General features: G+C 65.3%; 88 protein-coding genes and 1 pseudogene. 45 read left to right on the top strand and 44 right to left on the bottom strand.

The annotated features are described in order from the left end of the window. Positions 1-154: 154 nt before the first annotated feature. The 12 genes from QTI04_RS30960 to QTI04_RS30905 all read right to left on the bottom strand — a co-directional run bounded on the left by QTI04_RS30960 (position 155) and on the right by QTI04_RS30905 (position 10,609). Complete coding sequence (locus QTI04_RS30960; RefSeq protein WP_286619014.1) at positions 155-1,015, bottom strand: transporter; 861 nt, start codon at positions 1,013-1,015, stop codon at positions 155-157. Continuing rightward, the gene (locus QTI04_RS30955; RefSeq protein WP_286619013.1) at positions 1,012-2,271 is read right to left on the bottom strand and encodes a bifunctional 2-polyprenyl-6-hydroxyphenol methylase/3-demethylubiquinol 3-O-methyltransferase UbiG; all 1,260 of its coding nucleotides are present in this window, start codon (positions 2,269-2,271) and stop codon (positions 1,012-1,014) included. The genes QTI04_RS30960 and QTI04_RS30955 overlap by 4 nt, the downstream gene beginning before the upstream one ends. A gap of 64 nt (positions 2,272-2,335) precedes the next feature. Further along, the gene (locus QTI04_RS30950) at positions 2,336-3,820 is read right to left on the bottom strand and encodes an arylsulfatase (protein WP_286603799.1); all 1,485 of its coding nucleotides are present in this window, start codon (positions 3,818-3,820) and stop codon (positions 2,336-2,338) included. A 62-nt stretch (positions 3,821-3,882) separates the two neighbouring features. Then, positions 3,883-4,284, bottom strand: a complete 402-nt coding sequence (locus tag QTI04_RS30945; RefSeq protein ID WP_286619012.1) for a hypothetical protein — start codon at positions 4,282-4,284, stop codon at positions 3,883-3,885. A 7-nt stretch (positions 4,285-4,291) separates the two neighbouring features. Then, positions 4,292-4,705 (bottom strand): YidH family protein, encoded by a 414-nt coding sequence (locus QTI04_RS30940; protein ID WP_286619011.1) that lies wholly within the window; start codon positions 4,703-4,705, stop codon positions 4,292-4,294. Between the two features lie 47 nt (positions 4,706-4,752). Then, positions 4,753-5,517 (bottom strand): hypothetical protein, encoded by a 765-nt coding sequence (locus QTI04_RS30935; RefSeq protein ID WP_286619009.1) that lies wholly within the window; start codon positions 5,515-5,517, stop codon positions 4,753-4,755. A gap of 87 nt (positions 5,518-5,604) precedes the next feature. Continuing rightward, positions 5,605-6,198 (bottom strand): hypothetical protein, encoded by a 594-nt coding sequence (locus tag QTI04_RS30930; protein WP_286603803.1) that lies wholly within the window; start codon positions 6,196-6,198, stop codon positions 5,605-5,607. A 31-nt stretch (positions 6,199-6,229) separates the two neighbouring features. Next, the gene (locus tag QTI04_RS30925; protein WP_286603804.1) at positions 6,230-7,078 is read right to left on the bottom strand and encodes a DUF2092 domain-containing protein; all 849 of its coding nucleotides are present in this window, start codon (positions 7,076-7,078) and stop codon (positions 6,230-6,232) included. Positions 7,079-7,114: 36 nt separating this feature from the next. Beyond that, positions 7,115-7,528, bottom strand: coding sequence for a hypothetical protein (locus QTI04_RS30920; RefSeq protein WP_286619008.1), 414 nt, complete (start codon positions 7,526-7,528; stop codon positions 7,115-7,117). Positions 7,529-7,633: 105 nt separating this feature from the next. Further along, on the bottom strand, positions 7,634-7,957 hold the full coding sequence (locus QTI04_RS30915; RefSeq protein WP_286603806.1) for a cell envelope biogenesis protein TolA: 324 nt from the start codon (positions 7,955-7,957) through the stop codon (positions 7,634-7,636). 194 nt (positions 7,958-8,151) lie between these two features. Continuing rightward, positions 8,152-8,766 (bottom strand): response regulator transcription factor, encoded by a 615-nt coding sequence (locus QTI04_RS30910; protein ID WP_286619007.1) that lies wholly within the window; start codon positions 8,764-8,766, stop codon positions 8,152-8,154. A 4-nt stretch (positions 8,767-8,770) separates the two neighbouring features. Continuing rightward, positions 8,771-10,609, bottom strand: coding sequence for an ATP-binding protein (locus QTI04_RS30905; RefSeq protein ID WP_286619006.1), 1,839 nt, complete (start codon positions 10,607-10,609; stop codon positions 8,771-8,773). A 37-nt stretch (positions 10,610-10,646) separates the two neighbouring features. Here QTI04_RS30905 and QTI04_RS30900 point away from each other — a divergent pair, with 37 nt between their 5' ends. The 3 genes from QTI04_RS30900 to QTI04_RS30890 all read left to right on the top strand — a co-directional run bounded on the left by QTI04_RS30900 (position 10,647) and on the right by QTI04_RS30890 (position 12,365). Further along, entirely contained in the window at positions 10,647-11,288 is a 642-nt protein-coding gene (locus QTI04_RS30900; RefSeq protein WP_286619004.1) for a tripartite tricarboxylate transporter substrate-binding protein, read from the top strand. A 182-nt stretch (positions 11,289-11,470) separates the two neighbouring features. Continuing rightward, positions 11,471-11,779, top strand: coding sequence for a hypothetical protein (locus QTI04_RS30895; RefSeq protein WP_286603812.1), 309 nt, complete (start codon positions 11,471-11,473; stop codon positions 11,777-11,779). A gap of 7 nt (positions 11,780-11,786) precedes the next feature. Beyond that, entirely contained in the window at positions 11,787-12,365 is a 579-nt protein-coding gene (locus QTI04_RS30890; RefSeq protein ID WP_286619002.1) for an NnrU family protein, read from the top strand. An 11-nt stretch (positions 12,366-12,376) separates the two neighbouring features. On the opposite strand, the gene QTI04_RS30885 is transcribed toward QTI04_RS30890, so the two are convergent. Beyond that, on the bottom strand, positions 12,377-13,279 hold the full coding sequence (locus QTI04_RS30885) for a LysR family transcriptional regulator (protein WP_286603815.1): 903 nt from the start codon (positions 13,277-13,279) through the stop codon (positions 12,377-12,379). Positions 13,280-13,380: 101 nt separating this feature from the next. Here QTI04_RS30885 and QTI04_RS30880 point away from each other — a divergent pair, with 101 nt between their 5' ends. Together QTI04_RS30880 and QTI04_RS30875 are read left to right on the top strand one after the other, a co-directional pair. Beyond that, positions 13,381-14,298, top strand: a complete 918-nt coding sequence (locus tag QTI04_RS30880; protein WP_286603816.1) for a dihydrodipicolinate synthase family protein — start codon at positions 13,381-13,383, stop codon at positions 14,296-14,298. Positions 14,299-14,350: 52 nt separating this feature from the next. Then, on the top strand, positions 14,351-15,307 hold the full coding sequence (locus tag QTI04_RS30875) for a tripartite tricarboxylate transporter substrate binding protein (RefSeq protein WP_286603817.1): 957 nt from the start codon (positions 14,351-14,353) through the stop codon (positions 15,305-15,307). 4 nt (positions 15,308-15,311) lie between these two features. Here QTI04_RS30875 and QTI04_RS30870 read toward each other — a convergent pair whose 3' ends face one another. Beyond that, positions 15,312-16,919 carry a phospholipase D family protein gene (locus QTI04_RS30870; RefSeq protein WP_286619000.1) on the bottom strand — a complete coding sequence of 536 codons (1,608 nt, stop codon included), beginning with the start codon at positions 16,917-16,919 and terminating at the stop codon, positions 15,312-15,314. A 145-nt stretch (positions 16,920-17,064) separates the two neighbouring features. On the opposite strand from QTI04_RS30870, the gene QTI04_RS30865 reads away from it, so the two are divergent. The 4 genes from QTI04_RS30865 (at position 17,065) to cydB (ending at position 21,799) form a co-directional block, all read left to right on the top strand. Further along, positions 17,065-17,325 carry a hypothetical protein gene (locus QTI04_RS30865; RefSeq protein WP_286618999.1) on the top strand — a complete coding sequence of 87 codons (261 nt, stop codon included), beginning with the start codon at positions 17,065-17,067 and terminating at the stop codon, positions 17,323-17,325. A gap of 223 nt (positions 17,326-17,548) precedes the next feature. Then, positions 17,549-19,357: a PQQ-binding-like beta-propeller repeat protein gene (locus tag QTI04_RS30860; RefSeq protein ID WP_286618997.1), complete on the top strand. Its 1,809-nt coding sequence runs from the start codon at positions 17,549-17,551 to the stop codon at positions 19,355-19,357. A gap of 16 nt (positions 19,358-19,373) precedes the next feature. Beyond that, positions 19,374-20,795, top strand: coding sequence for a cytochrome ubiquinol oxidase subunit I (locus QTI04_RS30855; protein WP_286603821.1), 1,422 nt, complete (start codon positions 19,374-19,376; stop codon positions 20,793-20,795). After that, positions 20,792-21,799 carry a cytochrome d ubiquinol oxidase subunit II gene (cydB, locus tag QTI04_RS30850; protein ID WP_286618995.1) on the top strand — a complete coding sequence of 336 codons (1,008 nt, stop codon included), beginning with the start codon at positions 20,792-20,794 and terminating at the stop codon, positions 21,797-21,799. The genes QTI04_RS30855 and cydB overlap by 4 nt, the downstream gene beginning before the upstream one ends. A gap of 21 nt (positions 21,800-21,820) precedes the next feature. Here cydB and QTI04_RS30845 read toward each other — a convergent pair whose 3' ends face one another. Together QTI04_RS30845 and QTI04_RS30840 are read right to left on the bottom strand one after the other, a co-directional pair. Further along, positions 21,821-23,206 carry an aldehyde dehydrogenase family protein gene (locus QTI04_RS30845; protein ID WP_286618994.1) on the bottom strand — a complete coding sequence of 462 codons (1,386 nt, stop codon included), beginning with the start codon at positions 23,204-23,206 and terminating at the stop codon, positions 21,821-21,823. 159 nt (positions 23,207-23,365) lie between these two features. After that, the gene (locus QTI04_RS30840; protein ID WP_286603825.1) at positions 23,366-24,901 is read right to left on the bottom strand and encodes a M20/M25/M40 family metallo-hydrolase; all 1,536 of its coding nucleotides are present in this window, start codon (positions 24,899-24,901) and stop codon (positions 23,366-23,368) included. A 175-nt stretch (positions 24,902-25,076) separates the two neighbouring features. Between QTI04_RS30840 and QTI04_RS30835 the strand changes: the two genes are divergently transcribed. The 6 genes from QTI04_RS30835 to QTI04_RS30810 all read left to right on the top strand — a co-directional run bounded on the left by QTI04_RS30835 (position 25,077) and on the right by QTI04_RS30810 (position 30,060). Further along, on the top strand, positions 25,077-25,682 hold the full coding sequence (locus QTI04_RS30835) for a trans-aconitate 2-methyltransferase (protein ID WP_286603826.1): 606 nt from the start codon (positions 25,077-25,079) through the stop codon (positions 25,680-25,682). Positions 25,683-25,837: 155 nt separating this feature from the next. Then, a complete protein-coding gene (locus tag QTI04_RS30830; protein ID WP_286618992.1) occupies positions 25,838-26,113 on the top strand; it encodes a PepSY domain-containing protein in 276 nt (91 codons plus the stop codon). A gap of 3 nt (positions 26,114-26,116) precedes the next feature. Continuing rightward, positions 26,117-26,656: a cytochrome b/b6 domain-containing protein gene (locus QTI04_RS30825; RefSeq protein WP_286603829.1), complete on the top strand. Its 540-nt coding sequence runs from the start codon at positions 26,117-26,119 to the stop codon at positions 26,654-26,656. Between the two features lie 176 nt (positions 26,657-26,832). Continuing rightward, positions 26,833-28,158, top strand: coding sequence for a C4-dicarboxylate transporter DctA (locus QTI04_RS30820; RefSeq protein ID WP_286618991.1), 1,326 nt, complete (start codon positions 26,833-26,835; stop codon positions 28,156-28,158). Between the two features lie 10 nt (positions 28,159-28,168). After that, a complete protein-coding gene (locus tag QTI04_RS30815) occupies positions 28,169-28,867 on the top strand; it encodes a GntR family transcriptional regulator (RefSeq protein WP_286603832.1) in 699 nt (232 codons plus the stop codon). 119 nt (positions 28,868-28,986) lie between these two features. Next, on the top strand, positions 28,987-30,060 hold the full coding sequence (locus QTI04_RS30810) for an AI-2E family transporter (RefSeq protein ID WP_286603833.1): 1,074 nt from the start codon (positions 28,987-28,989) through the stop codon (positions 30,058-30,060). On the opposite strand, the gene QTI04_RS30805 is transcribed toward QTI04_RS30810, so the two are convergent. Then, positions 30,052-30,963 carry a LysR family transcriptional regulator gene (locus tag QTI04_RS30805; RefSeq protein ID WP_286618990.1) on the bottom strand — a complete coding sequence of 304 codons (912 nt, stop codon included), beginning with the start codon at positions 30,961-30,963 and terminating at the stop codon, positions 30,052-30,054. The genes QTI04_RS30810 and QTI04_RS30805 overlap by 9 nt on opposite strands. A 109-nt stretch (positions 30,964-31,072) precedes the next feature. Here QTI04_RS30805 and gcl point away from each other — a divergent pair, with 109 nt between their 5' ends. From gcl to QTI04_RS30790, 3 genes are all read left to right on the top strand, one after another. Further along, positions 31,073-32,866 (top strand): glyoxylate carboligase, encoded by a 1,794-nt coding sequence (gcl, locus tag QTI04_RS30800; RefSeq protein WP_286618989.1) that lies wholly within the window; start codon positions 31,073-31,075, stop codon positions 32,864-32,866. 120 nt (positions 32,867-32,986) lie between these two features. Then, positions 32,987-33,766, top strand: a complete 780-nt coding sequence (gene hyi / locus QTI04_RS30795) for a hydroxypyruvate isomerase (RefSeq protein WP_286618988.1) — start codon at positions 32,987-32,989, stop codon at positions 33,764-33,766. Between the two features lie 38 nt (positions 33,767-33,804). Then, on the top strand, positions 33,805-34,707 hold the full coding sequence (locus QTI04_RS30790) for a 2-hydroxy-3-oxopropionate reductase (protein WP_286618987.1): 903 nt from the start codon (positions 33,805-33,807) through the stop codon (positions 34,705-34,707). A 21-nt stretch (positions 34,708-34,728) separates the two neighbouring features. On the opposite strand, the gene QTI04_RS30785 is transcribed toward QTI04_RS30790, so the two are convergent. The 4 genes from QTI04_RS30785 to QTI04_RS30770 are packed head-to-tail and all read right to left on the bottom strand — an operon-like array spanning position 34,729 to position 40,579. After that, on the bottom strand, positions 34,729-35,592 hold the full coding sequence (locus tag QTI04_RS30785) for a hypothetical protein (protein ID WP_286618985.1): 864 nt from the start codon (positions 35,590-35,592) through the stop codon (positions 34,729-34,731). Positions 35,593-35,605: 13 nt separating this feature from the next. Beyond that, complete coding sequence (locus QTI04_RS30780) at positions 35,606-37,261, bottom strand: amidohydrolase family protein (protein WP_286618983.1); 1,656 nt, start codon at positions 37,259-37,261, stop codon at positions 35,606-35,608. Positions 37,262-37,264: 3 nt separating this feature from the next. Continuing rightward, complete coding sequence (locus tag QTI04_RS30775; RefSeq protein WP_286618982.1) at positions 37,265-38,494, bottom strand: hypothetical protein; 1,230 nt, start codon at positions 38,492-38,494, stop codon at positions 37,265-37,267. 33 nt (positions 38,495-38,527) lie between these two features. Beyond that, positions 38,528-40,579, bottom strand: a complete 2,052-nt coding sequence (locus QTI04_RS30770) for a S41 family peptidase (RefSeq protein WP_286618981.1) — start codon at positions 40,577-40,579, stop codon at positions 38,528-38,530. 273 nt (positions 40,580-40,852) lie between these two features. On the opposite strand from QTI04_RS30770, the gene QTI04_RS30765 reads away from it, so the two are divergent. The 5 genes from QTI04_RS30765 (at position 40,853) to QTI04_RS30745 (ending at position 46,391) form a co-directional block, all read left to right on the top strand. Beyond that, positions 40,853-43,153, top strand: coding sequence for an NADP-dependent malic enzyme (locus tag QTI04_RS30765; RefSeq protein ID WP_286618979.1), 2,301 nt, complete (start codon positions 40,853-40,855; stop codon positions 43,151-43,153). Positions 43,154-43,342: 189 nt separating this feature from the next. Next, a complete protein-coding gene (locus tag QTI04_RS30760; RefSeq protein WP_286603842.1) occupies positions 43,343-44,371 on the top strand; it encodes an ABC transporter substrate-binding protein in 1,029 nt (342 codons plus the stop codon). Beyond that, positions 44,371-45,216, top strand: coding sequence for an ABC transporter ATP-binding protein (locus QTI04_RS30755; protein WP_286603875.1), 846 nt, complete (start codon positions 44,371-44,373; stop codon positions 45,214-45,216). The genes QTI04_RS30760 and QTI04_RS30755 overlap by 1 nt, the downstream gene beginning before the upstream one ends. Positions 45,217-45,223: 7 nt before the next feature. After that, positions 45,224-45,994, top strand: coding sequence for an ABC transporter permease (locus tag QTI04_RS30750; RefSeq protein WP_286618978.1), 771 nt, complete (start codon positions 45,224-45,226; stop codon positions 45,992-45,994). 82 nt (positions 45,995-46,076) lie between these two features. Beyond that, complete coding sequence (locus QTI04_RS30745; protein ID WP_286618977.1) at positions 46,077-46,391, top strand: EthD family reductase; 315 nt, start codon at positions 46,077-46,079, stop codon at positions 46,389-46,391. A gap of 11 nt (positions 46,392-46,402) precedes the next feature. On the opposite strand, the gene QTI04_RS30740 is transcribed toward QTI04_RS30745, so the two are convergent. Both QTI04_RS30740 and QTI04_RS30735 read right to left on the bottom strand, forming a co-directional pair. After that, the gene (locus tag QTI04_RS30740) at positions 46,403-46,801 is read right to left on the bottom strand and encodes an OsmC family protein (RefSeq protein WP_286603845.1); all 399 of its coding nucleotides are present in this window, start codon (positions 46,799-46,801) and stop codon (positions 46,403-46,405) included. Between the two features lie 141 nt (positions 46,802-46,942). Further along, entirely contained in the window at positions 46,943-47,995 is a 1,053-nt protein-coding gene (locus QTI04_RS30735; RefSeq protein WP_286618976.1) for an aromatic ring-hydroxylating dioxygenase subunit alpha, read from the bottom strand. 325 nt (positions 47,996-48,320) lie between these two features. Here QTI04_RS30735 and QTI04_RS30730 point away from each other — a divergent pair, with 325 nt between their 5' ends. The 4 genes from QTI04_RS30730 to QTI04_RS30715 are packed head-to-tail and all read left to right on the top strand — an operon-like array spanning position 48,321 to position 52,191. Further along, positions 48,321-49,352 (top strand): ABC transporter substrate-binding protein, encoded by a 1,032-nt coding sequence (locus tag QTI04_RS30730; RefSeq protein WP_286603847.1) that lies wholly within the window; start codon positions 48,321-48,323, stop codon positions 49,350-49,352. Then, positions 49,349-49,870 carry a nucleoside deaminase gene (locus QTI04_RS30725; protein ID WP_286618975.1) on the top strand — a complete coding sequence of 174 codons (522 nt, stop codon included), beginning with the start codon at positions 49,349-49,351 and terminating at the stop codon, positions 49,868-49,870. Before QTI04_RS30730 ends, QTI04_RS30725 begins: the two co-directional genes overlap by 4 nt. Positions 49,871-49,896: 26 nt before the next feature. Further along, on the top strand, positions 49,897-50,727 hold the full coding sequence (locus QTI04_RS30720) for an urease accessory protein UreD (RefSeq protein ID WP_286618974.1): 831 nt from the start codon (positions 49,897-49,899) through the stop codon (positions 50,725-50,727). Positions 50,728-50,748: 21 nt separating this feature from the next. Beyond that, positions 50,749-52,191, top strand: coding sequence for an MFS transporter (locus QTI04_RS30715; protein ID WP_286603850.1), 1,443 nt, complete (start codon positions 50,749-50,751; stop codon positions 52,189-52,191). Between the two features lie 6 nt (positions 52,192-52,197). Here QTI04_RS30715 and QTI04_RS30710 read toward each other — a convergent pair whose 3' ends face one another. Both QTI04_RS30710 and QTI04_RS30705 read right to left on the bottom strand, forming a co-directional pair. Continuing rightward, positions 52,198-53,259 (bottom strand): VTT domain-containing protein, encoded by a 1,062-nt coding sequence (locus QTI04_RS30710; RefSeq protein WP_286618973.1) that lies wholly within the window; start codon positions 53,257-53,259, stop codon positions 52,198-52,200. Continuing rightward, the gene (locus QTI04_RS30705) at positions 53,256-54,476 is read right to left on the bottom strand and encodes a plastocyanin/azurin family copper-binding protein (RefSeq protein ID WP_286618972.1); all 1,221 of its coding nucleotides are present in this window, start codon (positions 54,474-54,476) and stop codon (positions 53,256-53,258) included. The genes QTI04_RS30710 and QTI04_RS30705 overlap by 4 nt, the downstream gene beginning before the upstream one ends. A 144-nt stretch (positions 54,477-54,620) precedes the next feature. Between QTI04_RS30705 and QTI04_RS30700 the strand changes: the two genes are divergently transcribed. Continuing rightward, complete coding sequence (locus tag QTI04_RS30700; RefSeq protein ID WP_286618971.1) at positions 54,621-55,196, top strand: sigma-70 family RNA polymerase sigma factor; 576 nt, start codon at positions 54,621-54,623, stop codon at positions 55,194-55,196. Further along, a complete protein-coding gene (locus tag QTI04_RS30695) occupies positions 55,183-55,863 on the top strand; it encodes an anti-sigma factor (protein WP_286603854.1) in 681 nt (226 codons plus the stop codon). Before QTI04_RS30700 ends, QTI04_RS30695 begins: the two co-directional genes overlap by 14 nt. Here the strand turns inward: QTI04_RS30695 and urtE are convergent, their stop codons facing one another. The 8 genes from urtE to ppk2 form a co-directional block, all read right to left on the bottom strand. After that, positions 55,864-56,556: an urea ABC transporter ATP-binding subunit UrtE gene (gene urtE / locus QTI04_RS30690; RefSeq protein WP_286618968.1), complete on the bottom strand. Its 693-nt coding sequence runs from the start codon at positions 56,554-56,556 to the stop codon at positions 55,864-55,866. Positions 56,557-56,563: 7 nt separating this feature from the next. After that, entirely contained in the window at positions 56,564-57,439 is an 876-nt protein-coding gene (gene urtD, locus QTI04_RS30685) for an urea ABC transporter ATP-binding protein UrtD (RefSeq protein ID WP_286618967.1), read from the bottom strand. After that, entirely contained in the window at positions 57,436-58,650 is a 1,215-nt protein-coding gene (gene urtC, locus QTI04_RS30680; protein ID WP_286618965.1) for an urea ABC transporter permease subunit UrtC, read from the bottom strand. The genes urtD and urtC overlap by 4 nt, the downstream gene beginning before the upstream one ends. After that, positions 58,647-60,227, bottom strand: coding sequence for an urea ABC transporter permease subunit UrtB (gene urtB, locus QTI04_RS30675; protein WP_286618963.1), 1,581 nt, complete (start codon positions 60,225-60,227; stop codon positions 58,647-58,649). The genes urtC and urtB overlap by 4 nt, the downstream gene beginning before the upstream one ends. A 118-nt stretch (positions 60,228-60,345) precedes the next feature. Next, positions 60,346-61,614: an urea ABC transporter substrate-binding protein gene (gene urtA, locus QTI04_RS30670; RefSeq protein ID WP_286603859.1), complete on the bottom strand. Its 1,269-nt coding sequence runs from the start codon at positions 61,612-61,614 to the stop codon at positions 60,346-60,348. A 197-nt stretch (positions 61,615-61,811) separates the two neighbouring features. Further along, positions 61,812-62,660 (bottom strand): lipase family protein, encoded by an 849-nt coding sequence (locus tag QTI04_RS30665; protein WP_286618961.1) that lies wholly within the window; start codon positions 62,658-62,660, stop codon positions 61,812-61,814. Between the two features lie 24 nt (positions 62,661-62,684). After that, complete coding sequence (locus tag QTI04_RS30660; RefSeq protein ID WP_286618960.1) at positions 62,685-63,728, bottom strand: PHB depolymerase family esterase; 1,044 nt, start codon at positions 63,726-63,728, stop codon at positions 62,685-62,687. A gap of 91 nt (positions 63,729-63,819) precedes the next feature. Beyond that, entirely contained in the window at positions 63,820-64,737 is a 918-nt protein-coding gene (ppk2, locus tag QTI04_RS30655) for a polyphosphate kinase 2 (RefSeq protein ID WP_286618958.1), read from the bottom strand. Positions 64,738-64,891: 154 nt separating this feature from the next. Here ppk2 and QTI04_RS30650 point away from each other — a divergent pair, with 154 nt between their 5' ends. The 7 genes from QTI04_RS30650 (at position 64,892) to QTI04_RS30620 (ending at position 71,196) form a co-directional block, all read left to right on the top strand. Further along, the gene (locus QTI04_RS30650; RefSeq protein ID WP_286603864.1) at positions 64,892-65,911 is read left to right on the top strand and encodes a transporter; all 1,020 of its coding nucleotides are present in this window, start codon (positions 64,892-64,894) and stop codon (positions 65,909-65,911) included. Between the two features lie 115 nt (positions 65,912-66,026). Further along, on the top strand, positions 66,027-66,881 hold the full coding sequence (locus QTI04_RS30645; RefSeq protein ID WP_286618956.1) for a 3',5'-nucleoside bisphosphate phosphatase: 855 nt from the start codon (positions 66,027-66,029) through the stop codon (positions 66,879-66,881). Then, positions 66,878-67,819, top strand: a complete 942-nt coding sequence (locus QTI04_RS30640; RefSeq protein WP_286618955.1) for a DMT family transporter — start codon at positions 66,878-66,880, stop codon at positions 67,817-67,819. The genes QTI04_RS30645 and QTI04_RS30640 overlap by 4 nt, the downstream gene beginning before the upstream one ends. 36 nt (positions 67,820-67,855) lie before the next feature. Beyond that, positions 67,856-68,491, top strand: coding sequence for an L-threonylcarbamoyladenylate synthase (locus QTI04_RS30635; protein WP_286603866.1), 636 nt, complete (start codon positions 67,856-67,858; stop codon positions 68,489-68,491). A gap of 40 nt (positions 68,492-68,531) precedes the next feature. Then, positions 68,532-69,203: a site-2 protease family protein gene (locus tag QTI04_RS30630; protein ID WP_286603867.1), complete on the top strand. Its 672-nt coding sequence runs from the start codon at positions 68,532-68,534 to the stop codon at positions 69,201-69,203. Positions 69,204-69,213: 10 nt separating this feature from the next. Then, positions 69,214-70,536, top strand: coding sequence for a tryptophan--tRNA ligase (locus QTI04_RS30625; protein ID WP_286618954.1), 1,323 nt, complete (start codon positions 69,214-69,216; stop codon positions 70,534-70,536). Between the two features lie 63 nt (positions 70,537-70,599). Then, on the top strand, positions 70,600-71,196 hold the full coding sequence (locus tag QTI04_RS30620) for a LuxR C-terminal-related transcriptional regulator (protein WP_286618953.1): 597 nt from the start codon (positions 70,600-70,602) through the stop codon (positions 71,194-71,196). A gap of 67 nt (positions 71,197-71,263) precedes the next feature. Here QTI04_RS30620 and QTI04_RS30615 read toward each other — a convergent pair whose 3' ends face one another. The 10 genes and pseudogenes from QTI04_RS30615 to QTI04_RS30570 form a co-directional block, all read right to left on the bottom strand. Further along, on the bottom strand, positions 71,264-72,700 hold the full coding sequence (locus QTI04_RS30615; RefSeq protein ID WP_286603870.1) for a HAMP domain-containing sensor histidine kinase: 1,437 nt from the start codon (positions 72,698-72,700) through the stop codon (positions 71,264-71,266). 396 nt (positions 72,701-73,096) lie between these two features. Next, entirely contained in the window at positions 73,097-74,032 is a 936-nt protein-coding gene (locus tag QTI04_RS30610) for an electron transfer flavoprotein subunit alpha/FixB family protein (RefSeq protein ID WP_286618952.1), read from the bottom strand. A gap of 11 nt (positions 74,033-74,043) precedes the next feature. Beyond that, positions 74,044-74,793, bottom strand: coding sequence for an electron transfer flavoprotein subunit beta/FixA family protein (locus QTI04_RS30605; RefSeq protein ID WP_286618951.1), 750 nt, complete (start codon positions 74,791-74,793; stop codon positions 74,044-74,046). 69 nt (positions 74,794-74,862) lie between these two features. Continuing rightward, positions 74,863-75,780: pseudogene (locus tag QTI04_RS30600) on the bottom strand (hydroxymethylglutaryl-CoA lyase). 11 nt (positions 75,781-75,791) lie between these two features. Further along, positions 75,792-76,586: an enoyl-CoA hydratase/isomerase family protein gene (locus QTI04_RS30595; protein ID WP_286618949.1), complete on the bottom strand. Its 795-nt coding sequence runs from the start codon at positions 76,584-76,586 to the stop codon at positions 75,792-75,794. Next, positions 76,583-77,800: a CaiB/BaiF CoA-transferase family protein gene (locus QTI04_RS30590; protein ID WP_286618947.1), complete on the bottom strand. Its 1,218-nt coding sequence runs from the start codon at positions 77,798-77,800 to the stop codon at positions 76,583-76,585. The genes QTI04_RS30595 and QTI04_RS30590 overlap by 4 nt, the downstream gene beginning before the upstream one ends. Next, complete coding sequence (locus QTI04_RS30585) at positions 77,797-78,927, bottom strand: acyl-CoA dehydrogenase family protein (RefSeq protein WP_286601962.1); 1,131 nt, start codon at positions 78,925-78,927, stop codon at positions 77,797-77,799. The genes QTI04_RS30590 and QTI04_RS30585 overlap by 4 nt, the downstream gene beginning before the upstream one ends. Positions 78,928-78,966: 39 nt before the next feature. Continuing rightward, positions 78,967-80,541 (bottom strand): AMP-binding protein, encoded by a 1,575-nt coding sequence (locus QTI04_RS30580; RefSeq protein ID WP_286618946.1) that lies wholly within the window; start codon positions 80,539-80,541, stop codon positions 78,967-78,969. 11 nt (positions 80,542-80,552) lie between these two features. Further along, positions 80,553-81,719, bottom strand: a complete 1,167-nt coding sequence (locus QTI04_RS30575) for an acyl-CoA dehydrogenase family protein (protein WP_286618944.1) — start codon at positions 81,717-81,719, stop codon at positions 80,553-80,555. A 31-nt stretch (positions 81,720-81,750) separates the two neighbouring features. Next, a complete protein-coding gene (locus QTI04_RS30570) occupies positions 81,751-82,569 on the bottom strand; it encodes an IclR family transcriptional regulator (protein WP_286601965.1) in 819 nt (272 codons plus the stop codon). Positions 82,570-82,656: 87 nt separating this feature from the next. Here QTI04_RS30570 and QTI04_RS30565 point away from each other — a divergent pair, with 87 nt between their 5' ends. The 4 genes from QTI04_RS30565 (at position 82,657) to QTI04_RS30550 (ending at position 87,865) form a co-directional block, all read left to right on the top strand. Continuing rightward, positions 82,657-83,868: an acetyl-CoA C-acetyltransferase gene (locus tag QTI04_RS30565; RefSeq protein WP_286601966.1), complete on the top strand. Its 1,212-nt coding sequence runs from the start codon at positions 82,657-82,659 to the stop codon at positions 83,866-83,868. A 17-nt stretch (positions 83,869-83,885) separates the two neighbouring features. After that, positions 83,886-86,027 (top strand): 3-hydroxyacyl-CoA dehydrogenase NAD-binding domain-containing protein, encoded by a 2,142-nt coding sequence (locus QTI04_RS30560; RefSeq protein WP_286618942.1) that lies wholly within the window; start codon positions 83,886-83,888, stop codon positions 86,025-86,027. Between the two features lie 41 nt (positions 86,028-86,068). Further along, entirely contained in the window at positions 86,069-87,043 is a 975-nt protein-coding gene (locus tag QTI04_RS30555; protein WP_286601969.1) for a tripartite tricarboxylate transporter substrate binding protein, read from the top strand. A 447-nt stretch (positions 87,044-87,490) separates the two neighbouring features. Next, positions 87,491-87,865: a hypothetical protein gene (locus tag QTI04_RS30550; protein WP_286618941.1), complete on the top strand. Its 375-nt coding sequence runs from the start codon at positions 87,491-87,493 to the stop codon at positions 87,863-87,865. A gap of 68 nt (positions 87,866-87,933) precedes the next feature. Here QTI04_RS30550 and QTI04_RS30545 read toward each other — a convergent pair whose 3' ends face one another. Continuing rightward, the gene (locus QTI04_RS30545; protein ID WP_286618939.1) at positions 87,934-89,220 is read right to left on the bottom strand and encodes an IS256 family transposase; all 1,287 of its coding nucleotides are present in this window, start codon (positions 89,218-89,220) and stop codon (positions 87,934-87,936) included. Positions 89,221-89,424: 204 nt separating this feature from the next. On the opposite strand from QTI04_RS30545, the gene QTI04_RS30540 reads away from it, so the two are divergent. The 5 genes from QTI04_RS30540 (at position 89,425) to QTI04_RS30520 (ending at position 92,568) form a co-directional block, all read left to right on the top strand. After that, positions 89,425-89,784, top strand: a complete 360-nt coding sequence (locus QTI04_RS30540) for a hypothetical protein (RefSeq protein WP_286618938.1) — start codon at positions 89,425-89,427, stop codon at positions 89,782-89,784. A gap of 172 nt (positions 89,785-89,956) precedes the next feature. After that, the gene (locus QTI04_RS30535) at positions 89,957-90,178 is read left to right on the top strand and encodes a hypothetical protein (RefSeq protein ID WP_286618936.1); all 222 of its coding nucleotides are present in this window, start codon (positions 89,957-89,959) and stop codon (positions 90,176-90,178) included. After that, positions 90,175-91,020 (top strand): hypothetical protein, encoded by an 846-nt coding sequence (locus QTI04_RS30530; protein ID WP_286618934.1) that lies wholly within the window; start codon positions 90,175-90,177, stop codon positions 91,018-91,020. Before QTI04_RS30535 ends, QTI04_RS30530 begins: the two co-directional genes overlap by 4 nt. Before the next feature lie 301 nt (positions 91,021-91,321). Continuing rightward, positions 91,322-91,864 carry a hypothetical protein gene (locus tag QTI04_RS30525; protein WP_286618933.1) on the top strand — a complete coding sequence of 181 codons (543 nt, stop codon included), beginning with the start codon at positions 91,322-91,324 and terminating at the stop codon, positions 91,862-91,864. Between the two features lie 80 nt (positions 91,865-91,944). After that, entirely contained in the window at positions 91,945-92,568 is a 624-nt protein-coding gene (locus QTI04_RS30520; RefSeq protein WP_286618932.1) for an endonuclease NucS domain-containing protein, read from the top strand. Positions 92,569-92,799 lie beyond the last annotated feature (231 nt).

Below are 92,799 nucleotides of genomic sequence, written 5' to 3'. Positions count from 1 at the left end.
GGCGCACTCGCAGTGCGCAACCCACGGTACTACTGCAGGAGGCAGACCCTTTCCCTCTTACCCAATCACTTCAGCCCGCCTCCGAGGATGAGGACGGGCCATCATGTCTAGTTAGCCTCGTCTTGAAGCCGAGCGGGCCCGTCGGGCCCCGGCTTCACTTGGGGAACATGAACTGCGCCTGCACCCGGATCTGCCAATTGGCGCCGTTGTCCGGCTTGACCACGTTGTAGTAAGCCGAGAGCTGCGTGTTCACCGGCAACTTGCCCAGGTGAAAGATCTTGCCGATGCCTCCGCCGAGGGGCACGGTCCATCGCTGGCTGCTGTCGGCCTTCCAGTCGGCGGTGATGATCGGGGCGGTGGTGAGATAGAGCCCCCCCGGGAAGTTGTAGTTGATGAATGGCTGGAGCAGGAAGTTGTTGTACGAGCCACCCTGCCCGCTGCTGCTCACCGACCAGATGTTGTTGAACAGTGCGCCATAGACCCACGGGCTGCCGTGGTCGAGGTGCAGCACCACGGCGGACGGGCCCAGGCCCCAGTTCTTGTTCCCCAGTTCTGAATTGCTGTTGGTGGGCAGCTGGATCACCGGGCCCGCGCCCCAGATCCACTTGCCGGGATTCGCCGGCGAAAGGAAGGCCGTCACCACCATATCGCCGACGCCACTCGTGCTGTCGATGCCGGGGCCCAGGGATGGCATCGAGATGACCGGCAATATCGTGCGCGTGATGATGTTCCAGTCCTTGTTCACGGAGATCGGGATCACCGGCTGGATGTTGAGGATGTTCTGCGTTCCCTTCTCCGGGCCGTAGTTGAGATTGGTGTTGTTCTGGAAGGGCAAGCTGACCATGTTGCCCACCGGATTCTGTGCAAGCTTCGCGAGCTCTTCGGCGCTCATCTCTGCGCGCGCCGGCAGGCCCGCGAACAGAACCGCGGCCATGCCCCAGATGGCTGCAGCCTTGGCCGGCGTGTTGTAGTCGCTGCGCGCGTTGCGCACCGCGCGCGCGTCAGTGTTTGTCACATCTGCCTCCTCGCGCGTGCCCGTGAAAGGTCGAACACCACTTGGTCGTACCACCACAGGCCCTCGAACAGGACGCGCGCAACACGGCGAAGCACGGGATCCGGCGCGATCTCCCCGATGGAGCGCCTGCCGTCGATCGCGTCGACGAGCGCCTTCTGCTGTGCGGTGATCGGCAGGTACAGGTCGGTGTAGCTGTGGTGCCTGTTGATCAGCACCGCCGCGGCGCCCGGCTGCAGCCGTTCCTGGACCATGACCGTGTCCGGCCGACGCAGCGGCACATAGCCCAGCCATGCGTCGCCCGCGAAGTCGACGTGTGCGCGATCCGGTCCGTCGTCGCGGTAGGCCACGAGGCTGTGCCGGACCATCGATCCACGGAACAGCTCGACGGCGGCGTACCGCTGTTCCACCGGGAGCCGGTCCAGAAGCGGACGGTGCGCGGAGGATGCCAGCCCACCGCATTGCGGCAGGTAAGTCGCCTGTTCCATCCAGCGTCCGAAGGCGAAGCCCCCCGCGCGAAGGAAATCGAGGAGTTGCGGGACCGCGTAGGCCCGATCCTGGGGATGGAGCAGCGCGTCGGCGATCCCCGCTTCGCTCTTGAAGTCGGGCGCGCTGCGCAGCAGCGGCATCAGCGGGTGATCCGGCGGCAGCGCACGAAGACTCGCGGTGAGTGCCTTGATCTCGTCGGCCGTCGTACCGATGCCGATGCGGCGGCAGTAGTCCTGCAACAGATACACCCCCGCGCGGCCATAGGGTGCATAGACCATCAGGTGCACGGCGCCGCCGGGCTCGAGCACATCGTGCAGCGCTCGCAACCCGGCATCAGGATCCGTCATGTGGTGCAGCACGCCCGTGCAGACGACGTGCTCGAACGTGCGCCCCAGTTCAGCTACGCTCTCCACCGGGAGACGATGGAGTTCGAGGTTGTCGAGTCCATGCTTGCGCCTGAGCGCTTCGGTCTTCTCGATGCTCGTCACGCTGACATCGATGCCCACCACCTTCGCGCGAGGCCAGCGCATCGCGTGCTTGGCGGCTTGCGACGTGCCGCATCCCGCGACCAGGATGCTCCGGTCTTCCCGGTAGGGTTCATCCGGCCAGAACAGGCAGGCCTCGGCGCGACGCCGATCCTCACTCCACGATTTTCGGTAGCTCTCCAGATCGTCGACCGGTGGCGGGTAGGGATGACGTTCGTAAAAGGCGCTCACCTCCTGCGCCACCCGGGCGGCGCCCGAACCGTGTGCTTCGTGGTCTGTCAACATGGCCGCGCGGTGGTCGAGCAAGGCCCTGGACACTGCCCCGCCAGCCTTGCGCACCTCGTCGAGATCAGCCGTTACCGTGACCCGCCACCTGCGCCAGCACCGCGTCCAGATTGAACGAGGCGGGCTTCTGGCGCGGCGGGAACTTGGCAAAGTCCGCGATCTGCGCGGCGATCACCGCCTGCATCTGGTACATCTGCGGCACGTGGTCGACCATCCAGTCCAGGTAGGTGTTCGAGTTGTATTCGGCCCGCTCGAACGGGTCGCGACGCAGGTTCAGGATGTACGGCAGCCGAAGCTTCACGAAGGGCTCGGCCCACTGTCTCATCGTGTTGGCGCGTTGCACCGCCAGATGGAACTTGTAGTCGCCAACACGCACCGCGATCACCTCGCCGTCATCACTGAAGTACACGATGGCGTTTCTCGGGCTCTCCTTCGCCGCACCGCTCAGGTAGGGGATCTGGTTGTAGCCGTCGAGGTGGACCTTGAACTTCTTGTCGCCCACCTTGCAGCCATCGAGGAGCTGCTTTGTCACATCCTCATTGCCGGCAGCCGCGAGCAAGGTCGGGAACATGTCGATGTGCGACACGATGCCATTCAACACCGAGCCGGCCTTGATCTTGCCGGGCCAGCGCATGAAGCACGGCACCCGCCAGCCGCCTTCCCAGTTGGAGTCCTTCTGGCCGCGGAACGGGGTGCTCGCGCCATCCGGCCAAGTGTCGTTCTCCGGACCGTTGTCGGTGGAGTACATGACGATGGTGTTGTCGGCGATGCCCAACTCGTCGAGCTTGGCGAGTATCTGGCCGATCTGCTCGTCGTGGACGACCATGCGATCGCTGTAGGGGTCCTGTCCGCTCTTGCCGAGGTTCTTCTCCGCGACGTGGGTGCGGAAGTGCATCGCCGTCGAGTTGTACCAGAGGAAGAAGGGCTGGTCCGCCTTCGCCTGCTTCTCCATCCAGCCGATGGCGGCGTCGGTGATTTCCTCGTCGATGGTCTCCATCCGCTTCTTCGTCAAGGGACCTGTGTCCTTGATGGTCTGTCCGCCCTTGCCGTCGGACAGGCAGTGCAACACGCCGCGCGGGCCGAATTGCTTCTTGAACTCCGGATCCTTGGGATAGTCGGGAAGCTCGGGCTCCTCCTCGGCGTTCAGGTGATAGAGATTGCCGAAGAATTCGTCGAAGCCGTGCACGGTGGGCAGAAATTCGTCGCGGTCGCCCAGGTGGTTCTTGCCGAATTGGCCCGTCGCGTAGCCGAGCGGCTTGAGCAGTTCGGCGATGGTCGGGTCTTCCTTCTGCAGGCCGACCGTGGCGCCGGGCATGCCGACCTTGGTCAGGCCGGTGCGGATCGGGTTCTGGCCGGTGATGAAGCAGGCACGGCCCGCGGTACAACTCTGCTGCGAGTAGTAGTCGGTGAAGGTGACCCCTTCTTCCGCGATGCGGTCGATGTTTGGCGTCCGATAGCCCATCATGCCCCGGCTGTTGTGGCTGATGTTCCAGAAGCCAATGTCATCACCCCAAAGAATCAGGATGTTGGGCTTTTTCGTCGTCGTCATGGTTCTTCCTCAACGTTGGCGAGGTGCCAGGTCACCTCTGAAATGGCCCTGGGGTATGTGGCTCAGGGGTGCGGTCCCCGTCGACGCAGGATGCGATTCACCAGGCTGCGAAACACCAGGTAAGGCAGGACCGCCAGGACCACCGCGACCATCACGGCCTCGCCCGGATAGAACCAGCGCACCGAGATGAACTGGTAGACGGCATCCATGACGATCGCCACGATGAAAACCTTCCCGATGTGCTGCCAGCCTTCGCGCAGCAGGGCCTTGCGTTGCACGCGATCCCGCACGAGCGCCGACATGTAGGGCGGCCGCCCGTCTCGCGCGTCCTGCCTGCCGGCCCTGAAAGCGAAGAAGGCGGCGACCGCCGGCTGGAGAATGAAACGGAAAGCCAGCGGCGCGTGCCGGCCGCTCGTGATGTCGTCCCAGATGCGGGTCCAGATATCCAGCATCACGTCAAGCATGGTTGCCTCACAGCAGTTTGAAGGCGATGCCGACGAAGATGAACAGCCCGGCCACGGACATGATCAGCGCCATGACGAGCGAAGGCTGCAGCGTGCGCATCTTCTTGTTCTCTCGCAGGTGCTTGAGCCGCAGCCAGTACTCGATCGTCCCCATCACCATCGCCACGGTGCCCAGGCCGGTGAGGAACAGGCCCACGTCGCGTGGCATCTCGGCCTTGATGGTGTGGGCGGCTTCGTGCTGCAAGCCCTCGATGATCTTGTAGATCGTGAAGCCGAAGCTGATCATGGACAGCGCCGTCCTCACCCAGGCCATGAGCGACCGGTCCGCGGCCATGACGGTCCGGTCGACGGCCAGGTCGGTGTTGAGCTGCGCCAGCTCGCTGGATGTCTTCGGCGGCGGCGCGCCGGTTTCGGGGTTCACGTTCGGAGCCATTGGGGACCGTCTTTCATGTCCGTGCGCCGGTGCGATCAGAACTTGAATCCGACGCCCGCAAACAGGCCGCCGAGTGCAACCTTGCTCAGGAGCCCCTCGTCCCGCTCGAAGCTCAGGTAGCGATAGCCGAACTTGAACGAGATGGTCGGCGAGTACTGGTAGCTGGCGCCGGCGATGGCTTCCCAGCTCGACGTCGAATGTTCCCCCCAACCCGCATCGAGGTAGCCCATCAGCGACCACTTCTCGTTGATGGGCGCGATCACGCGTGCACCGACGATGCCGTTCCACCAGCCCACGGATTCGTGACGTCCCGGCCCCGGCAGGTTCGGCGCGAAGTCCACGTCGGTCTTGGCGTTCACGTAGCGCCCGCCCGCCAGGACATCGACCGCGACGGGACCGTCGAAGACCCGATAGAGGCCGGCCAGGGTGTAGATCTGCTGTTCATAGTCGACGTTCAGGCCCACGGGGACGCCGAAGATCCCCTCACGGGACACGCCGAGCTTCACGTACTGCATGTCGAGCAGCGCACCCCAGGGGCCCTTGCGTGCTTCGAGCGTCCCCATCGCGCCGAAATCGAGTGCGCTCAGGACGCTCGTGGAGCTCACTCTGGAGGTGCTTCCGGGCAAGGGACCGAGCCGGAGGTCCGAGGAAATGCCGGGAGCCCAGAGATAGGGAATGAACTCGAACTGCCATGCGTCGGCCGGCGGGATGCCCTGCGCCGCGGCCGAAGAGCACGCGAGAACCACGGCCAGGCCGCCGGCATTCTTCATCAGGGTGCGCGAGTATCTTGACGTGCGCATGGCTTGTCGGCCTCAGGATGTGGTGGTGCGCAGGTGCGAAAGGAAATCATTGGGACTCGTGCGAGTGTGGGATCGAACAGTACGAGTTCAAGGCGCCGGCACGACGCTGTAGTACACGCCGTTGGCGCCGAACGAGGGCCTGAACCAGGAGTTGCCGACCTGGTAGTAGGTGACGCCGGCGCGATCGACATAGACCGCGCCTGTCGGAAGCGCGGCGAAGCTGGCGCCCAGCGGGTAGGCGGGAATCGTGTTGGCCCGAGCCACCGCAGCACCCGCCACCGCGCCTGCCGCCAGGCCGACGGCGGCGCCCGCAGCGACGGCAGCGCCGCAGTCGTAGTAGCAGCCTGGGTGGTAGTACGGCACGGCCACTGGCCGGTAATAAGGCGCGTAGCCTCCGTACCCGTAGGCCGGTGGGTGGTAAGTGGTGAAGCCGCCGGCCGTGGTGTGCACGGCCCCCATGCCGTAGGCGCCCGTGGTGGTTCCCCCGTAGCGGTTGGTGTGACTGGTTCCGCCGTACCAACTGTGCGTGGTGCTTCCGCCGAACGCGTTGTCGTGGGTGAATCCGCCGAAGCCGCCCGCCGTGCGGCCGCCCCAGGCATTCGCCCGCGCCCAGGCCGAGGCGGACGTGTGGAATCCCGTGGTCAGAAGTACCGCGGCGAGCAAAGGAAGGATGGGTTTCATCGGTTTCATTTCGACAGTCCTCGCGCATGCCTCATGGCGCATTTCTCGGCTTGCCACTCCTTGCCTTGCCGGTGGCGGGGGGCACCCGCGGCGCAGCGAACGGGATCCTTCTCGCGTTGGCCGCGTTGACCGATGCGAAAGCCTCCGCGGCCACGACGGGGTCGAGCTTCCAGTTCGACAGATCCACCTGGTGGCGCAACAGAAGCGGGTCGCCGCGGTAGGTCGCACGCAGCCTGCGCGGCAGCTTGTCCTCGGCACCGATCCAGATCTGCATGAACAGTTCGTCGCTGACCACCGCGACCACGTCGGTCGTCGTTCCGCCGACCGAGGTGGACGGGCCGACGTAAAAGGCCTTCGTCAGGCCCTCCGCGATGTTCCTGAACGGGTCGGCACCCAACAAATCGGCGAAGGGAAAATAGATCGCGGCGTCCTTGAACGCCATTTCAAGCATGGCATCGATGGTGGGCGGCGCGGGCGCCACCGCAACAAGGTTCTCGGAGGGTGCGAAGGCGGTGAGCGTCTTGCCGTCGAAGAAATACTCCGAAGCCCCGCCGTCGCCGCTCGTGATCACGCGCAGCTTGTTCGGCCGCTGCATCAGGACTTCGGAGGTCGTCGTGAAGGCCAACGGCGGCCCGACGGTGGAGGGGCTTTCATACGTCGCGACGGCCGTGAAAGCCATCGACGACGATGCGGTGAGGGCGCCGCTCATCGCTCGCAGCAATTCCATCACCTTGGCTTCCAACTGCGGTGCAGCGCTGGCTGCCTTGCTCTTGGGCGCGGAAGCCTTGGCTGGGGTGGCCTGGGCATGCGCCCCGATCACGAATGTCACGCTCGCGGCAAACAGCAACGCCTGGGCGAGGAGCTGAAATCTACACTTCACTGAGATCTCCTTCAGCGGCTCCTCGCCGCCTCGTTGCTACCGACGGAATCCGATGAATGCGGGACCGCCCCAGCCGCCCCAGCCGCCCCAGTCCATGGCATCCATCTCGTTCATCTGGGCCGCCTCGAGGTTGTTGTTGCTCAATTGCTTGGCAACGCGCATCCGCTGGTAGTCCTGGTATTGCGGCGGACCGCCCACGTAGGCCAGGTTGTTCATCGAGTCGGGCAGGACGTAGTAGGTGGAGCCCTGGTATTTGACGGGGCTGACCTTGTCCTTCGGAAGCTTGGCGAGGATCGCCTGCTGCCCCGGGTTCTTGGGCGTGATGACCTTGAAGCCGGCAGCAATGGCCAGGTTGTCGTTGTTGAGCGTGTCGGTGGTGGCGCAGCCCGCGGCCAACACGATCAAGGCGACTGCGGCGACTCTCTTCCATAGATCAGGCAGGTGCTTCATGGTTGTGTACCGAGTTGTTGGAGCCATGGATCCAGTGCCGTGCATGAACCGGCCCGATGCGTCGCCGGTCCGTGTCTGGCGGCACGAACCGGGCTTCGGCCTGGCTTACTTGGCGCCGGGCATGTCCGGTGTGCCGCCCTGCTTCGATTGCTTCCTGTTGGGATGCTTGTCGTCCCGCGTCTCTACACGTGCCTGACCGGCGGCGGCGGCCTTGCCGGTCCCGATGGCATCGTTCTCGGGCGACTTCGCCCAGTCGCCGGTCGGCTTCTTCACCTTGTCCTGCGGGCGTGCATTGGCCTTGTCTTGCGCGCGCTGCTGCGGCTTGCTGTTGGTGATCATCTGTTCCTGCGACGTCGTACCCGGCGGGTTTTGCGCGTAGGCGCCGGCGGCGAACAGGCCGGCGATCATGGCTGCGAGAAGTCTGGTCATTGCGTTTCCCCAAGGTGAACAGATTGAAGGGCCTCTCTGCCATGAAAGTGTCTTCCAGGGCATCGGGACGCTGCCTTGCGCCAGTTCCGTACTTGCGCGATGGCTTGGCGCAATCATTGTGGAAGCGGCTCTTCGGCAAATCCAGCCGGGCTGCCACGTACCCCCACGTACGTGGTCGGCTGCGCCGGACCCGGCTAGTCGGGCGATCGCTCGGAATGAAGCCGCATCAACTCCGTGATCGAACTCACGCCCAGCTTCTCGAGCAGCCGGCTTCGGTGCTGCTCCACGGTGCGATAGCTGATGTCCAGGTCCTTGGCAATGACCTTGCTCGGCAAGCCCTTGAGCGCCAGTTGCATCACTTCGCGCTCGCGCAGCGTCAACGCAGCGATCTCCTTGTCTAGGCGCTTGCCCCCCTCGGTGGCCGGGCGGTTGCGCATGGTCGCGTCGCGGCGCAAGGCCTCGTCGATGGCATCCAGCAGCTGCTGTTCCCGGTAAGGCTTCTGGACGAAATCGACAGCCCCGTCCTTGACGGCCTTGACCGCCATCGCGATGTCGCCGTGGCCGCTGATGAAGACGATGGGAATGCGCGCGCCCATCGCCGCGAGACGCTCCTGCAGCGCCAGGCCGCTCATCCGCGCCATGCGCACGTCCAGCACCAGGCAACCGGGGCGCGTCGCGTCGAAAGCGGCCAGAAAGTCGACCGCCGAGCAGTACGCCTCGGTCGCGAGGCCAACGGAACTCACCAACTCCCGGACGGAGTCGCGATAGGCCTCGTCGTCATCGATGATGAATACGGTCGGCTCTGCCATCGTGTCAGTCTACCGAAGTAGCGGTCGGGAGTGTGAAACTGAATATCGCGCCACCGCCGTCGCGATGCGACGCCCACAGCTTGCCTCCGTGCGCCTCGATCAGCTTGCGGCAGATCGCCAGTCCGACGCCCAGGCCATCGGACTTGGTCGAATAGAACGACTCGAAAATCCGCTCCAGGTCGCCTTCAGCGATACCGGTGCCGCGATCCGAGACTTCGACCACGACCTCTTCGTGATCCTTCACGCGGAGGGTGACGGTGATCTCGCGGGCGCCACCCGGTGGCGCGCCCTCGATCGCCTGCATTGCATTTCGCAACAGGTTCAGGATGACCTGCTGCAAATGGATCTCGTCGACCACCACCGCCGGGAAGGAGTCTTCCGGCGCCAGTCTGATGTGGATGTCGCGCAGCTCGCAATCCATCTTCACCATGCCCACGCACTCGGCCACCGCGCGCTCGATGTCGATCAGCTTCGGCTCCAGCTCATGCCGCTGAACCATGCCGCGCATGCGTGTCACCACGTCGCCCGCCCGCGTGGCTTGCCCGATCACCTTGTCGAGCAGGTCGACCAGGCGGGACATGTCGGGCACGGCTTCGGCGGCCCGCCGACGCGCAGCCAGCGCGTAGTTCTCGATCGCGCCGAGCGGCTGGGTGATCTCGTGCGCCAGCGCCACGGACATCTCGCCCGCCGTGTGAACACGCACGAGGTGCGCCAGCCGCTCACGCCAGTGCGCGGCCTCGACCTCGGCCGCCAGCTTGCGGCGCTCCGCCGCCTCGCGCGCATGCAGATTGGCGAACACTTCGGCAAGCAGGCTCACACCGGGCGTCACCGCCGCGGGCCATTCGTGTTCCCGCTCGATGCTCGCCAGGGTGAGTGCCCCAGCGTTGCTGCCCTGCACCGTGATAGGCACCGCGAGGAGGGAACGCACGCCGATCTGTCGCAGCGTGGCAGCGTCGGCCTGTGCCTCCGTCGGAAGATCCGCGAGGTGACTGATTCGCACGACACTGCCGCGCTCGACCAATCCATAGATCCAAGGCAAATCGACGGACTTGCCTTCCGCAGCCGGTCCGGAAAAGCCGTCCGCGTTCCACTGCTGCGTCACACCGAAGGGCACGCCGACCCCGCTGTGCCAGAGCGCCACCCGCTCGGCGCCCACGAACTCGCCGATCTGCCGTAGACCCATCGCGATCGCCCGATTCTCTTCGCCGGGCCTCGACAGGACGAGCGACGCGAGAATGTTGCTCGCGAGCCGCTCGAAGCCGACCGCCAGATCGAGTTCTTCCTGCGCGCGCTTGCGTGCCAGGGCACTGCCGAAAATCTCCGCCAGCAGACGCATGCGAGCGACAAGATCGTCCGGCCAACTGCGCTCGCTGCGGACGCAGCCGAAGTTGAGACTGCCGTGCAATTGCCCTGCGACGACGATGGGCATCATGACGTGGGACTTCAGTCCGATCTTGCGCCAGTTCTCCTTGTCGAGGCTCGCCTCCGGCGGAAGCTCATCCAGACTGGCAAAAACGATCGGTTCGTTGGCAGTCGCTTTCGCGAGGGCCCACGGATTCGAATCCCGCGCGGGGAGCAGTCGTTTGGGCACTGGATCCACCCCCTCTACGGCGAAAGAGTGGGTGACCTCGGCGCGGCCAGTCAGGGGGAAGACACGGCTCAGCGTGGAACGATCGATGCCCAACGCCGACACGATCCGTGCGAGGCCCTGCTCGATGGCGTGATCGATGTCCTGAATAGGAATGGCGATGAATGCGGCCGACAGATCCGACAGCAGGCGCTCGAAGCTCAGCATTTCCTGGAGCGAAGCGTGCGCCGTGACCGAAGCGATCTGCTCCGTCATCGCCCTTCGGAACGGATAATCCGGCCTGTCCTCGTGCATGACTTCAGAAGAAGAGGTTGTATGCGTCTTCGAGGGCGGCTCGGCAAGGAACGTCGCGCTGTACCTGGCCGAGCGAATGAGAGAGCCGCTCAAGCGGCCGGTGTTCGTAGAGGAAAGGCCAGGGGCGGGAGGGCGCGTTGGCGCACTGGCTCTGAAAAACGCGGCACCCGACGGGGCGACCGTGGCAATGCTTCCCATCGCAGTGCCAGTGCTGGCGCCGATGACCTTCAGGGACGTGCAATACGACGCGATGCATGACTTTTCCCCCATTTCGCAGATCGCCAGTTATCGCTTTGCGTTTGCGGTTGCTGCGAACCACCCCGCGCAGTCGTTTCCTGACTTTGTCGCCTGGCTGAAATCCCACCCGTCGCAAGCATTCTATGGATCGCCTGCGGCTGGAAGTCTCCCTCATTTCCTGGGCGTACTCATTTCCAAGGCGATCGGCATCGACATGACTCAGGTGGCTTACAGGGGATTCGCCCCGATGTCGATCGACCTCATCGGCGGCACGGTTCCCGCCGGCATCTCGTCGAATTCGGACTTGATCGACATGCACCGCGCAGGCCGGCTCAGAATTCTCGCGACGTCGGGCTCGAAGCGCGAGTCTCAATTGCCCGACGTGCCGACCCGCGCCGACTAGATCTGCCCGATCCTCAGTCCACGTACGTGGACTAAGTAGCCGCCGGGATAGTCCGCCCGAAGCGCGAGTTTCAGAATGCTGAGCACCGGACCCCGCGCGCGACCGTCATCTGGCTAGGTTCGGCCGTGATGCCCTACGACCTGTTCCTGATCCTCGAGCTGGTCGGAGCCGAAGGAGTCCCTATGCCAAGTCGCAGTCATTCCGCAGCGGCCATCGCTGCCTTTTGTGCCATTGCCAGTGGTTGCGCCAACTACCAGCCGCCGGCGGCGTTTGCCGGCTTCTCGTCGCCACTGGTGGCGCGCAACAGTTGCGTCGACTCCGTCTCCCGCGAGTTCAAGGTGCCAAAGGAAAACGTGAAGCCGATCAACGACGCGAGCACCATGATCGATGGCATCTATGTCGTCAGTCTCAGCATTGGCGCGGGACAGCCGTTGATCAACTGCACCGTGAACGAGAACGGCAACGTGTCGGACGTGATTCGGGCGCGCTGAAGTTCTCATGTCCCTTCTTGTCCTGGGTCTCATTCTGTTTCTTGGCATTCACTCGGTATCCATCGTCGCACCTGCCTGGCGAGATGCCCAGGTCGCACGCCTCGGCGAGAGAGTGTGGAAAGGCATGTACGCCCTTGCCTCATTGGTCGGTCTGATGCTGCTCATCTATGGCTACGGCCTGGCCCGACAAACGCCCGTCGTGCTGTACACGCCGCCACCGGCGATGCGCCATGTCGCACTCCTGCTGATGCTGCCCGTGTTTCCGCTGCTGTTCGCAGCCTATCTGCCCGGACGCATCCAACGAACGGCCAGGCATCCGATGCTGCTTGCGGTCAAGCTGTGGGCAGCATCGCATTTGTTGGCCAACGGTACGCTTGCCGACGTGCTGCTGTTCGGCGGCTTTCTCATCTGGGCGGTGGCTGACCGCATTTCGGTCAAGCACCGCGCCGTGCAGCACAAGGTGCCGGGCGCTCCGCCCGGCGCCCTCAACGACCTGATCGCTCTCACCGTGGGGCTGACCGCGTATGTCGTCTTCATCTTCTGGGGGCATGCCTGGTTGATCGGCGTATCGCCGATGGCCTTCTGATTCCTCCCGGGCTACTGCCTGGTTGGCATTGGATAGGCCTGTTGAATCAGATTGCGCAGGGTGTCCAAGACGCCTCGCCGACCACCGCGGCGCCAGACCAGGTGAAGTTCGACATCGAAGCTGTCGGCATCCCGCAGCGATCTGAACTCCACCCCGGCGTAGCGCAGTCTTTGCGCAGAACGGGGCACGAGCGCCACCCCAACTCCCGCATCCACGAGCGACAGTATCGAGTGCGTGTGACTCAGGGTCTGAACCGTTTCCGGTGCGACACCCTCGGCTCGCAAGCGTCCTGCGACCAACTCGTAGAGGTAGCGCGACTCCGAGGGGCAGAACTCGATGAAAGCTTCCCCTTCCAGCGCGGACAACGGTATGGAGGCTTGATCGGCCAGCCGGTGTTCGGCCGGCATCGCGAGCACGAAGGGTTCGCGAAAGATCGCCACCGATTCGGTAAAGCTGCGCGGGGCGAACGGCCGCACGATGCCCAGTTCGATGCGATCAGTGCCGATCGCCTCGACCTGTTCGACAGTCTGCATCTCGCGGAGCACGACCTGCACGTCCGGCAGTTGCGCATGAACCGCAGCCAGCAACTGCGGAAGCAGGGTGAAGCTTGCAGCAGGAATGAAGCCCATCGTGACGCTCCCGGCATCGGCACGCATGGCGCGGCGCGCGGCCAGGGTGGCCGCCTGACTGCGGCGCAGGATGTCCTCTGCCTCGTGCAGGAACACGGCGCCTGCCGGTGTCAGGCGCACGTTCCCACCGGAACGCTCGAGCAAGCGAACTCCCACTTCGTGCTCCAGCAGCTGGATCTGCCGCGTGAGGGGCGGCTGGGTCATGTTCAGGGACGCCGCGGCACGGCCGAAATGCAGTTCGGTGGCCACGGCCACAAAACAGCGGAGTTGGGTGAGCTGGAACACGATTCAATTCTTGGATTGCAGGATCCGGTATATGGATTGGACGCCTTTCGAGGCGCCTTCTAGAGTAGCCGCTTCCTCGACCTTCATTCGCTGACAACAAGATGAGTTCTTTCCATGGCACCGAGTTGCGCGCGGCACTCAACGGCATCTCGGGCATCCTCGTGTCGCCCTTCGACGCAAACGACAACGTGTCGGTGGCGCCGCTCAAGACGGTGGTAGATCGCGCGCTCAAGGCGGGGGTCCACGTGCTGGTGGCCAATGGCAACACGAGTGAGTTCTACGGCCTGCAGGCTCAGGAGGCCGAGCTGCTGGTGAATGCGGCGGCCGAGTACGTCGCCGGACGCGCGCCCCTACTGGCCGGCGTGGGCCGCAGCGTCCACGAAGCCTGTGCACTGGCGCGCGCCTCGCGCAAGGCCGGCGCCGACGCCTTGATGGTCCATCAGCCGCCCGATCCCTTCGTGGCGCCGCGGGGCGTGGTGACATACCTCCGGAAGATTGCCGAGGCCGCCGATGGGCTGCCCATGGTGCTCTATCTCCGGAACGACAACATCGGCCTCGCCGCCATCGAAGAGCTGTGTCGCATTCCGGAGATCATCGGCGTGAAGTGGGCGTCACCGACGCCACTGGTGCTCGCCGAAGCCATGCGTCGCACCGCCGACCGGGGACTGGCCTGGGTTGGCGGTCTCGCCGAAGTCTGGGCGCCACCCTTCTATGCGGTGGGCGCTCGCGGCTTCACGTCGGGCCTCATCAACGTGTTGCCGGAGCGCTCGGTGGCCATCTACGACGCACTGGAGGCAGCCGGCTACGCGCAGGCCATGCGGCTGATCGGCGAGATGTTGCCGTTCGAAGACCTTCGCGCCCAGGAAAACAACGGGACCAACGTGACCGTGGTGAAAACTGCGCTGCAGATGATGGGCAACGATTGCGGCGCGACGCGAGCGCCCTCTGCCTGGCCTTTGACCGACGGCCAGCATCAGCAGCTCCACGCGCTGATGTCGAAGTGGAATTTGCTCCACTGACCTCGCGCCGTCACCGAAGTTCGAAGCTCCCCATAACTATCAAGGACAAATCATGAATCGGCGATCTCTGCTCGTGCTGACCACCATCTTTTCGCTGTGCGGCGGTGCTGCCGCCCAGGAATTTCCTGCGCGGCCCATCACCATCGTCGTGGGTTCCAGCCCCGGAAGCGCCACCGACGCTCTCGCACGGGCTGTCGCCCTCGAAGTGACCAAGGAGACCGGCCAGGCCGTCATCGTCGACAACCGGGCAGGCGCCTTCGGCGGCATCGCGGCCCAGTTCGCAGCGCGTGCTCAGCCGGATGGCTACACCGTTTTCATGACGACGAACACGACCCAGTCCGCCAACCCCCATCTCCAGAAGAAGCTGTCCTACGACCCCATCAAGGACTTTGCACCGGTATCGTTGCTAACCAAGGGCTATCAGCTGCTCGTGGTGAATCCGAAGGTCAAGGCAAACAGCGTGGCGGAGTTGATCGCGCTGGCGAAGTCCGATCCTGGCAAGCTCAACTACGGTTCCGGCAGTTCCTCCGCGCAAGTGGCCACCGAACTGTTCCAGCAGATGACGGGGACCCGGTTCAACTATGTGCCGTACAAGGCCAACCCGCCGGCAGTGATGGACCTTGTCGCCGGCCAGACTGACCTGATGATCGCGGACATCGCCACGACCTTGCCGCAGGTCAAGGCAGGCAAACTGCGCGCCCTCGGAGTGACCAGCCAACAGCGCCTGCCCTTGGTGCAGGGCGTTCCCGCCATTGCCGAGTCGCTGCGGAGCTACGAGTTCGGCTATTGGAACGCGGTCTACGCGCCTGCGGGCACGCCAGCGCCTGTCGTCATTCGATTGAATGCCCTGATGCAAGGCGCCATGAAAACGCCGGCCGTACGGAACGCGGCCGATCAGGCCGGAATGGAAGTCGCACTGTCCACGCCCGACGAACTGGCTCGTTTTCAGCTGTCGGAGCTCCATCGTTGGGGCCAGATCATCAAGACGGCAGGTATCGTGGCGGAATAGCAGTTCAAAGCATCCAGTCGATCGGCAGCAGTTCAAGCAGGCGCACGGCAGCACGCTGCCACCAACTCGACATGGGCTCGACGGACAAGGGTTGGCGAATGCCGTCGACCCACCGCAGTGCCCCGCTCTCGGGATCCAGGCGCACCTCCCAGCTGCTGCGCGGAACGCGTACTTCGAAGACTTGCGCCATGGCAGCCGCCAACTCCGGGCTGTCGATGATGAGGCCCAATTCGGTGTTCAGCCGGGCCGAGCGCGGATCGAAGTTGAACGAGCCGACGAAGACACGTTCCGTATCCACACCGAAAGTCTTGGCGTGCAGGCTGGAGCCGGAACTGCCCGAACTGCCGGGCATGCGCCGACTATCCTCCCTCGGCGCTGCCTTGACGACTCGATCCGTCGGGTCAGGCTTGAGTTCGTACAACACGACACCTGCCGCCAACAGCCGCTGCCGATGGCGTGCGTAACCCGAATGCACCGCCAGAACGTCGGTAGCGGCCAGCGAATTGGTGAGGATGCGCACCCGCACACCGCGGACGGCCAGGCCGACGAAGTAGTCAGTGCCGGCATCGGTAGGCACGAAGTACGGCGACACCAGATCGAGGGTGCGCATTGGCACCCCGACGGCCTCCGTCATGTGATGCAACAGCAATTGCTCCGGTTCGGCCAGCGCCAGACCCTTGGACGGGTCGTCGACTAGCAGATGCGCAGGGGCCCAGACGAGTGAATAGTCTTTCCGGATCAGGCTTTCATAGAAAGGCAAATCACGCACCGCCTGCTTGTAGGAGGCAGCAAACTCGGACCGCTCGACCAAAGCAGTCCGGTGCCGGAAGGCGGTCAGGGCTTCAGCGGAGGGCGGCGTCACCAGCGAAGCGATCGGATATGCCGATGCGCTGGCCCAATAGGCATCGAAGGCGCTCGAGACTTGCTCGACCGCCGGCCCCATCGCCAACACGTCGAGGTCGGCAAATAGTACGCCGTCGGTGGCGCCGAAGTACTCGTCGCCGACGTTGCGGCCGCCCACGATGGTGATCACGCTGTCAGCCGTAAGGCTCTTGTTGTGCATCCGCCGGTTCGCGCGCGAGAAGTCGGTCAGGAAGCCCAGAGGCTTGAACGGACGAAACAGGAATGGATTGAACAGACGCACTTCCACATTGGGATGCGCGTCCAGAGAAGCCAACTCTTCGTCGAGCCCCGCATGGCCGTGGTCGTCCAGCAGCAAGCGTACGCGTACCCCTCGATCGGCGGCCGAGTGCAACGCCTCCAGCAACAGATGGCCGGTGGTGTCGTTGCGCCAGATGTAGTACTGCACATCCAATGTGCGCTCGGCATGCTGCGCCAGTTGCACCCGCGCCGCGAATGCTTCGCGCGGGTCTTCCAGCGAATGGATGCCCGTCAGTCCCGGATGCTGCGCCGTGACGACGCCGACCGCCCGGCCAAGCCGCGTATCGCGCGCTTCGGCTGCTGGCAGCGCCTTCGACTGGCTGCGCCCCTCGAGCGACGGCAGGGAACATCCGGCCAGCAGGCCCGCAAGAGCGACTGCTGCCAGCCATCGCCACCTGGGGAAAGTTGCAGACCCGACTCCGAAGTCGGCAAGGTTGCCGGGTCTCCGCACACGTGAATGCATTGATGCGCAGCCCGCTGGACATGTGGAGGATGTCCGAGATGCGTCGAGCGGAAGCCGGCGCGCACCGAAGGCGATCGGGTGTGAATCGGCATTGGCACCAGCGAAATCAACCAAGGGGCACGATATGTCGTTCATGAGTGATCTTCTCGCGCAGCCAGCCAACCTATCCATGGCGTCGAAGTACACGGTGATGAATGGCTATGTTTACCTAGCGGCGGGGGCATTGCTCATTGTCTGGCCGGGCGCGGTGCAGACGCTCTTGCTTCCTCTGGTCCTCGTGCCCTTGGCGATCGCTGGAATATTTCCTCATACGTTGGGAGCCTTTGCCATTCTCGACCCCGTGCTCGGCATTGGTGCCTGGTTGCTCCACAACCGCGAGACGCGACTGCGGTAGCTCTTTCGGGTGTTACTTGGCGGCCCGCCACGTACGTGAACCTAAGTGCTCGCCGGGATACCTCGTTCGATGCCTTGCCTTGAGAATTCGGGCCTGGAGCGTTCGCGCCAGTGCCTGGTCTTCAAACCCTGGACCTCGATTCCGACTTTCTCTCGCGCCGCCGGTTCGCGTCCCTGTCCAGGTTCCACATCGTCTTTCCGTCCCACACAAACGGGGTAGAAGCATGAAAAAGATCCTCATCACCGTCGGCGTGCTGGCCGTGGCAGGAGCGGCCATCGCGGGGGCTCTCTACGTCGCTTTTCCGGTGCAGATGACGACCTATGGGGGCATGGGGCTGAACTTTCTCAAATCGCTGTCCGCGCCGACGGGCACGCTGACCCTCGAATCGAATCCCGCGTACAAGGCACCCGTCGCCGTGGCGCCCTCCCCGCCTCTCGCCGACGCGGCATGGCCGAACGCGGCGGCTGGAGACTGGCCAAGCTACAACCGGACACCGTCATCGCAGCGCTACTCGCCGCTCGGCGAGATCAACACGAAAAACGTGGGGAACCTGAAGGTTCAGTGCACCTACGACCTGGACATCTTCACCGCCTTCGAGTCCGGTCTGATCATGGTGAACAACGCTCTGATCGGCACGACCGAGTTCGACATCTTCTCCATCAACCCGGCCACATGCACCGAAAACTGGCGCACGCGCCTGAGCTATCCCGGCGGTCTCCTGCCAGCCAACCGCGGCGCCGCTTACATGGACGGCATGCTGTTTCGCGGCACCCAGGACGGCCGGGTGCTGGCCTTCGATTTCAAGACCGGCAAGCAGGCGTGGGAGACGACCATCGCCGACCCGAAGCGGGGCGAATCCGTGCCGTCGGCGCCGATCGCGTGGGATGGCCTCGTCTACGTCGGCAATGCCGGCGGAGACTACAAGGGTGGCAAGGGCAAGGTCTACGCCCTCGACGGAAAGACCGGCAAGATCGTCTGGCAGTTCTTTCTGGTCCCCAAGACCGACGGGGACATCGTCCGAGGCCCTGAGGGCAAGTCGCCGCTCGACACGAAGACCTGGAACAACGCGCAAGGCATCCCCATCAGCGGCGGCGGAACCTGGACCTCGTACACCCTCGACATCAAGAACGGCCTGCTGTACGTGCCCGGAGGCAATCCGGCTCCCGACTTCGCTTCAGGGGCACGCGAGGGCGACAACCTCTTCACGGACTCGGTCGTGGTGCTCGACGCCAAGACGGGCGACTACAAGAACAACTTCAAGGTCGTCAAGAAAGACTGGCATGACTGGGACGTGTCCAGTCCCCCCATCCTGCACCAGACCATGGGCGGCAAGCAGCTCATGTCGGTCGCACCGAAGGATGGGCATCTCTATGGCTACGAGCTTCCCACCAACAAGCTGCTCTATCGCGTGCCGGTGACCACGATCGAGAACGCGGAAGGCGCGTTCGCCGTCGGTCAGGATGTTCATTTCTGTCCGGGTCCGGTGGGTGGTACCGAATGGAACACTCCGGGCTTCGATCCGACGACGAATCTCATCATCACCGGTACCGTCGACTGGTGCGATACGGTGACGATCAAGACCGACGAGAGAATGCGGAAGGTGGACGTCGGCCAGCCCTGGACCGGCATGGCAACCCTCAACCCCATCAACATGTTCGGCAAGGAAGACCGTACCGACGGACATTGGGCCGGATGGATCTACGCCAGCGACGCCGACACCGGCGTGTGGAAATGGCGTGTCAAGTCCAACTACCCCGTCGTCGCCGCCATCACCCCGACGGCCGGTGGCATCGTGTTCTTCGCCGACCTCGGCGGCAATTTCTATGCGCTGGACTCTTCCACGGGCCAGAAACTCTGGGGCGGGCCGCTCGGGACCGGCGGCGGGATCGGCGGCGGCGTGATCACCTATACCGTGGATGGCGTTCAGAAAGTGGCCGTCGCAGACGGATTCACCATGGTCGCGTGGCCAACGAAGCCGAGGCGCGCACGGGTGGTGGTCCTGGGACTCGACAGCGCCGCGGCGAAGAAGTGACACCGGAGTCCGAACCATGGACCTCGACCCAGTCCTGCTGTCACGAATCCAGTTCGGGTTTTTGATCAGCTTCCACATCATCTTTCCCGCATTCACGATCGGGCTGGCAGCGTGGCTGGCCACGATCGAGGGTGCGCGGCTGGCGACGGGTCACATGCTCTATCGCCGGGTGTTCGACTTCTGGCTGCCGATCTTCGCCGTCTCTTTCGGCATGGGGGTGGTCACGGGCATCGTGATGGCCTTCCAGTTCGGCACGAATTGGGGCGTGCTCGCCGTGAAGACCGGCTCGATCCAGGGTCCGCTGCTCGGCTACGAGGGCTTCACCGCCTTCATGCTGGAGGCGACCTTCTTCGGCGTGATGCTGCTCGGGCGTGACCGGGTGTCGCCGCGCTTCTATTTCTTCTCGTGCTGCATGGTGTCGCTCGGAACGATGTTCTCGTCCTTCTGGATTCTCGCGAACAACAGCTGGATGCAGGTGCCGCTCGGCCACACGGTGGTGGACGGCAAGATCATTCCGACCGACTGGAAGCAGATCGTGCTCGGGCCGGTACAGATGGTGCGCTGGCCGCACATGCTGCTCGCCGCCTTGCTGACGACCTCGATGTGCGTGTCGGCGACCGGCGCCTGGTATCTCCTGCGCCGGGTGCATTTCGACGAAGGCCGGATGATGCTGCACTGGGGCCTGGGTCTGGCCGCGGTGCTGATCCCGGTCCAGCTCTTCTTCGGCCACCTGACGGGAGAGTACGTGCTCAAGCACCAGCCCGCCAAGTTCGCCGCGATCGAGGCGCGCTGGAAGAACGAGCAACCCGCGAGCGAGGTCCTGATCGCCATTCCCGACGAGGCGAACCAGCGCAACCTGTTCGCCATCTCGGTGCCCAAGCTGGGCAGCTTCATCGCATCAGGCAACTTCACCTCCGCCGAGCGGGGTCTCGAGTCCTTTCCTCGCGAAGACTGGCCGCCGGTGCTGATTCCCTTCTGGACCTTCCGGTTGATGGTCGGCATGGGGCTCATCATGCTGGCCGTCTCGTGGCTCGGCAACTTGCTGCGATGGCGCGGCAAGCTGGAGTCGTCGCGCTGGTTCCTGTGGTGCGCCCTCGCGTCCTTCCCGACCGGCTTCGTCGCCATCCTCACGGGCTGGTACACCGCCGAAATCGGACGCCAGCCCTGGGTGGTCTATGGGCTGCTTCGGACCAAGGACGCGGTCACGCCGTCCCTGACCACCGGCGACGTTCTCACCTCGCTGATCATCTACGTCGCCGTCTACTGGCTATTCGTCTCCTTCGGCATCTACTACATCTACAAGTTGCTGCGCGAGGGGCCGCGATCCAGGACGCAAGGCACGGCCAACGTGACCGGCAGCCGGCCGCTGGCCATCGCCGCGCGCACGGACACCGCAGTCAATGGCACGTCCAATGGCAGATCCGGAGGCAAGCCGTGACCCAGGCCCCACCCAGCGACTTGGCACTTTTCTGGGCGGCGGTGATCGCCTGCTCGATCCTCATCTACGTGATCCTGGACGGCTTCGACCTCGGCGTCGGGATCCTGTTCGGCACCACGCGCGAGGAAAACCACCGACTGCACATGATGGACACCATCGCGCCGTTCTGGGACGGCAACGAGACCTGGCTGGTGATCATCGGCGCGGGACTGTTCGCGACCTTTCCGGTGGTGTATGCCGTGTTCCTGGGGGCGTTCTATCTGCCGGTGCTGCTGCTGCTCGTCGGCTTGATCTTTCGCGGCATTGCCTTCGAATTCCGCTACCGCAGCGTGAAGACACGCTGGTTGTGGGACTTGGGGTTCTTCCTCGGCTCGACGGTGGTCGCCTTCGTGCAGGGGGCTGCCGTGGGCGCGCTGATGCGCGGGCTCCCGGTGGCGAACGGTCAGTTCGCCGGCACGTCTTTCGAATGGCTGCATCCCTTTTCGGTGCTGACCGGCATCGGGCTCGTCTTCGGCTATGCGCTGCTGGGCGCTGCCTGGATCGTGCTCAAGAGCGAAGGCGATCTGCGCGCCTGGGCCTATCGCCGCATTCCGTGGCTCGCCGCGGCCGTCCTCGTGATTCTCGGCCTGGCCTTCGCCATGTCCTTGAGCGTCGATGCAGGCGCGATCGCGCAGAGCCACCTGAAGGATCGGCCATGGGGGTGGGCCTTTGTCGCGCTGGCGATCGCCTCATTGATCGGCGTCGTGACGGGGGCCCGTGCGCGCCGCGATGGCGTCGCCTATGCGTTGACCGTGGTGTTCATCGCGGCGGCGTACCTGACGCTCGGCACGATGTTCTGGCCCTACATGGTCCCGTATGCAGTCACCGTGGCCAGTGCCGCGGCGCCGGAGGAATCGCTTCGGTTCCTGTTCTACGGTGGCGTGGTGGTGCTGCCGGTGATCGCCATCTACACCATCGGCGTCTACTGGGTCTTTCGCGGCAAGGTTCGAAGCGGGTATCGATGAGTTGATTCGAACCAGCGGCCTCTACGGCATCAGCTTGTTGACGACGACGCGTTCGAGGCCGTGTTTCGCGTAAGGCGGATAGCGCACGCCCGGGTCGACGGTGCTGCTGTGGTGAAGCACGCCGCGCGCATTGGTGAAGGCTTCGAAGCCCCAGCGCCCGTGGTACTTGCCCATGCCCGAGTTGCCTACGCCGCCGAACGGCAGCTCGGAAAAGAGCGGATGGATGGCGCAGTCGTTGACCTCCGCATCGCCAGAGCGCGTGGCCGACAGGATCCGGTCGACCACGTCCGTGTCCTCGGCAAAGATGTAGAGGCCGAGCGGGCTCGGCCTGCTGTTGACCCACTGGATGACGGATTCGACTGAATCGATCTCCAGCACCGGCAGGATCGGTCCGAAGACCTCTTCCTTCATGATCGGCGAATCCACCGCGACATCCACCAGCACGGTCGGCGCGATGTAGAGCTCATCGGCATCGGTCTGGCCGCCGGCGACGGCCTTGCCGCTGCCGAGCAGCGCGGCCAGGCGATCGAAGTTGCGGCGGTTGATCACGCGCCCGTAGTCCGGGCTCTGCTTCGGGTCGTCGCCATAGAACTCTCGGATCGTGTCCTTCATGTGCTGCAAGAACTCGTCCTTCACCTCCGGCCATGCCAAAACGTGGTCGGGTGCGGTGCAGATGTGGCCCGAATTCAAGTAGCGCCCGTAGGCGATGCGGTGCGCCGCCGCCTTGAGGTTGGCCGACGAATGGACGATGGTCGGGTTCTTGCCGCCGAGTTCGAGCACGCACGGCGTCAGGTTCTTCGCTGCGGCCTGGTGCACGATCTTGCCGACGGGCGGACTGCCGGTGAAGAAGATCATGTCCCATTGCTGCGCCAGCAGCGCGGTCGTCTCGGGGACGGCGCCCTCGACGACCGTGACCGCGCGCGGATCGAAGTATTTGGGCACCAGCCGGGCGGCGGCCGCCGCACAGTGGGCTGCGATCTCCGAAGGCTTCAGCACCGCGGTGTTGCCCGCGGCCAGCGCCGCCACCAGCGGGCCGAAGACCAGCATGAAGGGTTCGTTCCACGCGCCGATGATCAGCGACACGCCGAGCGGATCGCGGTTCACGCGGATGTAGCCCGGCTCGAACACCAGCGGCATCGGCTCGTGCAGCGGCGTCATCCACGCATCGATGTGCTTGAGCGCGTAGGCCGCCTCCTTGGCGCAGTAGTCGACGTCCATGAGGTCGGCATCGTTGACGTTGCGGCGCAGGTCTTTCCAGAGCGCGTCGCACAACTCGTCGTGGTGGTCGGTGAACAGGGCCTTGACCGCTTCGAGCTGGGTCTTGCGCCACGCCACCGGGCGCGTGTGGCCTTCGAGGAAGAAGGCGCGCTGGCTGGAGACGAGCGAGGCGAAATCAGGCAGGGGCATGGTGCATGGCTCCAGGAACCGCGAATCCTCCGCATCATGTGCCGGGCGCCAGGGATTGAATATCCCGACGGCCACGTAGCCCACGTACGTGGAGAAGACCGGACGCCTGGCTCGTCCGGCGCAGCGGGTCCGGAGCCGGCATTCGCCCGGGAGGCGGCGTCAGTTCCCCGTGAACGGATGCGTGATCAAGCTGTAGATGGTGCGCACGCCATCGATGTAATTGCCCATGCGCATGTTCTCGTTGCTCGCATGCTGGTTGTTGTCGGCGTTGACCAGCGGCACGATCGCAAAGGGAACCTGCAGTGCCCCGACGATCTCGGCGGTGGGCACGGTGCCACCCATCATGCGGATGCGGACTGGTTCGGGCTTGGCTCCAAAGGCGTTGACCATCGCTGCGTAGGCCCACTGGCCGACGGCTGAATCCATCGGTGTGCCGGCCGCATCGCCCCCTTCGGTCTGCATGGCAAAGCTGGCGAGCTTCTCGTAGCGGCTGCGGTCGTCGTCGGTGGGCATGCCCTTGACGAGGTGATAGCCCTGCTTCTGAATGTGCGCCTCCACCAGCTTGCCGAGGTAGGCCGCGTTCGAATCAGGCGTGGTGCGCAGGTCGAGCTCGGCCACCGCCTGGTCGGGCACGATGTTCGCGGCCTTGTCGCCCACCGCCGCCGACGACATGCCACGCACGTTGAGCGAGGGGTACTGCATGGCCTCCTGGTAGTTGGCGCCGACCTGATCGGTCCGCGCGATGCCCAGCCGCTTCTTCAGCGCCGCTTCGTCGTCCGGTACCGCGGCCATGATCTTGCGCTCCGCGTCGCCGAGCTTTACATGGTCGTAGTAGCCCGGGACCGAGACCCGGCCGGTGTCGTCCTTCATCGAGGCGAGCAGCGTGGCCAACCGCTGCGCCGGGTTCGGCGAGTAGTTGCCATAGTGGCCGCTGTGCAGCGACACCTTGGCGCCGTACACGGTGATTCGGGCCATCGCCGCGCCGCGGTTGCCGAAAATCAGCGTGGGCCGGTTGGTCGCATGCATCGGCCCGTCGTGGATCACGATCGCGTCGCTGCGCAGCAGGTCACGGTGCGCGAGCATGACCTTGCCGATCGACGGCGAGCCTTTTTCTTCCTCGCTGTCGAGCACGACCTTGACGTTGACGCCCAGCTTGTCGCCGCTCGCCTTCAGGGCGTCGATGGCGGCCAGGAACATCATGATCGGCGCCTTGTCGTCGGCCGAGGAACGTCCGAACACGCGCCATTCGGGATCTACCGGGCCGCTGAAGAGTTGCGCCGAGTCGATCTCTTCCCAATCGCCCTTCGCGGTCTTGCGCTTGAGCACCGGCGTCCACGGGCTCTTCTGCGCCCACTGTTCGGGAATGACCGGCTGGCCGTCCAGGTGCATGTAGAAGAGCACGGTCTTCCGCTTGGGGTCGCTGCCAGGCAGTTCCGCAAACAGCATCGGCTTGCCTTCGTTGGCCAACTGCGTCGTGGTGAAGCCGCGCTTGCGGAAGGCGGCTTCGAGCCAGTCGACGTTCTTGCGGATATCGGCCGGCACGATGGCGTCGTTGGGCAGCGCCAGGAGTTCGAAGTAGTCGCGGAATGTGGCCTGCGAGTATTGGGTGGCCGCAGCCGGCGAAAGTTCGGCGGCGTGCAGGGAGTGGGAAGCGGCGCCGACGAGCAGCGACGCGGCGATAGAGAGGAGGCGCATGGTGCGGTTCATGGCCGGGGAAGATAGCACGGCGCCTCGCGGACTTCCGCTTGGCAATGCGACTGCCTGTTCGACGGGCATCGCAATGAAAGCCAAGCAAAATGCGGCTCCGGCGAGATGCTCGGACGTGACGATGCCGACGCATCGGGCCGACAAACCGGGAAGGGACCCCCAAATGGAATCAGTGAGCGCCGCCGCTTTCGACGAGTCCTACTACCGACGCTACTACTTCAACAAGAAGACCAAGGTGGCGGACCCGCAGCACATCGAACGCTTGGGCGCCTTTGTCTGCGCCTATCTCAAATACCTTCGAGTACCCGTGCGTCGGGTGCTGGACGTGGGCTGCGGCGTCGGGCTTTGGCGCGACATCGTGGCGCGGCATTTCCCGCAAGCCACCTATCACGGCGTGGAGTTCAGCGACTACCTGTGCGAACGCTACGGGTGGGAGCGCGGTTCGGTCGTGGATTACCAGGCCAGGGATCCATTCGACTTTGTCATCTGTCAGGGCGTGCTGGCCTACCTGAGCCCGCCAGACTTGAAACGCGCGCTACGCAACCTCGGGACGCTGAGCAAGGGTGCTCTCTACATGGAAGCCGTGGTGCGTGAGGACTACGAACGCGACATCGTGGACGAAGATCTCACGGACCCGCGCCTCTTCCGCCACCGTGCCGAGGTTTACCGCCGCGGGTTGTCCCGGCAGTTCAAGGAGATTGGCGGCGGCGTGTGGCTCAGCCGGCAATCCGACGTGCCGCTCTTCGCGCTGGAGTGCGCAGCAGACTGACTGCACAACCACTCGCATATCGCCATGGAGCCCAGCGGCATCGCGGTCGAGGGCTCCCACGGGGCCCTACTCGCTCCAACGCGTAGCGGCCTTCCATCGGCGAGGTCGATCCAATGCTAAGCTTTTACGCTCCTTCACTGAGCCAGGAGAAATCGATGAAAAAATTCATCTTCGCTGTCGCTCTCAGCCTTTTCGCCTTTGTATCGGCACCCGCCTTCGCCAAGGCGAACTGCAAGGCCTATACGAAATCTGAATGGATGTCGGAAGCCGATGCCAAGGCCAAGATCGAGGCACAGGGCTACACGATCTCCAAGTTCAAGGTCGACGGCAACTGCTATGAGATCTACGGCAGAAACAAGGCCGGGAAGAAAGTCGAGATCTACTACGACGCCAAGACACTCGAGCCGGTGAAGAGCGAGATCGAAAAGTAACCAATGTCGACTTCGCGCGATGCGGATGCACTGCGAAGCAGAGTCCTTGTCTGGGACGTCGTTGTCCGTTTTCATCATTGGACGCTGGCCGGATTGGTCATCTTCTGCACGATTCAGGACGACGGCGGTCAAGTGCATCGCATCGCAGGGTATGCAGCAGCCGGCGTGGTAGTCACACGCCTGTTGTGGGCGGCATTTGCGAATGGTCATGGCAGCTTGGCGGCCCTCAAGCCGTCCGCGACTGCGGCGCTCACCTATGTTCGTGCCGGCGCGCCGCGTTGCGTTGGCCACGATCCTCTCGGCCTGTGGATGGTGTGGCTGCTTTGGTCGCTCGTATTGCTTCTTGGGCTCACCGGGTGGATGAGCCGCCTCGACACTTTCTGGGGTGACGAGCGCTTGCAAGAAGTCCATGCATGGATCGCCGATGCCTTGCTGGTCGCCGTGGCTCTCCATCTTCTCGGCATCGGCCTGATGAGTTGGTGGTGGCGCGAGAACCTTTCGGCGACGATGGTGAACGGACGCAAGCGGGGACCACCCGCATAGGTCAAAGAATCTGACGTCCAGCAGCGCGTTGTGTCGTGCGTCGTGAGCGCGGTGCTTCGACGCACTACGGGTGCACCCCGGGAATACCCGCACAGAAAAAACTCAAATCTTGCCTACATTGCTTGTATGCAAGAAAGCGAAAGACTTGCATGCAACCTTCCTCACGGAGATCCCCCATGCCTCGTTTCGCCAAATCGCTCTTCGGTCAGGTGGTCATCGCGCTGGTTCTCGGCGTGGTGGCGGGCCTGTTCTTTCCTGATTTCGCAGTCAAGCTCAAGCCGTTGGGAGACGGCTTCATCAAGCTGATCAAGATGATCATCCCGGTGCTGGTGTTCTGCGTGGTGGTGCACGGCATCGCCGGCGCGGGGGACCTGAAGCGCGTCGGGCGCGTCGGCGTCAAGGCGCTGATCTACTTCGAGGTGCTGACGACCATCGCCCTGGCGCTCGGCCTCGTGCTGGCCTTCGTGTTCAAGCCCGGCGTGGGCATGAACGTCGACCCCACGAAGCTCGACCCCGCAGCCATGAGCGCGTACGCATCGAATGCCGACAAGCTCACCAGCGGCGGCACGGTCGAGTTCCTCATGAAGCTGATCCCGACCACTGTGGTCAACGCCTTCGCCACGGGCGACGTGCTGCAGGTGCTGCTCTTCGCGGTGCTGTTCGGCTGCGCACTCGCCCTGCTCGGCGATCGCGGGCGCCCGGTGGGGCTCGTCGTCGACGCGCTCTCGCTGGTGCTGTTCAAGATCATGGGGATCATCATCAAGCTGGCCCCGCTGGGTGTGCTCGGCGCCATCGCCTTCACGGTGGGGCAGTACGGCGTCGGGTCGCTGAAGCAACTCGGCATGCTGGTGGCGCTGTTCTATGCATCGGTGCTGCTCTTCGTCTTCGTGATCCTCGGCCTGGTGATGCGGCTCTCGGGCTTCAGCCTCGTCAAGCTGCTGCGCTACCTGCGCGAGGAGCTCACCATCGTCTTCGCGACCACGTCGTCGGACAGCGTGCTGCCGCAGATCATGGCCAAGCTGCGCCACATGGGCATCCGTGACTCGACCGTAGGCCTGGTGATCCCGACCGGCTACTCGTTCAACCTCGACGCCTTCTCGATCTACATCACGCTCGCCGCGGTGTTCATCGCACAGGCGACCAACACGCCGATCTCGATGGCCGACCTGCTGACCATCCTGGCGATCGCGCTGGTCACCTCGAAGGGCGCCCATGGCGTGCCGGGTTCGGCCATCGTGGTGCTCGCCGCGACCTTGCATGCCATTCCGGCCATCCCCGCGATCGGACTCGTGCTGGTGTTGTCCGTCGACTGGTTCATGGGCATCGCCCGCGCGCTGGGCAATCTCATCGGCAACTGCGTCGCCACTGTCGCGATCGCCGCCTGGGAAGGTGACATCGATCGCGAACGCGCCCATGCCGTGCTGAACGGCACGCACTCGCCCGAAGACGAACCGCTGGCCGAGGCGGAGCCCGGCCCAGTCGCCATCCAGCCAGCACATTGAGGTTCCCCGAATGACCGAAGTCTCCCCCACCACCATCGCCGAGCGCGTGGTCGAAGCCATCCTGGCGCAGAAGCTCGCGCCCGGCGAGCGCCTCGGCGAGCAGGCACTGGCGGAGAACTTCGGCGTCAGCCGCACCATGGTGCGCGAAGCGCTGATGCAGCTGCAGGCACGCGGCTTCGTGGAGGTGCAGTCGCGCCGCGGCTGGTATGTGGTGGAGCCTTCGGCCGAAGAGGCGCGCGATGCCTTCGCGGCACGGCGCATCGTCGAATCGGGCATCCTGGCCGAAGCCGGCCGCCCGCTGTCCAGGGTGATCCGCAAGCTGCGCGAGCACATTGCCGACGAGAAGCGCGCCATTGCCGGCGCCGATGCCGCCACCCGCGCTTTCCTCCTCGCAGACTTTCATGTCTGCCTTGCCGACCAGATGGGCCACCGCCTGCTGTGCGACGTGCTGCGCGACCTCACCGCGCGCACCACGCTCGCGGCCACCCTCTTCCAGTCCAAGCACGAAGCCTCGCAGTCCTGCGCCGAGCACGCCGCCATCGTCGAAGCCCTCGAAGACGGCGATACACCGCGCGCCCGGCAACTCATGCTCGACCACATCGGCAACGTCGAGCAAGCGCTGCAGGTCGACGTCACCGCCGACCCGACGGCCGACGAACGACTGCGCGCCACGCTGTCCCCCGTCGCACTGCCACGCGCGCTGCGCTAGGCCGCGCGAGATTCCGCAAACACCGCGGAACCGGCTTGGCCGGGCCGATGGTGTTGCCCCCGGCAGGGGGTGGGCGACCACACGAAGTGAGGGAGCCTGGGGGCGAGCTAACATACTTTATGAACTCTCCGGCCCTTCAGCGCGGCACCTTCCTCCTACTTCTGGCCGCAGTCACGATCGCGTTCGGCTGGATCCTTCTTCCCTTCTTCGGGGCAGTCATGTGGAGCGTTGCCCTCGCGATCCTCTTCACGCCGATCTATCGGCGCCTGGTCAAGAAGATGGACGGGCGACGCAACCTCGCCGCCTTCACGACGCTCCTGCTCGCGACCATCATCGTGGTCATCCCGCTGGTGGCCATCACCGTGTCCGTGGTCGACGAGGTGTCCGTCGTCCAGCAGATGATCCGCTCCGGCGACATCAGCTTCACCAGCTACTTCCAGCAAATCGTGAACGCCCTTCCCCGTTGGGCGCTCGACCTGCTCAACCGCTTCGGGCTCGGGAATGTCGAGGGCTTCATCGGCCGCGTGTCCGAATCCGCCCTGAAGAGCAGCCAGCTCATTGCGACGCATGCTGTCTCCATCGGGCAGAACACCTTTGAGTTCCTGATCAGTTTCGGCATCATGCTGTACCTGCTCTTCTTCCTGCTCCGCGACGGGGGCGACCTGTCGAAGACCATCCGCAACTCGCTCCCTCTGGCGAAGCCGCACACCCATTACCTGCTCAACAAGTTCACGACCGTCATCCGCGCCACGATCAAGGGCAACATCGCGGTCGCGGCGGCGCAGGGCATCATCGGCGGCATCGCCTTCTCCTTCCTCGGCGTTCAGGGCGCGCTGCTGTGGGGTGTGCTGATGGGCTTCCTGTCGCTGCTGCCCGCGGTCGGCGCGGCGCTGATCTGGGCGCCGGTGGCCATCTACTTCCTGGCGGTCGGCGAAATCGGCAAGTCGCTGACGCTGATCTTCATCGGTGTCTTCGTGATCGGTCTGGTCGACAACATCCTGCGGCCGCTGCTGGTGGGCAAGGACACGCAGATGCCGGACTACATCGTGCTGATGTCCACCATCGGTGGTATCGCGCTCTTCGGCATCAACGGCTTCGTGATCGGGCCGGTGATTGCCGCGCTCTTCATGGCGGCGTGGGACCTGTTCGCCTCATCGAGCGAAGACGAGCACGGCATGCCGCCCCTACCCTGAGCGGCTGCTCCACCAGTTCTCGCCGAAGCGGCCCTGCAGGAACGCGACGAAGCTCGACACCTTGCCCGGCACCAGCTTGGGCGACGGAAACACGGCATGGATTTCCTGCGCGGCGAGCGCGTGGTCGGCCAGCACCTCCACCACATGCCCTGAAGCCAGCGAATCGCTCGCGACGTAGCGCGGCATCAGCGCGATGCCCAGCCCCGCGCGCGCGGCGGCGAGCACGGCCGACACGTTGTTCGACCGCAGTCGGCCCGACACCGGCACCGTCACGGGTTCGCCCTTGGGCGTCTGCAGGTGCCAGACGTCGTCGCCGACCACGCTGCTGTAGATCAGGGCCACGTGCGCGCTCAGGTCCTGTGCCTTCTTCGGCGTGCCGTGCTTCTTGAGGTAAGCCGGCGCAACCACCATCACCCAGGGGTTCATGCCGAGGAAGCGCGCCCCCAGAGACGAGTCGGCGAGCTTGCCCATGCGGATCGCGACATCGATGCCCTGCGCCACGAGATCGACATAGCGGTCCTCGAAGCTCAGGTCGACCTGCACCTGCGGATGCCGCGCCATGAATTCGAGCGACAGCGGGACCACGACGCGACGTCCGAAGGCCGTCGACGTGCCGATGCGCAGAAGCCCCTGGGCCTGGGATTGCCGCAACTTCACGATGCTCTCGGCCTCCTCCGCATCGCGCACGATGGCCTTGCACTTCTCGTAGTAGAGCGCGCCGGATTCGGTCAGGCTCACGCCGCGCGTGTTGCGGTTGAGCAGGCGCACCTTCAGGCGCGCCTCGGTGGCCGCAACCTGCTTGGTCACAGTGGGCTGGGTGGTATTGAATTCGCGCGCCGCCTTGGAGAAGCTGCCGGTCTCCACCACGCGCACGAACATCTCCATCGCTTGCAGTCTGTCCATCGCGCCATCCTAGCCACTTATTCCGCCACGGAATAGGCTTTATGGCGGCACGCCATCTTCTGCCGGATGCCTCGAATTCCTACAGTCGAGACACCCAAGGAGAATCAACATGGCAAAGATGACCGCGGCCCAGGCCGCCGTGCTCGTGATGGAAAAAGAAGGCGTGACACAAGCCTTCGGCGTACCCGGCGCCGCCATCAACCCGCTCTATTCCGCGCTGCGCAAGCAAGGCAGCATCGCCCACATCCTCGCGCGCCACGTCGAAGGCGCATCGCACATGGCCGAGGGCTACACGCGCGCCGTCGCCGGCAACATCGGCGTGTGCATCGGCACCTCCGGCCCCGCCGGCACGGACATGATCACCGGTCTCTACTCGGCCTGGGCCGATTCGATCCCGATCCTTTGCATCACCGGCCAGGCGCCACGTGCGCGGCTCTACAAGGAAGACTTCCAGGCGGTGGACATCGAGTCGATCTCCAAGCCCGTCACCAAGTGGTCCGTCACCGTGCGCGAACCGGGCCAGGTGCCGCAGGTGTTCCAGCAGGCCTTCCACCTGATGCGTTCGGGCCGGCCCGGCCCGGTGCTCATCGACCTGCCCTTCGACGTGCAGATGGCGCAGATCGAATTCGACATCGACACCTACACCCCGCTCACGCCCTACCGCCCGGCCGCCACGCGCGCGCAGATCGAGAAGGCCATCGCCATGCTGAACGCGGCCGAGCGCCCGCTGATCGTGGCCGGCGGCGGCATCATCAATGCCGACGCCAGCGACCTGCTGGTGCGCTTCGCGGAGGCCACGGGCGTTCCGGTGATTCCCACGCTCATGGCCTGGGGCGTCATTCCGGACAACCACCCGCTGATGGCCGGCATGTGCGGCCTGCAGACCAGCCACCGCTACGGCAACGCGACGATGCTCGCCAGCGACTTCGTGCTCGGCATCGGCAACCGCTGGGCCAACCGCCACACGGGCTCGATCGACGTCTACACCAAGGGCCGCACCTTCGTGCACGTGGACATCGAGCCGACGCAGATCGGCCGCGTCTTCACGCCCGACCTGGGCATCGTGTCCGACGCCAGGGCCGCGCTCGAACTCTTCGTCCAGGTGGCGGAGGAAATGAAGGCCGAGGGCCGCCTGCCCAGCCGCCGCGCATGGGCCGGCGAATGCCTCGAGCGCAAGAAGACCATGCTGCGCAAGACCAACTTCAACGACGTGCCGATGAAGCCGCAGCGCGTATACCAGTGCATGAACAACAACTTCAGCCAGGACACCTGCTACGTGAGCACCATCGGGCTCTCGCAGATTGCGGCGGCGCAGTTCCTGCACGTCTACAACCCGCGCCACTGGATCAACTGCGGGCAGGCCGGGCCGTTGGGCTGGACCATCCCCGCGGCGCTCGGAGTGCGTGCCGCCGACCCCACCCGCAAGATCGTCGCGCTCTCGGGCGACTACGACTTCCAGTTCATGATCGAGGAGCTGGCCGTGGGTGCGCAGTTCAAGCTGCCCTACGTCCACATCGTGGTCAACAACTCCTACCTCGGCCTCATCCGCCAGGCACAGCGCGGCTTCGAGATGGACTACTGCGTGCAGCTCGGCTTCGACAACATCAATGCCACGGAAGACAGCGGAGTCGAGCGCAGCTACGGCGTCGATCACCTCAAGGTGGTCGAGGGCCTGGGCTGCAAGGCGATCCGCGTCTACAAGCAGGAAGAGATCAAGCCGGCGATCCAGCGCGCCGAAGCGCTCATGGCCGAGTTCAGCGTGCCAGTGGTGATCGAGGTGATGCTCGAAAGGGTGACCAACATTGCGATGGGCACGGAGATCGATGCCATCAATGAATTCGAACCGCTCGCCGAAAGCCGAGAAGACGCACCCACGGCCGTCGCTGCCGCGATGCTGGATTAAGCGCCGCCCCAGGCTTCGCGCACTTCGTGTCGCTTCGCCAACCCCCTGCAGGGGGCAGCATCAGCGGCCCGGCAAAGCCGGTTCCGCGGTGCTTCCCGAATCGAATGGAAAGAGAAAATCATGCCTAGATTTGCAGCCAATCTGACGATGCTGTTCAACGAGCTGCCGTTCATGCAGCGTTTCGAGGCCGCCGCCAAGGCGGGCTTCAAGGCCGTCGAATACCTGTTCCCCTACGCCTACGACAAGAAGGAGCTGGCCGCCGCGCTGCATGCCAATGGCCTCGAGCAGGTCCTGCACAACCTGCCCGCAGGCAACTGGGACGGCGGCGAGCGCGGCATCGCCTGCCACCCGGACCGCGCGGGCGAGTTCCGCGAAGGCGTGGCCCGTGCGATCGACTACGCGACCGCACTCGGCTGCCCACAGGTCAACTGTCTGCTCGGCAAGCTGCCCGAAGGCCTGACGAACGGCGATGCGCGCAAGGTGGTCGTCGACAACCTGCGCTTCGCCGCGAAGGAACTGCAGGGCGCGGGCATCCGCCTGCTGATCGAGCCGATCAACAGCTTCGACATCCCCGGCTTCTATCTCACGCGCACCGACCAGGCGCTGTCGCTGATCGACGAAGTCGGCTCGCCCAACCTGCTGCTGCAGTACGACATCTATCACGCGCAGCGCATGGAAGGCGAGCTGGGCGCCACACTGACGAAGAACATCACGCGCATCGGCCACATCCAGCTCGCGGACAACCCCGGGCGCGGCGAGCCGGGCACGGGCGAAATCAACTACCCGTGGCTCTTCAGGCACATCGACTCGCTGGGCTACGCCGGCTGGATCGGCTGCGAATACAAGCCACGCGCCACGACGCTCGATGGCCTCCAGTGGCGCATCACCCTCACCCAGTAAGACACGCCAAAGACGCGACGACAAGGAAATCCAGCGACATGTCATCCACCGCACAAAAGATCGGTTTCATCGGCCTCGGCATCATGGGTGCCCCGATGGCGGGCCACCTGCTCGAAGCAGGCCACCAGCTCTTCGTCAACACGCACGGCAACACGCCCGAACCCTTCGCTTCGAGGGCGATGGTCTGCGCCACGGCCACCGAGGTCGCGCGCCAAGCCGACATCGTCTTCATCATGGTGCCGGACACGCCGGACGTGGAGAAGGTGCTGTTCGGCGAAGGCGGCGTCGCCGCGGGCCTGACCAAGGGGAAGACCGTGGTCGACTGCAGCTCGATCGACCCGATCGCGACCAAGGCTTTCGCGAAGAGAATCACCGATCTCGGCTGCGGCTACATCGACGCGCCGGTCTCCGGCGGCGAGGTAGGCGCCAAGGCGGCGAGCCTCACGATCATGTGCGGCGGCGATGAAGGCACCTTCGGCCGCGTGAGGCCGCTGCTCGAAAAGATGGGCAAGAACATCACGCTGGTCGGCGCTGCGGGCGACGGCCAGGTCTGCAAGGTCGCCAACCAGATCATCGTGGCGCTCAACATCGCGGCGGTTGGAGAGGCTCTGGTCTTCGCGTCGAAGGCCGGCGCCGACCCCGCGAAGGTGCGGCAGGCCCTGATGGGCGGCTTCGCGTCGTCACGCATTCTCGAAGTGCATGGCGAGCGGATGATCAAGCGCACCTTCGCGCCGGGCTTCCGCATCGCGCTGCACCAGAAGGATCTGAACCTCGCGCTCCAGGGTGCACGGGCGCTCGGCGTGGCGCTGCCCCAGACGGCGAGCGCGGCGCAGCTCATGAATGCCTGCGCAGCGCTGGGGTATGGACAGCAGGATCACTCGGCGCTCGTCCGTGCGCTGGAGGCGATGGCGCAGCACCCTGTCGCGCCGGACGCTGTCTGATTTTCTCGTGCGCCTGAGGTGCTACCAGGCAATCGGCGCCGCTCCGAAGGCCACGAGCTTCGCGTTGACCGCCTCGAACGGATTCGGTCCGTTCATGAAGCCCGGCGCCACCGGGTGCGGCAGCGCGACCTCGCCGGCGCGAGTGTCCCAGGTGCCCGCCTGGGTGGCGGCCAGCTTCACGCTTTCGCTCGCCAGGAGCTTCTGCGCCAGTGCGCCGAGGCAGAGGAAGACCACCTGTCCGCTCTGGCGTGTCGCCATGGATCGCAGCACCTGGCCGACCACCGGTCGCCAGAAGGGGATGTGGCCGCGCGTCTGCTCCGGCGCACCGCCTGACTTGTAGCGCGTGATCGTGAGGCCGGCATTGAGAAAAAGCACGCCCTGCGTCTGCTGAAGCCTGTCGAACAATGCGCGAGGCGATTCGAGCGCGACGGCGGGCGTCGCGATGTGGCGAGCGAAGGCCGCCCAACTCATCTTCAGCACGGCCGAATCGTTGATACGCACGGCGACCATCATGCGCAGCAGCGCGCGCAGGCTGTTCGCGACCGCGGCCGCCGGCAGGCCCCAGGTGTCGATGTCGCCCTGCTCGAAAGAGCGGCCGGTCGCGCGGCTCAGCGCCGGATAGGGATCCTGGCCGATCAACACGCAACGCACGTCCGCGGGGGCAATGCCGTCGAAGGCGCGGAACACATGGGCATCGGCCCGCGCGCCGGGCAGCGGCTTGTCGCGCCGCGACGGATAGATGGGTTGCAGGTCGTCGTAGGTGAGCGTGCTGCCCACGGCGGTCGGGTTCGGGCTGGCGCCGGCGAGCGCGGTGCGCCAGGCGGGCGTGAGGTCGTTGCGCCAGTTGACCGTGAAGTCGTTCAGTGCGTCGCGCAGCAAGGCCATGGTTGTGCGGCGCTCACGACCAGAGGTCGCGCAGCCCCTCCTTGATGGTGTCGGGAACGTTCTTCTGCGTGTCCAGGGCGTCGAGGTAGGCGGCATCGTCGACGACGGTCAGCGCATCGATGGCGAGCGGCATGACGGTGGCCGAGAGCTTCTTCGTTTCCGCGAACACCGGCCGCATCGCCGCGGCCCGCAGCGAGCGGCCACCGGGCGTGCGCACCGGCAGGTCGACGCGCATCTCGACGCCGGTGTCGAGCACCTCGTCGAGCGCCAGCCGCCAGGTGTTGGCGCCGGCGCTTGCCATCGCCAATGGAGAGATGGCCCGCGGACGCTCGGCCTTGCGTGCGAGCGCGGGCAGGCCGCGCAATGCGCGGGTCAGGCGCTCGCCCGCGCCGGCGAGCGTGAGGTTCTGCGTCAGCGGATCTTCGGCCGGGTGCGCGAGGAACAGCATGCGCTTGGCACCGCCGATCGTGATCGCCTCGCCCGCGAAGCCCAGTTTGCGCATCAGCGTCGCGTCGCCGAAGCGGCCGACACCGTTGATCATCACGAGCACGAGGTCCGATTCCTTGGCGCGGATGAGCTGCTGATAAGGGTCGCCCGAAGTGCCCTCCACGACGATGAGGTCGGCACGTTTGCCCGCTTCGATCGTGCCGACCACGCGCTCCCAGCCAAGCAATCCGGCGGCCTCGCGCGTGACCATCGCGACCAATTCGCGCGCGGTGAAGATCCCGCCGTTGGCCTCGCTGAAAAGCTGCGCGACCTTGAGTTCGTTGAGGAGGTTCCGGCTGCCCGAGGGCGCCCAGTCGCAGCCGAGCGAGATCGGCACACCGGCCGCCTTGGCAGCGGCGACGTCGGCGGTGCCGCCATACAGCAGCAGGTTGCTGAAGGGCGACCAGACCATGCTGCCGCCGTTGGCCGCCAATACCTGGAAATCGGGCGCCTGCAGCGCCGCCGCGTGGATGCCGCAGAGCGAGGGCGTGATCGCCCAGTTGTCATCGCCGATCCGCAGCGACTGGAAGGCGCGGCGCGCGGTCGGGTCGGTACCCTCGGAAAGGTGGAGCAGGTAGCAGGTCTTCTCCTTCTTCAGTCGGGTGAGGAAGGTCTTCGCGTCCTTGGCCGCGACGTCGGGCACGCGCGTGGAGGCCGCGGGCAATGCGACCTCGTCGTCGGTGGCCTCGACGTTGCGCACCACGCCGCGGAAGTAGCGCCGGATGCCCGACTGGTTCGCCAGCGTGATGCCCTGGCCGGTGGTCGTACCGCCGATCAGCACCTTGGCCTCGACGTAGCGGCAGATGGACGCCAGCAACTCTGGAGTGGCCGCGAGCGTCTGCATCGGCGCGGAGATCTTGCTCTGGTATTCCGCGTGTCGCGCCCATTGGCCGCGGTTGCTGAATTTCTTCGGCACCTGCCACAGCGGCAGCACGTTATAGGGCATGTGGTTGTGCAGGTCGATCAGCCCGGGGTAGAGGGTGCCGCCGGTGTCCGTCACGGCCGTGTTGCCGAAGCCCGCGGGAGCGGGCGCCGTTGCCTCCTGCACGGCGACGATGTCGCCGTTCTGCGTGTAGACGCGGCCGTCGGCGATCACCCTGAGGTTGCCGTTCATCGTGACGATGCGGCCCTGGAGCACGAGCTTGGGGCTGTCGGCGGGGTCGATGGGTTTCTTGGTGGCCATGGTTCACTCGTCCCTGCCGATGGGTCGGATGTTGATGCCGTGCGAGCTGTCGAGCCGCTTCGGCCCGGCGCCGATGGTGGTCGGGGCGACGCCCTGCGGACCGGATGAAGGGCCTTCGGTCTGCGCCCAGTTGGCAATGCCGTTCTGCAGTTGCAGCGAGTAGTCGAGCGAAAGCGCGCCCGCGTCGAAAGGCGTGCCCGACCTGATGTTGCGGAAGTACTGGCGCAGCGTCGCCGCCGACGCGTTGGCCGGCGGAATCGCTGCGCGCGTAGGCCGCGAGAGGTTGGTCTGGATCTGTGCCGTGGAATGACAGGACAGGCAGGAAGAGCGCGGGTTGTCGACCGGTCCGTTGAGCCGCTTCTCGAAGCCGAGGTGCTGCGGAATCTGCAGCCCGGCATTGATCCTGGTCTGCTGCAGCGCCTGGCCAGTACCCAGGCGCGTAGGGTCGTTGCCCCACATGAGGCCGACGGGCACCAGCTTGTCCCACGGCGTCGCGCCCGGCGCATTGCCGTCGTAGACGAAGGTGCCGAAGACCCAGCCGGTGGTCGAGTCGGCACGGCTGTCGCGCACCGCCACGTCGACCTGCAGCAGGCGCAGCGTGGGCCGAGGATTGGTGTTGCGGGTACGGTTGATGTCGGCCTGCCATTCGACCGAGCCTGCGAGGTAAGGCACCTGGCTTACCGGCGCCTCGGTGAAGATCAGCTTGACGCTGACGGCACCCACCGGAAACTTGGCGACGCTCGGGTTCGGCGCGTTCGGGTCCTTCCACACGCGCCCCAGCGTATAGCCGCCGCGCGGGTTGTACACGCTGACGGCCCAGTTCTCGAAGGTGCCCGTCTGCGTCGGCGCGAGTTCGCCAGGCCGCGAACTGCGCTCGCGCGTCAGCCCGCGCACGAACTCCCGGCCAGCCGCCCCGACGTGCATCCACGGCGCGTGGTACCAACCGCGCGTCGTGTTGTTCTGCACCACGAAGTCGACCTCCTTGTTGCCCTCCAGCGCGTAGGCGAGCACCGCCTTGATGTACTCGTTGGGCTGAGTGCGGAAGTCGAGGTTCATCCACGGGCGCGAGCCGACGGAAGGCAGGGTCTGCGGGTAGTCCTGCTTCAGTCTGAAGACCGGTCCGGTCCAGCCCGCGGGTGGCGTGTCGCGAGCGTCTGGAAACTGGGCCGACGCGGTCGCGCAGCAGAACGACGCGACCGAGGCGAGTGCGGCCCAGGCAATGCGGAAAGTCATGGGGCGTGTCTCCTTGTCGTTGTGTGGGTCGCGTCAGCGACGAGCGTCCACGCGCCGCTTCTGCAGTAGTACCTCACCTTCGAAGCCGAACAGTTCGACCACCTTGGTGCCTGCCGGGTACGACACGACTGCGGGCGTCTGTGTGCGCAAGACAAGGCTGTTGCCGGGGTGGCCGTCGAAGAGCACGTCCAGCCGGGTCAGCCCGGCAGAGCGCACGGCGATCTCGCGCGCGGTCTTGCTCGCATCGACGCTCAGGCTGCTGCGGCGCTGCTTCTTGAGAAGCTCGAAGCAGTGGACCAGCAGGTCCAGGTTGCCGGCCAGCAGGTCGTCGCGCGTCATCGCGTAGGGCGCGCCCCTGATCCCGACGTCCTCGATCGGCAGGCCCTCTGATGGTCCGGCGCGGGTTGCACGGCGGAACGCGAAGGACATGCCGATGCCGTCGGGCAGCACCGGCAGCTCGAAGCCGGTGCCGGCCATCAGCGGGCGCAGGTCATCGTAGTCCCAGACGTTCGCGCCGCCGGCGCCAGTGGCCTCGCCGACGCAGACGAAGGGGCCGATGCCGTTGTCCACGAAGCCCGCGCTGAAGAGGTCACCGGAGGAGTAGGTGGTCGAGTCGGCCACGAGAACGACGGGCCCGCTGTACTGCTGCCCGATCGCGTTGCACTCCGCGAAGCTGGTGATGGGCAGCGGCTGCGAATACAGCTCGCCGTTGCGCACCGAAGCTTCGAGCGAGGCCTTCCACGGCCCGAGTTCTCCCTCCATGCCGGGCAATGCGGCGAGCGCGCGCGTGAGGGAGGTGCTTAGCAGCGAGAAGCGCGTCGGCTGGATCGGATTGGGGGTGAAGAGCTGCAGCGCCGATTCCGCGGCAAGGATGTAGCCCCCCGGGTTGCCGCGCACGTCGATGATCAGTCCGTTGTCGGGCAGCAGGGGGATGAGCCGCTGCAGTTCGGGAATGAAGTCCTCCGGCGGGACGTCGAACCCATAGATCCGCAGGTAGCCAATGGCCCCCCCCAGCACGGTCAGCGATTCCGCCTTGAGCGTGCCCGTCAGCTCGGTATCGATGACCTTCGCGGCGGGAGCCTTGCGTCCGGAAGGCGACTTCGGCCTGGGCTGCGCGCTGGCCTGCCCGCCCGTCAGTGCCCCGGGCGCGAACAGCAGCATCCTGGCGCGCCGCGTAATCGCCGCCGCCGGATCGACGGCGCGGGTGCGGCGCAGGCGCGCTGCCGCGCGTCCGGTCGGGCCGCCCGACGACACTTCCTCGACCTCGCCCGGATCGATCACGCGCCACGGGACCTTGATCTCCCTGGCTGGGCCCGTCGGCGTGCCATCGGCGGCGGTGCTGCGGTAGCCGACCACCACCCAGTATTCGTCGGGTGGCGGTCCGTACTGCAGCGAGCGCAGGGTCAGGCTCTGCACCGACCATGCGCGCTGGCTGTCGAGCCGGCCGCCGACCTCTTCGTCGCCGTGGCGGCGCACTGCCTTGTCGATCGGCACGCCGTTCCAGAACTCGAGCACCACGCCGGGCTTGAAGGCGGCGTCCAGTCCCGCGCCGACGCGCGTGACAACGTAGGTCGGCGAGGCGGAAGGGCCGAACATCTCGACGAGGAAAGGCAGGGCGGCAACCTTGGTTTCGAGGCTCGACGGGCCAGCGTATCGGGTGTGCGCATCGCGCAGCCGCGTCACCACATCGGCCAGCTCGAGGTGGAATTCATAGCTCGACAACTGGTCGACCTGCGAGCGCACGATGCGCAGCCGCTGCACCGGGTCAACCCCATAGCGTGCGCGCTTGAGCGGCAGGTGCGCGAACACGCCTTCGATGATGCGTTCGACACCGTCGACCAGTTTGAGCCGCTCGACCTTCGTGAGAGATGACGGCGACAGGAACGGCCCGGTGAATGCACCGGCAGTACCCTTTGACGGCGCCCGCCCTGTCCGCTTTGCCGCGGGCCTGCCGGCAAGTCCCGTCGGCCCAGCGGCGCGCGCTGCCCGCTTCCTGCTGGCAGGCGCAGGCGCCCGCGGCGCGGATTCGACGACCTCAGCGAGCGCGATGCCCCGCTGCGCCGCGGCCAGCCGGTCTCGGTCCATGGTCACTCCTCCGGTTCGCAAGTTGGTGACGCCATCGAGGCGTGCCCCACCTGAAACTCCCCGACGCGGATCGTGACGTGCCGCGGCTCGTCGCGCATCAGACAAACGTGCTATGCCCGAAGCCCTGTCGCTTGCCGCGGCCGGCGCCATGGCTCGACGTTCCACGTATGAAAAACCCAGCTGAAAAAGCAGGGCTACTGCGGGCCGCTTCCCCCCTGCATCGCCAGACTTTGGGGTAGCCTCTGTCCTGAGCCAAGAAGCAAGGAGACACTGATGGCAAACACACTATCCCCCGCCGAACAGGCACTGCGCGATGCGGCGCGTGAATACCACCGCTCGCCGGTGAAGGGCAAGATCTCGATCTCGCCCACCAAGCCTCTTCTCAACCAGCGCGACCTCTCCCTGGCCTATTCGCCGGGCGTCGCCTACCCCTGCCTCGACATCGAGGCCGACCCGTCGCTGGCAGCCGAATACACCTCGCGCGGCAATCTGGTCGGCGTCGTCACCAACGGCACCGCAGTGCTCGGCCTGGGCAACATCGGCCCGCTGGCAAGCAAGCCCGTGATGGAAGGCAAGGGCTGCCTGTTCAAGAAGTTCGCCGGCATCGACGTGTTCGACATCGAACTCGCCGAGACCGACCCCGACAAGCTCGTCGACATCATCGCGGCGCTCGAACCCACGCTGGGCGGCATCAATCTCGAGGACATCAAGGCGCCCGAGTGCTTCTACATCGAGAAGAAGCTGCGCGAACGCATGAACATCCCCGTCTTCCACGACGACCAGCATGGCACGGCCATCATCTCGGCGGCCGCGCTCATCAACGGGCTCGAACTCGTCGACAAGAAGATCGAGGACGTGAAGATCGCCGTCTCCGGCGCGGGCGCGGCGGCCATCGCCTGCCTCGACGTGATGGTCGGCCTCGGCGCCAAGCATTCGAACATCTACGCGGTCGACTCCAAGGGCCTCATCTACGTCGGTCGCGCAGGCGGCTTCGACGACTCGAAGACCCGCTACGCCCAGAAGGACACCGGCGCCCGCACGCTGGCCGACGTCATGAAGGACGCCGACGTGTTCCTCGGCTGCTCGGCACCCGGCGTGGTCACGCAGGACATGGTCAAGAGCATGGCCCGCCAGCCGATCATCCTGGCGCTCGCCAACCCAGAGCCCGAGATCCGGCCCGAACTCGCCAAGGCCGTGCGCCCCGACTGCATCATCGCGACCGGCCGCTCGGACTACCCGAACCAGGTCAACAACGTGCTGTGCTTCCCGTACATCTTCCGCGGGGCACTCGACTGCGGTGCGAGCAAGATCACGGAAGAAATGAAGCTCGCCTGCGTCCGCGAGATCGCCGATCTGACCAAGGCCGACATCAGCGAGGAAGTCGCCAACGCCTACGCCGGGCAGGAGCTTTCCTTCGGGCCCGACTACATCATTCCCAAGCCCTTCGATTCGCGGTTGATCCTGCGCATCGCGCCTGCGGTCGCCAAGGCAGCCGAGGATTCGGGCGTGGCGACGCGGCCGATCGAGGACCTGGAAACCTACCGCCAGCACCTGACGCGCTTCGTCTACCAGACCGGGATGTTCATGCGCCCGGTCTTCAGCGCCGCCAAGTGCGGGACCGCCAAGCGCGTGGCCTACGCCGAAGGCGAGGACGACCGCGTGCTGCGCGCCGCTCAACTGGCCGTCGACGAAGGCCTGGCCAAGCCGATCCTCGTGGGCCGTCCGGCCGTGATCGAGGCGCGCATCAAGAAGGCCGGGCTGCACATCCGCGTGGGCACCGACGTCGAGTGCGTCGACCCCGAAGACGACCCGCGCTTCCGGACCTACTGGGAGACGTACCACAAGCTCATGGGCCGCCGGGGCATCACGCCCGAAGCCTCGAAGGCCATGGTTCGCCGCTCCAACACGACCATCGCCTCGCTGATGGTGCACCTGGGCGACGCCGACGCGATGCTGTGCGGCCTGGTCGGGCGCTTCGACAGCCACCTCAAGATCCTGGACAACGTGCTGGGCCTCAAGGCCGGCGCGCCGGGCTTCGCGACGCTCAATGCGCTCACGCTCGAGAAGTACACGCTCTTCATCGCCGACACCAACGTGCATGAAGATCCGAGCGCCGAGACGCTCGCGAACATCGCGATGATGGCCGCGGAAGAAGTGCGCCGCTTCGGCCTGCCGCCCAAGGTGGCCTTCCTGTCGCACTCCAACTTCGGCTCGTCGGATCGCGGCTCGGCGCGCAAGATGCGGCTCGCCAAGGAACTGTTCGCGAAGATGGCGCCCGACATCGAATGCGACGGCGAGATGCACGGCGACGCCGCGCTCTCCGAGGAAGTGCGGCGCAAGGCCCTACCTGAAAGCAGGCTCTCGGGCGAGGCCAACCTGCTGATCTGCCCAAACCTCGACGCGGCCAACATCCTCTTCAACGTGCTGAAGATGACCGGCGGCAACGGCGTGACGGTGGGCCCCATCCTGATGGGCGCGCAAGGCTCGGCCCACATCCTCACGGCTTCGGCCACCGTGCGCCGCGTCGTCAACATGACGGCACTGGCCGTGGCCAACGCCAGTTCGCCGCGCTGAGTCGCGCACCAAAAGTGACGCCCCGCAGCGGTGCACGCGGCGGGCGTTGTCACGTCCGGCCGCTTACTGGGCGGCCTCGAGGCAAGGCCCGCCATGCACCCCAATGGCTCATCGGAAGGGTTCGCACCAATCGCGTGCCGGCACCGTTTTTGCTTGAATGCCGTGCATTCATCTTTCACGGAATCCTGCATGAACAAGCGCCAACTGATCCAGACTTTCCTCGCCGCATCGGCTCTGAGCTTCGGCCTGGGCACCGCCCACGCCCAGACCACGCCGATCAAGTTCCAGCTCGACTGGCGCTTCGAGGGGCCGGGCGCTTTCTTCACGCACCCTGCCGCCAAGGGCTATTTCAAGGCCAGCGGCCTCGACGTCACGGTCGACGCGGGCAACGGGTCCGGCGGCGCGGTCACCCGCGTGGCATCGGGCGCCTACGACATGGGCTTCGCCGACCTGGCGGCGCTGATGGAGTTCCACGCCAACAACCCTGACAGCCCGAACAAGCCGGTCGCGGTCATGATGGTCTACAACAACACGCCGGCATCGGTCATGGCGCTCAAAAAGAGCGGCATCACCAAGCCCGCCGACCTCACGGGCAAGAAGCTCGGCGCGCCGGTGTTCGATGCGGGCCGCCGCTCGTTCCCGATCTTCGCCAAGGCCAACAACGTCGGCGCGGTCAACTGGACCGCGATGGACCCGACCCTGCGCGAGACCATGCTGATGCGCGGCGACATCGACGCCATCACGGGCTTCACCTTCACCTCGCTGCTGAACCTCGAGGCGCGAGGCGCCAAAACGGCGGACGTGGTCATCCTCCCCTACCCCGAATTCGGCGTGAAGCTCTATGGCAACGCGATCATCGTCTCGCCCAAGCTCATCAAGGAGAACCCGGCGGCGGTAAAGGCCTTCCTGCTGGCCTTCACGAAGGGCGCGAAGGAAGTGATCGCCAGCCCCGCGGTCGCCATCGAATCCATCAAGGCACGCGATGGGATCGTCAACAGCGAGCTGGAGACGCGCCGCCTCAAGCTCGCGATCGACACCGTGGTCAACACGCCCGATGCACGCGCCGAAGGCTTCGGCCAGATCAACGCCGGCCGCCTGTCGTTGATGGCCTCCCAAGTGTCGGACGCCTTCGCGACCAAGACCCGCGTAAATCCCGATGCAGTGTGGAACGGCTCTCTGCTGCCCACCGCAGCTGAGCTGAACATCCTTCGCAAGTGATGGAGGACACCGGGAACACCCCCTTCGTCGATTTCCAAGACGTCTGGCTCGCCTACAACGAGGAACTGCTTCGCGCCAATCACTTCGCTGTCGAGGCCATCGACCTGCAGGTGAAGCGCGGGGAATTCATCGCCATCGTCGGGCCTTCGGGCTGCGGCAAGTCGACCTTCATGAAGCTGACGACGGGTCTCAAGATGCCGTCGATGGGCAAGATCCGGATCGACGGCGAGCCCGTGACCGGGCCGCTGAAGATCTCGGGCATGGCCTTCCAGGCGCCATCGCTGCTGCCCTGGCGAACGACGGTCGACAACGTGTTGCTGCCGCTGGAAATCGTCGAGCCCTACCGCTCGACCTTCAAGGCGAAGCGAAAGGAATACGTCGAGCGTGCGCGCAGGCTGCTGCAGAAGGTCGGCCTCGGCGGGTACGAGGACAAGTTCCCGTGGCAGCTCTCCGGCGGCATGCAGCAGCGCGCGAGCATCTGCCGCGCGCTCATCCACGAGCCCAAGATGCTGCTGCTCGACGAGCCCTTCGGCGCGCTCGACGCATTCACGCGCGAGGAGCTGTGGTGCATCCTGCGCGACCTCTGGACCGAGCAGCAGTTCAACGTGATCCTGGTCACGCACGACCTGCGCGAGTCGGTGTTCCTGGCCGACACGGTCTATGTGATGAGCAAGAGCCCCGGCCGCTTCGTCGTGAAGCGCGAGATCGAGCTGCCGCGCCCGCGCGAGCTGGAACTGACCTACACCAAGGAGTTCACCGACATCGTGCTCGAGTTGCGCAGCCACATCGGCGCGATCCGCAGCAATGCGACCGCCGCATCGGCGCCCGCCGTGATCCCGCAGTAAGCCACCCATGAAAAACAACAAGCAATTCGAACACTGGTCGCCGTGGCTCCTGCTGGTGGCGGTCCTCGTGCTGTGGCAGGTCATCTGCTCGGGCTTCGGCGTCTCGGAGTTCATCTTTCCGAGCCCGTGGCGCATCTGGACGCAGTTCTGGGAGTTCAAGGAAATCATCGCGGGCCATGCGTGGCGCACCTTCTGGGTCACGATGGCGGGCTTCGGCATCGCGATCGTGGTGGGCGTGCTGCTGGGCTTCGTGATCGGCAGCTCGCGGCTCGCCTACGCGGCGGTGTACCCGCTGATGACGGCCTTCAACGCGCTGCCCAAGGCCGCATTCGTGCCGATCCTGGTCGTGTGGTTCGGCATCGGCATCGGGCCGGCGGTCCTGACGGCCTTTCTCATCAGCTTCTTCCCGATCATGGTGAACATCGCGACCGGTCTCGCGACGCTGGAGCCGGAGCTGGAAGACGTGCTGCGCGTGCTCGGCGCCAAGCGCTGGGATGTGCTGACGAAGGTCGGCCTGCCGCGTTCGATGCCCTACTTCTACGGCTCGCTCAAGGTGGCGATCACACTCGCCTTCGTCGGCACCACGGTGTCGGAGATGACGGCCGCCAACGAGGGCATCGGTTACCTGCTGATTTCCGCCGGCTCCTCCATGCAGATGGGGCTGGCCTTCGCGGGCCTGATGGTGGTGGGCGCGATGGCCATGGGGATGTACGAACTCTTCAGCGCGGTCGAGAAGCACACCACGGCCTGGGCGCACCGCGGTTCGCAGAACGAGTGAGGCGCCGCAAGGGCGCCGGAGTGTGCCCTTGTCTCCCGCGGCGGGTTCTCCTATGCTCGCGAACCCGACAAGGAGACAAGCCATGATCAAGGTCAGTGTGATGTACCCCAACACCCCGGGAGCGCGATTCGACCACGACTACTACCGCGACAAGCACATGCCGCTGCTGAAAGCCAGGATGGGCGATGCCTGCAAGTCTTACACGATCGACAAGGGAATCGCCGGCGGCGCGCCGGGCGCACCGGCGACCTATGTCGGCATGTGCCACATCTTCTGCGACTCCGTGGAGTCCTTTCAAACCGCCTTCGGGCCGCATGCCAAGGAGATCCTGGGGGACATCCCGAACTACACGGACCTCCAGCCAGTGATGCAGATCAGCGAAGTGGTCGTGGGCTGAACGTCGGCGACTCAGGCAAGCACGGTCTCGATCTCCGTCTTCACCTCGGTCATCAGCCGGTGCAGCGGGCACTTGCCGGCCACGCGCAGCAACTCGGCGCGCTGCTCGTCGCTCAGATTGCCCGTCACGCGCAGCGAGGTCTTGAGGCGATAGGTGCCCTTGCGCTCCTCGCTGGCGTCGCGATCGACCACGACTTCGATGTCCTCGACCGGGATGCCCTTGCGCTGCGCATAGACCAGCACGGTCAGCGCCTTGCAGGCCCCCAGCGACGAATCGTAGAGATCGTGCGGCGAAGGCCCCGCATCCTTGCCGCCGGCGTCCGGCGACGCGTCGACCGGGATCTCGTGCGCGCGAACCTTCACAGTGTGCCGGGTGGCGGTGGTGCTGTCGCGTCGAACGGTGATGCTCATGAAAGTCTCCTGATGATCAGCCGGCGATGGTAGCCCCGCTCAATCCCAGAAATCCCGCGGAACCGGCTCGGCCGGGCCGCAGGGGTTGCCCCCCAAAGGGGGTGCCCGAGCCACACGAAGTGGACGAGGCTGGGGGCGAACTCAATCAATGCCGCGGTGCACCTCGGCCTCGCCGTGCTTCGCCAGCAGCTGCATCAGGTGCTTGCGGATCAGCATGCCGGGGCGGTCGGACTCCATCGAGTACTCGACGCCGCGCCGGCGGGTGTCGACCAGCGCATCGGGGTCGGTCGATTCGAGGATGTCCTTGTCCTCGCGCGTGATCTCCTCGTCGAAGTCGATCAGCATCTGTGCGGCGCAGTCGGCTTCGGTGTCGTTGCGGAACAGCCATTGGCACAGCTGCATGCGGCCATCGTCGATGGGCGTGAAGCAGTTGATGATGATGTGGCGGATCCCCGAGGGGTACTCGATGTCGAGCCGGCGCGAGAATGGCAGGAAGTAGGCATTGCGCATGTGACGCGTGGTGATCGGATCGGTCACACCGCTGATCGCATGAAACTTCGCCGGGTTCACCGCTTCGATCACCGTCTCGGCGTAGAAGCCGCTGTCGTTCTCGACCAGCTCGTACTTGCTCGGCTTGGGGCTCGCCGCCACGCCGAAGGTCGCGCGGTGCACGAAGCTGAAGTGCGAGTTGTCGAAGGAGTTTTCCAGCGCGCGCATCGGGCTGGTCTGCCACTCTTCGTAGAACTGGTGGATGGTGCGGTAAGCCGGATCGGCGAACTCTGGAATCTCGGGGATGTCGGCAATGGGCTCCTCGAGGGCCACCCACGCGTACCCGTAGCGTGCGGTGCAGTGGTAGGCCGTGGTCTTGTACTCGGGCGAGATCTTGCGGTCGGGCTCGTACTGCGGGATGCGGATGACCTGCCCGCTGCGGTCGTAGGTCCAGCCGTGGTAGCCGCACTGGATCGCACCTTGCCCGCAGGCCTTGCCTTCGCCATCCACGCACCAGCCCTTCGAGAGCTTGGCGGTGCGGTGGCAGCAGCGGTCGCGCAGCGCGGCGGGCTGGCCGTCCGCATCGAGGAAGAGAACGATGTTCTCGCCGAGCAGCGTGAAAGGCTTGGGGCCCTGCTGCAGTTCGACCAAAGGCATGACGGCATGCCAGAACTTGCGGAAGACGGATTGTTGCGTGACGAGCATGAAAAAAGACTCCTTCGGGTGTGCGTGGGGACGACCATGAAAGAGCAATTTCCCGCCGGGACATCCGGCTGAACGCTTCTACTCTGCGCCAGCGTCGATGCAATTTGCGCGCCCGGATTGTCCCGCCGTGCCGGTGCGCAAGGCCAGGCGAGCGGCCTCATCCCGGGCGAATCACCTTGGCATGCGTCGTGCATGAACGAACTCAAGAGTAGAAGCGTTCAGCAGCGCACGCACAGCATCAGTGCGCCGCCCGGAAATTGCTCTTGAAGTGCCCGGCCGCAACGGCGGGCGTTCAAGTTCCACGATCTTCCGGAGATAACTTTCCATGCAACGCCGTACCTTCCTCGCCTCAGGCGCAACGAGCGCCGCCGCCCTTGTCGCTCCCAGCGTCTTCGCACAGGGCGCGCCCAAGCTGACGCCGCTCAAGTTCACGCTCGACTTCCGCATCAACGGGCAGACCGCACCCTTTTTCCTCGCGGAGAGCAAGGGCTACTACAAGGACGAGGGCCTGGACGTCACGATCGACACGGGCGCCGGTTCGGTCGCCTCGATCACGCGCATCGCCAGCGGCGTGTACCAGCTGGGCCTGGGCGACATCAGCTCGCTGGTCGAGTTCAATGCGCAGAATTCGGGCACGCCGGTGGTGCAGGCGGTGTACCAGTACTACAACCGCGCACCGTTCGTGATCATCGGCCGCAAGGACCGCGGCGTCACCGGCGAGTTCAAGAGCCTCCAGGGCAAGAAGGTCGCCGCCGCCGCGGTGGAATCGACACGCCGCGCCTGGCCCATGGTGGCCCGCAAGCAAGGCATGAAGCCCGACGCCTTCCAGTGGCAGACCACCGACTTCAGCGCGCGCGACAACGTCATGGTGCGCGGCGACGTCGATGCCGCCACCTACTTCCACGACTCGGCCGTGTCGCTCTTCGCGCGCATGAAGACCGATGAACTCGCGGTGCTCAAGTATTCGGATGCCGGCGTCAACCTGTATGGCAATGCGATCCTCGCGAGCAGCAACCTGATCGTGCAGAACCCGAAGGCGGTCGCGGCCTTCCTGCGCGCAACCAACCGCGCGATCGTCGAGACCTTTGCGAATCCGGCGCCGAGCATTGCCGCGATGCGCCAGCGCGAACCCATCCTGGACGCCAAGGTGGAACTGGACCGCTGGAGCATCACCGCACAGTACGTGGGTGCCGCCGATACGCGCACGCACGGGCTGGGCGACATCAAGAAGCTCACGCTCGAACAGCAGGTCGACGAGGTGGCAGAGGTCTTCGGCCTGAAGACCAGGCCCTCGGCGGATGCGATCTTCAACAGCTCGATGCTGCCCGCACGCGGCGAACGTAACATCAAGGCATGAGCTCAGATCCTCCAGGCAACTTTCCCCCGGAAAGCCAGCTCGACGAACGCGACGGCCGCTATCTCCGCAAGGCGATCGTGTGGTCGCACGCGGGGCGACGGCGCGGCAATCGGCCTTTCGGCGCGGTGGTCGTGTCGGCCGCCGGCGAAGTGCTGGCGGAGGCCTACTGCAATACGGCGGAGACAGGCGACGTCACCGGTCACGCCGAGACCAACGCCGTGCGCATGCTGGCCGATCGCAAGCTCTCGCGCGAAGAGCTGGCCGGCGCGACGATCTATTCGTCGGGCGAACCCTGCGTGATGTGCGCGGGCGCGATCTTCTGGTCGAACATCGGCCGCGTGGTGTTCGGCATCGACGCCGAGCGGCTGCGGCTCTTTCGCGGGGAGCGCAGCGACCAGCGCGACGCCGAACTGTCGTGTCGCGACGTGTTCCGCGCGTCGCCGCATACGATCGAATGCATCGGGCCCGCGCTGATCGACGAGGCCAGTGCCGCGCACGTGGGGGCCTGGAAGACCTGAGGCTTCCTGCACCCTACACTCCGCCCATGCCATGGCACGCGCGACTCGACCTCGACTACCAACTTGAACAACAACGCAGCGTCGCACGCTTTCGCCACGACGGGCCGCTGCGCATCCTGCAGAGCCTCTACCCCGAGGGCGACGCGGTGTGCCACAACGTGCTGGTGCATCCCCCGGGTGGCCTGGTCGGCGGCGACACGCTGGACATCCGCGTGCACGCGAAGGCCGGCGCCCACGGCCTGATCACAACGCCGGGTGCCAGCCGCTTCTACCGCTCCGACGGCGAACTGGCGCTGCAACGCGCCGATCTGACCGCGGACGCCGGCTCGCGCCTCGAATGGCTGCCGCTCGAGGCGATCTGCTACAGCGGCTGCCGTGCCGAGAACCGGCTGACCCTGCGCGTCGCCGAGGGCGCGGAGCTGATCGGCTGGGACGTCACCGCCCTCGGCCTGCCGCATGCCGGCAAGCCCTTCGAACTCGGCACGCTGCAGCAGCACATCGAGGTGCCGGGCGTATGGCTGGAGCGCGGGCGCATCGATGCCGCCGATCATCGACTGCTGCAAAGCCCGGTCGGCTTCGCGGGCCATCGCTGCATCGCGTCGATCTTCTTCGTCGCCGGATCGCCCATCGACCGGGCGCGTCGCGATGCCGCGCTTGACATCGCGCGCTCGCTGATCGATGCCCATGCGTTGCACGAGAGCGCAGGCGCGACCAGCCCACATGCGGAAATCATCGTGCTGCGCGCGCTCGCACCGGTGGTCGAGCCCGCCATGCACTTGCTGCGCCAGGTGTGGATGGCGTGGCGCTCCGAGCTGTGGAAGCTGCCCGGCCAAGCGCCGCGGATCTGGTCGATGTAGACCATCGGGACGGGCCCTGCCATGAGCCTCACGCACAGCGACATACCGGCCCGCCTGGACCGTCTGCCGTGGTCGCGCTGGCACTGGCGAGTGGTGATCGCGCTCGGCGTGGCCTGGGTGCTCGACGGGCTGGAGGTGACGCTGGTCGGCTCGCTGGGCGGCGTGCTGGAACGGCCCGACACGCTGGGGCTGAGTGCCGCGCAGATCGGCTGGACGGGGTCGCTCTACATCGGCGGCGCGGTGATCGGCGCGCTGGTGTTCGGCCGGCTGGCCGACCGGCTGGGCCGCAAGAAGCTCTTTCTGATCACGCTGGCGGTCTACGCGCTGGCGACGCTGGCCACGGCCTTCTCGCCCAACTTCGCCTTCTTCGCGCTGTGCCGCTTCGCGACCGGTCTGGGCATCGGCGGCGAGTACGCGGCGATCAACTCCGCCATCGATGAGCTGATCCCCGCTCGGGTGCGCGGCCGCGTGAACCTCGCCATCAACGGCAGCTTCTGGATCGGCGCCGCGCTCGGAGCCGGCCTGAGTCTCTGGCTGCTCGACCCACGTGTGCTGGGGCCAGTCCTGGGTTGGCGCGTGGGCTTTGCACTCGGCGCGTTGCTCGCCGTGGCGATCCTGCTCGTGAGGCGCGACGTGCCGGAAAGCCCGCGATGGCTGATCGCCCATGGCCGGGTCGAGGAAGCGGAGCGCATCGTGCAGCGCATCGAAGCCGAAGTGAGTGCGCAGCACGGTGCGCTGCCGAGCGCCATCGGCCAGGTGACATTCGGCCGCCGCGCCAACCCCGGCTGGCGCGAAGTGGCGCAAGTGCTCTTTCGGCGCTACCCGCAGCGCAGCATGGTCGCTCTGGCGCTGATGATCTCGCAGGCCTTCTTCTACAACGCGATCTTCTTCACCTACGCGCTGGTGCTGACACGTTTTCACGGCGTGCCCGAAGGCAAGGTGGCGCTCTACATCTTTCCGTTCGCGCTCGGCAATGTGCTCGGACCGCTGCTGCTGGGTCCGCTGTTCGACCGGGTGGGCCGGCGCCGGATGATTGCGCTGACCTATGTGCTGTCGGGCGTGGGCCTGGCGATCACCGGGTGGGCCTTCATGGAAGGTTGGCTCGATGCGCGCAGCCAGGCGCTGTGCTGGTCGGCGGTGTTCTTCCTCGCATCGGCGGCGGCGAGTTCGGCCTACCTCACAGTGAGCGAAGTGTTCCCGCTCGAGATGCGCGCGATCGCGATCTCGCTCTTCTATGCGGTGGGCACGGGCGCCGGCGGCTTCGTGGCGCCGGTGCTCTTCGGCGCATTGATCGAGACCGGCAGCCGCGGTGCGGTGGCGGTGGGCTACGCGATCGGCGCGGCGCTGGTCATCGTGGCGGGCCTGCTCGCGCTGCGCTATGCGGTGAACGCCGAGCGCAAGCCGTTGGAAGAGGTCGCGCCGCCGCTTGGATCGGAAACGGAAGCGCGAACCGGCGGTCGCTGAACGCTTTCAATGAAGCGTGGTCGGATGCCCCGCGTCCACCCACGCTTCCAGCCCGCCCAACAGCGGACGCGCGCGCTTCATGCCCCTTGCCGCGAGTGCTTGTGCGGCCAGCGCGGCCGAGACTTCATTGGGGCAACTGCAGTACAGGATGATCTCGCGGTCGCCACCGTCGAAAGGCAGCTCGGATCGCCGTTGCTGGAGTTCCTTGAGCGATACCGGCAGTGCGCCCGGGATGCGCCGCGGGTCGACCTGCACCCCGGCGTCACCGCGCACGTCGATGACGATGGGCGGCGGCTCGCCACTCATCAACGCCCGAAGCTCGCCGACGGTGACGCGTGGCATGCCGGTGAGCCGCAGGAAGGCCCGCCGCCGCAAGTAGCGCACGACCAGCATCGCGGCGAGCACCACCACAAGCGCCACCGTCGCGAGGGTGCCAGCGTCCGCGATGACTTCCAGCACGGCCTGGATCTCGTCGCGGAACAGCCAGCCCAAACCCAGGAACACGACCACCCACAACAACGCGCCCGCCACCTCGAAGACCAGAAAGCGCCATGACGACATGCCCAGCGCGCCGGCCATCGGAGGCGCCACCACCGACACGCCGGGCACGAACTTGGCCGCCACGAGCGACAGGCCACCCCATCGGCCGATCAGCGTCTCGCTGCGCCGCACGCAGGAATCCGGTGAGATCGAGATCTTGCACAGCAGCCGCATGAACCGGTAGCCGTAGATGCGCCCTGCGTAAAACCAGACGGCGTCGCCGAGCACGTTCGCCAGCACGGCTGCGGCCACCATGTAGATCAGCAACGCCGGCTCCGCCACGGCCGCCAGCGCACCGGCCACCACGAGCACCGGCGATGCCGGCACGGGCAACCCGACTCTTGCCGCGAAGGTCACGAGGAACACCACGGGAATCGCGTGGCCGACCATGAGCAGCATCAGTTCCTGCACGCTGCGCTCCCGGTCGGTGGCTGACGGCAGGAAGTCGGGAGCTTGGGCATGGGTCTCTCGGGCGAAGGAAACCCCCGAGCGTACCGCCGGCCCGGCCGCGCTGCAGCGAAAGCTCAATGCGCGGCGCCGACCGTGACCCGCGCCGTCATGTAGGGATGCACGGAGCAGACGTACTCGTACGCGCCGGGCTTTGAGAACGTGCGCTTGAACGACTGGCCCGGCAACATCAGGTCCATGTCCTTGGCGCCATCCGCAAAGGCGGTGCCGTGCGGCGCACCGTCGTTGTTGGTCCAGGTCACGCTCTGCCCCACGGCAATGGCGAGTTCCACCGGAGCGAAGGCGAAGTTGTCGATCGAGACCTTCGCCTCGGCGCCCGTCCCGGCGCGATGCTGGACAGCCACCTTGCGCGGCGCATTGCCGACGGGAATGGTGGCGACCGGACCGCCGGCGAGATCGACCACGCTGACGTCGTTCGATCCCTCGTTGGTCACCAGCACCTTCTTGCGGTCGGGGAGGACGTCGACCCAATGCGGTTGCTTGCCCACCGCGATGCTGCCGGACGCTGCACGCGTCGCCGGATCGAAGAGCATGAGCTCGCCGGGCCCCTGCACCACCACCACGCCCGCCGGCGTGCCGGCGAAGTGATGCGCGACATGCGGCGAAACGCCGGTGGGTATCTGCGCCACCACGCGGTTGGAAGCAGGGTCGAATACCTGCACCGCGCTCACGCCGGCCAGCGTCACGTAGAGCGCCTTGCCATCGGGGCCGAACTCGAGGTCGCGCGGCGTCTTCTCTACCGGCACGCTGGCCGTCACTGCGCGCGTCGGGAGGTCGATCACCACCAGCGCGAAATTCCCCGGCGCCTGCGAGGAGACGTAGGCCTTTTGGCCGTCCGGACGGATTGCGATGGTGTGCGGCTTGGGAACCGGCACCGTCGCACTCACCGCGCGGGTGGCCGTGTCGACGAAGGCCACGCGGTCGTCGCCGTTGACTGCCACCAGCAGCCAGTGGCCGTCGGGCGTGATCGCGAGGCCTTGTGGCCCCTTGCCGACCTCGACCGTCGCCGCCACCTGATCGCTGGCCGTGTCGATCACGCTGAGGCTCGATGCGCTCGATCCGCTCACGAAGACCTGGGTATCGTCGCGCGCGACGGCGATGCCATCGGGCCCCGCGGCCACGGGCACCGTGGCCACCACGCGCAAGGCGGCGGCATCGATCACGCTGACCGAGTTGTCCTTGAAGTTCCCGACGTAGGCCTTGGGCCCCGCGGCCCAGGCCGGTGCGGCGAGAAACAGCGCCGCGAACGCTGGCGCAAGAATCGAATGCAGCTTCATGAGCACACTCCCGAGTGGGTAAAGAAGGAACAGAATCGCCATCACGCATGACGGACCGGGCGTGCCGGCTATTCCCGATCCGAGCGAAAAACGAATGGCGGAATAAAGCCATCCGCCCGCCCGTCATGCAGGGGAAGGAATCCGTTGAACGACCGCACCCGTCGATTCGAGGCCGCCGCCTTGCCGCATCTGCCTGCCGCGTACAACCTCGCGCGCTGGCTTCTGCGCGACGACCAGCAGGCCGAGGACGCCGTGCAGGAGGCCTGCCTGCGCGCCTTTCGCTTTTTTGACAACCTGCGCGGCGAAGACGCGCGGCCCTGGCTGCTGGGCATCGTTCGCAACGCCTGCTACGACTGGATGCGCCAGCATCGCCATCTGGCGGACCAGGTGGAATTCGACGAACTGCGCGACAGCGGCGTCGACGAGCCCGGCATCGGGTCGAGCCCGCCGGGCGGGGGCGACCCGGCCGCGCTATGGGAACAGCGTGCGACCGGCCAGCGCGTCGATGCGGCGATCGAGGCGCTGGCACCGGCCTTTCGCGAGGTGATCGTGCTCCGGGAACTGGAGGACCTGTCGTACGAGGACATCGCGCGCATCGCCGGCATTCCCATCGGCACGGTGATGTCGCGCCTGTCGCGTGCCCGTGCCCTGTTGCGCGCCGCGCTTGGCGCGGAGGCGCCTCGCGCGCAGGTTGGAGGAAAGCGTGATGCCAGCAACTGACGACGACGAACTCGGGCCCCTGATCCGGCGCGAAGCGACGCGACATGCGCCGCCCGCGGCACTGGCCGAGCGCATCCTTGCCGACTTGCACAAGGCAGACGTGCGTGAACCGCTCCGCCCACAGCGCCGTCCGACTGCGTGGCCCTGGCTTCAGGCCATCACGATGTTCGTCGCAGGTGCCGCCACCGCCTGGGGCATCGCGCTGGGCCTGCTGGTGATGCCGGCGCAGGAGGTCATGAGCGACTCCATCACCGACAGCCATGTGCGTTCGTTGATGGGATCGCACCTCGCCGATGTGCTGTCTTCCGACCGCCACACGGTCAAGCCCTGGTTTGCCGGCAAGCTCGATTTCTCGCCGCCCGTGGTCGACCTCGCAGCGGAGGGCCTGCCGCTGATCGGCGCGCGGCTCGACTACATCGCCGGTCGGTCGGTCGCCGCGCTGGTCTACCAGTCGGGGCCGCACGTCATCAACCTGTTCGTCTGGCCTGCTCCGGATGAAAATCCGGCAGCCCCGCAGCTGCTGGCAAGGCGCGGCTACAACCTTGCGCACTGGACGGGAGGCGGCATGCAGGCCTGGGCGGTATCCGATCTGAATCCGGCCGAACTGCAAGCCTTCGCTACGCTCGTGCGAGATCGAATGGCGACTGCGGAAAGCGCTGCGCGCTGATCAGATCGCCACCAGTTGGCGCACGCCCTGCGCTTCCATGTCCTTGCCGAGGCCGCGCGCGATGACCTCGCCGCGCTCCATCACAAGGTAGTCGTCGGCCAGCTCCTGAGCGAAGTCATAGTACTGCTCGCAAAGCACGATCGCCATGTCGCCGCGGTCGGCCAGCATGCGAATCACCCGGCCGATGTCCTTGATGATGCTGGGCTGGATGCCTTCGGTCGGCTCGTCCAGGATCAGCAGCTTGGGCTTCGGCGCGAGCGCGCGGGCGATGGCCAGTTGCTGCTGCTGGCCGCCGGAGAGGTCGCCGCCGCGGCGGTTCAACATCTGCTTGAGCACCGGGAAGAGCTCGTAAAGCTCCGGAGGGATCGGCGTGCTGCCCGACTTGTAGGCAAGGCCCATGCGCAGGTTCTCCTCGACCGTGAGGCGCGCGAAGATCTCGCGGCCCTGCGGGACGAAGCCCATGCCGGCACGGGCTCTTTCGTACGGCGTCCTCTTCTGGATGGGGGCGCCGTCGAATTCGATGCTGCCGCTCTTGATGGGGACCAGGCCCATGAGGGACTTGAGCAGGGTGGTCTTGCCTACGCCATTGCGGCCCAGGAGTACGGTGACCTTGCCCAGGCGCGCTTCGAAGCCGACGTCCCGGAGGATGTGGGAGCCGCCGTAGTACTGGTGGATGTTTTTTACGCTCAGCATGCGATCCTCAACGCCCCAGATAAACCTCGATGACACGCTCGTCGGCCTGGACCTCATCCAGAGTTCCCTGCGCGAGCACGGACCCATCGCACAGCACCGTCACGATCTCCGAGATGGTTCGGATGAAGCTCATGTCGTGCTCCACCACCATCAGCGAATGCTTGCCTTTCAACGACAGGAACAGCTCGGCCGTCCGCGCGGTCTCTTCATCAGTCATTCCCGCGACGGGCTCATCGAGCAGCAGCAGCTTCGGGTCCTGCATCAGCAGCATCCCGATCTCCAGCCACTGCTTCTGCCCATGACTCAGATTGCCCGCCAGACGCAACACGCTGCCTTCCAGATGAATGGTGTGCAGCACTTCAGCCAGCCGGTCGCACTGCGCCGAATCCAGCCTGAAGAGCATCGACGCCTTCACGCCCTTGTCCGTCTTGAGCGCCAGTTCGAGGTTCTCGAACACGGTGAGATACTCGAACACGGTCGGCTTCTGGAACTTTCGTCCGATGCCCAGTTGGGCGATCTCGGCTTCCTTGTGGCGCAGCAGGTCGATGGTGCTGCCAAAAAAGACGGTGCCTTCGTCGGGACGCGTCTTGCCGGTGATGATGTCCATCATCGTGGTCTTGCCCGCGCCGTTCGGCCCGATGATGCAGCGCAACTCGCCCGGTGCGATGTCGAGCGAAAGCTTGTTGATCGCCTTGAAGCCGTCGAAGCTCACGCTCACGTCTTCGAGATAGAGGATGCGGCCGTGCGTCGTGTCGACTTCGCCCGACGTCATGTGCCGGCCGTAGCCTGCCGCGCGGCCGCCCGATTCGGTCTGAAGTGCGTGATCGAAGGCGATGTGCCTGGCGACGCGTTCCGCGCCGGCGTCCATCAGGTCGGGGGTCATGCGCGTGCTCCCTTCGGTTCGACGACAAGGGGCGGCGTGGTTGCAGCGGGCTCGACACCCTGCTCCGTTGCCATGGCGCGCTGCACCTCGCGACGGGCTTCGCTCGGGGCCTTTTCCCTCGTCGCCCATTTCTTCACCAGCCCGACGATGCCGTTGGGCAGGAACAGCGTGACGGCGATGAACAGCGCGCCGAGAAAGTAGAGCCAGTATTCCGGATAGGCCACGGTGAGCCAGCTCTTCGCCCCGTTGACGATGAAGGCGCCGATGATCGGCCCGATCAGCGTCGCGCGACCGCCGACCGCCGCCCAGATCGCGATCTCGATCGAGTTGGCCGCACTCATCTCGCCGGGGTTGATGATGCCGACCTGCGGCACGTAGAGCGCGCCGGCCACGCCGCACATGACGGCAGAGATGACCCAGATCGTGAGCTTGTAGCCCAGCGGGTTGTAGCCCGAGAACATCACGCGCGACTCGGCATCGCGAATCGCCTGCAGCACGCGGCCGAATTTGCTGCCGATCAGCCACTTGGAAAAAAGGAAGAAGCCGAGCAGCGTCAGGCCCGTGAGCACGAAGAGCGTCATCCGCATCTCCTGCGTCGCCAGCGGAATGCCCAGGATGCGCTTGAAGTCCGTGAAGCCGTTGTTGCCGCCGAAGCCCGTCTCGTTGCGGAAGAAGAGCAGCATCGCCGCGAAGGTCATGGCCTGCGTGATGATCGAGAAGTACACGCCCTTGATGCGCGAGCGGAAGGCGAAGAAGCCGAACACGAAGGCGATCAGGCCCGGCACCGCGACGATCAGGATGAGCGTGGCGATGAAGCTGTCGCTGAAGGTCCAGTGCCAGGGCAACGTCTTCCAGTCGAGGAACACCATGAAGTCCGGCAGGTCGCTCTTGTAGTTGCCGTCGCGGCCGATCTGACGCATGAGGTACATGCCCATCATGTAGCCGCCCAGCGCGAAGAACAGGCCGTGGCCCAGTGAGAGGATGCCGGTGTAGCCCCAGATCAGGTCCATGGCCAGCGCGCAGATGGCGTAGCACATGATCTTGCCGACCAGCGCCACGGCGTAGTCGCTCATGTGCAGCGCGCCGCCGGGGGGCACCACGATGTTGAGCACGGGCGCGAGGGCGCAGACGACGATCAGCACGACGAAGAAGGTGGTCCAGCCCTTGCCGCTGAGCAGCGGGCCCTTGGAAGGAAGTACGACTTTGCTCATGCCTCGGCACTCCGGCCCTTCACCGCGAAGATTCCTTGCGGACGCTTCTGGATGAAGATGATGATGAAGACGAGCACCGCGATCTTCGCGAGCACCGCACCGGCCCAGCCTTCGATGAACTTATTCAGAATGCCCAGGCCCATGGCCGCGTACACCGTTCCGGCGAGCTGGCCGACACCGCCCATCACGACCACCATGAACGAATCGACGATGTAGCTCTGGCCCAGATCCGGGCCGACGTTGCCGATCTGCGAAAGCGCGCAACCCGCAAGCCCCGCGATGCCGGAGCCCAGCGCGAAGGCGTAGGTGTCGATGCGCGCCGTGTTGACGCCCATGCAGGAGGCGATCGGCCGGTTCTGCGTGACGCCGCGCACAAACAGGCCGAGCCGCGTGCGACCGATCAGCCATCCCATCGCGAGCAGCACCAGGCCCGCGAAGATGATGATGCAGATGCGGTTCCATGGCAGCGTCACGTTGCTCAGCATGGTGAAGCCGCCGCTCATCCACGCCGGGTTCTCGACACCGACGTTCTGCGCGCCGAAGATCGAACGCACCAATTGCTGCAGCATCAGGCTGATGCCCCAGGTGGCCAGCAGTGTTTCGAGCGGCCGGCCGTAGAGGAAGCGGATCACGCCGCGTTCGAGCACCGCACCGACCAGGGCCGAAGCGAGGAAGGCGACCGGGATCGCCGCGACCAGGTACCAGCCGAAGGCCGACTCCGGGAAGTAGCGCTGGAAGATGCCCTGCATGACGTAGGTCGCGTAGGCGCCGATCATCATCAATTCGCCGTGCGCCATGTTGATCACACCCATCAGCCCGTAGGTGATGGCGAGACCCAGAGCGGCAAGAAGCAGCACCGAGCCGAGGCTGATGCCGCTGAAGATCGCGTTGATGCGGTCGCCCCAGACGAGCGATCCGTCGATGCTGCTGATCGACGAGACGATGGCCGCCTTGACGTCCGCTTCGGTCTCTTCGGCGAGGCGCTGGTTGAGCAGCAGCTTGGTGTCGGGGCTGCGGCTCTCTCCAAGGTCCTTGGCCGCGACCAGCCGCTTGCCCTTGTCCGCGCTGCTGAGCATGCTGGCTGCACGCACCAGTTCGAGTTGTGCCTTGATCTTCGGATTCGTTTCGGCAGCCAGCGCCTTCTCGACCAACGGCAACCGCGACTCGTCGGGCTCCTTGAACAGCGCCTGCGCCGCTTCCGCGCGCACCGCGTCGTCCTTGCTCGTGAGCTTGAGCGCAGCCTGCGCCGCGTCGAGCGCGCCACGCATCATGTTGTTGTTGACCACGTCCTCGGCATCGTCGGGCAGCTTCTGCTCCAAGCCGGTGACCGGGTCGAACGCCTTGTCGTCCTTGATGACGAACACCTTGTCCGCCGTGAACTTGACCGCGTCGTCCGACATGGCCTGAATAAAGGCAGCGGTCTTCTCGTCAGCCGAAACAACGGCCTTGTTCAGCGCCGCGATGCGGGCCTCGGATTCGCCGGAAGCGATGGCCTTCGCCTCATCGGTCGTCAGCGCATGGGCCGGAATGTTCGTCAGCAGCAACAGTGCCGCTGCGCAGAGGTAGATAAGACGCATAAATGTGTGACGGCCGTTCTCAGTTTCCAGAAACACCGCGGGCCGGCTCTGCCGGCCCGCTGGTGTTGCCCCCCCGAAAGGGGGTGTCCGAGCCCCACGAAGTGGGCGAGGCTGGGGGTTAGAGCGATTTACCGGCAGGCTGGTCAGGCTTCTTGTCGTTGCCCTCGATGTACGGGCTCCACGGCTTGGCCTTGACCGGACCCGGCGTCTTCCACACCACGTTGAACTGGCCGTCGGCCTTGATCTCGCCGATGAACACGCTCTTGTGCAGGTGGTGGTTCTTCTCGTCCATCTTCGAGACGATGCCCGAGGGGGCCGTGAAGGTCTGGCCGGCCATCGCGGCGATGACCTTGTCGGTGTCCGTGCTCTTGGCCTTCTCGACCGCCTGCTTCCACATGTGGATGCCGATCCAGGTGGCCTCCATCGGGTCGTTGGTCAGCGGCTTGTCCTTGTGGCCGGCGATGTTCTTGGCCTTGGCGTAGTCGCTCCACTGCTTGATGAACGCCGTGTTGGTCGGGTTCTTGATGCTCATGAAGTAGTTCCACGCGGCCAGGTGGCCGACCAGCGGCTTGGTGTCGACGCCGCGCAGTTCTTCCTCGCCGACCGAGAAGGCGACCACAGGCACGTCCTTGGCCTTCAGGCCGGCGTTGCCGAGTTCCTTGTAGAAGGGCACGTTGGAGTCGCCGTTGATGGTCGAGACCACTGCGGTCTTGCCGCCGGCCGAGAACTTCTTGATGTCGGCGACGATGGTCTGGTAATCGCTGTGGCCGAAGGGCGTGTACTTCTCGTCGATGTCCTTGTCGGCCACGCCCTTGCTCTTCAGGTAGGCGCGCAGGATCTTGTTGGTGGTGCGCGGATAGACGTAGTCGGTGCCCAGCAGCACCCAGCGCTTGGCGCCGCCGCCTTCCTTGCTCATCAGGTAGTCGACGGCCGGAATGGCTTGCTGGTTCGGCGCGGCACCGGTGTAGAACACGTTCTTGCTGAGTTCTTCGCCTTCGTACTGCACGGGGTAGAACAGCAGGCCGTTCATTTCCTCGACGACCGGCAGCACCGACTTGCGCGAGACCGAGGTCCAGCAGCCGAAGATCACCGAAACCTTGTCCTGGCCGAGCAGCTGCTTGGTCTTTTCAGCGAAGAGGGGCCAGTTGGAAGCCGGGTCGACCACCACGGGCTCGAGCTTCTTGCCGAGCACGCCGCCCTTGGCGTTGATGTCATCGATGGCCATCAGCACCGTGTCCTTCAACACGGTCTCCGAGATGGCCATCGTGCCGGAGAGCGAGTGCAGCACGCCGACCTTGATGGTGTCCTGTGCGAAAGCAGGCGCGGCAGAAAGGCTCGCCAGAGCGACAGCGGCGGTGAGCGCCTTGAGGGTGAAACGACGTTGCATGGTGACTTCCTTCTCCTGTTGTGGTGTGAACGATGGAGAGGAGTCTGCGGAAGAGGTCTCGGGGCGGGAATACGCCGGGTGGCGTACGGGGGTTTGCTCGCCCCCAGGTCGGGCTCACTGCGTGTAGCCCTCCCACCCCCTGCCGGGGGTGTCCGAGCCACACGAAGCGGGCAAGGCTGGGGGCGAGCTAGAAGGCTCTAAAAGAACCCTCGCGCGTAATTGATCGGTGCGTGGTCCGCCAACTCGCGCAGCAGCACGGCGCCGGGCTTCCATGCATGTTCCGTCGCAAAGCGGGCGCGGCCCTCGATGCGATCTGCCTCGATCATGGGCGGCGCCGGATCGTCGACGCAGACGCCGTCCAGGCAGGTGATGTAAGTCACCGCGCCGGCATGCGCATAGAACGACAGGGCCGGCGGCAACTGCGTCACCACGTCGCATCCATCGACGAGGCGCACGATGTTCGTCTCCGCCAGCGCCGCCACGAAATCCGCGTCACCCACGCGGGGTGAGCCGAGCGTAACGAGCAATTCCGGCCGCAGCACTGTCGTGGTCAAGGTGGCGAGCGCCGCACCCAGACTGTGGCCGGCAAGGATCAGGCGGCTTCGGCTGATTCCCTCGCCCGCCAGCCATTCGCTCAACTGCGGCATGACGCCACGTGCCGCCTTGGCGAAGCCGGCGTGCGCTCGGCCGCCGCTTTCGCTCCAAGCCGACTGCTGCGCCTGCAGATTGGTCGCGAGGTGGCGGATTTCATCGGGCTGGGTGCCGCGGAAGGCGATGAGCGCACTGCGGTCGCCTGCATGCAAGGTGCCGAACGCAAAGGTCGCGCCGTCCAGGAACAGCGTCGGGGCACCGAAGCCCGCGTTGGCCAGCGCGTCGGTCAGTCGCAGTTGCTCGGCCTCCGACGTCTCGGCGCGGTAGTACGCCAGCCGGGAAGCCTCGATGGCCCATTGCGTGGGCGTGTAATTGCGGCCCTGCTCGAACAACGCCTCATGCCGCTCGGGCGAATAAAGCGCCGATCGGCTTGCGTCGTAGGAGATGAGGGGCATGGGCTGGAGCCTCGCGCATCCACTCTACTGCGGTTCCCCGGCCAACCGGAACTGCCGCGACGCGAACGCCCACACGAGCTTGGTCGCGTCGGGGCCGGAGGCGTCGGTGAAGAGCATGCTAGGCACGCCACCGCTCCAGGCATGCCCGAGCCCCGCGATTTCGCACAACGAGACCACGGTACGGCCCCGGCGCGTGTAGTCAGTGATGCGCATGGCGTGGCGCTTGCCGCGCTGCAGCACCCGGCTCGTGCCGGGCCGTGCGCCGGTGGCCACGGCCCAGACCTCGGCGGTGCTGCCGGCATTGCTGGCCGACACGACGGTATCGGCATCGCCATGAAGGATCAGCAGGGGCGGCAGCGTCGTGAACGCCGCTGCGGCGCTTATGGCCTTGCCCACCGCCGTCGCCGGCATGGGCGGCACGTGCTGCCCCCGCATGGCGCCGAGTGCCGTGGCGGGCGACTTGGCCGCGCCGGGCGCCACGCCGGAGTGCATGGCCAGTGCCTTGAAGCGCAACGGATACCGCGTCGCCAGGAGGGCCGCCATGCTGGCGCCGGCCGAAAGACCGGCGAGCGCCGTGCGCTCACGGTCCACGGGATAGAGCATCTGAACCTGGTCGATCGCCGCGATCAGCGTCGCCGCTTCGGCGTCGGCCTTGCCTGAGCGGCGGTCGTACCAGTTCCAGCAGCCTTGCGCGTTGGCAAGTCGGTCCTGCTCGGGGTAGAGCACCAGGAAGCGTTCTCGCGCGGCGAGCCGGTTCATGCGGGTACTGACGGCAAAGTCGCGCCCGGTCTGGCCGCAGCCGTGCAGCATGACCATCAGGGGCAGCTTTTCGCCGAGCTGCAGATGCAGGTCCGGCGGACGGTAGACGTGATAGCGCCGCGCGCCGGCCGGACCCAGTGCCACGCCCGGAAGCCAGTCCCCGCCGCCGGGCGGCGGCTTGAGCTGCTTCGCTGCCGCGCGCTGGACCTGGTTGGCGATGCGCTTGCTGCTACCCAACGTGGCCTTGGTGAGCGCCTTGAGGTTGCGCTGATAGGCACGCGTGAGCGGGGAAAGGAGGCGGCGGGGCATCGAAGTGCGCGTGGGTCGGTCGACGCACGGTAGCAGCTTCGACCGCACCTTTCCACCCAAACGAGCCGCCCATCCGGCCGGCCGCTCGGGGTCAATACACCTCGGGAACGTACATGTCGGCCGGCACCGGGTGGCGCAGGTAGTCCTCATTGCGCACGCGCGCCGGCAAGGTGATCGGCGCGTGTTCGACCTCCTGGTAGGGCAACTGGCCCAGCAGATGGGTGATGCAGTTCAGGCGGGCCTTTTTCTTGTCGACCGCCTGCACGACCCACCAAGGTGCCTCGGGGATGTGGGTGCGGTCCAGCATCGTCTCCTTGGCCTTGGTGTATTCCTCCCAGCGGCGGCGGGATTCCAGGTCCATCGGGCTCAGCTTCCACTGCTTGAGCGGGTCGTGGATGCGGCCCAGGAAGCGCATGTGCTGTTCTTCGTCCGTGATGGAGAACCAGTATTTGATGACCTTGATGCCCGATCGCACCAGCATCCGCTCGAAGTCTGGAACGGTGCGGAAGAACTCCTCGTATTCGTCGTCGGTGCAGAAGCCCATGACCCGTTCGACGCCCGCGCGGTTGTACCAGCTGCGATCGAACAGCACCATTTCGCCCGCAGCGGGCAGATGCGCCACGTAGCGCTGGAAATACCACTGGGTGCGTTCGCGGTCGTTGGGCGCCGGCAGCGCGGCCACGCGGACCACGCGGGGATTGAGCCGCTGCGTGATGCGCTTGATCACGCCACCCTTGCCAGCCGCATCGCGCCCCTCGAACAGGATCACGACCTTCTGCCTGCTGTGCTGCACCCAGTCCTGCAGCTTGACCAGCTCGCCCTGAAGGCGAAACAGCTCCTTGAAATAGGCCTGCCGGCCGGCCTTGTCGGTGATCCTGCCGGATTCGAGCTCGTCGAGGCTGCGGTCCTCGAGTTCGAGTTCGATCTCCTCGTCATAGCTGTCGATCAGGTCGCGCGCGATGCGCTCGATCAGGTCGTCCTGGTCTCCGAGGGTGGTGGGCAGCGTCATGGTCGTTCTCTGGATGAAGGCAAGGTAAAACCGCATGCTCATCCCGCAGCATGACTGTCATGTGACAGAAAGTGTGCCCACTCGGCGTCGTCACACGGCTGACACACGCCCCGGCCAGGATGGCGCGTTCATGACAAGGACACCCTGAGTTTCAATGGCCGGCGCGTATGGAAGCGACGAAGCCGGACTGATCTGCGGCTACCTGTTCGATGCGGACTCGCCCGAGCCGTCGCGCTCCGTCGATTCGCCGCAGGCCGCCGAATGGCTCGCCCGGCACGGCAATGCGGGCCCGCAAACAGGCGGTGCCTACATGTGGCTCCACTTCAACCTGAGCCATGCGCAGGCCGAACGCTGGCTGCTGCGGCATGCCGGTCTCTCCGACCTGTTCTTCGAGACGCTCAAGGAAGGACTGCACTCGACCCGCATCGAGCGCGCCGACGACTCGCTGATCGCCGTCATCAACGACGTGCATTTCGAATTCAGCTTCGAGCCCTCGGACATCTCGACCTTGTGGATCAGCGTCGGCCCGCGCCTGGTGGTGACGGCGCGCACGCAGCCGCTGCGCTCGGTCGATGCGCTGCGCACGGCGGTGAAGGCCGGTGACGCGCCGCGCTCCAGCACCGAACTGCTCGAACACCTGCTGCGGGTGCAGGCCGACGTGCTGGTAAACATCGTGCGCGGCGTGACGACGCGCATCGACCGCATCGAGGACGAACTGCTGGCCGGCCGTCTCGATCACAAGCGCGCGCGGCTGGGCGTGCTGCGCCGCGTGCTCGTGCGGCTGCAGCGCCTCCTGGCACCAGAGCCGGCCGCCCTCTTCCGCTTGCTTCAGAACCCGCCCGCCTGGATGGCCGAGCCCGATGCCCAGGAATTGCGCGGCTCGACCGAGGAGTTTTCAGTGGTGCTGCGCGACATGGGCGCTCTGCAGGAGCGCATCAAGCTCCTGCAGGAAGAGATCGCCGACAACGTGAACGAGGACAACAACCGCAGCCTGTTCGTGCTCACCGTGGTGACGGTGCTGGCGCTGCCCATCAATATCCTCGCCGGGCTGTTCGGCATGAACGTGGGCGGCATTCCACTGGCCGAGCACAAGCATGGGTTCTGGATCGTCGTGGCCATCGTGCTGAGCTTCACGGCTGTCGCGGCATGGGTGGCCTTCCGCAAGAAGCGCTGAGGGGCAACGGCGGCATCCGCAAGGCCGGAGCCGCACAAGTGCTATCCATTTGGTAGCAGCTTCCGCAGACGCCATGCGCTCTGCAAGCCTTTTCGAGAAAGAATAAGATCGCGGAGTGACTTCCATCCTCAACGCCGACCTGCACTGTCACTCCGTGGTATCCGACGGCACGCTGACGCCCGAAGCTTTGGCGGCCCGCGCAGCAGCCAATGGCGTCGAGCTGTGGGCCCTGACCGACCACGACGAAATCGGCGGCCAGCACCGGGCGGCGGCCGCGGCCCGCGAGCAAGGCATGAAGTACCTCACCGGCACCGAGATCTCGGTCACCTTCGCCGGCGAAACCGTGCACGTCGTGGGCTTGGGCTTCGACCTCGACGACGCGGCCATGAGCGAAGGCCTCTACGACACACGCGGCGGCCGCGGCAAGCGGGCGCAGGAGATGTCCGAGGGGTTGGCCAAGGTCGGCATCCACGGCGCCTATGAAGGAGCGCTCAGGTTCGTTGGCAATCCCGAACTCATCTCGCGCACCCATTTCGCCCGGTTTCTGGTGGAAGCGGGCCACTGCAAGGACACCTCCGAGGTATTCCGCAAGTTCCTCACCGAGGGCAAGCCCGGGTACGTGCCGCACCGCTGGGCCACGCTGAAGGACGCGGTGCAGTGGATCACCGCCGCGGGCGGGCTCGCCGTGATCGCCCATCCCGGCCGCTACAAGTTCACCGCCAATGAGGAATACGCGCTCTTTGTCGAATTCAAGGCGCATGGCGGCAAGGCGATCGAGGTCGTGACCGGGAGCCACACGCCCGCCGAGTACGTCGAATACGCGGACAAGGCGCTGGAGTTCGGCTTTGCTGCCTCGCGAGGCAGCGATTTCCATAGTCCCGACGAAAGCCATTGCGACTTGGGCAAGCTGCCCTGGCTCCCGGGCAAGCTCACCCCGGTGTGGGAACTGCTGGAGCACCGCATCCAGTGACTGCGTTGGAGAGCGGCGGCTCCGCCGCGAGAAAGATCACGCGCGATCTCGAATCGGAGCGCATACTCGCCGGCATCGGACTGGTGCTGCTCGCCGTCGCGTGCTTTGCCACGCTGGACACCGCCACCAAGCTCTCGACGGCTGCCGTGCCGATCCTAATGGGCGTTTGGGTGCGCTATGCCTTCCAGGCGGTCGCGACGACGCTCGTGCTGCTGCCGAAGCACGGCCCGCGACTGCTGCGCACGCAGCACCCCAAATACCAGTTGCTGCGCGGTGCCCTGCTGCTCGCGTCGAGCACGCTGGCCTTCCTGAGCCTGCGCTACATGCCGTTGGCGGAGTTCACCTCGATCGTGCTGATCGCGCCATTGGTCATCACGTTGCTGGCCGCGACCACCCTCAAGGAACAGGTGTCGCCACTGCGCTGGGCCCTGGTAGCGGGCGGTTTCGCCGGTACGCTCGTGATTCTGCGGCCGGGCGGCGAGGCGTTCAGTTGGGCGATGCTGCTGCCGATCGGGCTGGTGCTGACCAACGCCTGGTTCCAGGTGCTGACCAGCAAGCTGGCACGCACCGAGAACCCACTCACGATGCATTTCTATACCGGCTGGGTGGGCGCGTTGCTCGCGTCGGTCGCGCTGCCCTTCGCGTGGACGACCCTGCCCTCGTGGCACTGGTGGGCGTTGCTGTGCCTCATGGGGTTCATGGGGACGGTGGGCCACTTCATCCTGATCCTCGCCTACCAGCGCGCGCCGGCATCGACGCTCACGCCCTATCTTTATGCGCAGATCGCGTTCGCGATGCTGGGCGGCTGGCTCATGTTTTCGCAGATTCCGGACACGATCTCGTTAACCGGCATGGCGCTGATCGCCATCTGCGGCGCCGCCGGCGCTTGGCTCACGGTGCGCGAACGTCGCGTGCCGATCGAGCCGGCGGAGTCCTGAAGCCCGATACTTTGCACCTCCAGATCCAGTGACGCCATGGCCCAGTACTTCGAAGTCCATCCCGACAATCCCCAGCAGCGCCTGCTGAAGCAGGCCGTGGCGCTGCTTGCGCGCGGCGAGATCGTCGCCGTGCCGACCGACTCGAGCTACGCGCTGGCCTGCCATCTCGACGACAAGGATGCGGTCGACCAACTGCGGCGCATTCGCCAGGTCGACGAGAAGCACCACCTGACGCTGATCTGCCGCGACCTGAGCGAGCTTTCCAACTACGCGCGGGTCGACAACAAGCAATACCGGCTCCTGAAGGCCTCCACGCCTGGCCCCTACACCTTTCTCCTCGAAGCCACCAAGGAAGTGCCGCGGCGCGTGAGCCATCCCCAGCGCAAGACCATCGGCCTGCGCGTGCCCGACCACAGGGTGCTCGGCGAACTTCTCATGCTGCACGGCGAGCCGTTGCTGGCGACCACGCTCATCCCTCCCGGCGAAACCGAGGCCCTGAACGACGCCGCTGAGATCCGCGAGCGCTTCGAAAAGCAGATCGGCGCCGTGATCGACTCCGGCGCCTGCCCCTCGGAACCGACCACCGTGGTCGACCTCACGCCGATGGGCACGGGCGGCGATCCCGTGCTGGTGCGGCAAGGCCGCGGACCGCTCGCGGTGCTCGGTCTCTGAGTCCCGCAGGGGACAGGCAACGGTCTGAGACAATCCAGCGGTGGATTTCTCCAACCTCATCCAAACCGTCCTCATTTACGCACTGCCCGTGATCTTCGCGATCACCGTGCATGAAGCCGCGCACGGCTACGTGGCGCGCTACCTGGGCGACAACACGGCCTACGTGCTCGGCCGCGTGACGCTCAACCCCATCAAGCACATCGACCCCATCGGCACGATCCTGATGCCGCTGATGCTGTACTTCGCGACTTCGGGCGCCTTCCTGTTCGGCTATGCGAAGCCGGTGCCGGTCAATTTCGGCCATTTGCGCAATCCGAAGCGCGACATGATCTGGGTCGCTCTGGCCGGCCCCGCATCCAACTTCATCCAGGCGATCATCTGGGCCCTGTTCTTCTACGGGCTCGTCGGAGCAGGCATCAATGAACCCTTTTTCATCAAGATGGCGCAGGGCGGCGTGCTCGTGAACCTCGTGATGTGGGCCTTCAACCTGTTTCCCCTGCCCCCGCTCGACGGCGGCCGCGTGCTGGCTGGCCTGCTTCCGCGCGGCGGCGCGCAGAACTTTCTGGCGCGCATCGAGCCTTATGGCTTCTTCATCGTGATGGGTCTGGTCCTCGCGGGCATCGTCAGCACCTACTGGCTGAGGCCGTTGATGGGCTTCGGCTACGGCGCCATCGACCTGCTGCTCACGCCCATCGCCGCCCTGATCCGCTGAGTCTTCTCCCATGGCCTCGTCTTCTCCCGAAACCATTCGCTTCCTCACCGGCATCACGACAAGCGGTACGCCGCACCTCGGCAACTACGTGGGCTCGGTGCGCCATTCCGTGCGTTTCAGCCGCCGGGCCAATGTGCAGAGCTTCTATTTTCTGGCGGACTATCACGCGCTGATCAAGGTCGACGAACCTGCGCGCATCCAGCGCTCGACCCTCGAAATCGCGGCAACCTGGCTGGCCTGCGGCCTGGACCCCGAGCGCGTCACCTTCTACCGGCAGTCCGACATCCCCGAGATCCCGGAGCTGACCTGGTTCCTCACCTGCGTCACCGGCAAGGGCCTGCTGAACCGCGCCCATGCCTACAAGGCATCGGTCGACAAGAACACTGCAAAGGGCGACGACCCCGATGCCGACGTGAACGCGGGCCTCTTCATGTACCCGGTGCTGATGGGCGCGGACATCCTGATGTTCAACGCGCACAAGGTGCCGGTGGGCCGCGACCAGGTCCAGCACATCGAAATGGCGCGCGACATGGCGCAGCACTTCAACCATCTCTACGGCGAGCACTTCACCCTGCCCGAGGCGGAGATCGACGATGCCGTGGCCACGCTGCCCGGCCTCGACGGCCGCAAGATGAGCAAGAGCTACGACAACACGATTCCGCTTTTCACGCCGCGCGCCCAGTTGCAGAAGCTGATCGCCGGCATCGTGACCGACTCGCGCGCGCCCGGCGAACCCAAGGACACCGAAGGCTCCGCCCTGTTCCAGATCTACCAGGCCTTCGCGGACAGCGAGGAAACCGAGACCTTGCGCAAGGCCTATGCCGACGGTATCGGCTGGGGCGACGCCAAGCAGATCCTGTTCGAGCGCATCGACCGCGAGGTCGCGCCGATGCGCAAGCACTACGAAGCCCTGTTGAACGATCCGGCGCAGATCGAGAAGGTCCTGCGCGCCGGTGCCGACAAGGCACGCGAGATTTCGCGTCCGTTCATGGCCGAGCTGCGCCACGCGGTCGGCCTTCGCAATCTGGCGACCCAGGACAAGACTGCAAGGCAGAAGGCGGCCAAGGTCGCACGCCCGAGTTTCAAGCAGTACCGCGAGAGCGATGGGCTTTTCTATTTCAAGCTGCTCGATGCGAGCGGCGCGCAACTGGTACAAAGCCGGGGGTTCGCGTCACCGCAGGAAGCGGGTCGTGCGATCGGCATGCTGCGAGAGCAGCGCGGGGCCGCACTTGCCCTACTCGCCGCACAGCTCGAGCCCATCGACAATGAAGGAACAAGTGCGGCATCTGCCGCGCTGGAGGCGCTGGCTGCCGACGCAGCAAGCGGGAGCTAATTCAAGTGACAGCCAACACGCGGCGATGGGCCATCCCCGACCTGCGGACACAGTGAGAAAACCATGAGTATCTATGTCATCGACGACCACCCCCTGATGCGCGACGCCATCGTGATGGTGCTGCGGCGCCTACGTCCGGCTGAGAACATCGTCGAGCTCGAGCGGCTGGACAAGCTGGCTGCCGCGGTCAAGCAGCACGGTGCGCCGGGCCTCTTCTGCCTTGACCTGAAGCTGCCGGACACCACGGGCGTTTCCGGCGTGGTCGAGGTGAAGCGTGCCTATCCGGACGTCCCGATCGCGGTGTACTCCGCATCGCCGTCGGCCGATATGGAAGAAGCGTGCATCGAAGCCGGTGCCGATACCTACATCGAGAAGTCGGCCAGCTCGGCCGAACTCACCGCGGCGCTGCGTGGGCTGCTGATGGCCGATACCGACGCCGAGGAGCCCGTTGCCGCTGCGAACAGCAAGCTGTCGAAGCGCCAGACCCAGCTGATCGCGATGCTGGACCAGGGCATGAGCAACCGCGATATCGCGACGGAGCTGGACATCAGCGAGCACACGGTCAAGGTGCACCTGTGGCGGCTGTTCCGCAGGCTCGGTGTAAAGAGCCGCACCCAAGCCCTCCACCACGCCCGCACGAACGGCTTGCTTTCTGGCTGACCGCCGCCCTGCGGCCCGGCGAAGCCGGTTCCGCGGCGGCTCATCAAAGGGGCACGCTACGCGACCCCTAGCCAACGGCCCCTGAGATGCGGGTTTGGGCTTGGGTCTCGTCGGCGTCGTGCAGTGCGACGCGAAAGACGCTGCCGCGGCTCAGGCGCGATCGGACGCTGACGGGGTGTCCCAATGCGTGCGACAGGCGCGCCACGATGGCCAGGCCCAGGCCGAAGCCGTCCGAGGTGCCGGCATGGTCGGCCACCTTGTAGAACTCCAGGAACACGTCGCGCAGATGCTCGCGCGCGATGCCGATACCCGTGTCCCACACCTCCACGCGAAGGCCGTCGCGGGTCTGCCTGGATGCCAGCAGGATGCCGCCTTCGGCCGTGTACTTGATGGCATTGGCGAGCAGATTGCCGATCATGCGGCGCACTCGGATCGGATCGGTCAGCACGGTGCCTGGGGTCACGTGCATGCGGAAGGCCAGCCCCTTGGCTTCCGCGACGGGGCGGTATTGCAGTTCGAGATCGTGCAGCAGCTGGGCGACGTCGACGCGCTCGATGTGCAACCTCACCTGACCTGAATCGATCCGTGCCAGATCGAAGAGCGAATCGAAGAGCGCGTTGACCGCGTGCGTGGCCCGCACGATTTTCGGTGCGATCTCGGCGACGAGTTCGGGTTCGTTGCGCAGCCAGTCGGCATAGAGCGAGAGCGCCAGCACCGGCTGACGCATGTCGTGCGCGGCGCTGGCGAGGAAGCGGTTCTTCATCGCGACGGCTGAGACGGCCGCCTGGCGCTGCTGCGTGAGCGAGTTGATCAGGATGTGGTTGTGAAAGAGCAGTTCGAAGCTGTTGCGCGCCGTTTCGTGGATGCGCCGGCCCGCACGCAGCAGGAGCCACCAGTGCAGTCCGGGCAGCATCAGGAAGCCGTAGTGGAAATGCGGACGCTCGAAATTGAGCTCGATCATCCGCAGGAGGATCGCCGCCAGCATCGTGAAGAACAGCGTGTTCACGTAGCGCTTGAGCAGCGGCGGATGCAAGGCAAGGCCGTTGAGTGGGAAGGTCGCCACCCCGGCGACGATCAGCCAGCTCATGAACTGGTTCACAAGCGGCGTGCGCTCGAAGAAGATCAGTATCGACAGGCCCCAGGCGAACGCGCTCGTGCTCCAGAGCCAGCGATAGCGCTCGACGAAGTACTGCTGCGCGGCCGAATCCCGGTCGGCGTAGTGCCGTGCGTAGAGCTGCTCGCCCCAGATCCGGCAGCCCGTGGCGGCGATGCCGATGCAGAACCACACGATCAGTTGCCATGGCGGCACGTGCCCCCAGCTCAGCCCCACCATCGCCGGCATCAGCGCTGCCGCCAGCAGGTAGGAGCCACGGGAGGCCCGCATCAGGCTGCGGATCAGCTCGCCGCGCACCCACGGCTCGGCCTCGTCGGCCGAGGCCGGCGCGGGCGTGAGGCTGGCGAAGGACGAGTTGCCCAGCCCTGCGAACGACGAATTTCCAATCATGGCTTACCGCCCTTGTCAGCCCGGCCACAAAAAAGGCCCCTCGCGAGGGGCCTTGCATGTGCGGCGCTATGGCTCGCAAAATGAAACGCTAGACGGTATTTCGTACCGCTGCGGACCGCCACCTCTGGGTGGGTGCACATCTGCATGATCTTAATTGCCCGCGCCGGGGCCCTCGTTCCAATCGTTGCGGGATGCGTCGCGCGCGCACAACGAAACCCAAAGGCGCTCGGCCTATTTGCGGAAGAAATCACTTTGGCTCATGGCGCCTGCGCCGCCCATGCGGACAACGGGACCGACTTGTTCGATGACCCCGCGACTCGGTCCATGGAGCACGACCCCTTGCTCATAACTTCGACCAGAGGCACTGACGCAGGAAGGCCATGGAGGTGTCTCTATCTAGACGGCGGCGACCAATTCGGGCACGGCCGTGAACAAGTCGGCTTCCAGGCCGTAGTCGGCGACCGAGAAGATCGGCGCTTCGGCGTCCTTGTTGATCGCCACGATCACCTTGGAGTCCTTCATGCCCGCCAGATGCTGGATCGCGCCGGAGATGCCGGCTGCGATGTAGAGCTGCGGCGCGACGATCTTGCCCGTCTGTCCCACTTGCCAGTCGTTCGGGGCGTAGCCTGCGTCGACGGCCGCACGGCTCGCACCGAGGCCTGCGTTGAGCTTGTCCGCAAGGGGCGCCATCACTTCGGTGAACTTCTCGGCACTGCCCAGCGCCCGGCCGCCCGAGACGATGATCTTGGCGGCCGTCAGTTCAGGGCGTTCGCTCTTGGTCACTTCACGGCCCACGAAGCTGCTCTTGCCGCTGTCGGCTACGCCGTCCACGGTTTCCACCGCTGCGCTGCCGCCAGTGGCTGCGGCCGCATCGAAGCCCGTGGTGCGCACGGTCGCGACCTTGATCGGGTCACTGCTCTGCACGATGGCAATCGCATTGCCCGCATAGATGGGCCGCTCGAAGGTGTCGGGGCTGTCCACCTTGGTGATGTCGCTGATCTGCGCGACATCGAGCTTGGCAGCCACGCGAGGCGCCACGTTCTTGCCGTTGGCCGTGGCCGGGAACAGGATGTGGCTGTAGTTCTTGGCAATGGCCAGGACTTGAGCGGCGACGTTCTCCGCGAGGTTCTCGGCCAGGCTCGGGCTGTCGGCCACGATCACCTTGGCAACGCCTGCCACCTGGGCGGCAGCCTTGCCGGCTTCGGCGGCATTGGCGCCGGCCACCAGCACGTGGACATCGCCGCTCGCGCAAGCGATGCCCGCGGTCACGGTATTCAGGGTCGCCGGCTTGAGCGTGGCGTGGTCGTGTTCGGCAATAACAAGTACGGTCATGTCGTTCTTCCTCAGATCACCTTGGCTTCGTTCTTCAGCTTGTCCACCAGCGTGGCCACGTCGGGCACCTTGATGCCGGCGCCACGCTTGGGCGGCTCGGAGACCTTCAGGGTCTTCAGGCGCGGCGTGACGTCCACCCCGAGGTCTTCGGGCTTGAAGGTGTCGAGTTGCTTCTTCTTGGCCTTCATGATGTTGGGCAAGGTCACGTAGCGCGGCTCGTTCAGGCGCAGGTCGGTGGTGATGACTGCGGGCAGCGACAAGGAGATGGTTTCCAGGCCGCCGTCGACTTCGCGGGTGACATTGACCTTGTCGCCGGCCACTTCGACCTTGGAGGCGAAGGTGGCCTGGGGCAGGTCGGCCAAGGCAGCCAGCATCTGGCCGGTCTGGTTGGCGTCGTCGTCGATGGCTTGCTTGCCGAGGATCACGAGCTGGGGCTGTTCCTTGTCGACCAGCGCCTTGAGCAGCTTGGCAACAGCCAGGGGTTGCAGCTCTTCGGTGGTCTCGACCAGGATGCCGCGATCGGCACCGATGGCCATGGCCGTGCGCAGGGTCTCCTGGCACTTCGCATCACCGCAGGACACGGCGATGATTTCCGTGGCGACGCCCTTCTCCTTCAAGCGCACTGCCTCTTCGACGGCGATCTCGTCGAAGGGGTTCATGCTCATCTTGACGTTGGCGATGTCGACGCCCGTGCCATCAGACTTGACGCGGACCTTGACGTTGAAATCAACGACGCGTTTGACCGGTACCAGAACTTTCACTTGATATCTCCTATTCAATTGGGCCTAACCATTCGGCAGGCATGTGGCATCTCACTTGATCGGCTGACCTCAATACGTCGTCACGGGCGAGCGTTTCGAAAGGATGGCGCGGCCGACCCTGGCACCGTTGTCGCGGTTCAACTCGGCCGAGATCCAAGCGCCGCAATCCACCAACGCTTCCAGGTCGACGCCGGTGTGCGCGCCAAGCCCGTGGAGCAGGTACACGAGATCCTCGGTGGCGACATTTCCGGTGGCTCCCTTGGCGTAGGGACAGCCACCGAGTCCTGCCACGGAGCTGTCGAACACGCGCACGCCGAAGCCGTACGATGCATGCACATTGGCGATGGCCATGCCGTAGGTGTCATGGAAATGGCCGGCTAGCTGCTCGACCGGGATCCCTCTAGCCACCTCCTCCAACATTCACAACACCGAATCGGGCGTGCCGGTGCCGATGGTGTCGCCCAACGACACTTCGTAGCAGCCCAGCTCGTAGAGTCGCCGCGCTACGTCGGCCACGTTCTGCGGAGCGATCTGGCCGTCGAAGGGGCAAGCCACGACGCACGACAAATACCCTCGAACCTTCACGCCGGTCTTGCTCGCAGCCTTGAACACCGGGATGAAGCGATCAATCGATTCATCGATCGAGCAGTTGATGTTCTTTTGCGAGAAGCCCTCCGACGCCGCGGCGAACACGGCAACCTCGGTCGCGCCTTCTTCGACCGCCGCCTCGAAGCCCCTGAGATTCGGCGTCAGCACGGAATAGTTGACGCCAGCGTGACGTGGCAGACCCCGCATCACCTCAACTTGGTCCGCCATTTGGGGCACCCATTTCGGCGATACGAACGACGTCACTTCGATGTCGCGCAGTCCTGCGTTGGCCAACCGTTCGATCAACTCCAGTTTGCTCGCAGTCGGAACGTTCCGTCTTTCGTTCTGCAGGCCGTCGCGCGGTCCCACCTCGACGATGCGCACGCTTTCCATCGGCATGTCCGCCTCCTTCAGACCCTTGCGGGCACCCATGCTGCCGGACGCTTCTCGAGGAACGAACTCAGCCCCTCCTGCGCTTCCGAGGTGGCACGCAACGTCGCAATCCGACGCGCGGTATCGTCAACGAGCGCGTCATCGACCGGTCGATGAGCGACGGCCCGGATCAAGTCGGTCGCCGCGGCCTGGGCCAGCGGCCCGCCAGTCAGCAGCGCGTCGAGCACCTCTTGCACTTTCGCGTCCAGCGCGTCGGGTTCGGCCACCTCATGAACCAAGCCGATCTCGCGGGCACGCCCGGCCCCAATTCGCTCACCGGTCTGGAAGTAGCGATAGGCCTGGCGCTCGCCGATGGCGCGCACGACGAAGGGGCCGATCGCGGCCGGGATGATGCCGAGGCGGACTTCGGAGGTCGCGAACTGCGCCGCGGTGGACGCCACACAGATGTCGCATGCGGAGGCCAAGCCCATGCCGCCCCCCAGAGCCGCGCCGTGCACGCGCGCGATCGTTGGTGTCGCGCAGATCGAGATGGTGCGGAACAAGGTGGCGAGCTTTTGCGCGTCGGACAGGTTTGATTCCGGCGGCGCGGCTCCTTGCCTCTTCATCCAATTGAGGTCCGCGCCGGCCGAAAAGCTCTTGCCAACGCCCGCCAGCACGACGGCGCGCACGGCGACGTCGAGGTCAAGCGCAGTGAACGCTGACGTCAGCTCGTCGATCAGCGTTTCGTCGAAGGCGTTGTGCAACTCGGGACGATTCATCCACACCCACGCGGCCACGCCTCGGTGCTCGATCTTCAAGGTGGCGTAGCTCATTGCGGCCCTTTCACGATTCCTGCCGCCAAGTACGCGGCGATGTCGGCGTCGGAGTACCCCGCCTCTGACATGAGGCTGCGCGTGTACTCGCCTTGTTGTGGTGGCGGCGTCAGCACGCGCGACATCTGCGTCAAGTCGGCGCAGACGCCCTTCAAGACCTCGACACGCACGTCACCGCGTGACGTGCCGCGTGCATACGAATCGAACACAGGCAATCCCTCCGTCCTGGCACCGTCCAACGCCTCGCTCACGCTGGCCGTCGCCGTCAGGCATACATCCCACTGCGCACCGAGCGTCTCCCATTCCTTGGCCGACCGGCTGCGGAACAAGGTCTCCAGCCGCTGCCGCACGACGGCAGCTGCGGCGTCGTCCCCTTCCGGTCGCCATTCGGCCAGGTCGTCGAGACCGGTTCTGAGGCAAAAGGTCTTCCAGAACTTGTGTTCGAGCGCACCCAGCGCCACCCGCCGGCCATCGCTCGCCACATAGATGCCGTACGCGGGGTTGCCTCCGCTCAGCGCAGTCCTGCCGAACGGCTTCACTACCTCGCCGTTGACTGCGGCAACTGAAACCAGAGGCATCAGCGCCATTGCGCCATGGCCTATGGAAATATCGATGAACCGCCCGCGTCCACTGGCGCGGCGCTCGAGCAGCGCTGCCATGATCGCGATCACAGCCGAAAACGATCCTCCGACCAGATCGCCAAGCAGCGCTGGCGGCAGCGCTTCTGGTTCCCCTTCCACGCGTTGCGACAACAGGCCTGCGACACCCTGGTAGTTGAGGTCGTGGCCGGCCAGCGCGGCCCGTCGCGTGTTCTGCCCGTACCCTGAGATGGCGCAGTACACGAGTGCAGGGTTGATCTCGCTGAGCTTGGCGTAGTCAAGTCCGAGCCGATGCATGACGCCGGGGCGGAAGCTCTCCACCAACACGTCGGCGCCCTGCACCATGCGACGGAACACGGCGCGGCCTTCGTCGGTCTTGAGGTCGATGGCGATGCTGCGCTTGCCTGCATTGCTGGCGGTGAACGCTGCACCGAAGTCGCTGGCCTCTAGCGGCGGCGAATGACGCGCGTAGTCGCCGGCCCCGGTGTCCTCGACCTTCACGACATCCGCGCCATATCCGGCCAGGATGTAAGTGGCGTACGGGCCCGGCAGCAGGCGCGTCAGGTCCAGTACGCGGGTGCCGGACAGCGCCTGCGGATGTGCTGTGTCTGTCATAGCCCGCGGGAGATGATTTCCTTCATGATCTCCGACGTGCCGCCGTAGATGCGCTGCACGCGGCTGTCGACGAAGGCACGAGCCACGGGGTACTCACGCATGAAGCCATAGCCCCCGTGCAGCTGCAACAGCTCATCCACCGCCTGACCCTGCGCCTCGGTCGCATACAGCTTGGCCATGGCTGCCAGGTCCGCCGAGAGTGCCTTGTCGAAATGCAGCGAGATGCAGTGGTCCACGAAGATCCGGCACGCCACGGTCTTGGCCTTGATCTCGGCCAGCTTGAAGCGGGTGTTTTGGTGGTCGAAGATCGGCTGCCCGAAGGCCTTGCGAGACTTCGTGTAGTTGATGGTCTCTTCGAGCATGGTCTCCATCACGACGGGGCTGCGCACCGCGATCATCAAGCGCTCCTGCGCCAGCTGATGCATCAGGTAGCCAAAGCCCTTTCCTTCTTCGCCCAGAAGGTTCGCAGCGGGTACGCGCACGTTGTCGAAGAACAGCTCGCAGGTGTCCTGCGCCTTCAGGCCGATCTTCTCCAGCAGCGGCCCCTTGGTGAAGCCTTGCGTTCCCGCATCCACCACGATCAGGCTGATGCCGCGCGTGCCGGCATCGGGGTTGGTCTTGCATGCGACGATCACGAGGTCGGAATTCGCGCCGTTGGTGATGAAGGTCTTGCCACCATTGATCACGTAGCTGTCGCCATCGCGCCGCGCCGTGGTGCGCATGGCCTTCAGGTCGCTGCCGATGCCGGGCTCGGTCATGGCAATGGCGCCGATCTTTTCGCCGCGCGCCATGGCGGGCAGCCAGTCATGCTTTTGCGCCTCCGTCCCGTAGGCCAGCAGGTAGGGTGCCACGATGTCCGAGTGCAGCGGGAAACCCGGGCCGGTGGCCAGAACTCGCATCAGCTCCTCGATGACCACGATGGAGTGGCCGAAGTCGCCACCGCCGCCGCCGTATTCCTCCGGGATGGCTGGAAGCAGCAGGCCTTCGCGCCCGGCCTTTAGCCAAGTCTCGCGCGGCACGCATCCGGCCTTCTCCCACTCGTGGTGGTGCGGCGCGATCTCGCGCTGGACAAACTTGCGGACCTGGTCGCGGAACTGCTCGTGGTCCTCTCGGAGGGACGTACGCATGTTGGTGATTCCTAAGCAATAAAAGGGTTGCGATTTGATTCAGCGCGAAGTGGCGGCAGCTTTCGCGTACTCGTCCATCAACAGGCGCTTGTAGAGCTTGCCGTTCTCGAGACGCGGCAGGGCGGTGACGAAGTCAACGCTGCGCGGGCACTTCAGGTGTGCGATGTGTTCGCGGCAATAGGTCATCAGCGCCTCGGCCAGCGCCGGGCCGGCCTGCGCCGGATCGCTCAGCTCGACGACGGCCTTCACCTCTTCGCCAAACTCGGCATGCGGCACGCCGATCACCGCCACGTCCGAAACGCCCGGATAGGCGGCGAGCAGGTTCTCGATCTCCTGCGGGTAGATGTTCACGCCGCCCGAGAGGATGAGGTCGGTGCGCCGCCCCGAGATGAAAAGGTCGCCCTCCTCGTCGACATGGCCGATGTCGCCGAAGGTGGCGCAGCCCGTCGCGTCGTAGGCCGCGGCCGTCTTTGCCGGGTCGTTGTGGTACTGGAAGCGGGGCGTGCCCGAGAACCAGATGCGGCCCTGCTCGCCCACAGGCAGTTCGTGGCCTGCGTCGTCCTTGATGTGGATGACGCCGAGTTGGACGCGCCCGACGGCCCCTGGCTTGCGCAGCCATTGTTCGCTGTCGATGGCGGTGAGCCCGACGCCCTCGGAGCCGCCGTAGTACTCATACCAGACCGGGCCCCACCATTCGATCATGCGGCGCTTGATCTCGGGCGGGCACGGCGCGGCCGCGTGGATGGCCACGCGCATGCTGCTCAGGTCGGCGCTTTCGCGCATCGCGTCGGACAAAGCAAGCAGGCGCACCATCATGGTCGGCACCCACTGGCTGTGCGTCACCCGATACTGGGCGATCAGATGCAGCGCGCGCTCGGCGTCGAATCGGCTGGCGACGATGTTGCTGCCGCCCCAGTCGATGTTGCGCATGCAACTGCGCAGCGGCGCGGCGTGATAGAGCGGCGCCATCGTGAGATAGATGGAGTTCGCGCCGAACTGGAAGAACTCGCGCCACACCACCGCGTCGTAGGCGTCCTGGAACCGGTTCGCAAAGGGGACGAGCGGTCGCTTGATGCCCTTGGGCTTGCCGGTCGTGCCCGACGAATACAGAAAGTCGCGCCCGACCATGCGCTCGGGCAGCGCGGCGCCAGGCGCGTAGCGCGCCAGGGCCGGCACCATCGACTCGAAACCGTCGGCCTGCCCGTCGAGCAGATAGCGTGCGCCGTGCCAAGTGCCGTCCTTGGGAACCAGCGACGCTGTCTTTTGCGTCGCGACCAACAACTGCGCGCCGCAGTCGCGCAGGATGTATTCCACCTCGCCCGGATTGAGGTGCGTGCTCACCGGCGTGTAGTACAACCCGGCACGGCGGGCACCCCAGGCCAGCGCGAACAGGTCAGGGCGGTTCTCCATCAGCAGCGCGATGCCCTCGCCTTCGCGCAGGCCCAGGCCGATGAGCCACTGGGCCACCACGCTGGCGCGCGCCTCGAGTTCGCGATAGGTCAAGCTCGTGACCGCGTCGCCGTCCACCAGGCGCACGGCGACTTTCTCGGGGCAGACCTGCGCCCAATGGGCCAAGCGGTCGATCGCCTGAGGATCGATGGGGGTTGTCGTCATGGGTGTGGCGCTTAGTAAGACTTCGGCAGCCCCAGCACTTTCTCGGCGATGAAGCAAAGAATGAGCTGCGGGCTGATTGGCGCGATGCGCGGAATCAGGCTCTCGCGCAGGTAGCGCTCGACGTGATACTCCTTGGCATAGCCGTAGCCGCCGTGCGTCATCACCGCCTGCAGGCAGGCCTGGTAGCCCGCTTCGGCTCCCAGGTACTTGGCGCTGTTGGCCTCGGCGCCGCAAGGCAGGCCGCGATCGAAGAGGTCGGCCGCCTTGAGCATCATCAGGTTGGCCGCCTCCAGTTGCATCCAGCGCTCGGCCAGCGGATGCTGGATGGCCTGGTTCTGGCCGATGGGACGGTCGAACACGATGCGCTCGTTCGCATACTGGGTGGCGCGCTTGAGGGCCACCTTGCCCAGGCCGATGGCCTCCGAGGCAATCAGGATGCGCTCGGGGTTCATGCCATGCAGGATGTAGTGGAAGCCCTGGCCTTCTTCGCCGATGCGGTCTTCCACCGGCACCTTGAGGCCGTCGATGAACAACTGGTTGGTGTCCACCGCCTTCCGCCCCATCTTGTCGATGACACGCGCCTCGACGAAGCGCCGATCGATGTCGGTGTAGAACAGGCTCAGGCCATCGGTGGGCTTTTTCACTTGGTCCAGCGGCGTGGTGCGCGCCAGGATCAGCATCTTCTCGGCCACCTGCGCGGTGGAAATGAAGACCTTGGATCCGCTGAGGATGTAGTGGTCACCCTCGCGCAAGGCCTGGGTCTTCAGCCGCGTGGTGTTCAGGCCTGCGTCGGGCTCCGTGACGGCAAAGCAGGCCTTTTCCTTGCCCTGGACCAGCGGCGGCAGCATGCGCTTCTTTTGAGCGTCGCTGCCAAAGATCACCACTGGCTGCAATCCGAAGATGTTCATGTGGACGGCCGAGGCGCCAGACATGCCCGCGCCGGAGGCGCTGATCGTCTGCATCATCAGCGCCGCCTCGGTGATGCCCAGGCCCGAGCCGCCATATTCCTCTGGAATGCAGATGCCCAGCCAGCCGGACTCGGCCAGCGCTTGGTGTAACTCGAACGGGAAGCCGCCCTCTTTGTCTTTGCGCAGCCAGTACTCGTCGTCGAAGCGGGCGCAGGTGCGCGAAACGGCGTCGCACAGGGCTTGCTGTTCATCGGAGAGATCGAAGTTCATGTGGGGGGAGTTCAGGCGAGTGAAAAATCTGTCAGAGGGGCGATGCAGTGGTCGTCCCCAAGGCGGCTTCGATGCTGCGCGCGAGCGTGGCCAGGCGCGGGCCTACGTCGTCGAGCAACTGGCCGGGCCGCAATTCGAAACTGGGGACGTTGCAAGCGAAGACGTAGATCTCGTCGGGGTTGCCGGCGGCACGCACCGGCACGGCCACCGCTTCGAGCTGTCGCTGCAGGTCGCCTCGATTGACGCAAAAGCCGCGTTCGGCCAAATCGCGCCGGGCTTCCTGCAAGCGCTCGGCCAGCCAGGCACCATGCTCCGCGTCGCTGGCGCGCACACCATCCAGGTAGCGCTGGGCCTGCTCGAGCGGCAGTGCGGCCAGGTATGCGCGGCCGGAAGCGGTCCGGGACAGCGAAATGTGGCTGCCCATGGCCGGTCGGACCGTCACGCAGTCCTTGGACTGCGCCAGTTCGATGTAGACGAGGTCCAATCCCAGGCCCAGGCCCAAGGACACCTGCGCAACGGCGCGCTCGGCCAGTGCCTGCATCGGCCCGAATGCCAATTGCCGGATGGAGGTGCGCGCCAGCAGCGGAGCGGCCAGGCGCGCCAGCCCCGGCGCGGGCAGAAAGCGTCCGTCGGCCTCGTCGTAGCGCAGCAGTCCGGCCTCGCACAAGGTAGTGACCAGGCGGAACAAGGTCGGCTTGGGCAAGCCGGTGGCCGCCATGAGTTCCTTGGCGGTCAGTGCGGGCGCATCGACGCCGAAGGCCTGCAGAACGTGGATGCCCCGCGCCAACGCGCTGTTGCCTGGCTTGTCTGAGTCTGCTTGAGCATCGATAAAGTGAGACGGTTGATCCATTTTTTGGTCCTTGGAGTGAAGTATGCACAAAAAAATTGACTTCGACAAATTATTTCGAGACACTAGGTTCGTTTTATTGGAGAAAACATGTCCGATGCAATGATTTTCGACGCTGTGCGGACTCCGCGCGGCAAAGGCAAACCTGGGGGCGGCGCACTTTATGAGACAAAGCCCATCGATCTGGTAGTTGGCTTGCTGGAGGCCTTGCGCACGCGCGTTGCGCTGGACCCCGGCCGCGTGGATGACCTCATCATGGGAATCAGCTCTGCCGTGGGCGACCAAGGCTCGTGCCTGCCGCGTATCGCGGCGCTGTGCGCACCGGGTGGCTGGACCCAAGTTCCGGGCATGGCCTTGCAACGCTTTTGCGGCGCGGGATTGGAGGCGGTGAATATCGCCGCCGAGAAGGTGCGTTCGGGCTGGCACGATCTGATCGCGGCCGGCGGCGTGGAATCAATGTCGCGCCTGGGCCTGGGCGCCAGCGGCGGCGCCTGGATCTACGACCCGGCCACCAGCCTGAAAATTGCCTACGTGCCACAGGGCTACAGCGCCGATATGATCGCGGCCCTGCACGGCTTCGACCGCGAAACGCTCGATGCCTTCGCCCTGCGTTCTCAACAGCTGGCCGCCGCCGCACGCGGCGCGGGTCACTTCAAGCGCTCGCTGGTTCCCGTGCTGGACGGCAACGGCCTGACCGTGCTGGACCACGACGAGTACATCCGCGAAGAGACTACGGCCGCATCGCTCGCTTCGCTCAAGCCCGCGTTCGGCGGCGCCTCGGCCGGCGCCCACGCCGTCGTGGCGCGCCAGCGTTACCCGCAACTCGACCGCATCGCCGCGGTGCACACCGCGGGCAGCTCGTCGGGCATCGTCGACGGTGCGGGCCTGGTGTTGGTGGGCAGCGGGAAGATCGGCAAGGAGCTGAACCTGCGGCCGCGCGCCCGCATCCTTGGCACGGGCCTGGTCACGGTAGAGGCCACGCTCATGCTCACCGGTCCGGTGCCGGCCACGCAGAAGGCCCTGGCCAGGGCCGGGCTGCGGGCCGACCAGATCGATCTGTTCGAGGTCAACGAAGCCTTCGCGGCAGTGCCCCTGCACTTTGCCAAGACGCTGGGCGTGCCCATGGACAAGATCAACGTCAACGGTGGTTCCATCGCCATGGGCCATCCCATCGGCGCCACCGGCGCCATCATTCTGGGCACCCTGCTCGACGAGTTGGAACGCCGCCAGCTGCGCTACGGAGTCGCCACCTTGTGCGTGGCCGGCGGCATGGGCGTGGCGACCGTGATCGAACGTCTTTGATTTTGAGGAACGTAGCTGTGCAAGAACCCATTCAATTCCACCATGCCGACGACGGCATCGTCACCCTGACCTTCGACGCGCCCGAACAAAGCGTCAACACCATGACCGACGCCATGCGCGATTGCCTGGCGCAACGCGTAGCCGAACTGGAAGCGCAAAAGGACCGCATCACCGGCGTCATCCTGACCTCGGCCAAGGAGAGCTTCTTTGCCGGCGGCGACTTGAAGCGCCTTTACAACATGCAACCTGCCGATGCCGACAAGCTGTTCGCCGCTACCGAACGCGGCAAGAGTGCGCTGCGTCGCTTGGAAAAACTGGGCAAGCCAGTGGTTGCCGCGCTCAACGGCACGGCCCTGGGTGGGGGCTTCGAGATCGCGCTGGCCTGCCACCATCGCATCGCGCTCGACATGCCCAAGGCGCAGTTTGGCCTGCCCGAAGCCACGCTGGGTCTGATGCCCGGCGCCGGCGGCGTGGTGCGAATGACGCGCCTGCTTGGCCTGGCCGCAAGCCAGCCCTACCTCCAGGACAGCAAGCTGATGTCGCCCGCCGAGGCGCACAAGGCCGGCCTGGTGCACGAGCTGGCCGCCACCTCCGAGGAGCTGATGTCCAAGGCGCGCGCCTGGATCGCCGCCCACCCGGCCAGCAGCCAGCCCTGGGACGCGCCGGGCCACATCCCGCCTGGCGGTTGGAACGATGCGCCCGAGGCCAAGCGCTGGATCTCCAACGCCGCCGCCCAGGTCCGCGCCAAGACCCGCGGCTGCTACCCGGCGCCCGAGGCCATCGTCTGCGCCAGCGTGGAGGGCATGCAGGTCGATTTCGACACTGCCAGCCGCATCGAAACGCGCTACTTCGTCGGCCTGGTCACGGGCTCGGTGTCCAAGAACATCATCGGCACGTTCTGGTTCCGCGCCAACGAGATCAAGAACGGCGCGCAGCGCCCCCCGGGCTTCGAAAAACGCAGCGTCAAGACGCTGGCCGTGCTGGGCGCCGGCATGATGGGCAAGGGCATCGCCTACGTTGCGGCGCTGCGCGGCATCGAGGTCTGGATCAAGGACGCCACGCTTGAGCAGGCCCAGGGCGCCATCGCCGCTGCCGACAAGCTGCTCGCCAAGCGAGAGGAAAAGGGCGAGCTCGACGCAGCCAAGCGCCAGCAGATCCTGGCCCGCATGCACGCCGTCGAGAGCTACGAAGAGCTGGCCCACGTGGACATGGTGATCGAGGCCGCGCCCGAGCGGCCCGATCTCAAGGATCAGATCACCCGCGCGCTGGAGCCACTGCTGCGCCCCGACGCGATCTGGGCCTCCAATACCTCCACGCTGCCGATCACCGGCCTGGCGAAGTCGTCCACCCGGCCCGAGCGCTTCATCGGCACGCACTTCTTCTCGCCGGTGCACCGCATGCAACTGGTCGAGGTGATCAAGGGTGCCGAGACTTCCAAGGAGACCCTGGCCCAGACGCTGGACCTAGTGATGCAGTTGGGCAAGACACCCATCGTCGTCAACGACAGCCGCGGCTTCTTCACCAGCCGCGTGTTCAGCACCTTCACCCGCGAGGGCGTGGCCATGCTCGGCGAGGGCCAGGATCCGGCCAGCATCGAAGCCGCCGCCATGTTCGCCGGCTTCCCCGTGGGCCCGCTGGCCGTGCTCGACGAAGTGAGCCTGGCCCTGTCTTACAACAACCGGCTGGAAACCCTGAAGGCCTTCGCCGCAGAAGGGCGCCCCCTGCCCCCCCATGGCGCGGACACAGTGATGGAGCTCATGCTGAACGAATTCAGCCGCAAGGGCCGCGCCGCTGGCGGCGGCTTCTACGACTACCCCGAGAGCGGCAAGCAGTTCTGGCCGGGCCTGGCGCAACACTTCGTTAAGCCCGAGAAGCAATACCCGCAGCAAGACAAGGTGGACCGCCTACTGTTCTGCATGGCCATCGAATCCGTGCGCATCCTGCAAGAGGGCGTGCTCGACAACGCGGGTGACGGAAACATCGGCTCGGTGCTGGGCATCGGCTTTCCGCGTTGGACTGGCGGCGTGTTCCAGTTCCTCAACCAGTACGGGCTGGAGAAGGCCGTGCAACGCGCCCAATACCTCGCCGAGCGCTACGACGCCCGCTTCGCACCGCCGCAACTGCTCATCGACATGGCCCGCCACTCGGCGACGTTTTGAGTCGGCGCACATCTCACATCATGATTCAAGGAAAAAAGGAAATGATCCTCTTCAGAAAAGTGCTGACTGCACTGTCAATGACCGTGATGGCAGCAGCCGCTGGCACCGCCATGGCCTCCGACTACCCGAGCCGGCCGATCAAGGTCGTCGTGCCCTACGCGGCGGGCGGCACGATCGATGCCATGGCCCGGGTGCTGAGCCCCAAGCTCCAGGCGATCCTGGGCCAGCCGGTGGTGGTCGACAACCGCCCCGGCGCAGGCACGATGATCGGCGCCGACGCGGTGGCGCGCGCCGAGCCTGACGGCTACACGATCTTCATGGGTTCCAACGCGGCGTTCACGATCAGCCCACAGGTCATGGGCAAGGTGCCCTACGACCCGATCCGCAGCTTCGCCGCGGTCGGCACTCTGGCGTCGTTCCCCAATCTCATCCTGGTCAAGCCCGATTCGCCCTACAAGACGCTGGGCGACGTGGTCCAGGCCGCAAAGAAGGGTGAGAACATCAGCTACGCCTCATTCGGCGTTGGCAGCACGGCGCAGCTTTCGGGCGAGGCGATCAAAGTCTCGGCCGGCGTCAACATCACCGAGATCCCATACAAGAGCGGCGCCCAATGCGTGCAGGCTGTTCTGGCGGGCGAGGTGAGTTACGGCTTCGACACCGCTATCGGCGCCGTGAGCCGGGTCAAGCAGGGGCAACTGCGGGCGCTGGCCGTCACCTCGGCCACCCGCCTGCCTGACCTGCCCAACGTGCCGACGGTGGTCGAGGCGGGCTATCCGAGCGCCGAAGTGATCGCGTGGGTTGGCGTGTTCCTGCCGGCGGCGACGCCTGCCCCGATCCAGGGCAAGTTGGCGACCGCCATGCAGCGCGTGATGGACGACCCTGAAGTCAAATCGCAATTTGCCAAGCTCGGCGTCGAGGTCAAGTTCGTGGATGGCGAAGCCACGATGCGCATGATGCGGCAGGAGTACATCCGATTCGGCAAATTGGTGGAGGCGGCGAAGATCCGCGCGAACTGATCCCTTGCGCCAGAGACGCCTTCTGGAAAGACGGGGCGGTTGAGTCCAATGCCCCGCCGCTCGACAAGATTGCGATCGCAAGCCTTACGACGACGGCGCCGGCCTCATGCTCGAAGTGCGTTCGGATCCCTCGCGTGCAGTCACATCGCGCAAATGGTCCGTGCGCTACACCTCACCCACGACTGGCTAGCCTCGGTGGATGGGCGTGCGCACGTACCCGGACGTCAGCTTAGTCGAAGCGCGCCAGGCGGCGGCCGTCCTTCGCCGAGCCGGCGGTTGCGCGAGCGTGCAGGCGCACCGTGAATTAGTGCACGGAGCGATGCGCTCAACCATTGCCGTGTGCGACCCAAAAGGTCGGTAAAATTCATGCCGTGGTGCAGCGATAAAGCGCCCTCAACCCTTCAAGGATGTACCGATGAATCCAGCAGTCCGCGCCACAAGGCCCAAGTGACGGCCTCCAGCGACGACCAGGCGAAGTCCTCCATGCGGATCACGCCCCCGGTCACTGACTATCACGCGCCGACACCGCGGGACCTGCAGGTCCTCAAGGAGCAGTTCGGTCTCACGGCCTACGAGATGGCGCGCCTGTTCGCCGTGCAGCCCGAGCAGTGGCGAAAGCACACGGGTGGTCAGAGTCCGCGCGAGATCAGCGTGACGCGAGCGTTCTTCATGGCGGCATTCCAAGTGCTCAGCGATGAAGAGATCGAGCGCGTGGTGGCGTACATGGCGAGCTTTGGCGCGCGCTGGAACATGGACGCCGAACCGCCGCAGGGGGTGTCCGAATTTCTGTGTGTGGGGCGGTTGGTGAATCGGTCTTGCTGATTTCTCTTCTATCTTCAGGCCCCTGCCAGGCCGCCGGAGGCGCCCCCGGTTGAGCCATGTACTCATGCTCAACCTCCTGTTCTGCCGCCGCCGTGATTGGGCTGCGTGAAGCGTTCTTCGTAGAGTATCGCGAACTGGTTCATGGCCTCGCGCCATTCCTTTGCGGCGCGCCCCCAGTCGGCTGTGATGTTGCGCAGCGCCAGCCAGATCAGCTTGGTGGCCGCGTCGTCGCTGGGGAAGTGCCCGCGGGTCTTGATGATCTTGCGCAGCCGGCTGTGCACGCTCTCGATGGCATTCGTTGTGTAGACCACGCGACGCACGGCCGGTGGGAACGCGAAGAACGGAATCACGCGATCCCAGGCGCGGCGCCACGCCGCGGTGACGGTAGGGAACTTGTGCCCCCACGTGCTGCGCTCAAAATCGTTCAACGCCTCCAGCGCCGCCTCGGCACTCGAGGCCGTGTACACCGGGCGCAGCGCTGCAGCGAGCAGCTTGCGGTCCTTCCAGCTCGCATAGTCCAGGCTGTTGCGGATCAGGTGCACGATGCACGTCTGCAGCGTGGTAGCCGGGAAGACCGCAACGAGCGCCTCGCCGATGCCCTTGAGGCCGTCGGTGACCGCAATCAGGATGTCGCTCACGCCGCGCGTCCTCAGGTCGTTGAAGACCTTCATCCAGAACTTGGCGCCCTCGGTGTTCTCGATCCACAGGCCCAGGATGTCGCGGGTGCCGTCGGGCAGCACCCCCAGGGCCAGGTAGATCGCCTTGTTGCGCACCACCGCTTCTTCCCGGATCTTCACGCGCAGCGCGTCGAAGAAGATCACCGGGTACATCGGCTCCAGCGGCCGCGACTGCCAGGCGCCGACCTCGGCCATCACGGCATCGGTGACCGAGCTGATGAACTCCGGGCTGACCTCGGTGCCGTATTGCTCGGCGAGGAAGCCCTGGATCTCACGCACCGTCATGCCCCGGGCGTACATGGCCACGATCTTGTCGTCGAAGCCGGTGAAGCGTCGCTCGTGCTTAGGGATCAGGACCGGCACGAACGAGCCCTCGCGGTCACGCGGCACCTCGATGCGCAGCGGGCCGTCCTCGGTCAAGACGGTCTTGCCGCTGGCGCCGTTGCGGTGGTTGCTCGCGTCCTCGGCCTTCGTCGCACCCGGCGGGTAGCCTAGGTGGTGCGACAACTCAGCGCCCAAGGCGCGTTCGATGAGCGCCTTCTTGAAGGCCATCGAGGCGGCTTGCACCGCCTCGGCGCTCATGGGCCCCTTCACGAACTGGTCAATCAGTTCCTTGGGGATCGACGGCAATGCCGCCGCGGCGGCCGCTGCCGCCTTCGTCGTCTTCCTGCTTGGCATACATGCTCCTGGTCGTCATGCTATGCCTCACACACAAAATTCCGGACAGGCTCCCGCCGCCGCGGCCCGAGCCGCGCTACCGCCAGCGAAACGAAGCCTCCTGAGGCTTGAGCCCTGGCAGGGGCACCACAACAGACACCGACGCATGCGCCACAGCTGAGTGCATGCGTGGGCGATGTTGCCCGCTCTTCTAGATACGAGACCATGAAGTACGCGACTCTTGCCGCGATTGCAGCTGCCTGCTTGTCACTCTTTGCATCCGCATCCCACGCCGCATGCTATGGCTCGGAAGCCTACAAGACGTGTACCGACAACTCGGGCAACACCTACAACGTGCAACGCTTCGGCAACACGACGAACGTCCAAGGCTCGAGCGCCGATGGAAACACCTGGAGCCAGAGCAGTCAGCACGTCGGCAACTCGACGTACACGAACGGCACTGCTGCGAACGGCAACAGTTGGAATAGCACCAGTCAACGCATCGGCGACACGACATACACGAATGGCTCCGACAGCCGGGGCAATTTCTTTAGTCAGACCTGTAATCAGTTCGGCTGCCATTGACCGCAAGCGATTGATTTTCCAATCGAAACACCTTCCGATCAAAATGAAAAAACTCGTTCTTTCGATCGCGCTGTGCGCGGCGTTCGCGCCCGCCGCCTTCGCGGGCTCCATGCACGGAGCCGATTGAGCTAATGCCATCGGCGCAGCTCTCGCGCCCCCGCCGGTCGTCGTCGTGCAGCAGCAGGTCTACGTCGCTCCGCAGCCCCAGGTTATCTATGTGCAGCAGCCGGCTCCACCGCCCCTGGTGGTCTACGTGGATCGGCCCGTCGAGGTCGCGACGTACTTCACCGGCGCGAACATCAATCTGCAGCGCAGGATCAAGACCTGCAACTACAGCGACGGGCAGGTGCGTTCTATGAGCACCTCATCCGATTGCCCGGCGGCGCTGCCGTGATCGAAGTGCGCGAAGGAAAAACAATGAAGAAAACTATCACCATCGTCACCCTGCCCGCAGTCGGAATGGCACAAACAGCGATCGTCGTTACCGCACTGGCTCTCGCGACGAGTGGATGCAGCACCATGGTCGCCTACTCTGGTAAGGCCAACGCTCCGCTTCAGACATTGAAGTACACCCAGGGTGTTGGGAGCGTAGTCGAGAAGGACGAGGTCCATGAAATCTTCATGTACCCGACATTCAAGATGCAGGGCACAACCATGACGACATTCACGATCGGGTACGCAAATAACGCAGCTGAGCCCGTCAACTTCACGACGAACAACGTGAAGGCATTCTTCCGCGGTCAGCCGGTCCCGATTTACTCCTATACGGAGCGAATCGCTGAGATTCAGAGGGAAAAGACGAGCAAGCAAATCGCACTGGCCATTGTTGGCGGACTGGCCGCCGGGGCGGCCGCTTACGGTGCATCGCATCAAACCTACACCTCGAACTACCACGGCTACGTGGCCGGCCGGGGAGGAGTCACCGCGTTCTCTGGGGCGAACACCGTTCGCGTCTACGACCCCTTTGCGGGGCTTGTTGCCGGGGCGGCGGTGGGCGCGGCTACCGGGGTTGGAGTCCAACAGATCGAGTACAACGCCCGGAATCAGGAACAGGCTGCGAATTCGATCTTGCAGGCCAACACTGTCGATCCGTTGCACATGGTGTCGGGCGAGTTGATTTTGAAGGGCTGTTGCGATCCCTACCCGGAGCCGAACGACGTCATTCGCTTCGAGGTAACCGCGAACGGGAAAACATCGGTGTTTGAATTCGAGCGTACGAAAGTGTCGGCGCGATAACCAATGCGCCTACCCCGTCCAGGAACAGCGGCTATGCAACCCCTACGGGCAGCAATCGCAGCTACGAAGTCGACGTAGCAGACCCAATGGTCGGGCGGGTTTTCGCGTCGTGCCGATCATTCTGGCGTGCCGTCATGCAGGTCGTCCGTCAATTCTGGGCAGCGTTGCGGCATGGTGGCAAGGTCGCGAGAGAGCGCCGCAGCACCGATCCCGGCATCGCGCCAGCTCGTGCAGCGCCAGGTGTGCGGACGCCTGCTGCCCCACGAGCTGCGCATGATGCCCACCTGCTCCGCGCCCCGCGATGCGCGAGCTACAGCTGGCGGCGCCGAAGCATTACTCGCGCACCTATTGCTGTGGGATGGAGGTCCGAATCGACAGGGCGCGGCGTACCGGCAGTTCCAATTGGCAGCCGCACGATGCCGAACCACCTGAACCCGAACCGGCCTCGAAGTTCAAACCGCGAACGACAAACGTTGTAATGCAATCTGCGAATTTCAAAACTCTGCTCCTCGTGTCTGCACTGGCGCTGGCTGCCTTCGGTTGCACGGCGGAGACTGACAACAGTGACGAGATGGATTCCGCCGGCACGGCCCACGTCGAGGTGGACGACGGCCAGGATGCAGATCCGCTCACATTCATGGGCTATCTGTCCACTGGCGACTGTTCAGGCCATGAACGCGGCTACGAGTGGGCTGAAGAAAAGGGCATCGAAGACCCCGACGACTGCGGCGGTAACTCCGAATCCTTCATGGAGGGTTGCCGCGCCTACGCGGGCGAGTACGGTCCCGAGGACGACGATGGCTCAAGCTATCAGGAGCGATTGGGCCGAAGATCGCGCAGCTGACGGTTGCTTGAAGGGCGTCCAGGGCGCCCTGCAATTCGACGGACGAGTCGGGCCTGTTCTGATTTCAAGAGGAGAGTGTTATGCCTTATGCAACGATCAAGGAGCTCGTGCTGGCTGAGTACGCGGCCGGCGGGTGCATGCCCGAGGCGCATCGCCTTGCATCACTGGTGCGTGAGCATTTCCCGAATAGCCGATGGGGCGCCACGCACCACGCTTGGTACAAGTCGCAGATAAAGCGAGGTCTGATCGCCGTGCCCGGCATGGAGCAGGCCGCGGAACTCGATGAAGACTTATTGGACAGCGAAACGCTCGAAGAGACCGAGCAAGCCTTCGAAGCTAGTGTCTCGCTGGAGCGGGATCTGCACGACTGGCTGGCCCGGCGCGTCGCTGAGCTGGAAGACGGTCTAGTGCTTGAGCCCGGTGGTGTCGAGCGCGTCACCGAGGCCGGGCGCATCGACCTGTTGGCGCGCGATGCGCGAGGCCACCTGGTGGTGATCGAACTCAAGGCCGGCAAAGCGAAGGACGCGGCGCTCGGTCAGATCCTCGGTTATGTCGGCTGCATGTCTGACACCGAGCAAAACGTGCGTGCCATTCTGGTCGCCTCGGACTTTGAGCCCCGCGTCGTGCTGGCGGCAAAGGCGTTGCCGCACGTGAAGCTCTTGCGCTACGAACTGCTCTTTCAATTCAAGGCCGTTGAGCCGTGATCTGCTACAACGCAGCGTCGCCGAACGCGCGCACCTAGTACGCCAACACGTAAATAACGGAACATGATTACACTCCGCATGTCGCCACAAGACGTTCGGAGGTAGTCATGCGCCAAACACAGTTGAAGCTGAGCCCGCAGGACCGTGCGACTGTGGAGGCGGTACGCGGCAAAGGGGTTCATCGCAGTCGGGAAGTCAACCGTGCTCACGTGCTGGCTTGCCTTGACGAGG

This window comes from Variovorax sp. J22R115 (assembly GCF_030317005.1).
Classification (GTDB): Bacteria; Pseudomonadota; Gammaproteobacteria; order Burkholderiales; family Burkholderiaceae_C; genus Variovorax.
Note: the sequence above shows the minus strand (reverse complement) of the source record. Positions and strands in the feature narration are given on the sequence as shown.

Bases quoted from the DNA above. Each gene is read 5' to 3' on its own strand.
- QTI04_RS30805 (WP_286618990.1), bottom strand. From the start codon at position 30,963: ATGGACAGACTGCAAGCGATGGAGATGTTCGTGCGCGTGGTGGAGACC.
- hyi (WP_286618988.1), top strand. From the start codon at position 32,987: ATGCCTAGATTTGCAGCCAATCTGACGATGCTGTTCAACGAGCTGCCG.
- QTI04_RS30740 (WP_286603845.1), bottom strand. From the start codon at position 46,801: ATGAGCATCACCGTTCGACGCGACAGCACCACCGCCACCCGGCACACT.
- QTI04_RS30660 (WP_286618960.1), bottom strand. From the start codon at position 63,728: ATGCCCCGCCGCCTCCTTTCCCCGCTCACGCGTGCCTATCAGCGCAAC.
- QTI04_RS30865 (WP_286618999.1), top strand. From the start codon at position 17,065: ATGAGTGATCTTCTCGCGCAGCCAGCCAACCTATCCATGGCGTCGAAG.
- QTI04_RS30845 (WP_286618994.1), bottom strand. From the start codon at position 23,206: ATGCCCCTGCCTGATTTCGCCTCGCTCGTCTCCAGCCAGCGCGCCTTC.
- QTI04_RS30880 (WP_286603816.1), top strand. From the start codon at position 13,381: ATGAGTTCTTTCCATGGCACCGAGTTGCGCGCGGCACTCAACGGCATC.
- QTI04_RS30705 (WP_286618972.1), bottom strand. From the start codon at position 54,476: ATGAAGCTGCATTCGATTCTTGCGCCAGCGTTCGCGGCGCTGTTTCTC.
- QTI04_RS30545 (WP_286618939.1), bottom strand. From the start codon at position 89,220: ATGCCAAGCAGGAAGACGACGAAGGCGGCAGCGGCCGCCGCGGCGGCA.
- QTI04_RS30790 (WP_286618987.1), top strand. From the start codon at position 33,805: ATGTCATCCACCGCACAAAAGATCGGTTTCATCGGCCTCGGCATCATG.
- QTI04_RS30835 (WP_286603826.1), top strand. From the start codon at position 25,077: ATGGAATCAGTGAGCGCCGCCGCTTTCGACGAGTCCTACTACCGACGC.
- urtC (WP_286618965.1), bottom strand. From the start codon at position 58,650: ATGAGCAAAGTCGTACTTCCTTCCAAGGGCCCGCTGCTCAGCGGCAAG.
- QTI04_RS30785 (WP_286618985.1), bottom strand. From the start codon at position 35,592: ATGGCCTTGCTGCGCGACGCACTGAACGACTTCACGGTCAACTGGCGC.
- QTI04_RS30715 (WP_286603850.1), top strand. From the start codon at position 50,749: ATGAGCCTCACGCACAGCGACATACCGGCCCGCCTGGACCGTCTGCCG.
- QTI04_RS30750 (WP_286618978.1), top strand. From the start codon at position 45,224: ATGAAAAACAACAAGCAATTCGAACACTGGTCGCCGTGGCTCCTGCTG.
- QTI04_RS30930 (WP_286603803.1), bottom strand. From the start codon at position 6,198: ATGAAACCCATCCTTCCTTTGCTCGCCGCGGTACTTCTGACCACGGGA.
- QTI04_RS30825 (WP_286603829.1), top strand. From the start codon at position 26,117: ATGTCGACTTCGCGCGATGCGGATGCACTGCGAAGCAGAGTCCTTGTC.
- QTI04_RS30920 (WP_286619008.1), bottom strand. From the start codon at position 7,528: ATGAAGCACCTGCCTGATCTATGGAAGAGAGTCGCCGCAGTCGCCTTG.
- QTI04_RS30610 (WP_286618952.1), bottom strand. From the start codon at position 74,032: ATGACCGTACTTGTTATTGCCGAACACGACCACGCCACGCTCAAGCCG.
- QTI04_RS30725 (WP_286618975.1), top strand. From the start codon at position 49,349: ATGAGCTCAGATCCTCCAGGCAACTTTCCCCCGGAAAGCCAGCTCGAC.
- QTI04_RS30900 (WP_286619004.1), top strand. From the start codon at position 10,647: ATGACTTCAGAAGAAGAGGTTGTATGCGTCTTCGAGGGCGGCTCGGCA.
- QTI04_RS30855 (WP_286603821.1), top strand. From the start codon at position 19,374: ATGGACCTCGACCCAGTCCTGCTGTCACGAATCCAGTTCGGGTTTTTG.
- QTI04_RS30580 (WP_286618946.1), bottom strand. From the start codon at position 80,541: ATGACGACAACCCCCATCGATCCTCAGGCGATCGACCGCTTGGCCCAT.
- QTI04_RS30945 (WP_286619012.1), bottom strand. From the start codon at position 4,284: ATGCTTGACGTGATGCTGGATATCTGGACCCGCATCTGGGACGACATC.
- QTI04_RS30525 (WP_286618933.1), top strand. From the start codon at position 91,322: ATGCGCGAGCTACAGCTGGCGGCGCCGAAGCATTACTCGCGCACCTAT.
- QTI04_RS30840 (WP_286603825.1), bottom strand. From the start codon at position 24,901: ATGCGCCTCCTCTCTATCGCCGCGTCGCTGCTCGTCGGCGCCGCTTCC.
- QTI04_RS30815 (WP_286603832.1), top strand. From the start codon at position 28,169: ATGACCGAAGTCTCCCCCACCACCATCGCCGAGCGCGTGGTCGAAGCC.
- QTI04_RS30755 (WP_286603875.1), top strand. From the start codon at position 44,371: ATGGAGGACACCGGGAACACCCCCTTCGTCGATTTCCAAGACGTCTGG.
- QTI04_RS30935 (WP_286619009.1), bottom strand. From the start codon at position 5,517: ATGCGCACGTCAAGATACTCGCGCACCCTGATGAAGAATGCCGGCGGC.
- QTI04_RS30775 (WP_286618982.1), bottom strand. From the start codon at position 38,494: ATGACTTTCCGCATTGCCTGGGCCGCACTCGCCTCGGTCGCGTCGTTC.
- QTI04_RS30720 (WP_286618974.1), top strand. From the start codon at position 49,897: ATGCCATGGCACGCGCGACTCGACCTCGACTACCAACTTGAACAACAA.
- QTI04_RS30590 (WP_286618947.1), bottom strand. From the start codon at position 77,800: ATGACAGACACAGCACATCCGCAGGCGCTGTCCGGCACCCGCGTACTG.
- QTI04_RS30570 (WP_286601965.1), bottom strand. From the start codon at position 82,569: ATGGATCAACCGTCTCACTTTATCGATGCTCAAGCAGACTCAGACAAG.
- ppk2 (WP_286618958.1), bottom strand. From the start codon at position 64,737: ATGACGCTGCCCACCACCCTCGGAGACCAGGACGACCTGATCGAGCGC.
- QTI04_RS30950 (WP_286603799.1), bottom strand. From the start codon at position 3,820: ATGACGACGACGAAAAAGCCCAACATCCTGATTCTTTGGGGTGATGAC.
- QTI04_RS30745 (WP_286618977.1), top strand. From the start codon at position 46,077: ATGATCAAGGTCAGTGTGATGTACCCCAACACCCCGGGAGCGCGATTC.
- QTI04_RS30955 (WP_286619013.1), bottom strand. From the start codon at position 2,271: ATGTTGACAGACCACGAAGCACACGGTTCGGGCGCCGCCCGGGTGGCG.
- QTI04_RS30780 (WP_286618983.1), bottom strand. From the start codon at position 37,261: ATGGCCACCAAGAAACCCATCGACCCCGCCGACAGCCCCAAGCTCGTG.
- QTI04_RS30905 (WP_286619006.1), bottom strand. From the start codon at position 10,609: ATGACGGAGCAGATCGCTTCGGTCACGGCGCACGCTTCGCTCCAGGAA.
- QTI04_RS30770 (WP_286618981.1), bottom strand. From the start codon at position 40,579: ATGGACCGAGACCGGCTGGCCGCGGCGCAGCGGGGCATCGCGCTCGCT.
- urtA (WP_286603859.1), bottom strand. From the start codon at position 61,614: ATGCAACGTCGTTTCACCCTCAAGGCGCTCACCGCCGCTGTCGCTCTG.
- QTI04_RS30625 (WP_286618954.1), top strand. From the start codon at position 69,214: ATGGCCTCGTCTTCTCCCGAAACCATTCGCTTCCTCACCGGCATCACG.
- urtD (WP_286618967.1), bottom strand. From the start codon at position 57,439: ATGACCCCCGACCTGATGGACGCCGGCGCGGAACGCGTCGCCAGGCAC.
- QTI04_RS30890 (WP_286619002.1), top strand. From the start codon at position 11,787: ATGTCCCTTCTTGTCCTGGGTCTCATTCTGTTTCTTGGCATTCACTCG.
- QTI04_RS30620 (WP_286618953.1), top strand. From the start codon at position 70,600: ATGAGTATCTATGTCATCGACGACCACCCCCTGATGCGCGACGCCATC.
- QTI04_RS30860 (WP_286618997.1), top strand. From the start codon at position 17,549: ATGAAAAAGATCCTCATCACCGTCGGCGTGCTGGCCGTGGCAGGAGCG.
- QTI04_RS30730 (WP_286603847.1), top strand. From the start codon at position 48,321: ATGCAACGCCGTACCTTCCTCGCCTCAGGCGCAACGAGCGCCGCCGCC.
- QTI04_RS30915 (WP_286603806.1), bottom strand. From the start codon at position 7,957: ATGACCAGACTTCTCGCAGCCATGATCGCCGGCCTGTTCGCCGCCGGC.
- QTI04_RS30540 (WP_286618938.1), top strand. From the start codon at position 89,425: ATGAAGTACGCGACTCTTGCCGCGATTGCAGCTGCCTGCTTGTCACTC.
- QTI04_RS30765 (WP_286618979.1), top strand. From the start codon at position 40,853: ATGGCAAACACACTATCCCCCGCCGAACAGGCACTGCGCGATGCGGCG.
- QTI04_RS30650 (WP_286603864.1), top strand. From the start codon at position 64,892: ATGGCCGGCGCGTATGGAAGCGACGAAGCCGGACTGATCTGCGGCTAC.
- QTI04_RS30735 (WP_286618976.1), bottom strand. From the start codon at position 47,995: ATGCTCGTCACGCAACAATCCGTCTTCCGCAAGTTCTGGCATGCCGTC.
- QTI04_RS30910 (WP_286619007.1), bottom strand. From the start codon at position 8,766: ATGGCAGAGCCGACCGTATTCATCATCGATGACGACGAGGCCTATCGC.
- QTI04_RS30895 (WP_286603812.1), top strand. From the start codon at position 11,471: ATGCCAAGTCGCAGTCATTCCGCAGCGGCCATCGCTGCCTTTTGTGCC.
- QTI04_RS30665 (WP_286618961.1), bottom strand. From the start codon at position 62,660: ATGCCCCTCATCTCCTACGACGCAAGCCGATCGGCGCTTTATTCGCCC.
- QTI04_RS30565 (WP_286601966.1), top strand. From the start codon at position 82,657: ATGTCCGATGCAATGATTTTCGACGCTGTGCGGACTCCGCGCGGCAAA.
- QTI04_RS30760 (WP_286603842.1), top strand. From the start codon at position 43,343: ATGAACAAGCGCCAACTGATCCAGACTTTCCTCGCCGCATCGGCTCTG.
- QTI04_RS30820 (WP_286618991.1), top strand. From the start codon at position 26,833: ATGCCTCGTTTCGCCAAATCGCTCTTCGGTCAGGTGGTCATCGCGCTG.
- QTI04_RS30830 (WP_286618992.1), top strand. From the start codon at position 25,838: ATGAAAAAATTCATCTTCGCTGTCGCTCTCAGCCTTTTCGCCTTTGTA.
- urtB (WP_286618963.1), bottom strand. From the start codon at position 60,227: ATGCGTCTTATCTACCTCTGCGCAGCGGCACTGTTGCTGCTGACGAAC.
- QTI04_RS30585 (WP_286601962.1), bottom strand. From the start codon at position 78,927: ATGCGTACGTCCCTCCGAGAGGACCACGAGCAGTTCCGCGACCAGGTC.
- QTI04_RS30555 (WP_286601969.1), top strand. From the start codon at position 86,069: ATGATCCTCTTCAGAAAAGTGCTGACTGCACTGTCAATGACCGTGATG.
- QTI04_RS30615 (WP_286603870.1), bottom strand. From the start codon at position 72,700: ATGATTGGAAATTCGTCGTTCGCAGGGCTGGGCAACTCGTCCTTCGCC.
- QTI04_RS30875 (WP_286603817.1), top strand. From the start codon at position 14,351: ATGAATCGGCGATCTCTGCTCGTGCTGACCACCATCTTTTCGCTGTGC.
- QTI04_RS30695 (WP_286603854.1), top strand. From the start codon at position 55,183: ATGCCAGCAACTGACGACGACGAACTCGGGCCCCTGATCCGGCGCGAA.
- gcl (WP_286618989.1), top strand. From the start codon at position 31,073: ATGGCAAAGATGACCGCGGCCCAGGCCGCCGTGCTCGTGATGGAAAAA.
- urtE (WP_286618968.1), bottom strand. From the start codon at position 56,556: ATGCTGAGCGTAAAAAACATCCACCAGTACTACGGCGGCTCCCACATC.
- QTI04_RS30595 (WP_286618949.1), bottom strand. From the start codon at position 76,586: ATGAGCTACGCCACCTTGAAGATCGAGCACCGAGGCGTGGCCGCGTGG.
- QTI04_RS30810 (WP_286603833.1), top strand. From the start codon at position 28,987: ATGAACTCTCCGGCCCTTCAGCGCGGCACCTTCCTCCTACTTCTGGCC.
- QTI04_RS30635 (WP_286603866.1), top strand. From the start codon at position 67,856: ATGGCCCAGTACTTCGAAGTCCATCCCGACAATCCCCAGCAGCGCCTG.
- QTI04_RS30575 (WP_286618944.1), bottom strand. From the start codon at position 81,719: ATGAACTTCGATCTCTCCGATGAACAGCAAGCCCTGTGCGACGCCGTT.
- QTI04_RS30520 (WP_286618932.1), top strand. From the start codon at position 91,945: ATGCCTTATGCAACGATCAAGGAGCTCGTGCTGGCTGAGTACGCGGCC.